The following is an 85,896-nucleotide window of genomic DNA, read 5'->3' as shown; positions in this document are numbered from 1 at the left end:
CGTCATTGACCGTCGTGATCTCGATCGCACCCTCGCCCGCCCACTCATCCAACTCCGCTGGCGTAGTGTTCTTCGTGATCATCCTTCCGTTCTTGGCCGTAGCCGTCTCGCCTGCTGCCCAGGCGCTCTGCGGCAGAGCCGCGCACAGCGCGAGCGCGCAGGCTACGAGCAGCGCCGCCAGCCCCAGCGCCAAGAATCCCTTGGCCTTCCGTGCGTTCTCCATTTTCGTGCTCCGTTTTCTGCGCCGACGTGCCAGGCGCACTCGACTCCCCCATCAAACGCGTCGACAGCAATCTCCTGCTATCTCTACTTTCAATATAGGGCGCCTCTGGAGACAAAGCAAGCGTAAACGAATGTTTTTTAGTAATGAACGATCTACATTTATGCGAATTTGAGGAGAAACAGGGCAGGATCTACCATCTCGCGTAGCCCTCCCCTATGCAGAACGCCGCATACAGGGGAAGCTCACGGGTTATTCATAGTGCACGATTTTCAAGTTCATATATGACAGAGCCACCGCCCGGCTGTGGGCGGCGGCTCTGTGACGTGCTGATTCTTGTGCAGTGGCGGCCTTGCGGGGCAGCTGTGCTGCCGCTTGGGCCGACCGCGCTGCGCCTCTGGGCCGGCTGAGCGGGGTTGCGCCGTGCCCTCTTGGGCCGGTTGCGCGGGGTTTCGCCGTGCCCCTTCGGGCAGCCGCGCTACCTCACGCTACCGCGCGCTGCGGCGACGGAGGGCGGCCACGCCACACACGACGGCGGCGGCGAGCGCCACGGCGAAGACCGCGAGGGCGGCCGCGGGCACGGGGTCGCCCGTCTGGGCGAGCGCCATGGCAGCGGGCTTCTTCGCGTCAGCGGGCTGGTCAGTCGCGGGCTGCTGGCCGGCGGCGGGCTGGGGCGCCGCGTCCTCGTAGGCGAGCGCATAGGTGGAGAACAGGTCAGTCTCGAAGGTGGCGAGGCCGTCCTTCACCGTGGTGGCGAGCCTCTCGGCCTTGCCGTCGTGGACGCGCACCACGTAGAACGTGCGGCCGTCCTTCACGAGGTCCTTCGGGATGGCGACCGTGAACGTGACGGGCTCGTCGAGCTTGTCGATGGTGCCGAGCGGCTCGCCCTTGGACATGAGGACCACGGACAGGTCGAGGTACTGGGCGACCTCGCCGTCCTCGGTGACGACGGCCATGACCTTGTCCTTGTCGGCGGCCTCGACGGCATCTGCCGGGAGGGGCGTGGCGTCGACGACCACCTCGATGGTCTGGCCGAGGTTAACCGCCTGCTGGACCTTGTTGTAGGTCTCCTGGCTCACGACGCCGTCGTCCACGGGCTTGCTAGAGCCCGTGATCACAGCCTCGACCAAGGAGCTCGCGGCAGCTGCGGCGACCTCCTTGGTCGCAGCCTCCTCGGCAGTGCCGACGTTGCCCTCGTCCTCGACGCTCGCGGTCACGTAGGTCGGATCAACGGCGCCGCACACGGTGCATTTGCCGACAGCGAACTTGTGATCCTCGGCCTCGCCAGCCTTCACGTTGCAGACGTCGCAGAGGGCCCAGTGCGCGGCCATGTCGTAGCCCCACTTCTTGCTGTCGGTCTTGTGGCCCGCGGCAGGGACAGCCTCGCCCTTGACGGTCACCGCCCCGCAGACGGAGCACACCTCGTCGCCAGTGTAGCCAGTCTCGGTGCAGGTGGCGGCCTTGACGTCCTTCTTGTCAGCAGCAGCCTTGTGCTCGCTCACGACGTAGGTGTCAGCGCCACTACCTGGGGAGACCTCGCAACCATCGGAGGCGAGGTTCTCCTTCGCAACTTCTTCGCCTGCGATGACCTTGTACGAACCGGGATGCAAGTCCTTCTTCGGCATCACAACGTAGGACTCAGGCTCGACCTTCACCACATGCCCAACCGCCAGGTACTCAGAGGGATCAGAGGTGAAGGTGCCACCGGAGATGAATCCCATGCAGCTGACGCTATGAATCGCTCCGTTAAAACTGCCTTCTTCGATCGTCAGATTAATGTCTCCTGAACCAGTTTCATCTTCTTGGGGCTTGCTCTCATAAACAGAGGTCGTACCGCCCAAATTACCACCTTTGATGATGACAGTCAGATCATGATCCGTCGTGTGTTTTGCAACAGCAATATCCACACCTGCAGTTGTCGTCCCGCTCCCGTTCCCTTTTGTCACCACCGTATCATACGCACCGTCGCTGTTTCCTTTTATAGAGCCACCGGTCATATTGAGCGAGCCAGCGCGGATCTCAACGCCGGTAACCCCGCCGGTAACCGTTCCGCCGGAAATATTCAATTCACCGTGACTCGGGAAATAGACGCCCCATCCGCCTGCGCTCACATTTGCGCCTTCATTGATGTTCATGACGTTTTGAATCCACATTCCGTTTGTTTGAAGAGCGAGGCCACCTGAACCTTCTGCCTTAACAACACCAGAAATATCCATGGCGCATCCGTCATTATCCGCAAGAATTGCGGTAACGCCTTCGCTCGGACAACTCAAGCTACTGCCAGTCGGTACTGTAACTTTTCCAGGTACGTCGCCGTTTGCTTTAATAGCAACACCGATATTGGGGGTATTGATTACCAGATTGGGACCGATTGTCAGCTGCGCGGCATTATATACTGCCGCACTCGCTTGGGAAGCATCAATCGTTCCATTCTGAATGGTCATATCTGCGACTAAAACCAAACCAAAATCTGTGGTACTTGTAAATACCTTTCCTCCCAAATCCAGCGTGATTGGCTTTTCGATCCAAAAACGCTCACTCTCGGTTACGTTATCCAACAGGGCAATCGTATCACCGCCCTTCGCGGCATCATATGCGTCCTTAAAAGTAGAGTATTCCTGGTCGCCGATTTTGGCAACAGGATCACCGCCTGCTGCCCAGGCGCTTTGCGGCAAGGCTGCGCACAGCGCGAGCGCGCAGGCTGCCAGCAGGGCCGCCAGCGCCAGGCGCAGGGATCCCTTCGCCTTCTTCATGTTCTCCATTTTCGTGCTCCGTTTCCTGCGCACGGCAAACCGGGCGCACTCGACCCCAAGTCTAAGTACGCCGATAGTAACCTCCCGCTAGGAGTGCTTTCAACGTTAAGCAACTCTAGGAGCGAAATGCAGTGTCCGAACGAGATATTTTTTGTAGCGAACGGGCAACATATATAGGGATATTGTGGAGAAATAAAGCGATTCTACCCCTCGACATGTGGACGCATGCAGGCGCTTTGCCCCTACAGCCAGATCCTTTGGGTCGCTTTGCTCGCTTAGGACACGGGGAGGAGCGCTTTTAGCTTGCGTGCACGAAGGGAGCGATGGCTCGCAGGGCGGCGTCCTTGGCGAAGACGGCCTGGGCGGAGTCGGTTATGGTGAGGGTGAGGGTCCCCCGGTAGCCGTAGTCGGTCACCTCCGTGAATACGGTGCGGGCGGGCTTCTCCACCTCGCACACCTGCGCCACGGCGGCGCCGGCCGCCTGCTCCATGTCAGAGGCGATGCGCTCGAGGCTCTCGCCGGCCGCCGTCACCACCACGGGGATGACGATCACCGACACGGGGCGCAGCTTCACGAGCGCCGTCTTGTTGATGACCGAGTTCGGCACCACGATGCGCTCGCCCACGGCGTTCTCGATGGTGGTGTGCCGCCACGTGACGTCGCGCACGATGCCGCGCTGACCGCCCACGTCGATGTGGTCGCCCGGCTCCACGAGCCCGGTGATGCTCACCTGCAGGCCGCCGATCAGGTTCGCCAGCGTGTCTTGGAAGCCGAGCGAGATGGCGATGCCGCCGATGCCGAGCGCCGTCACGGCCGCGCTCACGTCCACGTTGAAGCAGCTCGACAGCACCACGCTCGCGCCGATGCACCAGACCACCACGCGTGCGATGTTGATGAAGATGCTCGACGAGGGCAGGGGCGAGCTGTCGTGGCTCAGCAGATGCCGCAGGAACTTCGTGACCACATGCGCGAGCACCGCCGTGAACACCGCCGCCAGCACCACCGTGATCAGCGTGCTCAGCCACTCCACGCCCACGATGCCCTGTATGAAGTCGTGCAGGCCCTCGGTCTGCTCCTCGGGGTTAAGCTCCATGATGACTGGTCACCTCCGCTACCACGAGGGGGGCTTCTGGGGGACGAAGCTCGGAGGCTCCCACGTGACCACCCGACCCGCGGCGCGCGTAGCCGCGACGTCGATCAGGCGCTGGTTGGACGAGCCGCACCACTTGAGGGAGAGCGACTTGCGCGCCTGCACGAAGGGACCGTCCACCAGCACGTCGACGTTGTCCAAGAGCTCGCGCACAGCGACTTCATGCTCCGCGAGGCGCACCAGGTCCTCGTAGAGGTAGCCGGTGTACGCCCAGACGCCGTAGCCCTCCTCCTTCAGCTGGCGCGCCAAGTGCGCGCAGGCCGCCGCCTGCTCGAACGGCTCCCCGCCCGACAGCGTCACGTCGTGCACCAGGCCGTTCGCGCGGATGTCGGCCAGCACCGCGTCGGTGGTGGTGAGCGTGCCGCCCTCGCGCGGCTGGCTCTCGGGGTTGTGGCATCCCGGGCAGGCGTGCGAGCAGCCCTGCACGAACACGGCATAGCGCAGCCCCGGCCCATCCACGATGGAGTCCGGGACCGCGCCGTAAAGGTTGATGTCCATGTTGTTGTTGTTTTCGTTCATGAGCCTATTATAAATGGGCTGCGGCATTCGCAGATGCTCTGGCCTGAGCGCCCAGAAATCATCCACGCGCCGCAATGCGCATCTCGTTCAGCCTGAACATCCATGCCGTCTTGGGCAAGCAGCCCCGGAAAAGCGCTTACAGCGGCGGGCGGGGCGGGGCCATCCTCACGCCCGCAAGCGTGTCCTTCATTTCCTCGGCGAGAAAAGGCGTCATGTACAGCGGCAGGTAGGCGATCAGCTTGCCTTTGCGCTGTTCAGTTGACAGGTTGGCCTCTGACAGCACAACTGCCTCGGAAATGCCGTACTCGGCGGTGTCCAGAAGGTTGTTGAGCGCCACATGGACCTTGTAGTCTTTGCCCGACTTCACCTCAACAGGCATGATCTCGCCTCGGCTGGTTTCCACGAGGAAGTCAACCTCACCCTTGCGGTTGTTGAGGTAGTAGTACAGATTCGGGTCGACTATGGAAAGGGCCTGGGCAACTGCGTTCTCATACACAGCTCCGAAATTGACGGAAGATGCCCCCTCCATGACATCCAGCACCGACTGCTGCGGGTACTGCGCCAGCAAGAGACCCGTATCCGAAGAGTACAGCTTGAACTTGTTGATCTCCTTGGTTCTCGGCAGCGGGCTCTTCGGCTCGGAAACGCAATAGGCTGGCAAAGCGACCCCGGCGTCGATGATCCACTGGAAATCGTTCTCGTACCGATTGTAGGTTGCCTTGTTGCCAAGGGTGTTCAACTTGAAGCGCTTGTTCTCCTTGCTCAACTGACTGGGCATGGCGTCGAAGATAGAGCGCACGGCCAAAGCGCGCCTGCCGACGTACTTCGCTATGTCAAACCGGTACTGCTCAAGGATCTGGAGGGCCGTCTGCCTCACGGCGCCCATGTCGTAGCCGCTCGCCAGATACGTCTGCACCGCCTCCGGCATGCCGCCTATGGCAAGATAGTAGCGGAAGAGGCTGGTCAGGTAGGCGTGAAGGGAGTCCTCCACCCGGCTTCGAGACTCATAGGCGTTCCGAACCGTCCGCCAGATGTTGTCCGGTACGTTCTGAGCCCAGCAGAACTCCTCAAAGCCCAAGGGATACATGCGCTCGACCTGTACGTAGCCGACGGGAAACGAACGCACGCCCTTGAGCTCGGTGCCGAGCAGAGAGCCGGAGACAGCCAAGGGGAACCTCCCGTCCTCGATGAGGAACTTGACCGCGGTGAGCACGTCGGGGGCCTCTTGGATCTCATCGAGAAAGACAAGCGTTTCATGCGGTCGCAGGGGAACCTTTACGAGCAGGGAGAGTCGCGCGAGAAAATCCTCGGTATCGCTCGCAGCCCCGAGGAGGGAGATGGCACGGCGGTCCTTCAAGAAGTTCACCTCGGCGAGGAAGGAGAACTTCTCCTGGGCAAACGCGCGAACGAGATAGGTCTTGCCCGTCTGACGAGCACCTACGAGGAGGAACGCCTTGCTTGGCCCCTCCTCGAGCCACTTTGACAGCACTGTCCACATCGAGCGCCTCAGCATGATCCAGCCTCCTGCCTGCGTCTAAAACAGAAGAAATTTAGTCCATAATGCGTCTAAAACAGAAAGAAAGCAACTCGAAGTGCGTCAAAAACAGAAATCCATGTCGCGTTGCGCGAAATGGCTTTGTGCTAGTCAAGCTTCAAGCAGCAATTCCAACCATTGACGTAGTCTGAGCAGCGCCCCCATGCCCTGAGCAATCAAGCCCCTACGTCATCCCGAACAAGCGAAGCGAGTCGAAGGCGCGCGACGCCCTGCGGGCGCTCCCGCCCACGCTCTGCCCACCTATCGGGGCTGAAATGACGAAAGCGCCCGACTTAAGTGAAATACTCACCGCTCGAGCGCTTTAGCAGCTCACATAGTAGCACGTCTATTTGATCTTGATAACCTTGCCCGCACGATTTATATACAGCAATCTCCTAACATGGCGCAAACCGAATGCCCATTGCGGTAATTGTTCCCTGGCGTTTAATCATGAGGCAGATTATACGCCGGGGGTCAAGAGGAGCATCGCGCGCCTTAGTTTTCCACCGCCGCCTCTCTACGGTGTACAATGTCGCAAACAGGTTCTTAGGAGCGCATATGCTCGTACGTCCCAAAGCCGAAACAACGAACTGCGACTTCAAGCGCGAGGTGGAGCGCGCCAAGCCCAAGAGCTGGCTCAAGAGCGTGAGCGCCTTCGCCAACTCCGCTGGCGGCGTGCTCGTGTTCGGCGTGGCTGACGGCAACCATGAGACAGTCGGCCTTGAGGATGCGCAAGCTGACGCCGACTTCATATCCGAGAAGATCAAAGAGCGCATCGAGCCCCTGCCTTGCTTCGAAATCGAGGCGATCCGCGAGGACGGGAAAGACCTCCTGCTCGTCAACGTCCATCCCGACGCCCACCCGCCCCACTACTACAACGCCGACGGAAGGCGCGAGGCGTTCGTGCGCGTCGGGAGCCAGAGCGTCATCGCGCCGCCCGAAGTGCTGAACGAGCTCATCCTCAAGGGCACGAACCGCACATGGGATACCCTCGACTCGCGCATCCCCGTCAGCCGAGCAAGCTTCACCGTGCTCAAGGCAACCTACGCCCTGCGCACAAGCTCCGACCTCCGCGACTCCGACCTCGTCTCGTTCGGCCTGATCACCGATGCCGGAACGCTCACCAACGCCGGCGCGCTCATGGCCGACGAGCCCCTTCTGCGTCACTCGCGCGTGTTCTGCACGCGCTGGGGAGGCAAGTTCAAAGACGAGTTCGTCGACACCGCCGAGTACGAGGGCGGGCTGCTCCTGCTCCTGCGCGAGAGCAAGGCCTTCGTGAAGCGTCATACTGTCGAGTCTTGGGAGAAGCTTCCCAGCGGACGCCTTGACCGCCGCAGCTACAGCGAGCGCGCCGTTGAGGAAGCGCTGGTGAACGCCCTCATACACCGCTCGTACCTTGAGCTGGGCAGTGAGGTGAGCGTCGACATGTACGATGACCGCATGGAAATCGTCTCCCCTGGCGGCAAGATCGGCGTGCCGCTGCCCGATGACGTGATGGTTACGCACGTGCCGAGCGAGCGGCGCAACCCGGCCGTTGCCGACGTGTTCCACCGCATGCACTACATGGAGCGCCGCGGCTCCGGCCTGCGCAAGATATGCGCGACGACCGCAGCCGAAGACGCCTACAGGCCCGAGTTCAAGCCGCACTTCGAGGCGATCAGCGGGTTCTTCCGCGTCACGCTCTGGAACATGACTTATACGCAGACCGACCAAGTCACCGACCAAGTCACCGACCAAGTCAGCACCCAAGTCGGGCCACATGTCGGGCCACATGTCAGGCCACATGTCAGGCCACATGTCGAATTGCTTCTTGAGACGCTTGACGACAAAGAGCTCTCCTCGGCCGAAATCATGAACCTTATGGGATTCTCTGACCGCACCAACTTTCAAAAGAACTACCTGCGTCCTGCTCTCGAAGCCGGAGTCATCGAGCGAACCATCCCCGACAAGCCGAAGAGCAGGCTTCAGAAGTACCGACGAGCCCAAGCCAAGATCCGAGAATGATGCGGCCGAGTCCGCAGCCTTGAGCCATATGACCGACGCGAACGAAACGCTTTCCCCTGACACCGAGTTCCGCACAGTTGCGCCCGACGAAGGCCAACCGCAATAGAGCACGTAGCGGAGATGCCTGCCTCCACCCATGCCATCCCGAGCAAGGCTATCCCCTTGATGTCCTCCTGGGATGACATCAGGCAAAACTTGTCAGTTTTAACAGTTTTTGATAGGCTAAAACAGACAAATATCACTAGGAGGGCAACATGGGAGCAATGCTGGCGGCACCTGCCGCAACGATAGTCGACAACAGGACGGGCCATGCCACGTCGATCGACGCGAAGGCGTACGACGCTTTGCGGGCGTTCCTACGTGCGCTCGGCGTCGCGTACGCCAACGAGGAGGAAGGCGACGTTCGCCTCACCACGGGGCAGGCTGCTCAGATCGTGGGGACCTCTCCTAGAACCATCGCACGACTGATCGACTCTGAAAAGATACGGGGTACGCGCGTCGGAAACGGGCACCGCTACGTCATGCTTTCCGATCTCATGGAATTTGATCGACGTTCAAAGGCCGAAAGAGGCACGCACCTTAAGGAAATGCGAAGAATAGCGGACGCCGAGGACTTCTACGGCCACAACGAAGCAATGGCCGAATACTTGAGGAGCCTGGAATGATCCGCGCCCGAAGGGTGTTCCTCGATGCCAACGTCTTCGTCACCTCATGGACGCTTGACGTCCTGCTCACACTCGCGGACCAAGGCGTAATAGAGCCCATCTGGTCCGAAAAAGTGCTCGACGAAGCATGCAAAGCGATAAACAGAGTTCATAGAACAAGGAACGGAAGGCGCTATCTCGCCGAAGCGGCGCGCGCCTACCCTTGTCCAACCCCGATGGAGCCATGGCTGCCATTCGCGCGCTCGTCTCCACGAAGAAGCATCCGCCTCGCAGCTTTGAAGAGGAAATCGAGGGACTACGCGCTAACATGCTCGGAAGGTTCGCTGACTTTGTTCAGGAGAGGGTCCCGGCTGGCGAAACGCTTTCCCCTGACACCGGGGCCCCACACATCTGCGCCTGACGAAGGCCAACCGCAATAGAGCACTCAGTCGCCAGGCAAGCGCTCATTGAGATTCGGGGTCGGGAGTTCGTTACCATTCGTTACCGTTCGCTACCTGGCAGGCACGTATCTCCGCGAGCGCGTGTTGCCCATCGGGACCACGGCGCCCTCTTCCACCAGCTTGGACATCGCCCGCTGGACCGTCCTTCTGGGATAGCCCGCCTCAACCGCCTCGGCCACCGTCAGACTGCCTCGCTCCGAGACCAGTTTCGCAATTTCGGAGGCAATGCCAGGAGACGGCGCAGCACCGCTCGCGTCCGCTCCCCGGCGGGAAGGTCGATAAATGGGAACCCGGGCGGTGAACACAGTGCCCTCCACGAGCTCAGGGTCGCTCCCCGAGTAGCGAGGCGAATACTTGAAGAGGTTCCTCGTACCGCTCCCCAGCTCCTCGGCAAGGCCGATGGCGGAGAAGAATGAAGAGATAATCGGGTTCTTCGGCAGGGGGCTGAAGCCCGTCGGCGTAATCGGGCCGGCGAACATCGCCTTGCTCGCGTTCTCTGTTTGCAGCGCGACGCTGTCTATGAGCATCCGCGCCGGATAAGGGCTCGTGAACTCGCGGTGGATCAGGCAGTTCGCAATCACCTCGCGCACTATCACGTCGCGCAAGCTGATCGACTCGGCACCATCTAAGAAGAACCTGTCGGGCATGTGCTTCCGACAGAAGTCAGCTAGGAGGTCATAGGCCTCTATGAGATTGCATCGGACGACGATTCGGTCGTCGTAGCGGCTGTCTGGATCGATCCGCCAGACGGCATCAGTCTTGTAGGGTGGGCACACGGAGCGAATGACCTCGTCCTTGCCCAGGAGAAGCACGGCGGCGAGGTTGAGGCCCTCGTCTCCTGTCGAGAAGTCCTTCCCGAGAAGGCCCGCCGACCTCAGCAGCTGTTCGTTGCCTAGCCTTGCCCACTCATGGTCAGGCTGCTTGCGCGCAGCGCGCTCCCGCACGCCGTCGAGCATATCCAACTTCAGATCCGCCAGATCAACGTACTTGTAGACCCTCTGCTCCGTGTAGAGCCCTTGCTTGCGTATGCAGATCTCGGCCAACCGCGACGCGCTGCGCACGATGACGTCAGAGTCCTCGAGACGCTCGTATATCTCGCCTTTAAACCTGTGCATGTTGGGGCTCGGAGGGATCCAAAGCCTCAGCACCACTTTGTCATCGAAATCGATCTGCTCGAACTCGAAGGCGACGGGAGAATCAAACAGCTTGGGATTGTTCACTACGTTTACGACGTTTCTCTTTATCGGAAGCAGGGCACTCGGCTTCAAGCCTGAAACAACCCCGTCGTCCTCTACCCCAAGAAAAATCGACCCGCCAAAGGTGTTCGCGAACGAGCACACCGTCTCGAAGGTGTCCTTCTCCGGCTGCTGCCCGCACCTCTTGAACTCGATGTTCGTTGTCTCACCTACGGCGAGAATCTCTGAAAGGGTCTCTCGTTTCATATGATCAACCTCCCATTTGCGCCAGTATAGCCTATTTGGCGCAAATTGGCGCAAATTGGCGCAAATCACGAATACCGAGCGAGGCTTTGAGGCCGCTCTGTCAACAGGCCGGCTCCGACAACACAACTGCCCCGGAAGCGTTGATCCCGCGATGCCCCGGAGATCGTTGGGCACCACATGAACCTTGGAGCCGTCGGTTTCCCGCCTGCGTCAAAAACAGAAGGAAACGGGCCTAAAATGCGTCTAAAACAGAAATCGGTGCGCATTACGCGAGAATGCACTATCATGCAACAGCTCCGAGCACTCGATGCCATCCGAGCAGACAGCATCCCGTGTCATCCGAGTAGCAATGTCCCATGTCGTCCTGAGCAGCGTCTCCAATGCCATCCCGAGCGATCAACGCCCCTTATGTCATCTTGGGCGAGCGAAGCGAGTCGAAGGATCTGGCCCAAGCACAACGCGCCCGCATGTGCAGCCCCTTGCGGTCGGATCCTTCGGCTCCGCGCCCTCCGAGCGCTCCGCTTAGGACGACATAGAGAAGCTGAACCTTAGAAAACATGAGACACAAGCAGAACAGACTAGTACCGATCAAGTCACCGACCAAGTCAGCACCCAAGTTGGGCCACATGTCAGCACCCATGTCAGCACCCAAGTTGAATTACTTGTCGAGGCACTTGGCAACGAAGAACTCTCCTCCGCTGAGCTCATGAAGGCTATGGGTTTTTCCGAGCGTAGCACTTTCGGAAAGAACTACCTGCGTCCCGCCCTCGAAGCCGGAGCCATCGAGCGAACCATTCCCGACAAGCCGAAGAGCAGGCTTCAGAAGTACCGCCGGGCCAGACCAAGATTCGAGAATGATACGGCTGGATCTGGGCTTCTAGGCTGCTTGGGGGATGATGGCGAGGATGCGGAGACGAGCCATGCAGGGGCACGACCTTAGAATAAAAATTAGGGCCGAACCGCTCTGCGGCTCCGCCCTTATAAAACCCTGGGGTTTTGACATCTGATGCCATTATGAGGATGCGGGGGACCAAGCGTCAACCATTCTCCATACAAACTTGAAATACGACATCAGAGCGTTGTTGCGGACATAGAGACTGCTCGTGGATGCCACTCACTCTCTAAGCGCCGCTAGGCCGAAAGCATTGCCACACCTTGTTCGGTGAACACTCGGGGCATGTATCGCCACCAGGAGGTCTGTTTTCCCAGATCAGGGCGTAAGGTCACAATTTGTGACCTTAGATCTTCGACCTCATCCCGCATGAGCCTAAAGCAGAAACGCTCGGGGAAACGTTTGGGATTCCTTGCTAACCCTCCCCTTTCTCAATTCGTCCGATTTTGACGGACACAGGAAAAATCGAGCGAAAGAATCGGATGAATCGGATGAAAGCGTGCCTGATGTTGGTGTTTCGCGACCTGCTTGTTCACGGCAAAGCCGCTTGAGGCGATGAATTCCAAGGCCCGCAGCTCTGTCGGAGACAGCTCGCCCGCGTACTTTGCCCGTATTTGCACGTACTTGCGCGTACTTGCACGTACTTGCGCGCCCTCGGATGCATCTCCAGCGGAAGGGACGGATCCGAGCGGAGGAGCGTGAGCTTGGTGCTTAACTCGAATGTCACCACAACGATAGCCCAGATCGAGATTGGAAGGAAGGCCTGCGGATACTAGGCGACCTCGAAGACCTCGAAATCAGAGTGTTTCTGGACAACACGCTCAAGACCACCAAATCCCGAAGAAAGACGAAACGCCTCATGAATGGGCGCACCTTGATGCAAGCTGATACCGTTAAGGACAAGCTTCTCCCTCAACGCACGACAACCCTCCTGGTGGAGGGTCGTCGGTTGGTTTGATGCTTGCTCGCTGGCCGTTAGCCGCCAGCTTGCGCTATCCCCCTTGCTTTTAGGCTGCTTGGGGGATAGTAGCGAGGATGCGGGAGAGCTCCTCGGGGGTGTCGAAGGAGCGCGCCTTGTCGGAGCCGACCACCACTACCTCGCCCGTCCACTTGGAGGGACGGGGGCGACGCCCGGCAGGAGCGCCCGCCGCTCCAGCGCCGATGCCAGCCGCGCCAGCACCCTGGCTCGCAGCGCCCTGCGCGTCCTCAGAGCGCTCGGCCGGCTCGAACTCGTCGGTGCGGATGAAGTAGCGCACCTTGAGGTCCTCGGGCTTCGGGAAGTCCTCGCGCGTGAAGTCGTACTCGAGCTCCTCGAGCACGGCGGCCACGGAGTCCTGCACGGATGCCGCCGGATCGAGCGGCGTCACGCCGCGCTCGCTGTTGAAGGTGGCGGCATCGCCCACATACACGGTGCGCACGCGGCGCCGGCGCGTCTTCTCAAGGCGCGCGATCACCACAATCGCGACCGCGACGACAACCCACCAGATGATGGACAGCACCAGGTCGAGCGGGTTGTCCACGCGGTTGAAGCCGAGGAAGTACCACAGCCACAGCAGGAAGGCCGAGATCACCACCAGAACGGCGAAGATGATGACATTGCTCTTCTTCATGTCTCCAGTCCTTTCCTACTTGCCCAGGCCGCTCATGGCAACTGCCGTCGCGCCGGCGGGCGCGGCTGCCTCAGGCGACCAGCTCACGCCCCGACGGGCGGGCGACCCCGAGGGGGAGTCGCCGCCAGTGAGGTCGTCCTCGTACTGCTTCAGGCGGCGCGAGAACAGCGCGCGGCGGGTGGCGACGCACGCGGCGTAAACCAGCGTTACCACGATGCCAAGGATAATGTAGAAGTGCACCCAGCAGCCCACATGGCGCTCAGCCAGCGGGGTGGCATCGTCGCTGATGTCGGCAAGCGGCGTCTGGCCGTCGCCGATGACAGCCTCAGCCGCACCCTCAAGCGCGTCCACCAGAGGCGTGATCACGGGGGCAGCCGCGCCATCAGGCACCGTGCCAGGAATCTGCGCCGGCGTCACAGGAGCCGGAATAGCCGGGATGATGGCCCCAGGAGCAGTTGCGCCAGGCGTCGTTCCGCCAGGGGTGGTGCCATCCGGAGTCGCTCCGCCAGGCGTGGTTCCACCGGGAGTCGTACCGCCAGGAACATCCGGGGTGTCACCAGGAGTGCCAGGACCCGGAACAGGAGCGGCAATGATCGTGAAGTCACCAGGAACAACCGTCACGTTGTAGTTCGGGTTCTCGACATAGCTCGCTGTCAGCGTGCCGGGATACGTACCCACAGCCTCGTCATCACCAAGGCGGCTGTATGTAATCTCGCCTAGATCGCCCTCAGCCACAAGCCCAGAGACCGTACCGACAAACGTCGGATCAGCCGCACCTGCGATCTTTGAGGCATCCCAAACCGTCACGGTAGCAGCCTTCGGCGTAACCTCAAGCGTCCCGATGATCTCGGTTATGTCAAAGTTAGCCGTTACGTCATTGCCGTCCGCATCGAAAATACGGACATCGGACAAAGTCGACGCTGCCGTACCGACTTCGGTGATGGATCCGGAAACATCAGCGGTAGCTGTATAGCCCTCGGGCAGGCCCGTAAAGACAGCGTCGCTTGGAGCTATCGGTGTTCCGTCATACACCTTGCTAACGCTAGGAGCCTCGACCGAAACAGCACCGAGTGCCACCGTTGTGACAACAACAGAGTGATTGTCCTCAACGCTCTCAATAGCTCCATATGTGTATTCCGTCATGCCATTCTCAACGATCTGGCTCGCACCATCAACAACAATAGAGGCGATGCGGTACCCCGAGTTGGCCCTGAGCGTTACAGCTGCGGAGGCATTCTGATACAGAACACTCTGCTCAGCAGCACCCTCAATAGTTCCGTTTTCATCAATTGAAGCAGTGATCAGATACTCCCGCTTGCCCAGGACCACGTTGACGACGTTGGCCCCGGTGGTGATGGTCTCGAGCGAGCTGGCCGTGTCGACGGTGCCCGTGGCCTTGTAGCCGTCGGGCGCCTTGTCCTCGGCGATGGTGGTCTCGACGTCGAGGGCGGTCAGCGCCGTGCCGAAGACGGCGCCCTCGTGCAGGACGTCGGCGTCAGCGACGTGGTTGCCCTCGGCCACGGAGTCCTTGTAGTACTTCACGGTGTAGGTCAGGTCGTCCCGCTTGCCCAGGACCACGTTGACGACGTTGGCCCCGGTGGTGATGGTCTCGAGCGAGCTGGCCGTGTCGACGGTGCCCGTGGCCTTGTAGCCGTCGGGCGCCTTGTCCTCGGCGATGGTGGTCTCGACGTCGAGGGCGGTCAGCGCCGTGCCGAAGACGGCGCCCTCGTGCAGGACGTCGGCGTCAGCGACGTGGTTGCCCTCGGCCACGGAGTCCTTGTAGTACTTCACGGTGTAGGTCAGGTCGTCCCGCTTGGTGTAGTAGAAGTTGATGACGTTGCTGGCCTCGTTGGCGTCGATGGTGATGGACTTGCTGTAGGTCGTGTTGCCCCGCTCGTCTTTGCCCACAGTGGTGTCATCGGTCACGAGATTATAACCGTCGATGTCGACGGCCTGTTCGGTGACATCAAGACCTATTGTCTTGGAGCCGATCTTTGATTCGACTACCTTTATATCAGTATTTTGTAAATAATAATTAACGGTATATAACGCAGCATTATTTTGCTGCCAAACAGCATAAAGAGTCACGTCTCTGTCGGGCATCACGAAAGATTTATTGCCTCCTTCGGTATAGGTTGGAGTAACAGCACCCTTGTCCTTGCTCCACCCAAGAAACGTATATCCAGGACGCATTGCCGATGTTGCAAAATCAACCTCAACAGTCTCGCCAACGGCATGTTGACTAGCAGTGGCGTTCCCTGTGCCGCCATTAAAGTCATAATGCACAAAGTGCTTACTTTTATCACGAATAACCCCGTCAACGTTCCACGCGTTGTCTCGAGCTTTTATTGCGTACCAAACTATCTCCTGCGTTTCAGGATTAAAGCTGTTATTCGCGTCAACTTTCCTAAGCGCAGCTAGAATAGCCTCATTCGTTGGCACATCTTTCAAATTATCTCGAATTGCATCGATATTATTTGAGATTGCGATAGGCTGGCGCAATGAACCCTTTAGATCTGTCGCACTGTTTCTCGGAATATAGCCGCTTTTCTCGTAACTTCCAGGTTCGAAAGGGATTTCTCCATCTTCCTTGATGTAAAAGTACGCCACTGTATTTGCAGAGTTCGCATATTCCGTGTTGTGAAGCCAGATGGCATATAGCGTCACATCGTCTTTGAGCACAGCTTTATGGGCCGAGTTATCGGGATACAATGCTCCAGCTGCATAGTTATCGTTTTTTCCGAATGGATCCGTAGACCAGCCAACAAAGGTATGGTCTTCCTTAGTAAAGTTTATCTTGCCATTTTCCGTTCCAACATATGGCAGAGTGATATTGATGCCCCTCGTATTGACAGACACGGCATCGCCCGTCCCACCATTTGGATGGAAGGTAACGGTACAGTATTCCTTTACCTGAATATAGAAATACTCTTTGTAACTCCCAGAACCATGGGTCACAACATACTCTGCTTTATCTGATGCAGTTGCCGGAATGGTCACGTCCGCCCAAGAATAATAATCGCGCCATTCATCCATCGGGCCTTGTTCTTCCTCATATTGGACATTGCACCCATCAGCTGACCACTCATGTGATCTTAGCCAATAATTATCGGAATACAGCCGTATCGTTTCACCTGGCCTCGCCTGGTATTGTTCTCCCCATCCACTGTAGCTTTGAAAACCCGAGCCGCTCGCCACGTAGATCGTGAAGTGATCTACATCAAAGCTTTGGACTTCGGTGGTGGCCTGGCGAGTACCGATGGCCTCCACCTTGGTGGCATCGTCGGAGACGCGGTAAACGCCCACTTCCTCGCCTTCGAGGTTGGCGTCAAAGAAGCAGACGTTCACGGCGCCGTCGGGCTGGATGGCGTTGCCGTTCTTGTCGAGCAGCGTCACGTCGATGGCCACGGCGTCCTGGAGCTCCTTGCCCTGCGCCTCAACCTTGTCGCTCACGGCGTCAATCACGTCCTGGCGCTCAACGCGGCTCGCCTGCACGGTGGTGCCCTCAGGGAGGACGCCTTCGCCGGCGGTCACCTTGACGATCACGTCACCCACGTAGGCCCAGTCCTCGAAGGCGGGGCTGCTCACGTCGGCGTAGACGGTAACGACCTCTTCGTCAGCCGCAGCTGCGTCGGCAGTTGCTTCTGCATCAGCGGGTTCAGCTGCTTCGGCTTCTTCGCCCTCAGGGGCTTCGGTGCCAGAAACTTCAGGTGCAGGCTGCTCGGACTCGGCAGCCTCATCAGATTCCGCGCCCTCATCGGTCACAGCAGGCTGGTCAGCCGCCTCGGGCTCAGTTGCCTCAAGCTCGTCAGCCGATGCCTCCGTGGAGTAATCGGAGTCGCTTGTCAGGGCATCAGGCGCGGGAGCGGGCTCGGCCAACTCGGCGAGCTCAGTCTCGACCGTCACCTCGAGGGTGTTGCTGATGTACTCGGCAGCGATGGTATACGTACCGTCCTGGGTGGTGACGGGCACGTTCGCAGCTGCAGAGTTCTTCGCCTTGACGCTGGCGACCTCATAGCCGTTCTCGGCGATCGCCTTGAACACAAGGTCGGCGGAGTCGGACACCTTGAGCGTGACGGTGTCGGTGCCGGTCAGCTTCTGACCGCGCACCTCGACATAGGCATTGGACAAGTTGAAGGTGACCTTCGCTTCGCCGATTCCCACCTCTTCGTCGATTCCCGCCTCTTCGCTGGTCTCCACAGCGGCCTTCCCCATTTGGGGCTCGCCCGTAGTGCCAGCGTTCGCGTCAGCCTCGGCGAACGCGAACACGTTCGTCATGCTCAGCACGAGGACAACCGACAGGAACACGGAGAGGACCTTGCCCTCAAGCGTTCCCCTTGTATCGATGATCCGCTCAAACATCTCTACCACCCAGCTTCATCTTCGCGGCCTGCCGCTAGACGCGCGAGTTTGCAACCGCGCTCCTTGCCGGCTTCCATGACGCGCCTGCGCCCGTGACCAGGGGGACTCAAACGCTTAGCCCCTGCATGAGCTTTACGAACCATAAACATGCGCGTATACGGGTATTCTCACCCATACAACAGATTATTACAGGGGGGTGACAAAATCAAATCGTTTGGTACGAGATTCTAGGAGTTAGCACAAAGAGCGGAACTATGCGAGGGGAGGGGGGTTGTATACCAGCGAGCGACGCCGGGCAAGCAAAAGGCGACCGGACGCTGGCAAAACGCCAGGGACCGGTCGCCTCGTTGCGTGCGCGCTGCGATTCGCGCTTGTTCGCCTTCTGCTACCGCTGCGTGGGGATGGCGTGCTTCACGCGGTCGTGCTCTTCGGCGCGCTTGGCGTCGTTGAAGCGGTCGAGCGTGCCCACCAGGTAGCCCGTGATGCGGCGGATGCGCTCGAAGGGCTGGTTGTGCTCGTCCTCGGTGCGGCCGCACTTGGGGCACACGTCCTCGATGATGCCGTTGTAGCCGCACACCGGGTCGCGGTCGACCGGGTGGTTCACGCTGCCGTAGCCCATGCCGCAGTCCTTCATGTAGCGGATGACGCTCTCGAACGCCTCGAGGTTCTCAGTCGGGTCGCCGTCGAGCTCGATGTAGCTGATGTGCCCGCCGTTGGTGAGCGCGTGGTAGGGCGCCTCGATGGCGATCTTGTCGAACGCGTTGATGTCGTAGTACACCGGCACGTGGAAGCCGTTGGTGTAGTAGTCGCGGTCGGTCACGCCGGGGATCACGCCGTAGCGCTCGCGGTCGATGCGCACGAAGCGGCCGGACAGGCCCTCGGCCGGCGTGGCGATGAGCGTGTAGTTCATGCCGCGCTCGCGCGAGATGCGGTCGCAGTAGGAGCGCATGTGCCCGATGATCTCCAGGCCCAGGCGCTGCGCCTCGGCCGACTCGCCGTGGTGCTTGCCGGTGAGCGCCACCAGGCACTCGGCCAGGCCGATGAAGCCCGTGGTCAGCGTGCCGTGCTTCAGGACCTCGCGCTGCGTGTCGGTGGGCTTGAGCTTCTCGGAGTCGATCCACACGCCCTGCCCCATCAAAAACGGCGCGTTGTACACGTGCTTGCGCGCCTGGATCTCGAAGCGCTCGTCAAGCTGGCCGGTGACCAGGCTGAGCTTGGAGTCGAGCAGGTCGAAGAACAGGTCGAGGTCGCCCTTGGCGCGGATGGCCAGGCGCGGCAGGTTGATCGACGTGAAGCTCAGGTTGCCGCGGCCGGGCGTGACCTCGCGCTCGGGGTCGAACACGTTGCCCATGACGCGCGTGCGGCAGCCCATGTAGGCGATCTCCGTCTCGGGCGTGCCCTTGTAGTACTGCGCGTTGAACGGCGCGTCGAGGAAGCTGAAGTTGGGGAACAGGCGCTTCGCCGAGCAGTGCATGGCCAGCTTGAACAGGTCGTAGTTCGGGTCCTCGGGGTTGTAGTTCACACCCTCCTTCACGCGGAAGATCTGCACGGGGAAGATGGGCGTCTCGCCGGAGCCGAGGCCCTCCTCGGTGGCGAGCAGCATGTTGCGGATGACCATGCGGCCCTCGGGGCTGGTGTCCATGCCGTAGTTCACCGAGCTGAACGGCGTCTGCGCACCGGCGCGGGAGTGCATGGTGTTCAGGTTGTGCACGAGCGCCTCCATGGCCTGGAAGGTCTGGCGGTCGGTGTCGCGCGTGGCGTTCTTCAGGGCGTAGGCGATGACCTTCTCGGCCACCTCGGCGCTCACGCCCGCGGCCTCGAGCTCGCCCATGACGCCGGCGCGGAACTCCGGGTCCATGTCGAGGCTGGCCACGACGCCCGTGGCCTCTTCGACGCGCGCGAGCATGGCCTCCGCGAACGCGCGGTCGTCCTCGACGTCGGTCAGCAGGTCGATGCCCTCGGCGACGTGCTTCTTGAACAGGCGGCGGAACGTCTTGCGCACGCCCACGGCCAGGCCGTAGTCGAAGTCGCACACGCTCTGGCCGCCGTGCTGGTCGTTCTGGTTGGACTGGATGGCGATGCAGGCCAGCGCCGCGTAGCTGGAGATGTCGTTCGGCTCGCGCAGCACGCCGTGGCCCGTGGAGAAGCCGCCCTTGAAGAGCTTCGTCAGCTCGATCTGGCAGCAGGTGGTGGTGAGCGTGTAGAAGTCCATGTCGTGGATGTGGATGTCGCCCTCGCGGTGCGCCTTGGCGTAGCGCGGGTCGATCACGCACATCTCGTAGAACTGCTTGGCCGACTCGCTGCCGTACTTGAGCATGGTGCCCATGGCCGTGTCGGCGTCGATGTTGGCGTTCTCGCGCTTCATGTCGGAGTCAGAGGCCTTCGAGAAGGTGATGTCCTTGAGCGTCTGGATGAGGCGGGAGTTCACGTCGCGCACGCGGTTGCGCTCGGCGCGGTACAGGATGTAGGCCTTGGCGGTCTGGACGAAGCCCGACTCGATGAGCGTCTCCTCCACGAGGTCCTGCACGCCCTCGACCGTGGGCGTGCCCTCGATGGCGCCCGCGTCGAGCTTGGCGACGACCTTCGCGGCGATCTCGTCAGCCACGGCGCGGTCCTGCATGGCAGCGCATGCGCGGAACGCCTTCTCCACCGCCTCGGCGATCTTCTCCTGGTGGAACTCTGCCGTGCGTCCGTCGCGCTTGATGATGGTCTTTACCATGCGTGCTCTTCCTTTCGTCCTTTGCCGAGCTATTACGTGCCGCGTGCGCTGTTGCGTGCGTTTGCTGCGTGCGCTTGCCGCGAACGCTTGTCGCGAGCGCTTGCCGCAAGCATCGCTGCAAGCGGCCACAAAATAGGATGTCAGAACCGTGCAGCGCACATTATCCAGACACCCTTGCGTTTCTTCATTCCGACCTGTGGTTTCGCTTGTTCCGTCAACATGCTTTTCCACAGCTTTTTCCCCTCAGCAAACCACAATATATTGTGTTTTGCTGCTCTCAAACCGCGTATATATAGTACCCGCGCACCAGCCTTCGCGCAAGCGAACGTTTTGTGTTTTTACCAAGCTGAAAACTACAGAAATGTTTTCGGGAGAAGGCTGGAGGAGCGAGCGGGGGAGCGGCGGGAAGGCGCCCCGCCTCCCCGCCAGCTGCTAGCTCACCGTGCCGTACACCTGGCCCCAGGCGTGGCCCGTGATGGCGGAGTTCAGCTGGTCGCACAGGCGCAGGCGCGTGTAGTCGCCCGGCGGGAGCAGGCCCACGAGGCGCGTGAGCTCGTCCGGCAGGTCGTAGGTCTCGGCGGCGAGCACCACGTCGAGGCGGCGCACCGTGGCGTCCTCGCCTTCGAGGTCCTGGAGGTCCTGGAACAGCGCGTCGACCATGCGCTGGAGGACGCCGTAGAACTCGCTGCGGTCGATGTTGGCGCCGACGTGGTTGCGCGGCATGCCTAGCGCTCCTCGACCTGAGGGCCGTCGGCCCCCTCGATCTGGGGGCCGTCGGCCTCCACGATCGCCAGGTTGTCGCCGAGCGCCGCGGCCACGCGCTCGCGCGCCCGGGCGATGAAGTCGGCAAGCTCGTCGGTGACGGCGCCCGCGGGGTCACACGACGCGTCGGTGGCCGCGGAGCCTGCCGCAGAGGCGCCATCGGGGGCCGCGCCCTCGCGCGGCGCGTCGGCGGCTGCAAGGTCGGCGCCAGCGCCGGCGCCGCCCTCCCCTTCGCCTTCCCCTTCCGCGCTTTCACGCACGACGGCGTCAAGCCCCATCGTGGTCGCCACCAGGGCGCCGGAGTACGCCGGCGTGGCATCGCCGACGGCGCGCAGGAACTGGACGCCCGCGGCGCGCAGCGCGTCGGCGGCCGCGACCATGGCGTCGGGGGCGTAGTAGGGGTTCTCGGGCGTGGGGCCCTGCTGCCGCGCGTTGCGCTCGCGCACCTCGAGCTGCGCGAGGAGCGGGAGCGCCGTGGCGCCCGCCGCGCGTCGGGCCAGGTCAACGGCAGCTTCCTGAGGCGCGCACGTGGCGAAGCCCGCCACGCTCGCCTCGAGCTCCTCCATGATGGCCATGGCCTCCTCGAGCGTGCCGCGGCCGCTTCGCAGCGTGCCGTCAGCGGCCACGTCGACCGACGCGAAGATGGGCGCGTCGCTCACCTTCCGCAGGCCCATGAGCGCGCACTTGAGGTCATCGCAGGTGGCGAAGCCGTTGAGAAAGAACGCGTCGAACTCCTCCTGCGCGAACAGGCGCCCCGCGCGGGCGTACTGGTCGCGGTTCTCCCGGAGCGACGCCTTCGACGACGCGTCGAGCGGGAGCCCGCACGGCCCGATCTCGGCCAGCACGTGCTGGGGCACCTGGGCGCGAACCGCTCCGAGGGCGGCGCTGACCACCTCGGCGGCGCGGTCCTCCATGCCCGCGCGCGCCAGGCGCGCCGGGGTCACCGACGCCGTCGCCGCCACGAGGCACTGCGCGCCGGCGATGGACTCCAGCTTGTAGGCGTCCTCGAGCGTGTCGGGCTCGAGCAGCAGGGTGAACTCGACGTCGCGCTCGACGTCGATGCCGAGGCGCGCGAGCGCCGAGAGGACCGGCGTCGACAGCACGAGCATGTCCTTGTTGAGTCGCAGCTTGATGTCAGGCATGGGAAGCTCCTCCGCGGGTGACGCGCCCGCCTGCTGATGCGCGGGCGGGCGCGGGATAGTCTTTCCTGCCATGATACACAGAAACCCGCCCGGGGCGAGCCCGGGGCGAGCGGAAGCCCGCCGACGGTGAGCGGAGTCGCCCGAGCGCACGCGCGCAACTCACCGCCAAAACCCCACCGCTCCAGCCGAGCCGGCGTGCGCGAGGCCGCGAATCGCGCGGTAGATGCCTATAATGAGCCTCGGCGGCTTGATGTGGTTCCCCTCCCGTCAAGCTCGCACTGCTTTATACCCCTAGAAAGCAGTTTGCAGCGAGTCAGCTCGCTGCATCATCCCCCTCCTCAGGGCCGGCAAGGTACCCCTCCTTAGCCGGCCCATTCTCTTTCCAGACGCAAGACAGGCCAGCGGCGACGTGGCCGCTGGCCTGTGAGTTTGCTGGCGCCCCCGAGAGGACTCGAACCTCCGACGCACGGTTTAGGAAACCGACGCTCTATCCGCTGAGCTACGGGGGCCTGTTGGAAAGCGCATCAAAGTCTACCACAACTGGCCGCACGATCACACGCGCCAACCAGCGAGAAATGCGCGATCTGATACCCCAAAAGCCTGCCGGCAGAAAGCCTCTTTCGACAAGATCTGCAAAACCCCTGCTCAGAAGAAATCACTCTTGCTCAGTCGGGTGCCCGCGCGATCCGATTCCCCCCAAATGGGTATCAGATCGCGCATTTCTCGCCCTTTCCCAAGCAAAAGCATGCACTCCCGCGCGCCGTCTTTCGCACATTCACCCATCCGCGAGGCCTTGGCGCCTGCAAGCGCTCGCTCGCGCTCTTCGCGCTCGCTCGCCGCCCTTCGCACAGCCCGCCGCGCGCCTGCGGGCGCTCGTACTCGCTCGTGCGCTGCCCTTCGCGCCCCGCGCGCTCGCGCCGAAACTGCCCCTGCCACCATTGACAATCGCGATTCCCGCTATAGAATATGAGCACTTACATAGCGTTTCCCCGCAGAAGCGCTCTGGATCCCCTGGTCGGCGGCGCGCGCCGCCAGCCGAGAGGAAACAGGGCGTGGATGGGGTCTCTGGAGAATCCCGGCAACGGGTGCCGAAGGGGCAAGGCGCTTGGGGAGGCCGCCGCGCATCGCGCGCCGCAGCCGTACCGCAAGCGTTGAAACTCTCAGGCCAAAGGACAGAGTGAAGCAATGAGCTTAATCGCGCATTTCTTTTCCCTTCTTCGGGTGTCCTCTGGAGATTTCGTCGCACCGGGTGCGGAGGACTCGCAGGTAACGAGGAACCGAAGGAAGGACAGTTCAATTGGAAAGCTTCTTTGAGTCGTTCAACGAGATCTTGGGCGTTATCGACGACTTCATCTGGGGCGTGCCGCTCATGGTGCTCATCCTGTTCGGCGGCCTGCTGCTCACCTGCCGCCTGAAGGGCCTACAGTTCAGCCAGCTGCCGCGCGCGCTCCGCTACATGATCAAGAACGAGGAGGGCGGCAAGGGCGAGGTGTCGAGCTTCGCCGCGCTGTGCACCGCGCTGTCGGCCACCATCGGCACCGGCAACATCGTAGGCGTCGCCACCGCCATCGTGGCGGGCGGCCCGGGCGCGCTGTTCTGGATGTGGCTCGCCGCGCTGTTCGGCATGGCCACCAAGTACTCCGAGGGCCTGCTCGCCGTGAAGTACCGCTCCGTGAGTGCGAACGGCCACGTGCTCGGCGGCCCGTTCTACTACATCGAGCGCGGCATGGGCATGAACTGGCGCTGGCTCGCCAAGCTGTTCGCGTTCTTCGGCATGTGCGTGGGCCTGTTCGGCATCGGCACGTTCACGCAGGTCAACTCCATCTCCGGCGCCATCACGGGCTTCTTTGACCCCGAGGGCGCCCACACCGTGAGCCTGCTCGGCATGGACTACTCCGTCGCCACCATCGCCGGCTCGCTGCTCCTGGCGCTGCTGGTGGGCCTCGTGCTCATCGGCGGCCTGCGCCGCATCGCCAGCGTGTCCGAGAAGGTCATCCCCGCCATGGTGGTCATCTACGTGGGCTTCTCGCTGGTCCTGATCGTCGCGAACATCACCGCGCTGCCCGCCGCGCTCGTGACCATCTTCCAGAGCGCGTTCGGCCTGCAGGCCGCTGCCGGCGGCGCGCTGGGGGCCATCATCATCGCCATGCAGAAGGGCATCGCGCGCGGCATCTTCTCGAACGAGGCCGGCCTGGGCTCGGCGCCCATCGCCGCTGCGGCCGCGCAGACCAAGGAGCCGGTGCGCCAGGGCCTCGTGTCCATGACCGGCACGTTTCTGGACACCATCATCGTGTGCTCCATGACGGGCCTGGCCATCGTGATGACCGGCGCCTACCAGCTGCCCGGCCTCGAGGGGTCGGCCGTGACCACCGCCGCGTTCCAGGCGGGCCTGCCGTTCATCCCCGGCGAGGTGGTGGCGTTCATCATGATGCTGTGCCTGGTCCTGTTCGGCTTCACCACCATCCTGGGCTGGGACTACTACGGCGAGCGCTGCCTCGAGTACTTCTCCAACGGCTCCATGAAGGCCGTGAAGGCGTACCGCTGGCTCTACATCCTCGCCGTGTTCATCGGCCCCTACATGACGGTCTCCGCCGTGTGGACCATCGCCGACATCTTCAACGGATTGATGGCGCTGCCCAACATGGTCGCCCTGATCGCGCTGTCGGGTGTGGTGGCGAAGGAGACGCGCGGCTACTTCGCGCGCCTGAAGGCCGCGGACGGCGTGGAGGCCGCCATGGCGCCGCGTCCCGACGACTCCGAGGACTGGAAGGTGCCGAAGGACCGCGCAGGTGCGGGCGCAGGTGCGGGCGCTGACTCGGAGTTGGAGCCCGCTACAGCTTAGCATGCCGAAGGGCCGCGGACGGCGCTGCTGCACCCCCGCGGCCCTGCTCTCCGCTCACTGGCTTGAGCCCTGCGCGCACCTCCGAACATGAAAAACGCCCCGTGTCGGGGCGTTGAAAAGTCGTGGCGGAGAAGTAGGGATTCGAACCCTAGATGCCCTTTTGGGGCATACTCACTTAGCAGGCGAGCACCTTCGGCCTCTCGGTCACTTCTCCGCAAGCAATAAAGAATCATACCCGACTTCTGCGGCCAATGCAACGAAAAACACATCTCCGCGGGGCGTATAATGGAGGCTAATTTCCCCAAACGGTGGTTTTCGAACGAAAGACCAAGGAGGTCCTGAGGTGAAAGCTGCGCTTCGCGCCTCCCAGACGGCGCCCGTCCCTCGCGCCCATGCGGCGCGCATCGCCCTCGCGCTCGCTGCGTGCGCGCTTCTCGCGTGCCTGGCCTGCTTGGCGACGCCCGCGCCCGCCCTGGCGAAGTCCTACAGCTGCCCGAGCGTGAACCTCACGGCCCAGGCTCAGACCGACGGCTCGCTCCACGTGGTGGAGCAGCGCGCGTTCGACTTCGACGGCGCGTTCACCGCGGTGTGGTGGGAGTTCCAGGGCCTGCCACAAAACGCCGAGGTCACGGTCAACGCGGTGCGCATGGCGCACGTCGACGCCGCGGGCAGCGTGGAGGGCGAGTGGATGGCGCTCGACTCCGTGCCGTTCAAGGTGGGCTGGCGCGAGGAGGGCGGCCCCGGCACCGACTCCTGGTCGTTCGACCGGGCGCGAAACACGCTCTACGCGTTCTTCGACCGGGAAGACACGCAGATGATCTTCGAGATCGACTACGTCGTGGCCAACGGCGTGCAGGCGTACGACGACATCGCCGAGGTCTACTGGAAGTACGTGGGCGAGGGCCGCGAGGTGGACTCCGAGAACGTGTCGACCACCATCGTGCTGCCCGTCCCCCCTGGCGTGACCGTCGAGCCCGGCGGCAACGTGCGCGCGTGGGGACACGGGCCGCTTGACGGCGTGGTGTCCGTCAACGAGGACGGCACCGTCACCTACGACGTCTCCCGCGTGGTCGCGGGGCAGTACGCCGAGGCGCGCGTGGTGTTCCCCGTGTCGTGGCTCACGAACCTCGACGCCGAGGCGCGCCTAGCGAACCAGGGGACCACGCGCCTCGACACCGTGCTGGCCGAGGAGAAGGCGTGGACCGACCAGGCCAACAACCAGCGCGTCAACGACCTGCGGATCCGCATCGGCCTGGTGGTCGCGTGCGCGCTGATCCTCGCGGTCGGCGCGATCCTGTTCTTGCGCTTCGGGCGCGAGCACACGCCCGACTTCACCGAGAAGTACTGGCGCGACGTGCCGAAACACGGCATGCGGCCGGCGGTGGTGGGCCGCCTGTGGCGCTGGAACCACGAGAGCGCCGACGACTTCACCGCCACGCTGCTCGACCTCGCACGCCGCGGCGTGCTGCGCATAGAGGCAGGCGCCCACCCCGACAGCTTCGGCAAAGAGGTCGAGGACTACCGCGTCGTATGCGTCGACGACCAGGCGCGCAAGGTCACCGACCCCATCGAGCGCGCCACGTTGAAGCTGCTGTTCGAGGACGTCGCCGGAGGCGAGCCCTCCCTCTGGCTCGCGTCCCTGCGCGAGCATGCCGACCGGCGCCCCGAAGCCTACGTGGAGAGCATGAAGGGGTGGCAGGCGGTGCTGTCCGATGAGGTTGCGAAGCAGGACTTCTTCGAGCCCGCGGGCTACAAGCTGCGCAAGGCGCTGGCGGCTGCGGCGGTCGTGGTGCTGGTGGTCGGCCTGCTCATGACCGCCGTGACGGACGAGCTGCTCGCGGCAGCGCTCGCGGTTCCCACGTGCGCGGTGCTCGCGTTGCTGGCCAACTACATGCCGCGCCGCTCCGAGCACGGCAACAACGTCGCGGCGCGCGCGAAGGCGCTGCGCAACTGGATGCGCGACGCGTCGAGCTGCGCTGACTTCCCGCCTGAGAGCGAGGAGAAGATGAGCGAGCTCATGGTGTACGCCTTCCTCTTCGGCGTGACGAAGCCGGCGATGAAGGACTGGGAGGCGGCCGTCCCTGACGCCAGCCGCCGCGCGTCCGACTTCGGCGGCATGTCCTTCATGCCGTGGTACGCATGGTACGCCGCGAGCGGCGTGGCGGCGCGCAGCGCGAGCGAGACGATCAACGCCTCGGTCGACGAGACGTACGAGGGGGCGCGGGCGGCGGCGGTCAACCTCAGCGCGGGCAGCAGCGCCGGCGGGTTCGGCGGCGGCTTCTCCGCAGGCGGCGGTGGCGGGTTCGGCGCGGGCGGCGGCGCCCGGTAGGTGTGCGCGTGCGGGGGTATGGCCGCGTCCGTGGCGGCGCCTCTCGCTTCGTTTCGCGTGCTCCCGCTCCCCCCGCGTCCGTCCCGCGCCGTACGCCCGCCCCACACCGCCACCCCCGTCCGTCCCGCGCCGCCCCACCGTCCCCCTCGCGTCCGCCCCGCGCACTGCCGAATGTTTCACGTGAAACATTCGTTCACGTTGCGCGCGGCCTCCGCCGCTCAGTCCGCTATAATAGGCGGCCTATGAACGCAAAGAGGAACATCCCCGCCATCGTGTACAAGCTCATGATCGTCGTGGCCACCGTCATCTGGGGCTTCAGCTTCGTGGTGATGAAGGGCGCCGTGAGCGTGCTCGAGCCCGCGTGGCTCATCGGCGTGCGCTTCGCGCTCACGGCCGTGGTGCTCACCGCAGTGTTCTTCCGCCACCTGCGCGCTGCGCTGACCAGGGAGTACCTTGTGGCGGGCGGCATCTTGGGCGCGCTGAACTTCCTCGCCTTCTGGACGCAGACCATCGGGCTCGCCCACACCACGCCCGGCAAGAACGCGTTCCTCACGGCCACGTACTGCGTGATCGTGCCGTTCGTGTTCTGGCTGATCGCGAAGAAGCGCCCGACTGCGTTCAACCTGGTGGCGGCCGTGATGTGCGTGGCGGGCGTCGGGATGGTGTCGCTCTCCTCGGGGGCGCTCACGGTGGAGTTCGGCGACTTCATGACGCTGGTGTGCGCGGTGTTCTTCGCGGTGCACATCGCATGCGTGTCGAAGTTCGCGCAGGGCCGCGACGTGCTGGCCCTTACGGTGTACCAGTTCTGGGTCGGCGGCATCTGCGGCGTCGCCATCGGAGCGCTCACGGAGGCGCCGCCGAACGTGGCCGCGCTCTCGCCGGAGTTCCTGTTCAACTTGTTCTACCTGGTGATATTCGCGTCATGCGTGGCGCTCGTGTTCCAGAACGTGGCGCTGGCCCACGTGCCCCCCGCGCAGGGCTCGCTGCTGCTGTCGCTGGAGTCGGTGTTCGGCGTGCTGTTCTCGGTGCTGCTCTACGGCGAGCAGATGACGCCGCGCCTGCTGGCGGGCTTCGCGCTCATCTTTGGTGCTATTGTGGTAAGCGAGGTTCTGCCCGAGAAGTTCGGGAAGCGGAAAGACGAGCCGGCGGCGCTTGAGGACGCCGAGCCGGCGAAGGAGTGAGGAAAGACCATGAAGGAGAAGATTGACGAGCCGGGACGCGACAACATCGTGCTCATCGGCATGCCCGGCGCAGGGAAGTCCACGCTCGGCGTCGTTTTGGCGAAGATCATGAACTACGATTTCGTCGACGCTGACCTGCTCATCCAGCAGCAGTGCGACAACACGCTGCAGCGCCTCATCGACGCGTGCGGCCCCGAGGGCTTCATCGACGTGGAGAACCAGGTGCTCTCCAAGATGAGCTTCAAGCATACCATCATCTCCACGGGCGGCTCGGCGGTGTACTCGAAGGAGGCCATGGAGCACCTCGGCGCGATCGGGCGCGTCGTGTACCTGCAGATCAGCTACGACGAGCTCCGCGCGCGCCTGACCGACTTCTCGGAGCGCGGCGTGGTGATGAAGGGCGGCATCGGCATGAGCCTGCGCGACCTGTACGACGAGCGCAAGCCGCTGTACGAGCGCTACGCCGACATCGTGGTGGACGTGAACGACCTCACCATCACCGCCGCGGCCCGCAAGGTGGCCGACGCGCTCAGGTAGCGAGGGATGGCGAAGAACCGCGAAGGCGGGCGGCTCCGGAAAGCTGGCGGCCCGAAGGCGGGGCGGTCCGAAGGCGGGGCGCAAGCGCGTCTGCGAGCTGTTTCAAGCTGAATGCGAGCGAAGGCAGAGAGGCAGAGAAGCGCGTCTGCGATTAGCCGATTGCGCAAGCGGTGCCTCGTGGGCTCGCCTCTCGCCTTCTAGCGCTCCCAGGGCCAGCGGAGCTTGGTGGTCGCCTTCTGCGACTTCTTCTTGTAATGCGGGTTGTGCTTGAGGAACACGTGGTTGCACCAGCGCGTGACCAGAAGGCCCACGACGCCCACCGCCACGCAGCTCGCCGCCAGGTCAAGCACGCCGCTGTTGTTCTCGAAGAGCGCGTAGAGCGACGCCAGGCCGAAGAACACCGTGATCGCGCCGCACAGCCACGTGAACGTCGTGATGAGGACTTCCTTCGCGCGCGCCGGCGAGTGCCGGTACGTGACCACCAGGTAGATCACTGCCGCGATCACCGCCATGGCCAGGAGAAGCGGAACCATGCGCGACAGCCGCGCCATCAAACCCAGCATCCTCGCCTCTCCTTCCGCATCTTGCGCACCCTGCGCGTTTCACGCCCTGCGCTGCACCTCGTGCGCTGCGTTCCGCGCGCCCACCTCATGTCGTCGTACTGCGTTTCGCGCGCCCGCGCGACGGCGGCCACGCCGCGCTTTACGTTGCCGCCCCAGCGCGCCCTGCGCGCATCGCGCCTCGTGCGCTGCGCGTTACCGCTCGAACATATCACACTCTCGCCGCTCGCCGCATGACGCGGAAGTGTTTCACGTGAAACATTCCCGTTACGCGAGCCGCCCGTTACCGGCGGGGCAGCTTCGCGGAGCGCAGCGACGAGAACGTCGTGGCGCGCGCCCACCATCCGCGCGCCTTCGCGGCGGCGGCCACGGCGCAGGCCGCCGCGAAGTCCTCCGTGACGGCGAACGTGGTGGCCCCGCTTCCGCACAGGAGCACCTCGCCTGCGCGCACGCCGGGCTGCGCCTCAAGCCAAGCGCGCACCTCGGCGAGCTCGGGGGAAAGCCCCTCCGAGACGGGCGCCAGGTTGTTCACGAGCGGAACCTCCGCCGCGCTTGCGGCGGCGAGCGCCTGCTCGGAGAGGCGCACGGGAACGAGCTGCGGGTCCTCGTCAAACGCATGGTACGCCGCCGCCGTGGAGACGCCCGCAGGCGGCTTCACCAGGACGACCGGGTCCTTCCGCGGGGAAAGCGCGTGATCGAGCACCTCGCCCGCGCCCGTGAACAGCGCGCATCCGCCATGGAGGAAGAACGCCACGTCAGCGCCGAGGCTGCGCGCCACACCCGCCACCGCGGCGTCGTCAGGCGCAAGCCCCCAGAGGCAGGCCATCGCCACCAGCGCGGTGGCTGCGTTCGACGAGCCGCCGCCCAGACCGCCCTCGTGGGGGATGTTCTTCTCGAGGCGAACGGAGACCTGCTCGCGCTGCGTGCGGCCGAGCGCGCAGGCCAGCGCGTCGATTGCCTTGAAGATGATGTTCTCGCGCGCGGGGATGCGCAGCGGCTTTGACCCCGCGGACGCGGTCTTGTCAGTCAGGTCGATGCTCACGAGCACGTTTCGCTCGGACCCGCCGACGGCGAGGTGATCCTTCCCCTCCATGTCCTCGAACGCCTCCCCGTCCGCAGGGGCGCAGCGCACGTACATCACGTCATGCAGGGCCACCGCATGCATGACGTTCACCACGTCGTGGTAGCCGTCCGGCCGGCGCGCGCCCACGCCCAGAAACAGGTTCACCTTCGCAGGCGAGACCAGCTTGATCGACCCCGCTCCCAAAAACGTGTCGGCCGACCACTGGGCGTCGCGGGCAATCGCGAGCATGTCAACTTTCGGCGTTTCGCTCACTTCTTCTTCCTCCTGCTTGCAAAGAAATCACGCAGCATGCCGACGCATTCGTCTCGCATGACGCCCGGCGTTACCGCAAACTGGTGGTTAAGTCGCTCATCGGCGTGGACGGAGTACAGCGTGCCGAGCGCGCCGGCCTTCTGATCAGGCGCTCCGTACACGCAGCGGCTGACGCGCGCCTGGTGCATGAGACCCGCGCACATGATGCACGGCTCGAGCGTCACGTACACCGTGCAGTCCGTGAGCCGCCACGCGTCGAGCACGCGCGCCGCCTCGCGCAGGGCGAGGAGCTCCGCATGGCCGGCGGGGTCGCGCGTCGTCTCGCGCAGGTTGTGGGCGCGCGCGATGACGCGCGGCTCGGCGGTGGGGCGGCGCGTGCCACGGTCGACGGGCTCGTACACCACCACCGCGCCGATGGGGACCTCACCCGCATCTGCCGCGACGCGCGCCTCCTCGAGCGCGAGCCGCATGTAAGCCGCGTCTGCCGCGGCGTCAATCCCATTTGTGTTCCCCTGGTTAGCCATGAGGTGATTATATCCGTTCGCGCGGGGCTTACAGGGCGCAAGCGCGAGCCAAGCGCGCGGAGCTTACAGGCGGCAAGCGCGAGCCAGACGCGCGGCGCAGCCGAAGCGTCGCCGTCGCCCGCGGTGCTCTGGCGCAAGCGCGGCGGACAGCGCCCTCGATGAAGCGACGACACGAAGGGCCTGCGGGCCAAGCGCAAGGCGCAGCGTCCGAGGCATCGCGAGACGTTGCGAGAATGTGGTATCCTGTAACGCGCACGGAGGCGTGGCCGAGTGGTTGAAGGCGGCAGTCTTGAAAACTGTTGTGCCGCGAGGTACCGTGGGTTCGAATCCTACCGCCTCCGCCATATGCGACTTCAGGGCCCCATCGCTGGGGCCCTTTTCGTTGCGAAGGACCTTCGCAAGGAATCTCGGACGAGGGCGAGCGCCGTCAAGAACCCCGCCGCGCCCGGCGAGAGCCGGCGGACGCCCCAGGCGGAAACACCCGATGAGAGCGCAGCGAACGCTCAGGCGGAAGCACCCGGGCACCCCAGGCAGAAGCGCCCGGGCGCCGCGCGCAAGCGTCAGGGACGCTTCTTCAGCTTCGCCAGCTCCTCCTCCAGGTGAGCGTAATGTTCCTTCTCCTCCCTCGTCCAAGGGCCGAACAGCACCTCCCGCAGCGCCTCGCTGGCCGTGCGCGTCTCACCCTCAACGGGGTACAGGCGCTCACGCGAGCGCGCGTACAGGCAGACCTCGTCGAACAGGCCCGTCTGCTCCAAGGCGCTGAGGTTGCCCACGATGTCGCGGACGATCTTGTCATGGTGCCTCGGATCGGTCGCGCGGGGAACCGTGCCCGCGATGCGCATGAGCTCATAGCGAACCTGGCAGCTGACCAGCGAGATCTCAGGCTTCACCGCCATGAGCGCCAGCGAGACGCCGTAGCCGCGCGCGCGGAGCAGCGTAGCCGTCTTGACGGGAACCTCCGAGGTGCGCAGCGTCCCCTCGATGATGAGGTTGTACCCCGCAAGCGAGAACTCGTCGATCAGGGCTTCCGTCATCTTTCCCGCCCATGCGGCAGTGTACGCCACTGCCTCAGGACCGTAAGCCTGGTCAAGCTCGCGATAGTGCGGGTGGAAAGACCGATACTCGTCGCCGTTTATGATGATGACGTTCCTCTTGAACGCGTCGCGATAGATGCTGTGCAGCGTCGTCTTGCCTGCGCCACTCTGCCCACCAAGCAAAACTGCACGCGGCCTCTTTGGAATCGACAAGCTGGAAGAGCTAGATCGATCCGCTACCAACGTCTGGAGCTCACCTTCGAACTCCTCTTGCGTGAAGCGCGCGAGAGCGGCGGTCATCAGGCGGCCCTCACGCTGCTCTTCGCGACGAATCGCGCGAGCCCTTCGATCTGCCCGCGAATCTCCGCAAGCTTGACCGGGTTTTCGTTTTCCTTGTCCGTGATAGAGTCCTTCGCGATCCAAAGCTGCCTCGCGACGTCTTCGTAAACCGTTTCACGAACCTCGTCTCCCGCCTCGCGGGCGGCGCGACGAAGCCTCGAGAGATCCCCGAGAATCTCAGCCGCCTGCTCGTTCAGGATCTCCTGCGTGAGGGTGATCTCGTAGATGTCGTTGATGTCCATGACTTCACCGTCCTCGTCAAACATGACCTCGGAATAGATGATCCGCTCGGTTCGTTCGCGCTGGTCCTGCGTGATGCGGCTGCCGTCACGCTCAAGGCAGTCAAGCATGAACGCCGGGATGTTGGCCGCGCGGATGAGGTTGGCGTTCGCGCGCGTGGGCTTTTGCCCGTTCTCGTAGCGCACGATGCTGGCCTCGCCGATGCCGAGAACGCGCGCGAACGCCTGCTGGGTCAGGCCGTATCTGCCGCGAATGCGCTTGATGTCCTGCGGGGTGAGCTCGTCTCCCATGGCTTCCTTCTTTCTATCTTTTGATAGTCTACGCTATGTCCTATGATAGCACCTTGGGAAACGAAAAAGGAGCCCGCAGGCTCCTCCTCAAAGTATTTTCGCGCCAGCTTCACATACGGACGGGAGGCAGGTGAGATGACGGGCAGAACGACAGCGCGCCCCACGCCGCGCGGACGACGGACGCCGCCGCACCCCACGCCTCGCGGACGACGGGCCTCTCCCTCGCCGCCTCCCGCTCAGCGCCCCGCGCAAAGCCCTCGTCGCGCCCTACAGATCCTCGACCAGCAGCGCGTCCGAGTACTCGATGCCGTCGCGCTCGCACTGGAGCTGCTTGCGCCGGCGCATGCACACCGACGCCACGCCGCCAGCCGGGTTCAGGAAGTAGCTCTTGTAGCCGCAGTTTCCGTAGCCGCTGCACGAAAGGCACTTGATCTCCTTGAGCTCGAAGCCGTCGAGCACCGCATCCGTCAGCGTCCTGACCTTGCCTCCTGCCGGAGTCTTCGGCGCATCTGCCATGTCAATCCCCTCACACTCAGGTTGTTTCTCGCTGCGGGGTATTATAGCGCGCTCGGGGGAAACGAGGGGGAACGCGGCGGCAAATGCGCCCGCCACCGCAGGTCAGACGCCCACGGAACGGCCGAACGAGAGGCGGCGGGGAGAGCGAAGGCCACAAGAGCGCGGGAAGCGCGCCGACGCCCCAGCGCCCGCCTGACGCGCCAAGCGCGCCGCCGCTCCGCCGCCCGCTTGGCGACAGGGCTGCGCGTCGGCGCATCCGCTTACCGCTCGCGTTCCGCTTACCGCTCGGCGATGGGCTTGTACTCCCGGCGCGTCGTGTGGGTGTTCTTGTACGCGGGGCGGATGATGCGCTTGCCCGCGCCGATCTCCTCGAAGCGGTGCGCCGCCCAGCCCGCCATGCGCGCGCAGGCGAACAGCGGCGTGTAGAGGTCCTCGGGAATGCCCATCATGGAGTACACGAAGCCCGAGTACATGTCCACGTTCGCGCACATCGTCTTCTTCGTGCCGCGCTCGCGCACGAGCACCTCGGGCGTCAAGCGCTCGATCGCGCACAGAAGCTCGTACTCGGCCTCGTACTCCGTGCCGCGGGCGAGCTGCTCGGCGAAGCGCTTGCAGATCACCGCGCGCGGGTCGGACAGCGTGTACACCGCGTGCCCCATGCCGTACACGAGGCCCGTCTTGTCGTACGCCTGCTTGTTCACGATGCGCGCGAGGTAGGCCGCCACCTCGTCGTCGTTGTCCCAATGCTCGACGTTCTCCTTGATCTCGGCCTGCATGGCGCGCACCTGGTGGTTCGCGCCGCCGTGGCGGTGCCCCTTGAGCGAGCCGATGGCCGCCGCGTACGCCGAGTACGGGTCGGTGTCGGCCGAGGACAGCACGCGCGTGGTGAAGGTGGAGTTGTTGCCGCCGCCGTGCTCCGCGTGCAGGCACAGCATGATGTCGAGCATGCGCGCCTCCTCGCCGGTGAACTGCCGGTCGGAGCGCAGCATGGACAGGATGGTCTCGGCGCTCGACTGCCCCGGGATGAAGCGGTGCATGATCATGGACTCGTGCTCGTAGCGGGCGCGCTTGGAGTAGTACGTGAGCACCATGATGCGCGGCAGGCGGCTGATCAGCGACAGCGCCGTGTGGATCTCGTGGCTGGGCGTGCGGTCCTCGGCGTGCTCGTCGTAGGCGTACAGCTGCAGCACCGAGCGCGCGAGCACGTTCATGATGTCGGGCGGCGTGTCGCGCATGAGCATGGAGCCCGTGAAGCCGTCGGGCAGCTCGCGCTGCGAGTCGATCACCTCGATGAAGCTCTTGAGCTGCGCCTGCGTGGGCAGCTCGCCCATGAGCAGCAGGTAGCACAGCTCCTCGTAGCGGAAGCGCTGGCCGGAGATGTGCTCGCCCAGAAGGTCGTACAGCTCGTAGCCGCGCAGGCGCAGCGAGCCCTCGTCGGGGCGGCGCTCGCCGTCGCTCATCACGTAGCCGTGCACGTTGGAGATGTTCGTCATGCCCACCAGCACGCCCGTGCCGTCGGCGTTGCGCAGGCCGCGCTTGACGTCGTAGCGCTCGTAGAAGCTCGGGTCGATGCGGTTGACGTCGCGGAAGTTGTCGTACAGGCGCACGCGGCGCGCCTCTTCCTCGCTGATCTCGATGGGCTCGACCTCGTCAACGCTCGCAGGGTTCACCACGCGAATGGGCGTCTCGTCAATAAGCAGCGCCACGGCGGCCTCCTTTCGTCTTTTCTCGCAATTCTACCGAAGCGCGGGGCGGCCTTGCGCCAACCCATAACTTGCGCAGCAAAAAACCAGCTTGGCGTAACGCGGCCGAAACGTTGCCGCAAACGAGGGGGAGGCGGCGCGCGTAAACCGCCGTATACGCGCCGCGCCCGCCGACACCCGGCGGTAACGAATGCGAGGAAATCTTCACAAAATAACGGTTGACTTACCCACAGGGGGATGTTTTAATACTCCTTGCTGTTCGGAAGTGCGCCGTTACCTCAGCTGGATAGAGGGACTGACTACGAATCAGTACGTCGGGGGTTCGAATCCCTCACGGCGCACCACTTTTTCAGCAAGCAGAACCCGCAACGACTGACATTCAGCACGTGCGGTTTTTTTGTATCTGAACGAAAAGGAGTCGTACTTGAAGGTTCGAAAATCGAAGCCTCACAGTATGTAATCTTCCGACTTCCCTCCCTTCGCGTCGGCAGTCGGAAGACGACTGCGGCGACATGACCTGCGCCAGCGCGCGCAAGACTCATGCCATTCAACACGTAAGGGACTTGTCACATGCTCTATCTGTCGCAAATGGCGGGAAAGCCCGTCGTTGACCAGTCAGGCGAGAAGATCGGCACGATCTCCGACCTGGCCATCTCAACGGGCGAGGTGTTTCCGCGCATCACGAGCCTGGCCTTCCAGGGGCCGGGCAGAGTGCCGTTCATGATCTCGTGGCGCAAGTACGTCGACAAGTTCGACGAGGACGGCATCACGCTCTCCGTCGACGCGCACGACATCCGCTTCAGCTACCTGCAGCCCAACGAGGTGCTGCTCGCGCGCGACCTGCTCGACCGTCAGATCGTGGACACGCAGGGCATGAAGGTCGTGCGCGTGAACGACCTCAAGCTGTCGCAGTCGGGCACGCAGCTGCGCCTGCTCGGCGCCGAGGTGGGCGTGCGCGGCATCCTGCGCGGCCTGCACCCGCTCATCGAGCGCGGCGTGGTGGCGGTGGCGAAGCTGTTCAAGAAGCGCATCGACGAGCAGATCATCGCGTGGAACTACATGGACCTGCTCGACCGCGACCTCTCCAAGGTGCAGCTGTCCGTCACGCACCGCCGCCTCGACGAGCTGCACCCCGCCGACGTGGCCGACATCCTCGAGCAGCTCGACCCCCAGCAGCGCGCCGCCGTGTTCGAGCACCTCGACGACGCGCGCGCCACCGAGGCCATCTCCGAGATGGAAGACGAGCTGCAGGCCGAGTTCATCGACGACCTGGACGACGCGCGCGCCGCCCGCCTCATCGGCGACATGGACCCCGACGACGCAGCCGACATCGTGCGCGACCTCCCCTACGAGAAGGCCGAGACGCTGCTGCGCCTCATGGGCATGGAGGACGCCACCGAGATCCGCCGCCTGCTCGGCTACAAGGACGGCACCGCCGGCGGCATGATGACCACGCAGTACGTGGCCTGCCCCGTCGGCACCACGGTGCGCGGCGCCATCGAGGCGCTGCGCGAGCTGCCCGAGGACCACCCCACCGTGCACTACGTGTACGTGACCGACGACTACGACAAGCTCGTGGGCGTGCTCTCGCTGCGCACGCTGGTGCTCACCGACGACGACACGCCCCTGCGCGACGTCATGTACGACGAGATCATCTCGTGCAGCCCGAGCGAGACCGAGGAGGACGTCGCGGCCGACATCTTCAAGTACGACATCCCGGCCATGCCCGTGGTGGACGAGCGCGGCGCGCTGCTCGGCATCGTCACCACCGAGGACGCGTGGGACGCCATCGAGGACGACGTTTCGAGCGAGAAGACGCAGGCGAGCCTGCTCAAGGGAATGGGCATCGCGCTCGCGGCCCTCCTGTTCCTGACGCTCTACACGCTCACGCTCATCCAGATACTCGACGCGACCGGCTTCCGCGGCCTCGGGGCGTGATCGCATGACGTTCAGCGGGAAGAAGCTCGGGCGCCTCTCCGACATAGCGCGCAAGCCGAAGGCGACGCCAGCCGAGCTCAGCAAGGAGGCGAGCGCAGGCGCGGGCGCGAACGCAGGCGGCGCGGAGCAGGCGCCGGCCGAGAAGTCCAAGAGCAAGCTCTGGCTCGTTCTGGCGGCCATGGGCCCCGGCATCATCACGGCCATGGCCGGCAACGACGCCGGCGGCATCTCCACCTACTCCACGGCCGGCGCCACCTTCGGCTTCGGCACGCTGTGGGTCATCCCCATCATGTGCGTGCTGCTCATCGTGGTGGAGATCACCGCGGGGAAGATGGGCGCCGTCACGGGCAAGGGGTTCGCCGCGCTCATCCGCGAGCGCTTCGGCATCCGCCTGACCGCGCTCGCCATGCTGGCGCTGCTCGTGGGCAACGTGGCCACCACGTTCTCCGAGTTCGCGGGCATCGCGAGCGGCATGGAGATGTTCGGCGTGTCGAAGTACGTCTCGGTGCCGGTGGCGGCGTTCGCCGTGTGGCTCCTGGTGGTGGGCGGCTCGTACAAGCGCGTGCAGAACGTGTTCCTGGCGTTGTCGCTCGTGTTCGTCACCTACATCGTGGCGGCGTTCATGGCGCAGCCGAACTGGGAGGAAGCCGCGCTGGCCACGGTGGTCCCGCACCTGCAGGGCCAGGCGAGCTTCATCTCGCTCGTCATCGCCATGGTCGGCACCACCATCGCGCCCTGGATGATGTTCTTCTCGCAGAGCAACGTGGTGGAGAAGGGCCTCACGCCGAAGGACCTGTTCTCGCAGCGCGTCGACGCGGTGTCGGGCACCATCGCAGCGTGCCTGGTGGCGTGGTTCATCATCGTGACCACGGGCGCGGTGCTCTTCCCCGCCGGCATCCAGATCGACAGCGCCGCCGACGCCGCCCGCGCGCTCGCCCCCTTCGCCGGCCAGTACGCCGAGGCGCTGTTCGCCATCGGGCTCGTGGCCGCGTCGTTCCTGGCGGCCTGCGTGCTGCCGCTCACCACGGCGTTCGTGATCTGCGAGGCGTTCGGCTGGGAGGCCGGCGTGTCGTTCAAGTGGAAGGAAGCGCCGCTGTTCAAGAGCATCTTCACGTTCGTGATCGCGTTCTCCGCGCTCGTGGTGCTCATCCCGAACATCAACCTGCTGTCGGTGATGCTCACCGCGCAGTTCGTCAACGGCGTGATCCTGCCGGTGCTGCTGGCGTTCATGGCGATCATCGCCGCCGACAAGCACGTCATGGGCGAGTTCCGCTCGAAGCTGGTGTCGAAGGTGCTGCTGTGGGCCACCGTCGTCGTCGTGGCCGCCCTCACCGTGGCCCTCTTCGTGATGCAGCTTCTGGGGATGGCGTAAGGGGGCGCGAGCAAGAGCTCGCGGGGATAAGCCGCAGGGCGCAGACGTGACGCAGCGCGATCGGACGCGCGCGGCAACAGGACGCGCGCCCTCTCCTATTCAAACAGCTGGTCGAGGGTCATGCCCTCGAAGTAGGCGACGTAGCTCTCGAGCACGCGCTCGTAGGCGCGGCGCACGTCGGGCGCGATCGCGGCGTTCGCGCGCTGGTCGCGACGCATGCGCGTGGAGTCCTTCGCGTCCTCGTCGAGCGCCTCGATCACCTGCAGAAGCGTGATCTCGGAAGGGTCCTTCGCCAGGCGGTAGCCGCCGTTCTTGCCTGGGCGCGCCTCGATGATCCCCGCGTTGCGGAGAAGCTGCGCAAGCTGGATGAGGTAGTCGCGCGGAATGGACATGTCCTGCGCGATGTCGCGCGACGAGCAGGTTCCCCCCTGCGCGGCAAGGTACAGAACGGCGCGCAGCCCGTAGTCTGTCGAGGCCTTGAGTTGCACAGCACCCTCCTAACGTAAGCGTTTGGAAAGACTGTACCTGAGAAGAGCCCCGCAGCCGGCTGCGCGCCGCAGGTGTTTCTAATTTGTAAGCAAGGGCGCAGTTCGCGAACGGTGGGCGCGGAAGCGGGCGGACGCCGCATTCGCGCCCGAGCCCGCCGCCCGCAAGCACCTGCCGCCCGAGCCCGCCGCCCGCAAGCACCCGTCGCCCGCTGCCCGCAAGCGCCCTCTTCGCTTCGCGCTAGTTCGCGGCCGTCTCCGCCTCGAGCTCGCGCTCGTACTCGCGGTCGGTCGCGCCCTTCACGCTCGGCGGCTTCACGTCGAACGGGACGCTCGGCGTCACCAAGCTCACCAGCGGCACCACCGCCAGCGACAGCAGCATGCACAGCGCGCCGCAGTTGATGGGGCTCGCGATGAGCGGCGTGCCCGCGAAGCCCATGCCCATGTTGACGGCCGTGAGGCCCACGCCGATGATGAACGAGCACCACACCGACGCCTTCGAGATGCGCCCGGAGTACAGGCCCCACAGGAAGGGGCCGAGGAACGAGCCGGCCAGCGCGCCCCACGAGTAGCCCATGAGCTGGGCGATGAACACGATGCTCGAGTGGTACTGCAGAAGGGCGATGGCCGCCGACAGCACGATGAACACCACGAGCAGGCCGCGCATGCACACGAGCTGCCTCTTCTCGGACATGTCCTTCACCACGTTGTCCTTGATGAGGTCGATGGTCAGCGTCGAGGACGACGTGAGCACCAGCGACGACAGCGTCGACATGGACGCCGACAGCACGAGCACGATCACCAGGCCGATCAGCACGTCAGGCAGCGTGGAGAGCATGGTGGGGATGATGGAGTCGTAGATGGGCGTGCCGTTGGCGGCGTACTCGATCTGGTCGGCGTACAGGCGCCCGAAGCCGCCGAGGAAGTACGAGCCGCCGGCCACCACGAACGCGAACAGCGTGGAGATGATGGCGCCCTGCTTCACCGCCGGGCCGCTCTTGATGGCGTAGAACTTCTGCACCATCTGCGGCAGGCCCCACGTGCCGAGCGAGGTCAGGATGACCACGCCGATGAGGTTGAACAGGTCGGGCCCGAAGAAGCTGATGAACGCGCCTTGCATGTCGGTTCCCGGCGCCTCGATCTGCGAAAGCGAGATGACCGCCTCGGAGAAGCCGCCGTTGCTCATGATGACCGCCACGATGACCGCCGTGATGCCCAGGAGCATGACGATGCCCTGGATGAAGTCGTTCATGACCGTGGCCATGTAGCCGCCGACCACCACGTACACGCAGGTCACGATGGCCATGCCGATCACGCACACGTCATAGGGCAGGTTGAACGCCATGCCGAACAGACGCGACAGGCCGTTGTACACGCTCGCGGTGTAGGGGATGAGGAACACGAAGATGATGGCCGCGGCCGCGATGCGCAGGGCCTTCGACTGGTAGCGCTTGCCGAAGAACTCCGGCATGGTCTGCGCGCCGAGGCGGTGCGTCATCTCGCGCGTGCGGGGGCCGAGCACCCACCACGCCAGAAGCGAGCCGAGGATCGCGTTGCCGATGCCCGCCCACGTGGCCGCCAGGCCGTACTTGAAGCCGAACTGCCCCGCGTAGCCGACGAACACGACGGCCGAGAAGTAGCTGGTGCCGTATGCGAACGCGCTCATCCACGGGCCGACGTTGCGCCCGCCGAGCACGAACCCGTCCACCGTCGAGGTGGTCTTGCGGCAATACAGGCCCACGCCCACCGCGATCGCGATGAACACGAGGACCAGGAGGATCTTTACTGCCATTGGTTTTCCTTCTTCTTGTGCGCGCCGCGTGGCGGCGCATGGTCGAACAGGTCTTTCTTGGGAAGGCGCACACGACCTCTGCCCCGAAACGAGTGCAAAAAAATAGCACCGGGACAAAACCCGTGTGCTACCAATATCGATAGTATCGCTGGGGGATCTGGGCGCAGGACGACTTCTGAGCGAAGTGCTCGCTCATGATGGCCTGCTCAGCTTCGCCGGTACACTTCTGCGCGAAGTGCTGCGTCATGATGGCGCATCCGTCGACGCTCACAATGCCGGTATGTCCTTTCAGGGAAAACATGTCGTTCACTTTACCACATTAAAGCGCTCCGCGGGAGAAGAAAATGCGAAGCGCTGACGCGCTTCGCATCCCCTGTGTCATCCTGAGCGCAGCGCTCGCAGGGCGCGGAGTCGAAGGACCTGGTCGCAAGTCAAGTGGACATGCGGGCGCGCCGCGCCCGGGAAGGCGACTCCATGTTATATAGGATGACACGAGAGACGACGCTCTCTCTCGGGATGACACAAGGGAGGGCATCGTAGCGAAGGGAGTCATAGAGAACTATTAGAAATCTCGATCTCCGCGTTCTATTGTTTCTGGTTATCTGACAACCTGAAATAAGCAGGGATCTTCTTTCAGGTTGTCGGCAGAGAGGTTGTCGGCTAAGGAGCTCGACATGGGAACCCTTCACGAGGAAATGTGGCTCAGCGAAGGACGCGGGCGGACGCGCGCAGAGCGAGCAGAAGGTGACCGTCGGCACCATCCTCGACGTCCATCGCAAGCTCTGCGAGAACACGCGCATCGAGAAGTTCGGAGGCATGGTAAGAACCACGCAGAACTGGGTCGGGGGAAACGGGTACAACCCCCTCGACGCCGAGTACGTTCCTCCTGCCCCCGCGCACGTCGAAGCCTTGCTGGAGGACATCGCCTGCTTCTGCAACGACGAGACGACCTCCCCCCTCGTGCAGGCAGCTCTCGTGCACGCCCAGTTCGAGACAGTGCACCCCTTCGTCGACGGCAACGGGAGAACGGGACGAGCGCTCATCCACCTGGTGCTTCGCCGGCGCGGACTGACGCCGAACCTCGTTCCTCCCCTGTCGCTCGTCATGGCCACGCAGGCGAGAAGCTACGTCAAGGGCCTCACCGACTATCGCTTCTTGGACGACGAGGACCCCGCCGTCGCGCAGAGCGGCATCAACGAGTGGGTGTCGTTCTTTGCCGGAGCCTGCCTGACCGCCTGCGAGGAGGCCGAGGCTTTCGAAAAGAGCGCCCGAAGGCTGCAAGACGCGTGGAGGGAAAGGCTCGGATCAGTCAGGAAAGGGTCGGCGCTCGACGCGCTCCTTTCCGAGATAGTGGGAATGCCGCTCTTCACCATCGAGACGGCCAGCACCTCCCTGCAACGTGCGTTTAGCGCAACTTCCGCGGCAGTCGAGCGGTGCGTCGAGGCTGGCATTGTGAAGCCCGTGGGGAGCCAAAGGCGAAACCGCGTTTTCGAGGCGCCCGAGGCCATCGACGAGTTCGCCGTGTTCGAGCGGAGGTTGGCGAGTCCTTCAAGTGCGGAGCGCTGACGCGCTTGCTTTTGACGCCATGGGACTTGGATGCTCCCGTATGCGCGGCTCGCTTGCGACCAGATCTTTCGACTCCGCGCCTTTCAGACGCTCCGCCCAGGATGGCATGAGGTGCCTGGCGCTCGTGAACTCAACCGCTTCGCTCAGTGACACGGAGCCTGAGGTGCTCCGCCCGTCGATCGTCGACGACGTTACCGACAACGGTGCTTTTCCATCCACCCCTCAGGTGATCCTGGATGCAAAGAGGCCGTTATCGGCGATTTCCTGGGGAAAGTGGATGCGAAAGCGCCGTTGTCGGTGGTTTTCGGGGCTCGAATCGCCGATAACGAGCGTTTTCCATCCAACTTTCCAGAATGGTGGATGGAAAAGAGGCGTTGTCGGTGTGCAGGATGGAAAGAAGGCGTTGTCGCTCGCTCGGGATGACACGAGGAGGGGAGCCTCGCTCGGGATGACGCGAGGGAGGACATCTTGGCGAAGAGGCGCACGGAAGATACGTGAGGAAGGCGTCTGCTCAAAACGTGAGGAAGGCGCCGGGCTTGGCGCCTTCCTCGCGCTCCTCTCATTCCGCGTTCGACACGATCTTCTTTTAGTAGCGGGAGTCGAAGATTCGCTTGGTCTTCTTCTCTGAGCGCGGGAGCTCGCCCATGGGGACGCCCTTCGCGTCAGGGGTGCAGCCGAGCTTCGCCTTGAAGATCATGGCGAGCTCCTCTTCGCAGCGCGCCTTCTCCTCGCCTTCGAGCGGCGTCTCGAACAGGACCGTGAGCACGTCCTTGCCCGAGATGTTCTCGATCATCACCTGGTACTCGGAGCTGGTGCCGTTGGTGATCTGGATGACCTCCTCCACCTGGGCGGGGAACATGTTGCAGCCCTTGACCTTGAACATGTCGTCGGTGCGGCCCGTCAGCGTGGCGATGCGCGGGTGGCGGCTGCCGCAGGCGCACTCGCCCGGGACGATGTGCGTCAGGTCGTGCGTGCGGTAGCGGATGAGCGGCGCGCCCTCCTTCTGCAGCGTGGTGAGCACGAGCTCGCCCTCCTCGCCGTCAGGCAGGACCTCGCCCGTGTTCGGGTCGACCACCTCGATGTAGACGTAGTCGTCCCAGATGTGCATGCCCGAGTGCTCGTCGCAGCTGATGCCGATGCCGGGGCCGTAGATCTCGGTGAGGCCGTAGATGTCGTAGATCTCGATGCCGAGCTCGTTCTGGATGCGGCTGCGCATCTTCTCGCCCCAGCGCTCGGAGCCGATGACGCCCTTGCGCAGCTTCAGGCGGCTGCGGATGCCGCGCTTCTGGATCTCCTCGGCCAGGAGCAGCGCGTACGAGCTGGTGGCGCCGATGACCGTGGAGCCGAGGTCCTCCATCATCTTGAGCTGCTTGTCGGTGTTGCCGGGGCCCATGGGGATGGCCATGGCGCCGAGGCGCTCGGCGCCGAGCTGGAAGCCGATGCCCGCGGTCCACAGGCCGTAGCCCGGCGTGATCTGGATGCGGTCGGCGTTGGTGACGCCCGCCATCTCGTAGCAGCGCGCGAACTGGATGGCCCAGTCGTCGACGTCCTTCTGGGTGTAGGGGATGATGACCGGCGTGCCCGTGGTGCCCGAGGAGCTGTGGATGCGCACCACCTTCTCGTCCGGCACGGCCTGCAGCCCCAGCGGGTAGGCGGCGCGCAGGTCGTCCTTCTCGGAGAAGGGCAGCTTCTCGAAGTCGGCCTGGGTCTTGATGTCGCCCATGTCGATGCCTTCGAACTTCTTGGCGTAGAAGGGGCTGCGCTCCTTCAAGTTGGCGAGCTGCTTCTTCAGCATGTCGAGCTGCGTGGGAGTCATTTCCATGATGGTCTCTTTCTGTGGAGGCCGCGGCGGACATGGGCGCGCGGCGGCTTGACGAACGGAACGCGGCGGCAACGCGGGACGTGCGCTGGAGCGAGCAGATGCGAAGCCGACCGGAGAAATGCGCGGCGCTTCAAACCCGGCGCACGCCGCGCCGAAGCGCAGCCCGCGGGCTTGAAGCTAAAGCCATCGCCCAGCCAACGCGTTGCGCGCGGCGAGCAGAGAAGAGATGTCGTCCATCAGAAGCATGTTCGCTATTGTACGCTAAAGCACCCGCGACGCAACCGGTCGCGAGTGCTTTTTCGGCAAGAAATTGCTGGGCCCCGCAGCGTGGGACATGGTGCGAGGCGCAGGGGCCAGCGTGGCGCCCGCGGAACTGACGGGGAGGGATGAGGAGCGCATGAAGACCGCGACACCCCACCCCGCTTGCAGCTTACTGCCCGCCTTGGTGCTGCACGATGCGGTAGGCGTTGCCTACTTGAGCTCCGTTATTGTCGTGGCAGGCTATGACCTCCACGAGGCCCTCCTTGCGAAAACGCACGATGGCGCGATCGACGGTCTTCTCGCTGCAGCCGACGGCGTGGGCGATGTCGTTCTTGGTGCATCGCGCCACGCCGTCAAACACCGACAGCTCGGCAATGCGTCCGAGGATTCGCTGCTGGGAGTACGTCAGGCGCTTGGCGCATCCTCCCTCGTTCTTTGGAGCCATGCTACCGCAACCCCCTCCGTCGACGGCAAGCGCCAAGGGCGCTCGTCCCGCGGGTTAGCGCGAAGAGGCCGACCTCCTTGTTATCAACGGCAAACGCCCACGATGCGGAGATGGGGAAGAGGCGGTCGCCCATGCGAGCACAAGGGCCGTTTTTTATTATTGAAGCCCCCCCCCCCCGCAGATTTTTCCGACTTTCCAACAGTTTCATCTCCTTGCTTCCATCCTCTCTATACCTAGCTCCAGTAACTCGCTTTGGGCCAAACCTCGTGCATACTACTGCAAGCAACCGCAGGCGACTCAATGCTTTTGTAAGTGATGTATTTCCTGCGCTAAGCGGGAATTGCGCTTGATTTATTACTGATCCTGTGATTTTTTGTCACCTCTCCCCCAAGCGAACCAACTCAGGACGCTGCCTGGCAGCGAGCTGCGGGAGGGCTTCACCCCTTTTCTGCTGATGCGTGGAAAAGCCATGCTGCGCAACCCCCGCCACACCTCAAGCCTGCGCCCGCAGGCGGGCGGCCAGCACGTTGAACAGCACGCCGCACACGGCGAAGGCGAGCAGGTACACCTTGCCCACGGTCGTGGTGAGCACGGCCAGGATGTCGCCCAGAGCGGGAACGGAAAGCACCATGAGCCCCTGGTAGTTGGCGTACGGCACGCGCTCGAGGTCCACGTCGGCGTTGGCGTCGCCCTTGGTCTCGAGCGCACCCTCCACCACGTTGTTGGAGGTCACGCGATGCACCACCGTGCTGTCCTCGTGGGCGAAGGCGATCACGTCACCCGCGACCGCGTCGACGGGATCACCCGCCGCCACGAACACGGCGCTCCCCACCGGGATGGTCGGCTCCATGGACCCCGACTCGATGCGCATGACCTGGACGCCGGCCGTGCGCGGCAAGACGGCGGGCAGGAGCAGCGCTATCACGCTTATCAGTATGAGAACGCCGGCGCAGTTGCACGCGGCAGCTGCCATGCGGCGGCCGCGCGCCTTCGATGCGGCAGATCGCCTGCCGCTCCCCGTCGTCTCTGCGGACTGCATGCTATCCCTTACGGCCAGAGCCGCGCGACCGCTTGCGCATGACGTAGAAGCGCCATGCCACGACGCCGACGATCACGAGCACCAGGCAGGTGACCGCCATGCCCACCGGCGAGGCGAGGCCCCACAGCACCTGCGACTTCCCTTCGGCAGCGTTCGCAGCAAGCGGAACGGCGTTGTCGTCAATGGAGGCGATCTCTTCGGGCGCGTCGGACAGGGGCACGCCGTCTGAGGGGATGTCGGTCGTGGGAGCCGGGTTCTGCTCGACGGCGTCGTCCTGGCCGCCCTGGCCGGCGGCATCCGTCGCACCTGCTCCGGCGCCCGCCGCGCCCGCGGCGCCAGCCGCACCAGCACCAGCCGCGCCTCCCTCGCCCTCGCCCGCGGCCACAGGCGCATACACGAACGTGAACGCGTTCTTCGACTCATCTTCCGAAAGGGTGCCGCTCAAGTTGTACGCCTGGGGCCGATAGCCCTCGATGTAGCGGTACGCCACCACCGGGCGGTCACCCACGTTGCCCTCGTAGCGCTGCGCGGGCGCAAGCTCGCGCCCGCTCTCGTCCACGTAGGTCACCGTGTAGTACGTGACCGAGCCCTTCATGCCGTAGGCGACCACCAGGTCAACGTCCTCGTCAACGACGAAGGACGACGTGTTCGCCACGGCGAGCGCCGTGTCGTTGTCGCGCCCGGCGAGCTTGATCCCCTTCACGTAGTACTTGCTGTTGTCGGCAACGCGCACCATCTCAGGATGGAAGCTCCACCGCGCGCCTGCGGGGATGTTCGCGTATATCTTGCAGCCCTCGCCATCGACCATGCCCTGGTTGCCGGCGAACACGCGCACCGTGTACGTGTAGTCCGCCTTGCCGCTCGCGGCGCCAGCAACGCCAGCGGCGTCAGCGGCATAGGCGACACCGGGGCACAGCGCCCCGCACAGAGCCAACGCCGCAAGGAGAGCGCCCGCGCAGGCCAGCAGGGTCGTCCAAGCACCCGCCAAGGCGCCCCCGCGCAGACGGCGCGAAGCCGCGCCTGCTCCGTTAACTCGATCAGCTCCGTTAACGCCTCGCATGCTCGCCTTCCTTTCCCGCCGCCTCCTGCTCGCGCCTCCAGTATCGCCCGAGCAGCGCCATCACGAACAGCATCACGCCGACTACGCCCGCAAGGGCCAGAAGCAGGATCATGTTCGTACGATCGCCCGTCTGCGGAAGCATCGATCCCAGAGGACCGCTCGACCCCGGTTGGCCGGGCGACACCGACGGCGAACCGGGCGTTGCCGGCGAGCCGGGCGTCGCCGCCAGCTCCACCGCGAACTTCATCTTGATGTCGGCCAGCGTGTCCTGGTAGGCGTTGTTGTTCGTCTCCCCGTCAAGGGAGACCTGCAGCGTGACCAGGCCCTGCTCGCCCGACTTCAGCGTGTCGAGCATCAGGAAGCCCTCAAGCGAGCTGGTGGCCTCGGAAAGACCCTCGCCCGAGCGGCCCACGGACTCGCCGCCCACCTGGTCGCTGCTGAACAGCGTCTCCTCCTGGCCGGACGGCCCCTTGTACGTGAGCACGTAGCCGTAGCCGCCGCCGTGCGCCACCGACGCGGACGCCTCCAGCGACTTGATGACCTCGTTGGCGAGGTACCAGTCGGTGGCAGATGCGTTGTCGTTCTTGATGGTGACGGCCACGGTGTTGACGTCGCCCGGCTGCATGTCGGACACCGCGTCGGCGAAGACCATGTTCTCGGGCGCGTTGACCATCTTCCCGTCAGACGTGAAGGTCACGCTCCAGTCGGTGCGCCCGTTGTGCTCGACGGCGTGCGCCGCATCCGTCGGCAGGACGGCCGTCGCGAAAGCAGCGCACAGGGCGAACGCCGCCAGGAAGCCCATCGCCGCGCGAGCGCCCTGTCGCGCGCGCACGCCAGCGCACGCGCATGCCGGCACGCCACCGCAAGCTCCCGCGCGAGCGCCCTTCTCTTTCCTCAGTCCCATAGTCAAAGCCTCCTTAGCCCAGGCTCAGCCGGTCGCCCGACACCACCACGTCCGCGCCCCAGGCGCTCTTCGCGGCATCCTGGGCGTTGTGGTCCTGCACCGCCTCCACGCAGGCTTCCACGCAGAAGGTCAGGCCGTCGTAGTCGTACTCAGTGGTGATGACGGTGCCCTCGCCCGTCGTGCTCTCGGTCTGGGTCACGCGGCTGCTCACCGCCTTGTCGATGGTCAGCGAGTCGGCGAACAGCGGCGCCACCTCTCCGGGAGCGAGCAGGCGCGAGCAGTACAGCACCGTGCGCTCGGCGGTCGAGGCTGCCTCGTCCACCAGCCACGCGTCGCCGACGTTCACCAGGTTCAGGTCGATCAGGCTGGGAGAGACGTCCGTGCGCTTGGCGCCCTGCTCGTCCACCCAGCACCGCGTCACGGTCACGCGCACGAACTGGCTGATCGAGCCCGTGTTCTGCACCGTCAGGCGCTCGTCGTAGGCAACGCCGGGCGCGAGGCGGTCGCCGGGCGCGAGCATGTGCTCGAGCAGCCGGCCCTCGGCGCCGCGGTACAGGTAGTCGCCCGTCTCGTCAGGCTCGGCAAACGGCACCTGGTCGGGCAGCTTCGTGCTGGTCTCGTCCCAGTTGTTCTCAGAGAGGTAGTCGCGCCAGGCCACGCGCTCGTCGTTCTCCAGCAGCGTGACGCCGATGTTCTTCATCTCGACGTGGGTCATGTAGTCCTCGGAGAAGTAGGTGAGCGCCGCCTGGGCCGAGCCCACCCCGGAAATGCCGAGCAGCAGCACCGCTGCCACGAACAGCGCCAGGGTCACCTTCTGCTTGGCGAGGACGTCCTTCAAGCGCTCCATCAGCGCTCACCTCCCTCGGATGCGTCGGGCGCGCTTCCGGTCTCAAGCTTCACGGACCAGTCGGCGCGCTCAGGCTCCACCGCGGTGCCGTCGGGCTGGTACTGCGCGGGCGTGGTCTCGTAGATCACCACCACGTTGAACGCATCCCCTGGCTGCGGAGCCACCCCCGCGCCCGCATCCGACGGGAGCACGTCTCGAATCATCAGGTTAAGCGCCGACGTTGCAGTCCCGGGGTCCAAGATCCCGTTGTAGTAGTAATACCCGTCAGCGGCGAGGCTCCAGTTGGTGGCGCCGCCGGGCTCGCTGTACGTAATGGGGTACTTTTCGGGGCCATAGGCTTTCACGCGCACGTACACCGCCTCGTCAGATGCGGCATCGCTCTGCACGGTGACCGACTTCGTCCAGTTCGCGAAGCTCTCCTTCACCGTGGTGGTGTCGCCCAGCTCGAGCGTGTACCCGCCCTTCGCCTGGCAGTACGTGGTGAAGTACGCGCTTGCCGCGCCCACCCCCGCAACCGCGATGCACATGACAGCCACGACGAACAGCGCAGCCACCCCGGCGAAGCGCGCCTTCCCGCAAGCCTGCGCGCACGTCCTCTCATACGATAACGCCTTCACAGCTCCCCCTTCCCGCTAGTCCTCAGACGCCGGAGCGCCATGGCTGTAGGCGGGGGCGAGCTGCCAGCCGCCTTCTTTGCCGCCGTATGTGAAGCTGTTGGTCACCGACCCGCCGTGCACCTTGGTGTTGTCGTTGGTGTTGGCGAAGCTCACCTGCGCCACCTCGTCGGCCGCTATGACCGCCGTTCCCTCAGAGGCGCCCGCCACCTGGTAGGACGCGCCCGAGTACACCTCGCGCACCGTCACGGTGGCGCCCGCCGGTATCTTGTTCTCAATGAGGGCGCTCTTGCTGCCCGGCTGGTCGAACACGAGGGAGACCACGTCGTCGTAGACCTTCTCGCCGCTCGCGTCGACGGCCTGCACGCTGAACACGAACGTGGCCGCGCTGTCGACGCCGGTGCCGTCGGTCTCGAAGCGGTCGAGCGCCTTCACGATCTCAAGCGAGCCCATGCGCGGGCTGACCTGCGGCTTGAGCATGGTGTGGGCGCTGTAGCGCCAGTCGGTCCCGCTGGCGGTGGTGAGCGGCTGCCCTGCGGCCGCCTCGCGCGTGGGCAGCGACACCAGCACCGGCTCGAAGGCGCACTCCTTCAGCGCCGAGTACGCCACCGTGGCCGTCTTGCCGTCTGCCAGCGTGGTGGCGTAGTCATCTGCGGAAAGGCTGGTCCCGTGCGCTACCAGCAGGTACAGGCCGCTGGGGAGCTGCGGGAAGTCAGCCTCGCACGTTGCGCCCTCGCTGCCTGCTGCGATCATGTCGGCACGGGGCGCGCTTGCGAGCGTGGGCTCAGGCGAGCGCAGGTCGGCGAGCGCGGCGGTCAGGGCCGCTTGCGCGAACTGCTGCGAAGCCTGCGTGGCCGCAGTGCTGTCCTTCGACTCCATGGCCTTGTTCAGCGCCGCAACGTCAAGGTTTGCGAAAGGCCCGCCCTCAACCGGCGCGTAGGCATAGGTGTCGTAGCCCTGCACCTGCTCGGCGCGCGCCACCAGGTAGGCGTCCACCTGGATGCCGGCGTCGGAGCCCGTGAAGGATTGGGGATCCTCCAGGGCGGCCGTCACCTTGAGGCTGCTGTCCTTGGACAGGTCGAGGCTGGGCTGCGCCGCAGACGCCAGGCCCGCCGCAACCAGCAGGCACAGCGCGGATGCAGCCGCGGCCGCCAAGCAGGCAAGCCACCTGCCCTTCCACGTGGCGGCAGAAGCGTTACCTCTCATGGTCTTCCCTCCTTGCGTCGGGGTTGTCAGCATCGGGGTTGTCAATGCCCGGGCTGTTAATGTTGGCGTCGCCAACGTCAGGCTCTTCGGCGGGCGCATCAGGCGCGAATGGCTCGTCGGGAGTGGGCGTGCTGTCGGGTGCCTCAGACGCAGCTTCCACATCACGCGCGCGTGTCCCATCAGACGGCGTCAGCCCATCGGGCGCGATCGACACCGCGCGCTGGTCTTCCTCGGTCAGGCGCGCGGGCTTGCGGCGGCTCGCCACCAGAAGGCCCACGAGCGCCAGAAGCAGGATCGGCACGGCCACGGCAGGCGCCATGATGTGGATGGGCACGCGCCGCGCGTCGCTTTCGCCGACCAGGTCGTCGGGAATGCCGTCCACCCGATGCCCGCGCACCAGCATCCGATGCGAGTTCACGCCATAGGGCGTGCAGGTCTGCAGAGTGGCGTACTCGATGTCGTCTTCAGCCATGAGCGCGTCAATCTGCGCCGGCTCCACGATGAGCACCTGGTCAACCTGATAGGCCAGCTCAGTGTCCAAGACGGTGATAGTGAAGTAATCGCCTTCGTGAACCTCGTCCAAGTAGGTGAACAGCACCGCCGAGGGAAGCCCGCGATGGGCGGATATCACCGGATGCGTGCCCACGTCTCCCGTGGGAAGGTGCGACCCCTCCAGATGGCCAGCCGCCGTTTGCAGCGTGCCCTCGTCAGTGCCGTGATAGATGGGCAGGTGAACGTCGATCTTGTCGACGGTCACGTACCCGATGAGCCCGTCGCCCGTCACGTTGAGGGCCTGCTCATACTCGTCGTTGATGCTGGGAGCCCCGCCGAAGCGCTCGGACAGCGTGTCGAGGTGCGCGTTGTAGTCCCGCGCCTGGGAGAAGAATGTCGCCTTCTCTTCTTCGCTCATGGCGGCCACGGCCTCTTGATAGGCAGCGATGGCGCGCGTGGCATGCATCGAGTTCCACCAGTCGCTCACCGCCGGATAGCAGAAGATGCCGATGCCCGCGATGAGCACGAGCGCGATGATGACGCTAGAAGGCGATACGCGTCGCTTCTTCTTGGGGGGCTTGGCGTCAGGGGCGGAATCAGGTGCAGCAGAAACCGCACCGTCAGAAGCAGGCTCAGATTCAGGTGCCTTGGCATCGGAAGCCGAAGCGTCGGCAGGCGCAGACGCGCCTTGACTGCCAGCATCGGAAGCCGAGGCAGACGCCGACGCGCCCTGCGCATCAGGCGCAGAAGCAGATGCAGGCGCGTCTTTGCTGTCAGCGGGTATGTTCTTGCGCTTGAACACCGTGTGAAAGCTGCTCCTTGCGAAACGATGGTGGTCAGTATGCGTAATATAAGGTTGGTTGATTTGGCCAGGAAGAAGTTCCCGTTGCTCGCCGCGCGCCAGCGCGAAGGCATCAACCGGCGCGGCAAGACGGGAGCGGCAGGCCCGCTCCCGTCCATAGCTTGCGGAGGAACCGCAAAGAGGGAGGTGCTACGCCGTATGCTTAGCAGAACGACGCTTGATGATGAAGGCAGCCAGAGCGCCCACAATCAGAATCCCGCCACCCACGTAGAAGAGCGTGGTGCCGATACCACCAGTGTTGGGGAGGAGGCCGCCACTATGATTGACGATCGGCTTCACCGGATGAAGGCTGCCGTCGACCTCAGCATGATTCGCTACCTGACCGTTAATATTGATCATAGGCGTCTCCGTAAGCGGATTGTAGCCATCAGGCGCCTGGGTCTCTTTCAGGTAGTAGGTGCCATTGGCGAGACCGCTGATGTACGTAAAGCCCTCAGCGTCCGTAGTAAACTTATCCGCATCTTCCACAGTATCGACCCACGTCACCGTCGGCCTACCATCTACCGAAGCAATCTTGTAATACTGCGCCGAAGTGTCATCGCCGTTCATAAGGACAAAGGTTGCGCCCTTAAGAGGCTGGCCGCTCTCGTCGTCCTTATCAATCTTGATCTGCGCGGTGAACACGTCCACCTTTCTGTCGATTTCCTTCGGATTAGATACGGCATTAGGATCGTGCGTGAAGCTGAGGTGTGCATTATTCGTCTCAACGCCCACCAAGGCGCTCTCGTTTACCACCGCGGAGTACACAATGTAAATCGGCTCGCCGACATAGTTTTGGAGCTTTTCGATTTTGACATTAACCTCGAAGCCAGTCTTTGCTATGCCTTCCCCTACTGGAGTCGCAGTGTAGGTATACTGATCGCCCTGCGTGAGCATCAGTACAGGATTAGTGACGCTCGACTTATCAGCCGCAACAGTACCTCCAACATAAACTGTAACCGAACCTTGGAAAGTCAAGCCGTCAGACATCGTGTCCGTAACTTTGTACTGGTAGGTGTCAGGCTCAAAACCGGTAGAATCCTGGACTTTACCCTCGATCACATAATTCACTGTATCGCCAATATTAACGGTAGTCTTGTTGGCGGCCTTCTCAAACTTCGTGTCGTTCTTGTCATGGATGGTAACCGTGGGATTGGTAGTGGTCAGATTGCACAATGCGCCACTATCGGTGCTAACAAGATAATAGCCCAGAGGCAATTCGTCAACAGCAACGGTATCGGTGTCGGCAACGGCTTCCAGCGATTGGCCGCCTCCTTTATTCTCCACATGAGTTTTCATTTTCTCAGCAAAATCAGGTGCGGAGAAAGCATCGGTAAAGGTTACGACGTAGACACCAGGATCGTTCGTGGAGGGCGTTAACGTGATGCCTTCGCCAGTGTAGGCGTTATTTACAGCGCCATCATACTTTCCCGTTTCGTCGTTATATTCCTTGCCCATGTAACCCATAACTTCGCCGAACCATGAGTTTTGGCCGTCGCTATCGATAGTGTAAGAGTAATCATCCCCGCTGTAGCTCACATCGAAGATCTTAAACGCTGTATAGGTTTTGCCAGCCACCGGGTTGTCAACCGTGATGGTGCCTATCGCGTCTGTCGAATTGGCGCCCAACGCCACAGCCGGCACCAACAGCGCCACCATGAGCACGGCTACTGCTATGCTCGTTAGTTTTCTTAGTGCGGATTTCATCTCTTTCCCTTCAATCGTAGTTCGGCGCCAAAGCGCCCTTCCTGCCGCTTACGCGGCTTGCCTCACCTTAGGGCGGTGCCCCCTTTCTCTCGTTCTCTATAGCTCCTCCTTCCGCCTTAATCTCTCATGTCGCATCTATCTCTCACCAAGGCATTTCGCCTGGTAAATTGCCTTCATTCCATGCGCACCACGTGGGGTGCTCACCGCAGCCTTCGCGCTCCGCACAGGGCAGACACCACTCGGTCCCTTCGCCTAGCTCACCGGGCCGAAGCGGTTCAGCGGCCAGACGCGGAGCGCAAGCTTGCCTACCATGTCGTCGGGCGACACGCACCCGATCTGGCTGCTGCGGCTGTCCACGCTCGTCTGGCGATGGTCGCCCATTACGAAGTGCTTGCCGTCGGGCACCTGGAACGGCAGCTTGATGTCGCACGTTCCGAGCGCCTTGTCGGTCACGTAGGGCTCGTCCAGCTCCTCCCCGTTCACCGACACGTTGCCGTCCTTGTCAATGTCCACCCAGTCGCCCGGACCCGCGATCACGCGCTTCACCAGCACGTTGTTGTTGTGGTAAAACGCCACCACATCGCCCTGCTGCAGGTCGCCCACGCCCAGCGTCATCACCACGTCGCCGTCTTCCAGCGTGTCGGTCATAGACGAGCCGCTGATCACCAGCGTGGGCAGCATCAGCACCGCCGCGAGCACCGCCACCGCCGCCACCACCACCAGGCCCAGGATCGTGCTGGTCGTGATGCGGCGCTTGGTTTGCCGGCGTCGCTCGCGCTCGAGCTCGGCTTTCACCGATTCGGTGTTCACGAACACCGCCTGGCACGTGATCTCGGCCGGGGTCACCGCCTGTCCGTCATCGCTCACGCATCAGCCGCCTTCGGGTTGTTACCCGCTCGGCTTTCATCGGCGGACGGAGCGGACGATGGTGCGCCCTGGTCCTGGCTGTTGCCAGGTGCTTCCGCGGGGGCTTCCGCTTCGTGGTCGCTGCTGGCCATGGCCCACGCTGTTGAGCCCCGCCCGCTTTCGGACGAGGTGGCTGCCGTCGCACGGGCAGGCTGGCCGTCGAGATCCCCGCACACCTCCTGCAAACTGGCGATATACCAGTCCGCCGTGGCGTTGAACGCCTCGAGCGCGCTGCGCACGCCCTTGGCCGCGTTCGCGATGATCCGCGCGTGCCTTTGCTCTTCTTCCTTCGACACCTCCAGTTCATCCAGTCGCGCCTGCATCAGCGCGATGCGCTTGTCCTTATCGTCAAGGCGCCCTTTCAGGCGCTCGATTTGCTCGTCCTTGGCGTCGAGCTTCTCGCGCAGCCGCGCGTTGAGGCTGGTGCAGCGCTCGAACTCGTCTGCGACGTCGCGCAGGTAGTCCTGCAGGCGCTCGGCGTCCTTGCTTTGCGTCAGCAGCAGCTGCAGCAGGTCCTCGCGGCTCAGCCGCGAGAGGTCGCGCGACTTCGTGACGATGACGTTCTCCAGGGAGGGGGCGCTCATGGCCTGTTCGGTTGCTGGGCCGACCGGTTGGGTGGAGAGCTGGTTGGCCGGCTGGCCAGCGAGCTGATCGGCGTCCGACCATTCGGCCTGCGGCTGCGCCTCAGCCGCTAGCGCATCGGTCGGCTGCGCCTCGACCACTGACGCGTCGCTCACTTGAGCCTCTGTCACAGGGAGGACGGTTGAGGACTCCTCATCAGTCGGCTGCGACTCGATCTTTTGCGCATCGTCTACTTGCGCGTCAGACGCTGGCGCATCGTCCGTCTGAACGTCGGCTGTCTGCACGCCAGTCTCTCCAGCAGCAGGTGAATTGACTTCCGTCAGCCGCAGTGCAACCTCTTGCGATTCATCTGCTTCCTCTCCGGTCGCTCGGGTATCGGTCGGTTTATGCTCAGCCACTTGCTCTTCAACCGTCTGCTGTTCAACTATTTGTGCGTTAACTGCTTGCAGTTCAGCCGCCGACGAGTTAATCGTTTGCACATAGTCCACCTCAGCCTCAAACGACCGCTGCTCAACCGCTTTGGCCGTTTTTCGCTTTCTGTCGAACAAACCCATGAGTTCCTCACCTCCGTTCCCTGTCTCCTGCGCTTTTACCTGCGTTTTTGCCGAAATCGGCATGGCTATCGCCAGCACTCGAGCTTCGAGTGCATACGTTTGTATGCTTTTTCATTGGGTTCGCGCTAGATGCGCACGCTTCGTCGTCGCTTCGCCGCCAGTCCCACGCCCGCGCAAGTCACCAGCAGTGCTCCTGCACCGAGTAAGGTACCTACGCCCCTACCGCCAGTCTCGGGCAGCCTATAGGGAGCCTGAACAACGGGGTGATTGTAGGGCATTGCCTGCGATCCATTATCATCATCATAGGTTGCTTGAGCCGCAACATTCGAGCGGAAACCATGCTTGCCTTCACTTGTACTATTGCCAGGATAATTTGTTCCAACTTGACCTATTCCCGTATCACCCTCGGGATAGCCATGATCGTTATACTCATTTCGCGCCTTGTCACTAGCCTTCACGTTAAATGAAAGCGTGTACTTGCAGCCCGGTTGCATCTGGTAGCCAAAGTCAAATATGGCAGTTATCTTTTTCGTATCCTCGTTGTTGTTATCCTTTACGTCCAGAACCTTGACATTTGTCACGATCAAATTTTTCCCTTTATCCAAAAACTCAGTCGCTTCGTCTTTTGGCCAAAGAATACTGATATTGCCACTCGAATCTGTCTTAGTTACCTTAAAGTCCGCTTGATCGTGGAGCTTCACGTACCCACTTAAAGTATCCTCAATCTTCAGATTATCCACATTGAAGCATTGCATGCTCTCGCGCAGAGCATCCCTTACTTCCTGCGTGCTACCAGCCTGGATATACCTGCCATTGCCATTCTTCATTTTTGTCAAGATCTCGGTGTCGAAGGGGTGATTGAAAACGCTCCTCCAAAAATCGAGCAACACATCAAGGATAGCTAAACCCGTAGAGGGTTCTTCTATAGATCCTCCTTCGGGAACAATACCAATGGTGTAGACATCAACCTTCTCGTTATCAAACTCTGTCAAGAATCGATACTTGAAGTATTGCTCTGTTTCTTTTACGCATTTTTCGGTATTGCTTGTATCTCTTTCCCAACCACTTCCCTTGCGCACATCTTCACCGTCCGGGCCCTTTCCTACCCAATACGTCGGAACACCATCGGAAATGAAGACCATCGCCTTCTTATTGTTTGAGACGCTCTTGTCGAGCAACTGATCCGCTTGCCAAAGACCAGCGCAGTAGTTAGTGCTCGGCCAATCACCCTTTTCATACTCGCTCTCACCGTCCGCTTCCACAGGCACAAATTCACACGCAGCAGTGCCCTTCATCCAGTCGTGAAGAACCTTCGAGTCTTTTTTCCAATCTGGATCCTGCCGACTTTCAAATCGCCCATTGAAGCCCACGACAGCAACCTGGTTATCCTTGTTCATCTTCAGGAACTGGTAGATGAGACCCTTTTCCTTATTGGTAGAGAAGCCACTTTGCTCGGTCGTGCCGTTCAGAACTTCGCTGACCGCCTCGTACCTTCTCACATTGCCCGGCATATCAGGTGCTTGCATGCTCCAGGATTCATCTACCACAATCACCAGGTCAATGGGCTCTACTCTGGTTTTAGCGGCTGCGTCCAGATAGAGACGGTAGAGGTCAGTGTTGTCGGCCGCCGTAGTTTCCAGGTCCGTATCGGGGTTTTTGACGCCGTCACGGAATGCATCTATTGTCTTATGAGCCTCGATCGCCGCAGTGTCGGGTTCAGGATTATAGGAAGGATTATCGGGGCTCGTTCTGTCAGGAACCTGCACAACGGGATGGGCGTATTGTGCTTCGCGATCCGTATAGGTCGCCTTATAGGTCGCCTTATAGGTCACTTTTGCCGAAACATTAGAATGGAAACCTGGCAAGCCGGAACTTGTCTTACTGTTTTCGTCTTCAACGTAGTCCGTATTCGCATCGCCTACGACAGTACCATATCCTCCATTGTTTCTTTTGTATTCAGTTTTAGCATCTTCGGTGGTTTGCACATTGAAAGACAGGGTGATGATGCTACCGGCATCCAAAGGCTTCTCGTCAAAGGTGGCGATTATGGTTTTTCCGTCGCACACGACAGATTCCAATGGACTTGCGAACTCAGTAGCGCCAGCGTGGCTATTCATGTTGTCGGTAAAAGAATTGGCATCTTTCGTCCTGCGACTATAAAGCGCGGCTACTTCCCCATTGGCTTTTTTCAAGGTTATTTTGCAGTCTAGCGCACCATAGAAATCAACATACTTGCTCAGGGTATCCTGAATCACAAGGTCGGTGCACGTCGCTCCTTCTATGAGCTCCCCCAGAAAGGTTTGTACCTGACCCTTATTCTCAGCAATATAGCACTTTCCCTTACTTTGTTCCGCCATCCAATCCAAGCGCCCATTAGCTGCCGCTTCGTTGGCTACACTAAAGGTGTTGACAATAATGTCAGGACGGCCATCTAAAAACTCTTTATAGCTATCGCGAGTTTGGTCATCAACGTCCTTAGAAGTGTTCTTGCCGTCTCCGTTTTTACTCCATATGCCAGCGTTGTTCTTAACAAGAGAATAGGTGGGGGAGCCGTCGGATATGAAAAGAACAACCCTTCTGTTCTTTTGGCTCGCATCCAAGTTCTTTTCGCTCTCATCTAGGCTCTTCAGCATGTCCTCTGCTTGCGAAAAACCCGCGCAATAATTTGTAGCAGCCCCCTCTATGGCCCTGACGTTCGCTGCATTGTTGTATTCATGCGTCCATGACAGGATGTTTTTTGCGTCTCCGTTGTATTCGTATTTCTTGTCGCCAGAAATTGAATTTCCGAAAAAGCCCACTATCGCTACTTTATTGGCATTATTTGCCGCGAGAAACTTACGAACAAGGCCCTTATCTAGATTGTTGTAGGTGTATTTACCATAATTTTGATTGTCTGCTTGTCGCGGTCCGTTCAGCGCTTTATCGATCAAATCCTCACGCGAGGGATTATATACGTCGTCAGGTTGCGTAGCATAACCATCTATCCGGTTTTTCATGCTCTCGGACTGATCAACTACTATCAGCAAATTGGTAGGGGTTTTAGCTGAGTTCACTACCGCATCGAGATAGAGGCGATATAGATCGTCTCCCTTTTCGCTTGTGTCATTCAGATTCGTTGATACCTGATGCTCTCCATTTCCAAGATGATCAATCACCTTGTGCTGGGTGACGTCAGGCGCGGGACGAGAACTTGATGACTCGCTGGGGTTCTCCGACGACGAAGACGGGTTCTGTTCCGCCCCCGTCGCGGTTGCCAGGTAGAAGTACTCGTTCGCGTTTCCCCTCGGCGGAGTACAGCTAGAGTAGCTATCCTGCTGTTGCTTAACTGCATAGCTATAGCTATAGTGCTCATAGACCAGCCGAACCTGATCCTCGTGCCTGGGCCCTCCTGCCTCGACTTTGATACTCTGCTTGCTACCACTCAATGTTAGCCCGTTATAACCAATGTTGAGGTATTCTTCAACGCCATTCTTTTTTGCGTAGATATAGTAATTGCTACTATTATTTGGATCCTCTCTGAAAAACCACGCCGCACAATCGGTGTTTACTGGTTCCGACGAAACATGCACGCCGCTCTCATCCGAGACATAGCTTACCGACGCACCCTCTAATTCTTTACCGTTTTCAGTTTGTTGGGGCAGCATCGCAACTGAAGACCCATTAGAGCTGATCAGCGCGAATGGCCCGTTGCTTAGATCCACCGCCTGCGTGGTAGCACCCAACGCAAACGTCTGCACTGTCATGACGTCGGAGAAGCTGTTCAGAGTAAAGCTCACATCCTGGCCGTTGTCGTTGGTGATGGTTTCCGGCTCTATCGTTTCGGGCTCGGCGCCAAAGTGGATAACCTGGTAGCTTGACTCCCCTTGCTGCCCAGTGTAGGTGATGGTCACCTCAACTGGCGCGGCGGGTTCAACCTCTTGGTCGCCCGCATAGAGGCCCACATCGAACAGACGAATGCTGGCAGTGAGGTCATCTTCCCAACCGTAGAGTTCAGCGGCTTCCGCATAGCGCTGCTGATAGCGCTCGGAATCCTTCGCGTACTCACTGGCCCGCAGCTCAACTCCTTCGGGCAGCTGCGCCTCAGGGCCGTAGATTGCCTTCACGGTATAGCCTTCGCCCTCGAAGGTTTGGATAATTTGGTTATCGTTTTGGCCTTGGGTTTCGCTTGCAGCAGCCAGGCGAGCAGCGTCCATGAGGTCTTGCAGCGCTTGCTTGCTTTCCGGAACTTCCGCATAGCCTAAGATGCGCTTGTCGGCGCGATCGTAGTCGACGCGCTGCACCTTGTCTTCGATATCACCCTGGATCACGCGGATGCGCGCGGGGTTGCCCTTGTCGTCGGCAGGCAGCACTTCTTCCACGATGCCCACGCTGCTGGCCAGGGCCAATACGTCGGCATAGGCATCTTCAACCTGCACTTGTGCCGCTTGCTCATCCTGCGTGGCAGCTTCCGCACCCTGCGTCGCTGCAGCGTCGGCCTGCACCTGTGCCAGGACCTCCGCGGCTTGCGTGCGCGCGGTTGCCACCTTTTCCGCATCTTCTTCCTTAGCGAAGAACACCACATCGCCCGGCTTGGGCTCATACCCGCTTTCTACGGGGTGATACAGCCCATATTCCGGGCTCTGCAGCGCTTGCGTCCATTCGGGGCATGTCATCTCGACCGGATAATCGGTCGCACCAGCGTAATGCAGGCAGAAGGCCGCGAACGGCACGCTCCAATCAGCATAGGGGGTGCCGGCCCACGCGCCGTAGCGGGTGTAGCCCTTCTGTTCGCCTTTCTCGTTTGCGGTGCGGTTTTCCTGGCTTTCGGCGTAGTCAAGCTGCGACTGCGCGACGGCCACCACGTCTTTCGACCAGCTTCCGCTCAGGTTGGTGGGCAGGGTTGCCTCCCACTGCTCCTGTGTTTCGACGCTGGCTTCCGCATCGCCATAGCAGCTTTCGCTGTGAGCATGCTCGGGAGTGGTGCAGGTGAGGGTTTTCTCGTAGCACGCGTCGGTATGGGTGTGGCCTGGGGTTTCGGGCTTTTCACAGACGAGGGTCTGCGTGGACTGGGCGGGCTGGGCCGCCGTTCCCTGCGCAGCTCCGGAGGTTGCCGCGGATGTCTGCGAGGCTTCGGAGGCTCCTTTGGACGCAGGCGTCATCGAGGACGCCTGCACGGCGCTTGAGGTCGCCGCGTCTGTGGCCGCCGACGCGGGTGCCTGCGATTGAGGCTGCGGCTGCGACACTGCGTAGCAGCCGTTCGCTATCGAGTGCGTGTGGGCTTCCAGCTCTTCCTGCCCGCACTTCAGCGTCTTCGTGTAGCAGGTGTCGGCGTGGGCGTGCTCGACGAACCCGCAAGTGGGGTCCCCCGTCATGGCAATGCCCGTGTTCTTCAGCGCCCAGAACACGCCCAAAACGACAAAGACCGCAGCGAACACCGCCACGGTAAGCGCGATTCTCTGCAGTTTTCTATTTTCGCGAGCAGCTTCCAGATAAGCCCGCATAACACCCAACCACCTTCGTACTCCGTGCCAGCGCACCTGCGACCATGGAGTACAGATGCACTTGCGCGCCGTCTCACATGCGCAACGCGGCTTGGCCCGCCACGAAACGCTGCTTGACCAGCATTTCCAGTGTTATCAGCACAGATGATTGTAAATTAGACGTTACTCTAAGTCCACATGTGGGGAGTAATTGTACCCCCTCCCCCATTATGGGGATTATTTTGTCACCCCTCCCCCAGAAGTTGGAGCGAAGACCCGGAATGGAGACGCGGCTGAGGGCGCGAGGGACGGAGGATGCGGGCGGATGGAGGGGCGAGAGGATGGAAGGCAGGGACCAGATCCTTCGACTCCGCGCCCTGCGGGCGCTCCGCTCAGGATGGCATGAGGGAGATTGCTCGCCCGGGGCGGTAGAGGGCGACTTGCTTGCCTGGGGCGACATAGGGGTCGTTCACTCAGCATGACGTAGGGGGGCTGACCGTATTCCCGCCGCGTTTTGCGCGTGCTAGAATCGCTCGTGTACCAGCAAAGTCCGCGCGGGCGGCGCTTCCGAGAAAGGAGCGTTGCCATGGTGAAGATTCTTTATGCCGCTGCTGCGGTCGCCACAATAGCAAACTTCCTCTTGGAAGTTTGGCGAGAAATTAGAACCACGCGAACGGATGACGAAGGGAGAAAGGTGCGGGGCCAGGGCTAACTGACCCCGCCATTTCAACAGAACCTGCGCCGCCCGTGCCCCCTTTAGGCTAGACGGGCTTTGCTGGTACATCTCTATTATAGCAGCGCTGAGCCCCCGTGGGAATGCGTCGCGGCCCTGTCTTTTTCGTGCATTGCCTTCGCTGACGAGAGCGAGGTGAGCAAAACTAGGGCCAATCCCAGCAGGATCGGCCCTTGCAAAACCTCTTCGGTTTTTTCACGTGCAATTATGCTCGCAAGCTCAGCTCATCTTGCCAACGACGTTCGCCAGAAACGGCAGGTCTTTCGCATAGCTGTTGTTTACACGTTTACATTTCTGATATACACTGCCGACAGGTGGAAAGGAGGGCGCATGGCGAGCAGGACGTTTTCGAGTCGCGTCGAGGAGGACAAGCTGCGCTTTGCCGACTCCGTCGCGCGGCGCGAGCACGGCATGTCCTTCGGGCAATACTGCGGGACGCTGGTGGTGGACTACATCTGCGAGACGGGCGAGCTGCCGCCCACGCCGCGCGCGCCGAAGCCTCGGCGGGGAATCGAGACCATGAAGGCGCTCACCGCCAAGCATGGCGAGAGCGAGGTGAGCCGCATGAGCGATGCCCAGATCAAGGAGCTGCTGGCGGCGCGCTATGAGTGACAAGCTCCTCATAGACACGAACGTCATGCTCGACCTGGCCATGGCGCGCCACCCCAACTTCGACGCAGCCGCCGCCATCGCCGAGGCCGTCGCCGACTACGAGGTGTCCGCCTGCGTGTGCGCCACCTCGCTCAAGGACCTCTACTACGTCCTCACGAGGCACATGGGGGAGGCCGATGCGCGCCTCTACGTCCAAGCCGTCATGGAGGACTTCGAGGTGTGCCCCGTTGACCTGGTGACATGCCAGACCGCCATCACCTCGAACGAGCCCGACTTCGAGGACGGCATCGTGCGCGCTTGCGCCGAGGCCGCCCAGGTCGACTTCGTCATCTCGCGCGACGAGAAGGCGTTCGCCCGCTCCCGCATCAAGCGCCTCAGCGCCCAGGAGTACGTGGAGCATTTCCTCTAGGCTGGCAGCCTGTTGCCACGTCCGCTCCCCTCTCTGACCTCTGACCATCCCGAGCTCTCGCGTGGTGTTCTGCGTCGGCAGCGCGCTTGGTAGCGTGCAAGGAGGGGGTGGGTTGAATTATTAACGCAGTGGGGTGCTAACAATTGCAACCAACCCGCGCAAAAAGGGTTGCAGGGCCTTGCTGGTCTCTTTTATCTACGTATGCTACGCATGTTAAAATACGGATCAAAGTCAGCGAGAAACGGGGTTTCAATGGTAGCCGTGATAGAAGGAAAAGTTGCGTTCGGGCGTGACCAGGTGGTCACCTCTACGCAAGCGAGCAAGAACTTCGGGGAGATGCGCCGCCGCGCCAAGAGCTCGCCACTGTTCGTCTCTGATCGAAACGACGGGATCGACACGGTGATCGTCGGCTTCGACGATTTCGAGCGGATGGCAGTTGAGCTCGAGCGCCTGCGGGAGGAGCGCCTTTACGCCATCGCAGCGATGAGACTGGCAGAGGGCGACGCCGACCCAGATCACAGGGGGATACCCGTCGAAGAGGTCATCGGGGACGATGAGTTCGCAAAGCTGGTTGAAGACGAAGTCACCGACCCCATCCCCGACTCGGAGCTCTTCGCATGACGAGCGCGCGCTTCAAAGTCGAGTTCTTCAACGGGGCAGCCCGCAAAGAGTACCTTGCGCTGGACGGATCGGCGCGCGCGATGGTCGACAAGGGGATTGCCCGCCTCGCCCTGCGCGCCGATGAGATCGGAAAGCCGCTGGCCGGCAAGCTCGCGGGCTGCAAGGAGCTGAAGCTTCGAGCCAGCGGCATCCGCATCGTGTTCAGGCTGCGCGAAGGCCGCGTCGAGGTAGTCCAGATCATCGTCATCGACCAGAGGGACAAGGGCAAGGTGTTCACGAAAGCGTCCCGGAGGCTCGAGCGCGATTCAGAAGATGGTTCAGAAGGTGGGCGCCCTTAAGAGCAAACGCTTCACGCCTTAGGACTAGCGAGCAGTGAGGGTCGTGCGGGCCTAGCCCACGGCTTGCAGGGTCTTGTCCACGGCTTGCAGGTTCATCTCCACGAAGCGCGGCTTCACGCAGGCGGCGAGCGCGCCTTTCAGCTCCTCGACCGTGACGGGGATGTGGTCCTGCGCGATGGCGCAGGTCAGAAGCACGGTGTTGAGCGCCTTGCGATTGCCCGCCTGCTCCGTGAGGGCTGCGTCGTCAACGGGCACGAGCACCTGGCGCGCGCCGAGGGCGCCTTTGATGCCGCGCAGCACGTCCGCCGCTCGATAGGGCTCCTTCGACAGCGCCGCCGTCACCGGCTGCACCGGCGTGGTGGCCGTGACCAGCACGCCGTCAGGCGCGAGGAAGGGCAGCACGCGGGCCGCCTCGCCGGGCTCGAACGCGATCACGAGGTCGGCCGTGCCGCGCGTGAGCAGCGGCGCATGCACCTGCTCGCCGTCGCTGCCCATGCGCACGTGCGAGATCACGCTGCCGCCGCGTTGCGCCATGCCGATCGTCTCGGCCGTGCGCACCTGCCAGCCCTTGCTCTGCGCCGCCTGCGCGAGCACCTTGGCGGCGAGCACCGTGCCCTGGCCGCCCACGCCCGTCAGCAACACGTTGATCATCGGGCGCCTCCTTCCGCTACCGCGCTTGGCGCGCCCTGCGATCCTGCCGATGCCTTCGCGCCTTCCGCTGCCGCCAGCTCCTTCGCACCATCCGTTGCCGCCAGATCCTTCGCACTCTCCGCTGCCGTCAGCTCCTTCGCGCCTTCCGTTGTCGCCGGCGCCTTCGCGCCTTCCGTTATCGCTGGCGCCGCTTCCTCATTCGCCCCGTTCGCCGCCGCTACCGTGATCGCCTCGAAGGGGCACACCTGCGTGCACAGCGCACAGCCGTTGCAGAGGCTCGCGTCCACGAACGCCTGGCCGCGGCCCTTGCTGCGCGGGCCCTGCGCGTCGGCGTCGAACCCGATGCCCGGGCAGCCGATCTCGGTGATGCACTTCTTGCAGCCCGTGCACGCATCGGCGCTGATGAGCACCGCAGGCTCGGGCTTCTTCAGTTGGATGCACGGCGAGCGGAAGATGACGGCCGACGGCCCCTCGAAGTCGATGGCCTCGCGCGCCGCGCCGAGCGACTCCTCCAAGTTCAGCGGGTCGGCGAACGTGATGCGCTCCACGCCCATGGCCCGCAGCATGCCCTCGATGCTCACCGGCTTGCGCTTGGGGCCCATGAGCGTGACGCCCGTGCCGGGGTGCGGCTGCGAGCCGGTCATGGCCGTGGTGGCGTTGTCGAGCACCGCCACCGTGATGTCGTGGCCGTTGTACACCGCGTTCACGATGCCCGTGAGCCCGCTCGCGAAGAACGTGGAGTCGCCCACGAACGCCACCTGCTTCTTGTGCGGCTCGGCCACGGCGAAGCCCTGCGCCATGGTGATTCCCGCGCCCATGCACAGGCAGGTGTCCACGGCGTCGAGCGGCTTGGCGTTGCCGAGCGTGTAGCAGCCGATGTCGCCGCACAGCACCGCGTCGCGCTTGCCGAGCGCGCGCTTCACCGCGTAGAAGCTGCCGCGATGCGGGCAGCCCGCGCACAGCACGGGCGGGCGCACCGGCAGCGGCCCCTCGTAGCGCGCGGATGCGACCTCCGCGCACGCCTTCTCGACCAAAGGCGCGAGAAATGCGCGTTCTGATACCGCGCGTGTGCCGTTTTCTCCTTCCGAAGCGGAAGACGCGTCCTCGCCCAAATTCTGACCTGCGGTTTTGCTGAGCGTCGTGTCCGTCGCGACGCCGCTGCGCGCCTCTCCGGTATCAGATCGCGTGTTTCTCGCGCCTTTGGTCGAGAAGGCGTGCACGTCGAAGAAGCGCGCGATGCGCAGGGCGATGTCCTCGGTGGTGTTCTCGCCGCGGTCGCGCGCGTCGCCCGTGAGCTTGCCGAGCACGCGCACCGACAGCCGGCGCGCACCCGCGAGCCTGAGCAGCTCGTCCTCGAGCACGTAGTCGAGTTCCTCGAGCACGAGCACGGCGTCAAGCCCCTCGGCGAAGCGCGCCACGGCATCAGCCGGGAAGGGGTAGGGCGTGCCCACCTGCATGAAGCGGTACGCGGGGACGGCCGCGCCGACGGCGCGCGCCTCGCGCTCGATGATCGCGAGCGCCTCGCGCGCGTACGCCGCCGACACGCCACCCGCGAGGATGCCGAGCCGCGGAGCAGGGGCGGGGGCGGGGGCGGGGGCCGCAGGTGAGTCGCTGGCGGGCTCAGCGACAGAAGCGGGAGCCTGCGAGCCGCTGGCGGCCGCAACCTCAATCTCGGCCACGCCGGCGGCAGCGCTCACGCTGCCCCCCTCGACCACGACGTTGAACGCCGCGAACGCCGGATCCTCCGCGAAGTCGCGGGCGATCTCGCACAAGCGCTCGTTGATCTCGCCGTGCGCCTCGAAGCTGCGTCGCGGGAAGATGACCCACTTCGGGTCCTTCGCAAAGCCGTCCTCGGGGACGGGGCGCGCCTCGGTCTCGTCGGCCACGTCGAAGAACGTCGACGCATGGCAGATGCGCGTGGTGGGGCGCACGATCACCGGCGTGTGGTAGCGCTCGGACAGCTCGAAGGCCGCCTTCATCATGGCGAAGCCCTCGTCGGGCGTGGAGGGATCGAGCACCGGCACCTTCGCGAAGGCGGCGAAGCGGCGCGTGTCCTGCTCGGTCTGCGAGGAGATGGGGCCGGGGTCGTCGGCCACGAACAGCACCGTGCCGCCGCGCACGCCCACGTAGTTGAGCGACATAAGCGCGTCGCTCGCCACATTGAGGCCCACCTGCTTGCACGTGAACAGCACGCGCGCGCCGCAGTACGCCGCGCCCGCCGCCACCTCGAGGGCCGCCTTCTCGTTGGTCGACCACTCCACGTGCACGCCGCGCGCCGCGCCCGCCGCATGCCGCTTCGCCACCGTCTCGATGACCTCCGACGACGGCGTGCCCGGATAGCCCGCCACCACGCGCACGCCCGCCTCGAGCGCCGCGTGGGCGAACGCCTCGTTCCCCATCAACAGCTTCTTCGTCATTCCGCTTTCCTTCACATCTTGCGCGACCCCTCGCGCCCCTTCGCACCGCTTTGCCGGGCCAGCGGGCTGAGCGTCGGCGGCCTACCGGGCCCCGACAGCTCCATCAACAACCCCGTGCAAAAAAAACTCGGCAAATTGGCAGAAATCTTCAGATCTTTGTCGATTTCCGGCAACCCGACAGGGGTCTTTCTGCTTGTTCGCACGTCAGTTGCATATGCCTATAGTTCTGACCTGCCTTTTTGCATTTTCTCATAATCAAGAGCTCGCGCAGAAGCTCCCAACGGACCTCGATATTGACAAATATCTGAAGATTTCTGCCAAAATCGCCTCGGAAATCTGCACGGCCTGCCTCTGTGATTGAAAATGCCTTCTTGGAGCCCTTCCGATCCTCAAATGCCTCGCCCGCCAAGCCGCCTGTCGCCCTGCCGGACCAGCGTCGGCTGCTTGTCGTCGCCTACTCGCCCACCAGCCGGGCAGGGCGCCGGCTACTCGCCGCAGCTCACCGCCCGCCAAGCCGCCTGTCGCTCGCCGCTCTGCCGGGCCAGCAACTCGCCGTCACCCACCGGGCCGCCCGCCGCCCTTACGCCTCGGCCATGGCGCGCTTGAAGTCGATGATCTTCTGCTGCATGGACGCGTCGCCCGTGCCCATCATCTGCACGGACAGGATGGCGGCGTTCTTCGCGCCGTTGATGGCCACGGTGGCCACCGGCACGCCCGAGGGCATCTGCACCATGGAGAGCAGCGAGTCAAGTCCGCCCAGGTCAGAGGTCTTCATGGGCACGGCGATCACCGGCAGCGGCGTGAACGCGGCCACCACGCCGCCGAGGTGCGCGGCCTTGCCCGCCGCCGCCACGATCACCTTCATGCCACGCTCGTGCGCGCCGGACGCCCACGCGTGCACGACCTCGGGCTTGCGGTGCGCGCTCGCCACCTTCACCTCGTACGGCACGCCGAACGCCTTGAGCTGCTCCATGCACGGCTCCATCGCGGCCATGTCCGACTGCGACCCCATGATGATGCCGACCAGCGGCGTCTCCTGAACCTCCGACATCGTTCCTCCTTCGCGCGTCTGCCGGCGACCCCGCCGGCGAATTTGCCAACGGAGACCATGGTAGCGCATTTGCGGGCGCAGGCGCGGCGCGGCGGGGCCTGCGCGCCACGTCAGCCCGCAAAAGCACCGCCATCATGCACACGAGGAGCGGCGCGCCGTCGAAGAGGGGCACGCAGTAGCGCGCGTCGAACACGGGCGCGATCACGCAGAACCCCAGCAGCACGATCGCCGGGATCAGAAGCACGCTGCAGCACAGGCGCCGGCGCCACATGACGAACAGCAGCGCCGCCGGCAGCCAGAGCGCGTACACCACCACCAGAAGCGGCAGGTCGAGCACGGGCACGTGGGCGATGGCGTCGTAGACGTCGGCCATGCCGTTGCGCAGCCAGTCGAGCTCGTCGGGGTTCCACAGCATGTAGCGGTCGTCGGGGCCCATGTGCGTGTCCACCGTGACCATGCGGATGTTGGCCGGCGCGACCGGCGCGGTGTAGAACCCCGCGAGCGACATGAGCGCGCCCAGATACGCGTCGGGATGGCGCAGCCCCTGGGCCGCCCACGTCTGCAGGTAGCGCACGATGTCGGCCGTCGATGCGTCGAGGTTGTAGCGGTACTTCACCTCGTCTTGGAAGTCGAACGTGAACTGGCTGGGGAGGTTGTCGTACTCGAGCAGCGCGTCGATGGCCTCGCGCTCCTCGTCGGTCACGTCGTAGCCGTAGTAGGTCACGTAGTACGCCGTCTGCTGGAAGAGCGGCCCGAGCACCTCCTGCTTGCCGCCTGGCGCCACGTTGAGCAGCGGAAACACCAGCATCGGCAGCAGCGCGCCCATGACCGCCGCGCAGAGGAGCGCCTGCGCGACGAGCGGCTGCCAATGCGCGCGGTACACCCACGCCGCCGCGAGCGCCGTGGGCACCACCACGTACAGGCCCGTCTTCTTCGTGAGGCACAGCAGCAGCGCCACGAGCGCGAACAGCGCCACGGTCCGCGTGCGCTCGAGCGCCTCGCCGCGCGTGCGCACCACCTCGAACAGCATGATGAGGTACGGGATGTAGAACAGCCCGAACAGGCTGTCCTTCACCATGCACAGCGCCCACGTGGACACGAACGGCATCAGGCAGAGAAACGCGTACGCCGCGAAGCACAGCACGAGCGGGCAGCGCCGCGCGCGCAGGTAGGCCACCGCCGCGGTGAACGCCACCACGTGCGCGGCGCCCTGCAGGCACACGAACGTGAACACGCCCGCCATCCAGTTGCCCGTGAGCGCGTCGGAGGCCATGCCGAACGCACCGTAGATCAGCGTGTCGAAGAGGGGGTGGTGATCGCAGAAGTAAGCGTCGGTAAGCGTGTTGTCGTAGCACTCCGCGTACGGGATGATGGCGATGGGATGGTTCTCGGGGTAGCACTGGAAGATCTGGTAGTAGGTGTCCCAGTAGGTGCCGCCCGGGTAGTTCGCGATGAGCCAGGGAAGCCAGAACAGCGCCATGACCAGCGAGAACAGCGCGATGCTGCGCGGGCGCCACGCGGGGGCGAGCCGCGCGAGGAGCGGCGGGCGCGGGGGAGCGGGGGCGGCGGGATCGGCAGCCGGCTCGGGGGCGGGGGCGGTTGCGAAGGCGGAGGCGGGGGCTGCGGCCGACACAGGCACAGAGGCGGCCCCGGGCGCGGGGGCGGCGGAGTCGGCAGCTGGCTCGGACGCGGGGGCTGCGGCCGGCGCGCCCGCAGCGAGTTCGCCAGCGCCCTCCTCGTCCGCGCGGCAGCGGGTGGCCACGCGGAACAGCCCCTGGTCGACCGCCAGCAGGCACACGCCCGCGACAACGGTGGAGGCGACGCAGAGCAAGACGGCGGTCGGGCCGTCGAACAGCGGCCAGCCCTGCCCCACCACGTACGAGACGCCGAGCACGCCGAGCACGGCAACCACCGCGGAGATCCCCAGAAGCGCAGCCCAATCACGCGCCGTCATGCCCAAGCGCGCGAAGAGATCCTGGCTGTGACGCTCCTCCAGCGAGATGAAACCTGCTTCCTCAGACTCAGCGACTCGATACGACTCAGTACGGTTCGGCGGGACGCGGTAGCAAAAGAGCCCCTCGGCGAGGGGCTCTTGCAATTGATGGTGGTCGGAGGGGGACTTGAACCCTCGGCACGCGGATTTTCAGTCCGCTGCTCTACCAACTGAGCTACCCGACCAAAGGCGAGAAACTTCCGTTTCTGACGCGGTGATATATTCTAGCGCCTCGTGCGCTCGTTGGCAAGGACTTTTTTTCGGCGCATCGCGAAACGCCTGGCCGGCCACGCAAGCCACACGGACCCAGCGCCACCCGCAAGCTGCCCGCGCGCCCCCTCTCCCCTACGGCACGAACAGCGCGAGGGCCGACCCCAGGGCGATGGCGGGGCCGAAGGGGAACTCGCGCAGGATGGGGTAGCCCGACTCCGCCGCGGCGAGGTCCTTCTCGCCCCAGCGGGTGTGCGGCAGCACGAGCGCCGACAGCAGAAACGCCACGCAGGCCACCAGCAGGCAGAGCACGCCGCGCTCGAGGCCCAAGAACAGCCCCACCATGGTCAGGAGCTTGATGTCGCCGGCGCCCATGGCGCGCTTCTTCGACACCGCCTCGTACACCACCGTGACCAGCAGAAGCCCGCCGCCGAGCGCCACGGAGCCCACGATGCCGTCCGCGAGCGACACGCCCCGAAACGGCGCGTGGGCGATCATCGCCGTCACGAAGTCGGCGCCCACGATCACGCCGCCGATCCCGAGGCCCACCCGCCACACCAGCCACAGCCCCGCAAGGCCCACCACCAGCTGGTTGGGGATGCGCAGCGTCCGCATGTCGGCGACGGCCGCCGTCACGAGCAGCGCTGCAAACGCGAGGTATATGAGGGCGGTGAATATCATTATCCGAAGATCAGCTCACGCTCCTCGCCCGTGAGCGCCGCGCGCGCCTGGTCGCGCAGGTTGTTCACGCCGATGAAGAACTGGCGCATCATCACCACCATGAGGTAGCGGCCCTTGGGCGTGAGCGTCAGCTCCTCGTCGTCGTTCACGGCGAACGCGCCCGACGCTGCCATGAAGGCCATCTCGACGGGCAGCCCCGCCTCCACCGAGCAGCCGAAGTCGCGCTTGAACTGGCGCTTGTCGAGCCGCAGGCCGAACAGCTGCATCATGAAGCGGTAGCGCATGCGGTTGCGCTTGGTGAAGGTGGCCTTGCCCATCATCGACATGCGCCCGCCCTCGATGGCGGCGTTGTAGTCGCGCACGGAGAACGTGTTCACGTACAGGCTCTTCCCCAGATACGTGATGCCGCCCGAGCCGATGGCCGGGTACTCCTCGTAGTCGACCACGTACTCGTCGATCATGGCCTCCTCGCCCGCGGCGCCCGTGCCGCGGCGGTTGAACGTCCAGGCGCTGCCGTGCTCGAACAGCCCGCGCTCGCCCTGGGCGCCGACCTTGCCGCCGGCCACCTCCACGCCGGGCAGCTCGCCGGTCAGAAGCTCGCAGATGATCTCGTAGAAGCGCTGCTCGCGGACGTAGTCCACCTTGCCCACCGTGCGCGCGAGCGACTTCTCCACGCTCGGGCTCGCCATCAGCGGGTAGAACGTGGTCTGGCTCGCGCCCGACTCGATCACGCGCTCGATGTCGCGGATGAGGATGTCCTCGGTCTGCGCCGGGAAGTTGAAGATCATGTCGGCGTTCATCGAGGTGAAGTACGGGCTCGCGTCCTGGATGCGCTCGAGGATCTCCTGCCCGCTGCCGTACTTGTCGTAGCGGTCCATCTGCTTGAGGAGGCCGTCGTCGAAGCTCTGCACGCCCACGGAGAGGCGCTGCACGCGCCCCTGCAGCTTGTCCAGGTAGCTCGGGATCAGGTGGTTCGGGTTCGTCTCGCTCGAGACCTCCTTGACGGAGAACGTCTCGCGCGCCAGGTCGATGGTGTCGCACAGCTCGTCGAGCAGGATGGTGGGCGTGCCGCCGCCGATGTAGACGCTGTCGAAGTCATACCCGAGGTCCTTGAGCATGAGCATCTCGCGGCGCATGTTCGCGAAGTACGGGCGCGCGCGGTCCTCCGCGAACGGGAAGCGGTTGAACGAGCAGTACGGGCACAGCCGCTCGCAGAACGGCACGTGCATGTACAGCATGTAGCGCTGCCCGGGCACGGGCGCGGGCATGCGGTCCTCGGTCACGGGCTTGAGGTTCAGGTAGCTCTTGGTGCACTCCCGGACGACCGTCGAGAGCATTCGCTCGGACAGCATGGGCTACTCCCACGCGCCGCGGCCGCGCAGGGCCTTCGCGCCGATGTCGCTGCGCAGCTGCTTGCCCTCGAAGTTGATGAGGCCGCACGCCTCGTAGGCGCGGTCGCGGGCCTCTTCGAAGGTCTCGCCGAGCGCCACCACGTTGAGCACGCGCCCGCCGTTGGTGACGAGCTCGCCGTCGGCGTTGGTCTTGGTGCCCGCGTGGAACACCGTCACGCCGTCGAGCGCCGCGGCCTCCTCGATCCCGAGGATGACCTTGCCCTTCTCGTAGGATCCCGGGTAGCCCTCGCTCGCGAGCACCACGCACACCGCCCACGCGTCGGACCATTCCAGCTCCACGTCGGCGGCGCGGCCCTCGGCCACGGCCATCATGACCTCCGCCAGGTCGCTCTTGAGGCGCGGGAGCACCACCTGCGTCTCCGGGTCGCCGAAGCGCGCGTTGAACTCCACCACGCGCGGCCCCTTCGGCGTGAGCATGAAGCCGCCGTAGAGCGTGCCGCGGTAGTCGAGGCCGAACGGCTCGCGCGCGGTGGCCGCCGCGGCCGCGTCCATGATGCGCACCATCTCGGCCATCTCGTCGCCGGTCACGATGGGCACCGGCGAGTACACGCCCATGCCGCCCGTGTTCGGGCCCTTGTCGCCGTCGTAGGCGCGCTTGTGGTCCTGCGCCGGGGCCATGGGGAACGACTTGCCGTTCGTGACGAAGCACAGAAGCGAGCACTCCGGTCCCGTCATGCACTCCTCGACGACCACGCGCGAGCCGGCCTCGCCGAACGCGCCGTCGAAGCACGCGCGCACGGCCTCCTCCGCGTCCGCGAGCGTCTCGGCCACCACGACGCCCTTGCCCGCCGCCAGGCCGTCGGCCTTGATGACGATGGGGGCGCCCTGCTCTCGCACGTAGGCGAGCGCGGGCTCGGCGGCGTCGAACTGCGCGTAGGCCGCCGTGGGGATGTCGTTGGCGGCCATGAACGCCTTGGAGTACGCCTTGGAGCCCTCGAGCTGCGCGCCGTCGGCGTTCGGGCCGAACACGGCCACGCCCGCCGCACGCAGCTCGTCGGCCACGCCCGCCACGAGCGGGGCCTCCGGGCCGACGACCACCAGGTCAACCGCATGCTCGCGCGCGAACGCGAGCACCGCCTCCGCGTCCATCATGTCGACGGCGACGTTCCTCGCCTTCGCCACGCCTTCGGTGCCGCCGTTGCCCGGCGCCACGTACAGCGCGTCGACGCGGGGGGACTTGCCCAACGCCCAGGTGATCGCGTGCTCGCGCCCACCGGAGCCCAGTACCAGAATGTTCATGTCGTTCCTTTCCGAAACCGCATCCGCCCTGCAAGCGAGACCGGCTACCATCCTCGCATGATCGTTTGGTCGCGGTCGGGGCCCACGCTCACGATGGACATGGGCACGCCGGTGATCTCCTCCAGGTACTCGACGTACTTGCGCGTGTTCTCAGGCAGCTCCCCGTAGGTCTTGCACTGGGTGATGTCGACGTCCTTCCAGCCGGGAAGCTCCTCGTAGATGGGCTTCGCGTGGAACAGCACGCTCTGCTGCATGGGGAAGTAGTCGTAGCGCTTGCCGTCGCACTCGTAGGCCACGCACACCTTGATGGTGTCGAAGGCGCTCAGCACGTCGAGCTTGGTGAGCGCCACGTCGGTGAGGCCGTTGACCTCGGCGGCGTAGCGCGCGATCACGGCGTCGAACCAGCCGCAGCGGCGCTTGCGGCCCGTGGTCACGCCGAACTCGTGGCCCACGCTGCACAGCGTCTCGCCGTCGACGGCGTCCTGGCCGGTGCCGCCGTCCTCGGGGAAGGTGAGCTCCGTGGGGAAGGGGCCGCCGCCCACACGCGTGACGTAGGCCTTCTGGATGCCGAGCACGCGGTTGATGTTCACCGGGCCCACGCCCGTGCCCGTGGCCGCGCCGCCGGCGCAGCAGCTCGACGAGGTGACGTAGGGGTAGGTGCCGTGGTCGATGTCGAGCAGCGTGCCCTGCGCGCCCTCGAACAGGATGTTCTTGCCCTCGCGCAGCGCGCGGTTCAGAAGCTGGGCGGTCTCCTCCATGTAGGGCTTGAGGATGCGCGCGTACGGCAGGTACTCGTCGCAGATCTCCTCGACCGTGTAGGTGTGCAGCCCGTAGATCTTCTCGAGGATGGGGTTCTTCTGCGCGAGCGCCGTCTCCACCTTCAGGCGGAAGATCTTCTCGTCGAGCAGGTCCTGGATGCGGATGCCCTTGCGCGCGGCCTTGTCCTGGTAGCACGGGCCGATGCCGCGCTTGGTGGTGCCGATCTGGTTGGAGCCCAGGCGCTTCTCGTCGGCGCCGTCGAGGTCCTTGTGGTACGGCATGATGACGTGCGCGTCGCAGGAGATCTTGAGGCGCTTGCACGAGATGCCCTCGGCCTCGAGCATGGCCATCTCCTTCACCAGCACGCCGGGGTCGATGATGACGCCGTTGCCGATCACGGGCACGGCGTTCTCGTACATGACGCCCGAGGGCATGAGGTGCAGCGCCAGCTTCTTGTCGCCGTGGATGACGGTGTGTCCGGCGTTGTTGCCCCCTTGGAATCGCACGACGTAGTCGAAGTCGCTTGCGATGAGGTCAGTGATCTTGCCCTTGCCTTCGTCGCCCCACTGGGCGCCGACGAGCACAGTACTCGGCATGGTTCGTCCTTTCGTCATTCGAGCGTCAGGGAACGGAAAGCGCCCTGTTCCGCAACCTCACAGTATAGTATAGGTGCGAACGAGGGCGCAGCCGGCCTCGAATGTTTCACGTGAAACATTCGCGGGAGCGGGGCGAGGGTGGGAGGAGCGGGGCGGCGGGATGTAGGGGCGGGCGCGGGGCCAGCGAGAACAGGGGTGTTGCGGGCGGGGACGGTGAGGTCCGCCGGCAAGCAACTGGCAAAAACTTACTCATATCGAATGATATAAGTAAGTTTGATACAATAGGAATCGCAAAAGAGCTCGCCACGTCTGCGGAAGAAGGCGCCATGACGGACTACCGAGTTGCCGACGACATAAGGCTCGTGAAAGAGCTCCTCGGATTGAGCACCGAAGAACTTGCCCGCGAAATCAACATGGGTCCAGCAACGATCAGCAGGTGGCTGGCGGGAAAGAGCGAGCCCTCTGCGAGGAGCCTCATGTCTTTCTATGGCTTCGCTTTCTCGAAGGGACTCAGGCTCAACGCGATCAAGGCGCAGCTCCACAAAGAGCTCCTCGAGGCAACAGGGCGCATCATCGTCTTCCATGGAGCCAAGTCAACCATTGAAGGCGACCTTTCCGTTAGCCGATCGCGCCCAAACAATGACTTTGGCCGAGGGTTTTACTGCGGAGAAAGCCTTGAGCAGTCCGCCATGTTCGTAGCCGGCTATCCCCTGTCGTCCGTGTACATTGCCGGATTCGATCCTTCGGGGCTCAGGAAGCGCGTCTTCCACGTCAATCAGGAGTGGATGCTCACCATTGCCTGGTTTAGGGGCCGTCTCGCAAGCTACGCCGACCATCAGCTCGTTCGCAGCCTCCGAGACAACGTGGGCAGCGTGGATTACGTTGTAGCCCCTATCGCAGACAACAGGATGTTCGAGATCATCGACAGCTTCATAGATGGCGAAATCACTGACGAGCAATGCCAGCACTGCCTTTCGGCAACGAACCTCGGAAACCAGTACGTGTTCCTGAACGATCGCGCGTTAAGCCAGGTTCACCTGGAAGAACATTGTTTTCTCGCGGACGAGGAGAAGCTCTTCTACCTCGATTCGCGCAAATCGGAGGCCGTCGTCGGAAGCGCCAAAGTCAAAGTCGCCAAGCGCCAGTTTCGCGGACAAGGGCTCTACATCGAGGAGATCCTCTCATGATCGAGCTCAGCGAGGCCCAACGCAAGCTCTGCAGAACGCAAGCTGATATCTTCGAAGCTTCGACGCGCTTGAGCACAAGCGGCTCTGCCGTGTTCGTCAGGCGATTTATGAGGTCGGACCTCGCCAGGCGAATGGACGAGGGGGGATTCCCCTTCGAGTCGAACAGCTTGGAGCAGATTATCGAAACCGTCGAGGCTTCTTACGCCGCCGGTCCTTACGGCAGCGAGACCTACTCAGCAAACGAAATGCACTGGATGGGGTTCTTCTACCGCTGCTGGTGCTGCGCCACGGGGTCGTCAAGCAAGAGCGCCTACGCCGCCATCGGAGCTCGCGAGCTGCGAAGGCTTTACTACCCGTACCACTCGCTTGATCCGACCCAGGCCGTCGAGCGAGTCATGGAGGCGAAGCGGATGTCGCGAGAGCAAGGGATCGAGAGGGGCGTCGAGGTCCTCAAGGTCATCCGCAACATACGCGTGCCAGTGAGTCGCCAACGGATTTAGTCTTTCAAAAAGTTCGACCCCGCATGACAACGTGCTCGTCTGCCAGAGCGGCAGGAGACGGAAGCATGCTCAGCGAAAGCGACGAAGGGCGAACTGACTACGAAAGACGGCGGGCGCGGCGACCGACGAAAGCTGGCAGACGCGACGAAAGACCGGCAACGAGACAATGAGCGGCGAAAAACGAGTCGCGCGCCCGGCTTCCGCCCCCCCCCGGAGTGTTTCACGTGAAACACTCCGGCCATACGACGCAACGCAATGTCACTGTTTGGAAATATCGAGCGCAAGCGAGAAACCTGCGAAACTTACTTCTATCGTTTGATAAAAGCAAGTTTCGCAGTTCGATAACGGCCGACGCGCGACGCGGGCAGTGAGACGCTGCCCGCGCCTCACGCCCTGCAAGTCTCTCGCGTTCTCATTAGCGCGGAGCGGGAGCGAGAGGCGGGCGGCGTTACGCCTTTCGCGAGGCGCGGTCGTGCTCGATGGGAGCCGCCCAGGCGGAAGGGACGGCAGCGTGAGCGCGCAGGCAGCACGTCGCGTCCGCCATGGCCTCGTAGACGACGCTCGTGCCCTGGGTGTCGGCCACGTAGGTTGCGGCGCGGTCGGCGCGGATGCCGATCCGAGCCGCCTCAGCCGCGGCGTCAATGTTCGCGCCCATGAACAGAAACTCCCAGCCATCCTCCTGCTTGCGCTCGATGGCGCGCTTCACCTGCTCGTACGTGTAGCGCGTGCTCGCGTTCTCCAGTCCGTCGGTGGTGATGACGAACGCCACGTGCTCCGCCTTGTACTCGTCGGGCATGTAGCGCTGCACGCGCTCGATGTGCCGGATGGCCCCGCCCACCGCGTCGAGCAGCGCCGTGCAGCCGCGCACCTGGTAGTCCGCCCCCGTGAGGGGCTTCACGTCCCGCACGCTGACGCGGTCGTGCAGCACCTCGGTCACGTTGTCGAACAGCACCGTCGACACCACCGCCTCGCCTTCGCATTCCTGGTGCTTCTTGAGCACCGCGTTGAAGCCGCCGATCGTGTCGCTCTCGAGCCCCGTCATCGAGCCGCTGCGGTCGAGAACGAAAACCAGCTCCGTCAGACCCTTCTTCATGATGCGCTTCCTTTCCGTCGCCTCTTCGCCGAGCCGCCCGAACCAGGTTGGCTGCGCTTAGCCGAACCGAGTTGGCTGTAGGCCAAGCTTGACCGAACCGGGTTGGCCGCGTTCGGCTAAACCAAGTCGGATCAAGCCTGGTCAGACCGTGCTCGTCGCTTACAGCGAGCATTATGCGGAAGCAGGCAGCGCAATAGGTAAACCGCGAAGCGACATTCGCGAACGCGCGCGAAACAGACTACGATCAGCAGACTAACCCACCGACCTACTAGTCTATCTCTAGTTTAGAACCCAGACGGCGCTTCCCCTAGAGCCTTCCGGCCTCACGCGCTGGTCTTTCCTCAACTCTTGGAGGAGGTAGCTTACGTGCTTTTTCTTCTGGTTGTCGCTCATCCCGTCCGGCAGCGCATGGTCGATCGCCGAGACTATCTCCGCCCGCGAGCACGGGCGCGTCCTGAGAAGCTTCACTATCAGCTCCTTGCAGATGCTCGTGTCAAGCCCCTTCTGCCTGACATACTCTTCGTGAGTACCGATTATGCCCGCAACTCTTGACGAGATAATGAGGTTGGGGTATCGGCCTTCCACCAGGCCTCGGGACCTCAGCGCCCTCCCCTGTTCTTTGGTGATGGGCCTTCCCTTTTGCACGAGGTCGAGCAGGAATACGGTATCGAAGTCCATCCCAGGCTCAGCTGCCAGCAGTCGCGTATACGATTCGCTCAGCACTTTGCCGTATATGGTGACAGCAACCCTGCCGGGGTCGGATAGGTCGTAAGTCGGGAGGGGGAGCATGCGGCCCCTCTGGATCTCGTAGACGTTTCGTATCCCGATGGCATTCTGGTCTATCATGTCAGTCTTCGCCATTGCATCGGACAGCAGCCTGTTGCGGTAGTACGGGGGCCTGTACCCAAGCTCTATCGCCTTCTCGATGGTTCCGGGTATGAACGACCCCTCGTTCATGAACACGATCCTGTCCTCGTACTCAAGCACATTCACTTTGCCGGTTTGCCTGTAGTCCTGGTGAGCAATCGCGTTGTGGAGCAGCTCGCGAATGGCCTCGGGGTCATATTTGTTCGCGAGCGTCGGGAACAGCGTTGCTTCACTGTTGAAGTAGCGGTAACGCTCGTTCCTGATCTTCCCCAGCACCTTGTCCACTTGGAGGATGAGCGGAGGGTCGAAGTGCTCGTACGCCTCGGGCCTCCCATCGGACGAGTACAGCGTCCAGGTAATCTTCGGAGAGGACCCGCTGAGAAATGCGGTGGACTCGGATCGACCCAGCAGGACGAGCGCGGCATTGGTCACCCTTCCGTGAATCAGAAGACCCATCTTGCGCAGCATCTCCTCACGGGAAAGCTGCCTGATCGCCGGCTGGCTGCCCCCGTGCTTTTCAACGAACCTTTCACAGGCGAACTCGACAGCGTCTGGATCGAGATCGCCAAACTCTGCTTCGAAGGCTATCTGTCTCGACCAGTCGGGACGCGACTGCCCCCATATTGCTTCGAGCTTGAACCTCGGCATCTCTTTGAGCGCTTCGTTCTCGCGCGACCACGGAATTCCGCGCCACGTGGTCGGCGTCGCAAATCCACATGGCGGGATCTGGAAGGCAACGACTCGCTTCCCCTCAAGGTCAAACTCGTAGACTTCCTCAAAGGTCAGCCCCTCGTTGAGATGCTGGGCGACCTCCTGCTTGAGGTTTCTCAGGCCGACGCTCGGGCGGGACGACTCCTTGCGGTATGCCGTTCCGCACACCCCTCGCTCGTTCGTGATACCGAAGAGAAGCCACCCGCACTCGGCGTTCCTCAAGTTCGCCTCGTTGCTGAGAGCGGAGAAGTATCTGCCGATGCTCTCGAAGTCAAAGTTCCGCTTCGCTTCCTTGTATTCGACGACTTCGGTCTCAACGTCGGAGAGGAGTCCCCGGACAAGGGAAGGCATCTCGTCAAGCGATCTGATCATGGCGCCTCCGTAGACTAGAACATAGACTAGAGCGTAGACTAATTTCCTTCCATTTTAGTCTATCTGACGGGTTTTCGCTCGCCAGCCCGTTTGCTCAACCACCTTGGCGACACCGGCAGCCACAGGTCCCGCCAGATACGGAGAGGGGCGTATGATCTCACGAACGGACGGCTGCGACAGCTGTCGCCCCCTTCGCCGCGCTTCCCTGCTGCTATCCGAGAAGGGGCTGGTCAAACGCGTAGAGCGCCTCGTTCACCTTGAAGATGTCGTAGATGCCGTTGACGAGGAAGTACTCCACGATCACGTCGGCCTTGCTGCTGTGGGAGAGCGCGAAGCCCGCGCGGGCGAGCAGGTCGCGCGCCTCGGCGAGGCTGAGCTCGAGCGCGATGGCCAGGGCGCAGGCGGTGCGTTTGGCGGGGCGGTAGTTGTCGTCCTTGCGAATCTTGGCGAACAGCTGGCGGCTCATGTTGGCGCGCTTGTACACCTGCACGTCGGTCAGGCCGCGCTCGTCGATGAGGCGCAGGACCGTGGCGGCGAACGACTCGTCGAGCGAGGCGATGCGCTTTCGCAGGTCAGAGGTGTCGAAGGAACCGGTGGGGAAGGCGGCGACTGGAGGGCCGGAGGGCAGGCCCGAAGCGGCGGTCTGCGAAGCGGGAGCCGAGGGCATGCACGGCGCAGCAGATCGCGAGGCGGGAGTCGAGGGCATGCACGGCGCAGCGGCGGACTGCGGGGCTGGCGCAGCGAACCCGCGGGGCGCCCCGCGCCAGGGCGCGCCGCCGAGGACGCACGTACCCTCTAGGATGTGCTCGCGCACGTAGACGTCGTCGACGTACTCCGCCACCGACCCGAGCAGCTCGCTGCCCGCCGCCACCGACTCGCGGTCGAACAGCACCAGGTACACGTGCAGGTCGTGGTCCTCGAGGAAGCGCCTGATGGCGCGGATGGTCACGTCGAACGCGCGGCGCGGCGGGAAGCCGTAGGAGCCCGCGGAGATCAGCGGGAGCGCCACCGTCGCGGCGCCCTGCTCGGCGGCGAGGGCGAGCGAGCGCGTCACGCAGGAGGCGAGCTGCGCGTCCTCGTCGCGCGTGCCGCCGCGCCACACGGGCCCCACCGCGTGCACGATGCTGCGCGCCGGGAAGTCGAACGCGGGCGTCGCCACCGCGTCGCCCACCGCGCAGGACCCGACGGCGTCGCATGCCGCCTGCAGCTGGGCGAGCCCCGCCACGCGCGCGACGGCCTCGCCAGCCCCACCGCCGATCCGAAGCGCCGCGTTAGCCGGACAGACCACCACGTCAACCCGCATGCGGCACAGGTCATTCCGCACAATGTAACAAGGCATACCGCAAGCTCCTCACTTCAAGAACCGTCACCCCAGATAACCGCCAACCCCACGCCAGCGCGAGAGCGACCATTACTTCACCGTCAGTTATTCCTCTTCGGCGAACGTCTGCCAGCATGAAAGCACACGAGGCAGGGAAGAAAACAGGACGTTTCCGGACATAATCAGGACATGTCTTAATTAATCGGGACATGTCCTGTTTCTGTCCTGATTATGTCCTGATTGTCCGGCCACTAAACAACACTGTAATGGGACCCCCGTCCACGCCCGGCGGACTTGAGACTCCCTTCGTCAACAAGCTTCGAGAGCTCGCGATACGCCTGCTTCTCACTCAAATGCAGGAGTTCCTCAACATCCCGTCTTATAACCTTTCCACCTTGCTGGCGAGCAAGCTTCATTATGAGTTCCGGGTATCTGACCCTGTCAATGTCAGATTGGCGCACGAAATCCGTGCTCTTACCCGAACGTGCGTATACTTTGCTGCTGAGCATATAAGAGCGATTGCTCGTATTTCCGATTCCTTCGACGAGCCCCGCTTCGACAAGGTTCTCGACCGTCGCGCGTGTCACCGAGTCAGTTGCATGAAGCTGAGAGCGCAGGTCAGCCACCGTAAGTCTCCTCTGTCTTTTTAGAGCATCAAGAACAAGCAGCGCTCTCAGGGAAAGAGGCCGTCCCGCCCTCTCCTGTTCCTCGTTGATCATCCTCATGAACAGTTTGTCCGGAGCGCTCCTTGCAATGAAAACCACCACGCTGGCCGACGTCGATGCAGAATAATCCGGAAGAGGCCGTCCGCAGTAGAGAGACCCCTCGTAAATCCGATCGACTCCACGGCCGGTCTTTTCTGCGAGACCTATTCTTTTGAGCGCACCCATCAAACACTCGTTTCGTCCATGAGGCTCAACGGTTAGCAGGTTGTCTATAGTGACACCCTCCACAAATCCTCCCGGATTTGAAATAGTGAGCCCTTCGTCGTCGATGAGAACGCGGACCCTGCCCAGGGCGGCGTAATCCCTATGCCCAAAGGCGTTCACAAGCGCTTCTCTAAATGCCCTGCGATCGAACTCGGGCACTGACTGCCTGAACAGTCCCGCTTCGTATTCCCGTTCGGGATTCCACGGATCTAGCATCTCCCTCATCTTCTCAATCGTGTAGAGCAAGGGCTGATCGAAATCCTGGTTGACCCTCACCTCGGTTCCCTCAAGCACTTGGAATGTGGCGCCCGAGGTGGGCATGCATCGAGAGATTGCCTCAGGCTTTCCCGCAAGAAGAATCCCGGTAACCGTGGGAACCGCTCTCCCGTCCACCACCGTGATCATGCGGAGCGCGCTCAACATTTCGTCGTCGGGCAATTCGAGGAGAGACTGGTCACCGTTGTTGCGATTTCGGAAGAGAATATCCCTCAATCGAGTCAGCTCTTCTCTGCTGAAATCGTCTATATTCGCATTAGGCAAGGGAAATGACGAGTAATCAAGCTGCCCGATGGTCGAGAGACGCGTGATTATCTCGTACGGATACATCGGAACGCTTTCTGGAGTTCCATCTGCCTTGAGTCGCCTCCGCAAGATCTTCCCATCCGTCGAAGCGACGATCGCGATCGATCTTGGCACTTCGATGGACATGACCTTCACGCCGTTCTCGTCCGGCAACCCATCTGCAGACAACTGCAACATAGCAGCACGAACAGAAACGGGGGGCATGGTTCTGTTGGACACAAGCGCTGACAGCCCAACAACGTCGGCATGATCTTTGTGAATCCCCGTCGGTTTTCCGTCGTCCTCAACCCCCAGGTATATAACACCGCCTTTCGTATTGCTAAGAGCAATAACAGTGTCAACAAGCTCATTATCCGAAAGCTTCTTTAGATCACTTTTGAACTCGCAGTCGAGGTCTTCGCTTTTGGGAATCTCACGCAGAGCAGCCATGGCTATCCTTTGATAATTAGTCTTTAATTACCCTCATAATAAGACAGAAACAGGACATGTCTTGATAATTATAGAGCATGTCCTGATTATGTCCGGAAAGAAGCGGCTGACACGCTAGAGCTCCTCAAGCCCCAGCACCACGAGCACCGTGGCCATGACCTGGGCAAGCGTGTCGTCATCCAGCGCGCCAACGACCTCGACCGCCCCCTCCGCCTCCCGCGCGCCCAAGTCCATGGCCCTGATGGCCTCGCACTGCACGAAGCCGCGAACAGCGTTGCCGTCGGCTATCTTCACGTGGAGCGGGTATCCGTTGTCGACCGACGTCACTGGCGCCATCAGCGTGAGCGCGCACATCTTGTTGACGTGCCAGGGGCTGAGCACGACGCCGTAGTGGCGATACGCGGGCTCATGGCCCTTCGAGGGGTCGAAGTTGATGGAGACGACGTCGCCCTGCTCGCAGATCACAGCCCCCACGCCCTTCCTTCGGCGCCAGCCATGGCGTCAGGCCACGCGCAAGCCGAGTCAGCCCGCGCGTCTCCTTCGTAACCTGCGAAGAGGGACTCGTACGTGACGTGACGCGCCGGACGGACGCGCCGATGAGCGCGCTCCTTGGGGACGAGCTCGATGTTCCCGCGCTCGTTGACCGCCACGTCAACGTCATCCCCCGCGGAGAGCCCCGCCGCCTTGAGAATGCCCTTGGGGATTCGCACGGCCTCGGAGTTGCCCCACGAAGAGATCCTGGTCCGCTGAGCCGCCGTGGTCATGCACATGTCAGGCGTTCCCTTCTAGCGTATCTACTGGTAGTAGATACAGTATACACCACTGGTTGATACGAAAGAGCCGCCATGAACTTCATCGTTTGACGTATTCATGCTTTCGCCTCTAGACATTCCCGCGTAGCATATCGTTCATGGCCAGCGCCCCCTGACAGAGCCACCGTATTTCGCCAGCCATTCCTCATCGCGATAATGGCCGTATTCGTCCATGGGACAGTCATCGCAAAGATCCTTGGCAACTTCCATGATCAGACCGTGAAGCTCCAGGTCCCGCGTCCACTCTTCGTCGATGGCGCCATAGCCCAGCAGAGCCCCCACGATGTTGCCGCATATCGCGGCGGTCGAGTCGCTGTCTCCGTCATGATTGGCTGCCGCTATAATCGCACCAGAGAAATCGTCGGCATGGCGAACAGCCGCATATACGGCGATCGCGAGCGCTTCTTCGCCAACCCAGCCTTGCCCAAGACGCGCAATGCTCTCGCTGTCGGAAGCGCCATCCGCAGCGCAAAGCAGAGCCTGGCGCAACAGGTCGGCCATCTCTCCAGCGTATTCCTTCTGCTCGGGAAACCAAGCTGGCAGCCTCTCGACACACTCTCCCACGATGCGACGCAATTCGAGCGCCGGATGATCGCAGCCCTCCGACACGCCGAAGCAGCAGCGATTCACGATGTAGCACAACACGCCTGCGGGAATCCACCCCAGCGGATGCCCATGCGTCACAGCGGCGATGGCCGCACCCTCGCGCACCGCATCATCGCCGAAGTCCCCGCGCACGAACAGGCCCCATGGCGCAACTCGCATCACCCCGCCGCAGCCCTTGCTGTCGTTCACCGGCTCTTCCATCGTTCCCACGCGCCCCGAGCGCAGCGTCGAAAGGCAGGTGCGACCAGGGGCTCTCAGGACATGCAGTTCCGGCACCGCCAGGAGCCACGTGCTACCTGGGTTTCCGTCGAATTCAGGCTCCTGGGTTTTAAGCCAGTCGAGGTAGGCCCTGTGCGCATAGTTGCAAGCAGGCCCCGCGACGCCTCGCAAGCTGCCGCGGGTCGAACCTTCCAGGATGCCAGCCGCCGTGAAGAGCGTCATCTGCGTGTCATCGGAGATTGGCGCGGGCGGGCGCCCTTTTGGATAGGCGTAGCAGCGAATCCCGCCGCTGCCGTATTTCGCGATCATCGACTCTCTCGACATGAACTCGACGGCGAACCCGAGCGCGTCGCCAGCCGCCCCGCCCACAAGACAACCCTGGAACTTGCTGAGGTAGCGCTCCCGCTTCTCACGCTCACACACGACCTCCGCCATCTCGGCGTCCTCCTTTGCCTCGTGGAAGTCCCCAAAGGCCTCCCCGAAAGCACGGGGAGTTGCCTTCTTCTCAGATCGCTCGATCACGGCTGATCCGAAAACCCCATTCTTCGCTGCGAGTATCGCTTCTTGGAGCATCTTTTTCAGATCTTGCATCGTCCGACTTCCTCGTCAGAGGAGACACAACGTCGTTCGCATCTCATGAACCTCGCAGAAATCCCTGAACTTGCGAATGCCGTCCTCGCCCGAGAATTCGCGGCACACTACGCTCACAAGCTCCTTGCCGTCGGCACCGACCACCTCCGCTTGTCCTTATGAACACAATCGGGCTTTTCTGAATCTGGTGTTGTTTTTGCAATTTCTGCCTCCATTTTGGGCCCGGCAACACAACTTAGGTGGTAAGTCGTGTTGCTCTCCTACCCTGACCTGGGGTATTGCGATTTCATGCTGCTGCTCTCATGCTTGATGTCTGCTTCCGAGTAAATCTATTGACGACGATTTCCGATAACGCGGATACCACAGCGTATCGGAAGCGAAGAGTTGAAGGGTGCAAGGCGCTGGCACCGCCTTGCAC

The 85,896-nt window shown here is 63.2% G+C and carries 66 protein-coding genes, 5 tRNA genes, 2 pseudogenes and 1 riboswitch; of the genes and pseudogenes, 20 read left to right on the top strand and 53 right to left on the bottom strand.

Features of this window, described 5'->3' with window-relative positions; genetic code table 11:
- From G7Y49_RS03175 to G7Y49_RS03155, 5 genes are all read right to left on the bottom strand, one after another.
- Nucleotides 1-223: hypothetical protein (locus G7Y49_RS03175; RefSeq protein WP_206214536.1), on the bottom strand; the 223-nt coding region annotated here is incomplete at its 3' end.
- A gap of 485 nt (nucleotides 224-708) precedes the next feature.
- Nucleotides 709-1,941, bottom strand: coding sequence for a hypothetical protein (locus tag G7Y49_RS03170; RefSeq protein WP_165171122.1), 1,233 nt, complete (start codon nucleotides 1,939-1,941; stop codon nucleotides 709-711).
- A 1,330-nt stretch (nucleotides 1,942-3,271) separates the two neighbouring features.
- Entirely contained in the window at nucleotides 3,272-4,066 is a 795-nt protein-coding gene (locus G7Y49_RS03165; protein ID WP_165171120.1) for a mechanosensitive ion channel family protein, read from the bottom strand.
- 18 nt (nucleotides 4,067-4,084) lie between these two features.
- Nucleotides 4,085-4,621: an anaerobic ribonucleoside-triphosphate reductase activating protein gene (gene nrdG, locus G7Y49_RS03160; protein ID WP_165171118.1), complete on the bottom strand. Its 537-nt coding sequence runs from the start codon at nucleotides 4,619-4,621 to the stop codon at nucleotides 4,085-4,087.
- 157 nt (nucleotides 4,622-4,778) lie between these two features.
- Nucleotides 4,779-6,155 carry an ATP-binding protein gene (locus G7Y49_RS03155; RefSeq protein WP_165171116.1) on the bottom strand — a complete coding sequence of 459 codons (1,377 nt, stop codon included), beginning with the start codon at nucleotides 6,153-6,155 and terminating at the stop codon, nucleotides 4,779-4,781.
- Between the two features lie 579 nt (nucleotides 6,156-6,734).
- Between G7Y49_RS03155 and G7Y49_RS03150 the strand changes: the two genes are divergently transcribed.
- Nucleotides 6,735-8,180 (top strand): RNA-binding domain-containing protein, encoded by a 1,446-nt coding sequence (locus G7Y49_RS03150; RefSeq protein ID WP_165171114.1) that lies wholly within the window; start codon nucleotides 6,735-6,737, stop codon nucleotides 8,178-8,180.
- A 254-nt stretch (nucleotides 8,181-8,434) separates the two neighbouring features.
- On the top strand, nucleotides 8,435-8,845 hold the full coding sequence (locus G7Y49_RS03145) for a helix-turn-helix domain-containing protein (RefSeq protein ID WP_165171112.1): 411 nt from the start codon (nucleotides 8,435-8,437) through the stop codon (nucleotides 8,843-8,845).
- Between the two features lie 490 nt (nucleotides 8,846-9,335).
- On the opposite strand, the gene G7Y49_RS03140 is transcribed toward G7Y49_RS03145, so the two are convergent.
- Nucleotides 9,336-10,727, bottom strand: a complete 1,392-nt coding sequence (locus G7Y49_RS03140) for a helix-turn-helix domain-containing protein (protein ID WP_165171110.1) — start codon at nucleotides 10,725-10,727, stop codon at nucleotides 9,336-9,338.
- A gap of 532 nt (nucleotides 10,728-11,259) precedes the next feature.
- Between G7Y49_RS03140 and G7Y49_RS12480 the strand changes: the two genes are divergently transcribed.
- Nucleotides 11,260-11,667 carry a Fic family protein gene (locus G7Y49_RS12480; protein ID WP_370519577.1) on the top strand — a complete coding sequence of 136 codons (408 nt, stop codon included), beginning with the start codon at nucleotides 11,260-11,262 and terminating at the stop codon, nucleotides 11,665-11,667.
- A 191-nt stretch (nucleotides 11,668-11,858) separates the two neighbouring features.
- On the opposite strand, the pseudogene G7Y49_RS12475 reads toward G7Y49_RS12480, so the two are convergent.
- From G7Y49_RS12475 to G7Y49_RS03105, 7 genes and pseudogenes are all read right to left on the bottom strand, one after another.
- Nucleotides 11,859-12,023: pseudogene (locus G7Y49_RS12475) on the bottom strand (ORF6N domain-containing protein); the annotation flags it as partial.
- Nucleotides 12,024-12,626: 603 nt separating this feature from the next.
- Complete coding sequence (locus G7Y49_RS03130) at nucleotides 12,627-13,229, bottom strand: hypothetical protein (RefSeq protein WP_165171106.1); 603 nt, start codon at nucleotides 13,227-13,229, stop codon at nucleotides 12,627-12,629.
- A 15-nt stretch (nucleotides 13,230-13,244) separates the two neighbouring features.
- The gene (locus G7Y49_RS03125) at nucleotides 13,245-17,591 is read right to left on the bottom strand and encodes an InlB B-repeat-containing protein (RefSeq protein WP_165171104.1); all 4,347 of its coding nucleotides are present in this window, start codon (nucleotides 17,589-17,591) and stop codon (nucleotides 13,245-13,247) included.
- A gap of 385 nt (nucleotides 17,592-17,976) precedes the next feature.
- Nucleotides 17,977-20,310, bottom strand: coding sequence for an anaerobic ribonucleoside triphosphate reductase (locus tag G7Y49_RS03120; RefSeq protein WP_165171102.1), 2,334 nt, complete (start codon nucleotides 20,308-20,310; stop codon nucleotides 17,977-17,979).
- Nucleotides 20,311-20,742: 432 nt separating this feature from the next.
- The gene (locus G7Y49_RS03115) at nucleotides 20,743-21,033 is read right to left on the bottom strand and encodes a hypothetical protein (RefSeq protein WP_165171100.1); all 291 of its coding nucleotides are present in this window, start codon (nucleotides 21,031-21,033) and stop codon (nucleotides 20,743-20,745) included.
- 2 nt (nucleotides 21,034-21,035) lie between these two features.
- Nucleotides 21,036-22,214, bottom strand: a complete 1,179-nt coding sequence (locus G7Y49_RS03110; protein ID WP_165171098.1) for a homocysteine S-methyltransferase family protein — start codon at nucleotides 22,212-22,214, stop codon at nucleotides 21,036-21,038.
- Nucleotides 22,215-22,647: 433 nt separating this feature from the next.
- A tRNA-Arg gene (locus tag G7Y49_RS03105) sits at nucleotides 22,648-22,723 on the bottom strand.
- Between the two features lie 546 nt (nucleotides 22,724-23,269).
- Nucleotides 23,270-23,400: riboswitch (glycine riboswitch) on the top strand.
- Nucleotides 23,401-23,511: 111 nt separating this feature from the next.
- Between G7Y49_RS03105 and G7Y49_RS03100 the strand changes: the two genes are divergently transcribed.
- Nucleotides 23,512-25,056 (top strand): sodium:alanine symporter family protein, encoded by a 1,545-nt coding sequence (locus G7Y49_RS03100; RefSeq protein WP_255465904.1) that lies wholly within the window; start codon nucleotides 23,512-23,514, stop codon nucleotides 25,054-25,056.
- Nucleotides 25,057-25,179: 123 nt separating this feature from the next.
- On the opposite strand, the gene G7Y49_RS03095 is transcribed toward G7Y49_RS03100, so the two are convergent.
- Nucleotides 25,180-25,270: transfer RNA gene (locus G7Y49_RS03095), tRNA-Ser, on the bottom strand.
- Nucleotides 25,271-25,399: 129 nt separating this feature from the next.
- Between G7Y49_RS03095 and G7Y49_RS03090 the strand changes: the two genes are divergently transcribed.
- The 3 genes from G7Y49_RS03090 (at nucleotide 25,400) to G7Y49_RS03080 (ending at nucleotide 29,103) form a co-directional block, all read left to right on the top strand.
- Nucleotides 25,400-27,385: a DUF2207 domain-containing protein gene (locus G7Y49_RS03090; protein ID WP_165171096.1), complete on the top strand. Its 1,986-nt coding sequence runs from the start codon at nucleotides 25,400-25,402 to the stop codon at nucleotides 27,383-27,385.
- 242 nt (nucleotides 27,386-27,627) lie between these two features.
- Entirely contained in the window at nucleotides 27,628-28,566 is a 939-nt protein-coding gene (locus tag G7Y49_RS03085) for a DMT family transporter (RefSeq protein ID WP_165171094.1), read from the top strand.
- A gap of 9 nt (nucleotides 28,567-28,575) precedes the next feature.
- Complete coding sequence (locus tag G7Y49_RS03080) at nucleotides 28,576-29,103, top strand: shikimate kinase (protein WP_165171092.1); 528 nt, start codon at nucleotides 28,576-28,578, stop codon at nucleotides 29,101-29,103.
- 197 nt (nucleotides 29,104-29,300) lie between these two features.
- On the opposite strand, the gene G7Y49_RS03075 is transcribed toward G7Y49_RS03080, so the two are convergent.
- The 3 genes from G7Y49_RS03075 to G7Y49_RS03065 all read right to left on the bottom strand — a co-directional run bounded on the left by G7Y49_RS03075 (nucleotide 29,301) and on the right by G7Y49_RS03065 (nucleotide 31,523).
- Nucleotides 29,301-29,666, bottom strand: a complete 366-nt coding sequence (locus G7Y49_RS03075) for a guanylate cyclase (protein WP_241157243.1) — start codon at nucleotides 29,664-29,666, stop codon at nucleotides 29,301-29,303.
- A gap of 280 nt (nucleotides 29,667-29,946) precedes the next feature.
- Nucleotides 29,947-30,999, bottom strand: a complete 1,053-nt coding sequence (locus G7Y49_RS03070; protein WP_241157242.1) for a 4-(cytidine 5'-diphospho)-2-C-methyl-D-erythritol kinase — start codon at nucleotides 30,997-30,999, stop codon at nucleotides 29,947-29,949.
- Nucleotides 30,996-31,523, bottom strand: coding sequence for a nucleoside deaminase (locus G7Y49_RS03065; RefSeq protein WP_241157241.1), 528 nt, complete (start codon nucleotides 31,521-31,523; stop codon nucleotides 30,996-30,998). Before G7Y49_RS03065 ends, G7Y49_RS03070 begins: the two co-directional genes overlap by 4 nt.
- A 256-nt stretch (nucleotides 31,524-31,779) precedes the next feature.
- Between G7Y49_RS03065 and G7Y49_RS03060 the strand changes: the two genes are divergently transcribed.
- Nucleotides 31,780-31,867 (top strand) — tRNA-Ser (locus G7Y49_RS03060).
- Nucleotides 31,868-32,083: 216 nt separating this feature from the next.
- Here the strand turns inward: G7Y49_RS03060 and G7Y49_RS03055 are convergent.
- The 4 genes from G7Y49_RS03055 to G7Y49_RS03040 all read right to left on the bottom strand — a co-directional run bounded on the left by G7Y49_RS03055 (nucleotide 32,084) and on the right by G7Y49_RS03040 (nucleotide 35,573).
- Nucleotides 32,084-32,857 carry a zeta toxin family protein gene (locus G7Y49_RS03055; protein WP_165171090.1) on the bottom strand — a complete coding sequence of 258 codons (774 nt, stop codon included), beginning with the start codon at nucleotides 32,855-32,857 and terminating at the stop codon, nucleotides 32,084-32,086.
- Nucleotides 32,857-33,426 (bottom strand): helix-turn-helix domain-containing protein, encoded by a 570-nt coding sequence (locus G7Y49_RS03050; RefSeq protein WP_165171088.1) that lies wholly within the window; start codon nucleotides 33,424-33,426, stop codon nucleotides 32,857-32,859. The genes G7Y49_RS03055 and G7Y49_RS03050 overlap by 1 nt, the downstream gene beginning before the upstream one ends.
- A gap of 267 nt (nucleotides 33,427-33,693) precedes the next feature.
- Nucleotides 33,694-33,942: a hypothetical protein gene (locus tag G7Y49_RS03045; RefSeq protein WP_165171086.1), complete on the bottom strand. Its 249-nt coding sequence runs from the start codon at nucleotides 33,940-33,942 to the stop codon at nucleotides 33,694-33,696.
- A 278-nt stretch (nucleotides 33,943-34,220) separates the two neighbouring features.
- Entirely contained in the window at nucleotides 34,221-35,573 is a 1,353-nt protein-coding gene (locus G7Y49_RS03040) for a citrate/2-methylcitrate synthase (RefSeq protein WP_165171130.1), read from the bottom strand.
- Between the two features lie 339 nt (nucleotides 35,574-35,912).
- Here G7Y49_RS03040 and G7Y49_RS03035 point away from each other — a divergent pair.
- The 3 genes from G7Y49_RS03035 to G7Y49_RS03025 all read left to right on the top strand — a co-directional run bounded on the left by G7Y49_RS03035 (nucleotide 35,913) and on the right by G7Y49_RS03025 (nucleotide 38,955).
- Nucleotides 35,913-35,989 (top strand) — tRNA-Arg (locus tag G7Y49_RS03035).
- 226 nt (nucleotides 35,990-36,215) lie between these two features.
- Nucleotides 36,216-37,583 (top strand): magnesium transporter, encoded by a 1,368-nt coding sequence (locus G7Y49_RS03030; RefSeq protein WP_165171084.1) that lies wholly within the window; start codon nucleotides 36,216-36,218, stop codon nucleotides 37,581-37,583.
- A 4-nt stretch (nucleotides 37,584-37,587) separates the two neighbouring features.
- Nucleotides 37,588-38,955, top strand: a complete 1,368-nt coding sequence (locus tag G7Y49_RS03025) for an NRAMP family divalent metal transporter (RefSeq protein ID WP_165171083.1) — start codon at nucleotides 37,588-37,590, stop codon at nucleotides 38,953-38,955.
- Between the two features lie 95 nt (nucleotides 38,956-39,050).
- Here G7Y49_RS03025 and G7Y49_RS03020 read toward each other — a convergent pair whose 3' ends face one another.
- The 3 genes from G7Y49_RS03020 to G7Y49_RS03010 form a co-directional block, all read right to left on the bottom strand.
- Nucleotides 39,051-39,443: an Rrf2 family transcriptional regulator gene (locus G7Y49_RS03020; protein WP_165171081.1), complete on the bottom strand. Its 393-nt coding sequence runs from the start codon at nucleotides 39,441-39,443 to the stop codon at nucleotides 39,051-39,053.
- A gap of 238 nt (nucleotides 39,444-39,681) precedes the next feature.
- The gene (locus tag G7Y49_RS03015; RefSeq protein WP_165171079.1) at nucleotides 39,682-41,232 is read right to left on the bottom strand and encodes a sodium:solute symporter; all 1,551 of its coding nucleotides are present in this window, start codon (nucleotides 41,230-41,232) and stop codon (nucleotides 39,682-39,684) included.
- A gap of 127 nt (nucleotides 41,233-41,359) precedes the next feature.
- The gene (locus G7Y49_RS03010; protein WP_165171077.1) at nucleotides 41,360-41,533 is read right to left on the bottom strand and encodes a hypothetical protein; all 174 of its coding nucleotides are present in this window, start codon (nucleotides 41,531-41,533) and stop codon (nucleotides 41,360-41,362) included.
- A 443-nt stretch (nucleotides 41,534-41,976) separates the two neighbouring features.
- Here G7Y49_RS03010 and G7Y49_RS03005 point away from each other — a divergent pair, with 443 nt between their 5' ends.
- Together G7Y49_RS03005 and G7Y49_RS03000 are read left to right on the top strand one after the other, a co-directional pair.
- A complete protein-coding gene (locus G7Y49_RS03005) occupies nucleotides 41,977-42,798 on the top strand; it encodes a Fic family protein (protein WP_165171075.1) in 822 nt (273 codons plus the stop codon).
- A gap of 124 nt (nucleotides 42,799-42,922) precedes the next feature.
- Nucleotides 42,923-43,426 carry a hypothetical protein gene (locus G7Y49_RS03000; RefSeq protein ID WP_165171073.1) on the top strand — a complete coding sequence of 168 codons (504 nt, stop codon included), beginning with the start codon at nucleotides 42,923-42,925 and terminating at the stop codon, nucleotides 43,424-43,426.
- Here the strand turns inward: G7Y49_RS03000 and G7Y49_RS02995 are convergent.
- The 13 genes from G7Y49_RS02995 to G7Y49_RS02935 all read right to left on the bottom strand — a co-directional run bounded on the left by G7Y49_RS02995 (nucleotide 43,385) and on the right by G7Y49_RS02935 (nucleotide 61,558).
- Nucleotides 43,385-44,620 (bottom strand): phenylacetate--CoA ligase family protein, encoded by a 1,236-nt coding sequence (locus G7Y49_RS02995; protein WP_165171071.1) that lies wholly within the window; start codon nucleotides 44,618-44,620, stop codon nucleotides 43,385-43,387. The genes G7Y49_RS03000 and G7Y49_RS02995 overlap by 42 nt on opposite strands.
- A gap of 430 nt (nucleotides 44,621-45,050) precedes the next feature.
- Nucleotides 45,051-45,326: a helix-turn-helix domain-containing protein gene (locus G7Y49_RS02990; protein WP_165171069.1), complete on the bottom strand. Its 276-nt coding sequence runs from the start codon at nucleotides 45,324-45,326 to the stop codon at nucleotides 45,051-45,053.
- Between the two features lie 493 nt (nucleotides 45,327-45,819).
- Nucleotides 45,820-46,365: a signal peptidase I gene (locus G7Y49_RS02985; protein WP_165171067.1), complete on the bottom strand. Its 546-nt coding sequence runs from the start codon at nucleotides 46,363-46,365 to the stop codon at nucleotides 45,820-45,822.
- A gap of 1 nt (nucleotide 46,366) precedes the next feature.
- Complete coding sequence (locus G7Y49_RS02980) at nucleotides 46,367-47,425, bottom strand: MucBP domain-containing protein (protein ID WP_165171065.1); 1,059 nt, start codon at nucleotides 47,423-47,425, stop codon at nucleotides 46,367-46,369.
- A complete protein-coding gene (locus G7Y49_RS12070; protein ID WP_206214535.1) occupies nucleotides 47,412-48,329 on the bottom strand; it encodes an LPXTG cell wall anchor domain-containing protein in 918 nt (305 codons plus the stop codon). The genes G7Y49_RS02980 and G7Y49_RS12070 overlap by 14 nt, the downstream gene beginning before the upstream one ends.
- Nucleotides 48,330-48,342: 13 nt before the next feature.
- On the bottom strand, nucleotides 48,343-49,176 hold the full coding sequence (locus G7Y49_RS02970) for a hypothetical protein (RefSeq protein WP_165171063.1): 834 nt from the start codon (nucleotides 49,174-49,176) through the stop codon (nucleotides 48,343-48,345).
- Entirely contained in the window at nucleotides 49,176-49,793 is a 618-nt protein-coding gene (locus G7Y49_RS02965; protein WP_165171061.1) for a hypothetical protein, read from the bottom strand. Before G7Y49_RS02965 ends, G7Y49_RS02970 begins: the two co-directional genes overlap by 1 nt.
- A 15-nt stretch (nucleotides 49,794-49,808) precedes the next feature.
- On the bottom strand, nucleotides 49,809-50,996 hold the full coding sequence (locus G7Y49_RS02960) for a DUF5979 domain-containing protein (RefSeq protein ID WP_165171059.1): 1,188 nt from the start codon (nucleotides 50,994-50,996) through the stop codon (nucleotides 49,809-49,811).
- Complete coding sequence (locus G7Y49_RS02955; protein ID WP_165171057.1) at nucleotides 50,986-52,290, bottom strand: class C sortase; 1,305 nt, start codon at nucleotides 52,288-52,290, stop codon at nucleotides 50,986-50,988. Before G7Y49_RS02955 ends, G7Y49_RS02960 begins: the two co-directional genes overlap by 11 nt.
- 189 nt (nucleotides 52,291-52,479) lie before the next feature.
- A complete protein-coding gene (locus G7Y49_RS02950; protein WP_165171055.1) occupies nucleotides 52,480-54,036 on the bottom strand; it encodes an isopeptide-forming domain-containing fimbrial protein in 1,557 nt (518 codons plus the stop codon).
- A 252-nt stretch (nucleotides 54,037-54,288) separates the two neighbouring features.
- The gene (gene lepB / locus G7Y49_RS02945) at nucleotides 54,289-54,903 is read right to left on the bottom strand and encodes a signal peptidase I (RefSeq protein WP_206214534.1); all 615 of its coding nucleotides are present in this window, start codon (nucleotides 54,901-54,903) and stop codon (nucleotides 54,289-54,291) included.
- On the bottom strand, nucleotides 54,900-56,078 hold the full coding sequence (locus tag G7Y49_RS02940) for a hypothetical protein (RefSeq protein WP_165171053.1): 1,179 nt from the start codon (nucleotides 56,076-56,078) through the stop codon (nucleotides 54,900-54,902). The genes lepB and G7Y49_RS02940 overlap by 4 nt, the downstream gene beginning before the upstream one ends.
- 125 nt (nucleotides 56,079-56,203) lie before the next feature.
- On the bottom strand, nucleotides 56,204-61,558 hold the full coding sequence (locus tag G7Y49_RS02935; protein WP_165171051.1) for a VWA domain-containing protein: 5,355 nt from the start codon (nucleotides 61,556-61,558) through the stop codon (nucleotides 56,204-56,206).
- Between the two features lie 565 nt (nucleotides 61,559-62,123).
- On the opposite strand from G7Y49_RS02935, the gene G7Y49_RS12345 reads away from it, so the two are divergent.
- The 5 genes from G7Y49_RS12345 (at nucleotide 62,124) to G7Y49_RS02915 (ending at nucleotide 64,250) form a co-directional block, all read left to right on the top strand.
- Nucleotides 62,124-62,249, top strand: a complete 126-nt coding sequence (locus G7Y49_RS12345) for a hypothetical protein (RefSeq protein WP_255465903.1) — start codon at nucleotides 62,124-62,126, stop codon at nucleotides 62,247-62,249.
- Nucleotides 62,250-62,600: 351 nt separating this feature from the next.
- Nucleotides 62,601-62,882, top strand: a complete 282-nt coding sequence (locus G7Y49_RS02930; protein WP_165171049.1) for a hypothetical protein — start codon at nucleotides 62,601-62,603, stop codon at nucleotides 62,880-62,882.
- Nucleotides 62,875-63,291: a PIN domain-containing protein gene (locus G7Y49_RS02925; RefSeq protein WP_165171047.1), complete on the top strand. Its 417-nt coding sequence runs from the start codon at nucleotides 62,875-62,877 to the stop codon at nucleotides 63,289-63,291. Before G7Y49_RS02930 ends, G7Y49_RS02925 begins: the two co-directional genes overlap by 8 nt.
- 252 nt (nucleotides 63,292-63,543) lie before the next feature.
- The gene (locus G7Y49_RS02920; protein ID WP_165171045.1) at nucleotides 63,544-63,912 is read left to right on the top strand and encodes a type II toxin-antitoxin system Phd/YefM family antitoxin; all 369 of its coding nucleotides are present in this window, start codon (nucleotides 63,544-63,546) and stop codon (nucleotides 63,910-63,912) included.
- Complete coding sequence (locus tag G7Y49_RS02915) at nucleotides 63,909-64,250, top strand: type II toxin-antitoxin system RelE/ParE family toxin (protein ID WP_165171043.1); 342 nt, start codon at nucleotides 63,909-63,911, stop codon at nucleotides 64,248-64,250. The genes G7Y49_RS02920 and G7Y49_RS02915 overlap by 4 nt, the downstream gene beginning before the upstream one ends.
- Nucleotides 64,251-64,301: 51 nt before the next feature.
- Here the strand turns inward: G7Y49_RS02915 and G7Y49_RS02910 are convergent, their stop codons facing one another.
- The 9 genes and pseudogenes from G7Y49_RS02910 to G7Y49_RS02875 form a co-directional block, all read right to left on the bottom strand.
- Nucleotides 64,302-64,901 (bottom strand): indolepyruvate oxidoreductase subunit beta, encoded by a 600-nt coding sequence (locus G7Y49_RS02910; RefSeq protein ID WP_165171041.1) that lies wholly within the window; start codon nucleotides 64,899-64,901, stop codon nucleotides 64,302-64,304.
- On the bottom strand, nucleotides 64,898-67,318 hold the full coding sequence (locus tag G7Y49_RS02905) for a thiamine pyrophosphate-dependent enzyme (protein ID WP_165171039.1): 2,421 nt from the start codon (nucleotides 67,316-67,318) through the stop codon (nucleotides 64,898-64,900). The genes G7Y49_RS02910 and G7Y49_RS02905 overlap by 4 nt, the downstream gene beginning before the upstream one ends.
- A 580-nt stretch (nucleotides 67,319-67,898) precedes the next feature.
- The gene (purE, locus tag G7Y49_RS02900; protein WP_165171037.1) at nucleotides 67,899-68,369 is read right to left on the bottom strand and encodes a 5-(carboxyamino)imidazole ribonucleotide mutase; all 471 of its coding nucleotides are present in this window, start codon (nucleotides 68,367-68,369) and stop codon (nucleotides 67,899-67,901) included.
- 127 nt (nucleotides 68,370-68,496) lie between these two features.
- Nucleotides 68,497-70,323: pseudogene (locus tag G7Y49_RS12190) on the bottom strand (DUF6020 family protein); the annotation flags it as partial.
- A 148-nt stretch (nucleotides 70,324-70,471) separates the two neighbouring features.
- A tRNA-Phe gene (locus G7Y49_RS02895) sits at nucleotides 70,472-70,547 on the bottom strand.
- Between the two features lie 160 nt (nucleotides 70,548-70,707).
- Nucleotides 70,708-71,253 carry a prepilin peptidase gene (locus G7Y49_RS02890; protein ID WP_165171035.1) on the bottom strand — a complete coding sequence of 182 codons (546 nt, stop codon included), beginning with the start codon at nucleotides 71,251-71,253 and terminating at the stop codon, nucleotides 70,708-70,710.
- Nucleotides 71,253-72,605, bottom strand: a complete 1,353-nt coding sequence (locus G7Y49_RS02885; RefSeq protein WP_165171034.1) for a radical SAM protein — start codon at nucleotides 72,603-72,605, stop codon at nucleotides 71,253-71,255. The genes G7Y49_RS02890 and G7Y49_RS02885 overlap by 1 nt, the downstream gene beginning before the upstream one ends.
- Before the next feature lie 3 nt (nucleotides 72,606-72,608).
- On the bottom strand, nucleotides 72,609-73,904 hold the full coding sequence (gene purD / locus G7Y49_RS02880; RefSeq protein ID WP_165171033.1) for a phosphoribosylamine--glycine ligase: 1,296 nt from the start codon (nucleotides 73,902-73,904) through the stop codon (nucleotides 72,609-72,611).
- 44 nt (nucleotides 73,905-73,948) lie between these two features.
- Nucleotides 73,949-75,259, bottom strand: coding sequence for an adenylosuccinate synthase (locus G7Y49_RS02875; protein ID WP_165171032.1), 1,311 nt, complete (start codon nucleotides 75,257-75,259; stop codon nucleotides 73,949-73,951).
- Nucleotides 75,260-75,585: 326 nt separating this feature from the next.
- Here G7Y49_RS02875 and G7Y49_RS02870 point away from each other — a divergent pair, with 326 nt between their 5' ends.
- Nucleotides 75,586-76,446, top strand: coding sequence for a DUF3990 domain-containing protein (locus G7Y49_RS02870; RefSeq protein WP_165171031.1), 861 nt, complete (start codon nucleotides 75,586-75,588; stop codon nucleotides 76,444-76,446).
- Nucleotides 76,443-76,946: a hypothetical protein gene (locus G7Y49_RS02865; RefSeq protein WP_165171030.1), complete on the top strand. Its 504-nt coding sequence runs from the start codon at nucleotides 76,443-76,445 to the stop codon at nucleotides 76,944-76,946. The genes G7Y49_RS02870 and G7Y49_RS02865 overlap by 4 nt, the downstream gene beginning before the upstream one ends.
- A 448-nt stretch (nucleotides 76,947-77,394) precedes the next feature.
- On the opposite strand, the gene G7Y49_RS02860 is transcribed toward G7Y49_RS02865, so the two are convergent.
- From G7Y49_RS02860 to G7Y49_RS02830, 7 genes are all read right to left on the bottom strand, one after another.
- Entirely contained in the window at nucleotides 77,395-78,039 is a 645-nt protein-coding gene (locus G7Y49_RS02860) for a vWA domain-containing protein (RefSeq protein ID WP_165171029.1), read from the bottom strand.
- Between the two features lie 279 nt (nucleotides 78,040-78,318).
- Nucleotides 78,319-79,989 carry an RNA-binding domain-containing protein gene (locus G7Y49_RS02855; RefSeq protein WP_165171028.1) on the bottom strand — a complete coding sequence of 557 codons (1,671 nt, stop codon included), beginning with the start codon at nucleotides 79,987-79,989 and terminating at the stop codon, nucleotides 78,319-78,321.
- 211 nt (nucleotides 79,990-80,200) lie between these two features.
- Entirely contained in the window at nucleotides 80,201-81,328 is a 1,128-nt protein-coding gene (locus G7Y49_RS02850) for a macro domain-containing protein (RefSeq protein ID WP_165171027.1), read from the bottom strand.
- Nucleotides 81,329-81,561: 233 nt separating this feature from the next.
- On the bottom strand, nucleotides 81,562-83,250 hold the full coding sequence (locus tag G7Y49_RS02845; RefSeq protein WP_206214533.1) for an RNA-binding domain-containing protein: 1,689 nt from the start codon (nucleotides 83,248-83,250) through the stop codon (nucleotides 81,562-81,564).
- 114 nt (nucleotides 83,251-83,364) lie between these two features.
- Complete coding sequence (locus tag G7Y49_RS02840) at nucleotides 83,365-83,724, bottom strand: type II toxin-antitoxin system PemK/MazF family toxin (RefSeq protein ID WP_241157239.1); 360 nt, start codon at nucleotides 83,722-83,724, stop codon at nucleotides 83,365-83,367.
- Nucleotides 83,712-84,020 (bottom strand): AbrB/MazE/SpoVT family DNA-binding domain-containing protein, encoded by a 309-nt coding sequence (locus G7Y49_RS02835; protein ID WP_165171025.1) that lies wholly within the window; start codon nucleotides 84,018-84,020, stop codon nucleotides 83,712-83,714. The genes G7Y49_RS02840 and G7Y49_RS02835 overlap by 13 nt, the downstream gene beginning before the upstream one ends.
- A 138-nt stretch (nucleotides 84,021-84,158) precedes the next feature.
- The gene (locus tag G7Y49_RS02830; protein ID WP_165171023.1) at nucleotides 84,159-85,478 is read right to left on the bottom strand and encodes an ADP-ribosylglycohydrolase family protein; all 1,320 of its coding nucleotides are present in this window, start codon (nucleotides 85,476-85,478) and stop codon (nucleotides 84,159-84,161) included.
- Nucleotides 85,479-85,896: the final 418 nt, after the last annotated feature.

Source organism: Adlercreutzia sp. ZJ242, from assembly GCF_011038995.1.
Taxonomy (GTDB): Bacteria; Actinomycetota; Coriobacteriia; order Coriobacteriales; family Eggerthellaceae; genus CAAEEV01.
This window is presented reverse-complemented; position numbering and strand designations above follow the sequence as displayed.

Excerpts from the sequence above, each read along its gene's own strand:
- G7Y49_RS03075 (WP_241157243.1), bottom strand. The coding sequence starts at position 29,666 with ATGCTGGGTTTGATGGCGCGGCTGTCGCGCATGGTTCCGCTTCTCCTG.
- G7Y49_RS02970 (WP_165171063.1), bottom strand. The coding sequence starts at position 49,176 with ATGGAGCGCTTGAAGGACGTCCTCGCCAAGCAGAAGGTGACCCTGGCG.
- G7Y49_RS02875 (WP_165171032.1), bottom strand. The coding sequence starts at position 75,259 with ATGCCGAGTACTGTGCTCGTCGGCGCCCAGTGGGGCGACGAAGGCAAG.
- G7Y49_RS02935 (WP_165171051.1), bottom strand. The coding sequence starts at position 61,558 with ATGCGGGCTTATCTGGAAGCTGCTCGCGAAAATAGAAAACTGCAGAGA.
- G7Y49_RS02835 (WP_165171025.1), bottom strand. The coding sequence starts at position 84,020 with ATGTGCATGACCACGGCGGCTCAGCGGACCAGGATCTCTTCGTGGGGC.
- G7Y49_RS02920 (WP_165171045.1), top strand. The coding sequence starts at position 63,544 with ATGGTAGCCGTGATAGAAGGAAAAGTTGCGTTCGGGCGTGACCAGGTG.
- G7Y49_RS02930 (WP_165171049.1), top strand. The coding sequence starts at position 62,601 with ATGGCGAGCAGGACGTTTTCGAGTCGCGTCGAGGAGGACAAGCTGCGC.
- G7Y49_RS03110 (WP_165171098.1), bottom strand. The coding sequence starts at position 22,214 with ATGCCTGACATCAAGCTGCGACTCAACAAGGACATGCTCGTGCTGTCG.
- G7Y49_RS03155 (WP_165171116.1), bottom strand. The coding sequence starts at position 6,155 with ATGCTGAGGCGCTCGATGTGGACAGTGCTGTCAAAGTGGCTCGAGGAG.
- G7Y49_RS03150 (WP_165171114.1), top strand. The coding sequence starts at position 6,735 with ATGCTCGTACGTCCCAAAGCCGAAACAACGAACTGCGACTTCAAGCGC.
- purE (WP_165171037.1), bottom strand. The coding sequence starts at position 68,369 with ATGTCGGAGGTTCAGGAGACGCCGCTGGTCGGCATCATCATGGGGTCG.
- G7Y49_RS03055 (WP_165171090.1), bottom strand. The coding sequence starts at position 32,857 with ATGACCGCCGCTCTCGCGCGCTTCACGCAAGAGGAGTTCGAAGGTGAG.
- G7Y49_RS02950 (WP_165171055.1), bottom strand. The coding sequence starts at position 54,036 with ATGAAATCCGCACTAAGAAAACTAACGAGCATAGCAGTAGCCGTGCTC.
- G7Y49_RS03080 (WP_165171092.1), top strand. The coding sequence starts at position 28,576 with ATGAAGGAGAAGATTGACGAGCCGGGACGCGACAACATCGTGCTCATC.
- G7Y49_RS03010 (WP_165171077.1), bottom strand. The coding sequence starts at position 41,533 with ATGTTTTCCCTGAAAGGACATACCGGCATTGTGAGCGTCGACGGATGC.
- G7Y49_RS02830 (WP_165171023.1), bottom strand. The coding sequence starts at position 85,478 with ATGCAAGATCTGAAAAAGATGCTCCAAGAAGCGATACTCGCAGCGAAG.
- G7Y49_RS03030 (WP_165171084.1), top strand. The coding sequence starts at position 36,216 with ATGCTCTATCTGTCGCAAATGGCGGGAAAGCCCGTCGTTGACCAGTCA.
- G7Y49_RS03085 (WP_165171094.1), top strand. The coding sequence starts at position 27,628 with ATGAACGCAAAGAGGAACATCCCCGCCATCGTGTACAAGCTCATGATC.
- G7Y49_RS03145 (WP_165171112.1), top strand. The coding sequence starts at position 8,435 with ATGGGAGCAATGCTGGCGGCACCTGCCGCAACGATAGTCGACAACAGG.
- G7Y49_RS03115 (WP_165171100.1), bottom strand. The coding sequence starts at position 21,033 with ATGCCGCGCAACCACGTCGGCGCCAACATCGACCGCAGCGAGTTCTAC.
- G7Y49_RS03045 (WP_165171086.1), bottom strand. The coding sequence starts at position 33,942 with ATGGCAGATGCGCCGAAGACTCCGGCAGGAGGCAAGGTCAGGACGCTG.
- G7Y49_RS02850 (WP_165171027.1), bottom strand. The coding sequence starts at position 81,328 with ATGCCTTGTTACATTGTGCGGAATGACCTGTGCCGCATGCGGGTTGAC.
- G7Y49_RS02990 (WP_165171069.1), bottom strand. The coding sequence starts at position 45,326 with ATGGCTCCAAAGAACGAGGGAGGATGCGCCAAGCGCCTGACGTACTCC.
- G7Y49_RS02995 (WP_165171071.1), bottom strand. The coding sequence starts at position 44,620 with ATGGAAATGACTCCCACGCAGCTCGACATGCTGAAGAAGCAGCTCGCC.
- G7Y49_RS02865 (WP_165171030.1), top strand. The coding sequence starts at position 76,443 with ATGATCGAGCTCAGCGAGGCCCAACGCAAGCTCTGCAGAACGCAAGCT.
- G7Y49_RS02870 (WP_165171031.1), top strand. The coding sequence starts at position 75,586 with ATGACGGACTACCGAGTTGCCGACGACATAAGGCTCGTGAAAGAGCTC.
- purD (WP_165171033.1), bottom strand. The coding sequence starts at position 73,904 with ATGAACATTCTGGTACTGGGCTCCGGTGGGCGCGAGCACGCGATCACC.
- nrdG (WP_165171118.1), bottom strand. The coding sequence starts at position 4,621 with ATGGACATCAACCTTTACGGCGCGGTCCCGGACTCCATCGTGGATGGG.
- G7Y49_RS02885 (WP_165171034.1), bottom strand. The coding sequence starts at position 72,605 with ATGCTGTCCGAGCGAATGCTCTCGACGGTCGTCCGGGAGTGCACCAAG.
- G7Y49_RS03050 (WP_165171088.1), bottom strand. The coding sequence starts at position 33,426 with ATGGGAGACGAGCTCACCCCGCAGGACATCAAGCGCATTCGCGGCAGA.
- G7Y49_RS03140 (WP_165171110.1), bottom strand. The coding sequence starts at position 10,727 with ATGAAACGAGAGACCCTTTCAGAGATTCTCGCCGTAGGTGAGACAACG.
- G7Y49_RS02845 (WP_206214533.1), bottom strand. The coding sequence starts at position 83,250 with ATGGCTGCTCTGCGTGAGATTCCCAAAAGCGAAGACCTCGACTGCGAG.
- G7Y49_RS03120 (WP_165171102.1), bottom strand. The coding sequence starts at position 20,310 with ATGGTAAAGACCATCATCAAGCGCGACGGACGCACGGCAGAGTTCCAC.
- G7Y49_RS02905 (WP_165171039.1), bottom strand. The coding sequence starts at position 67,318 with ATGACGAAGAAGCTGTTGATGGGGAACGAGGCGTTCGCCCACGCGGCG.
- G7Y49_RS02960 (WP_165171059.1), bottom strand. The coding sequence starts at position 50,996 with ATGAGAGGTAACGCTTCTGCCGCCACGTGGAAGGGCAGGTGGCTTGCC.
- G7Y49_RS02890 (WP_165171035.1), bottom strand. The coding sequence starts at position 71,253 with ATGATATTCACCGCCCTCATATACCTCGCGTTTGCAGCGCTGCTCGTG.
- G7Y49_RS02910 (WP_165171041.1), bottom strand. The coding sequence starts at position 64,901 with ATGATCAACGTGTTGCTGACGGGCGTGGGCGGCCAGGGCACGGTGCTC.
- G7Y49_RS03165 (WP_165171120.1), bottom strand. The coding sequence starts at position 4,066 with ATGGAGCTTAACCCCGAGGAGCAGACCGAGGGCCTGCACGACTTCATA.
- G7Y49_RS03130 (WP_165171106.1), bottom strand. The coding sequence starts at position 13,229 with ATGAAGAAGAGCAATGTCATCATCTTCGCCGTTCTGGTGGTGATCTCG.
- G7Y49_RS03170 (WP_165171122.1), bottom strand. The coding sequence starts at position 1,941 with ATGGGATTCATCTCCGGTGGCACCTTCACCTCTGATCCCTCTGAGTAC.
- G7Y49_RS02860 (WP_165171029.1), bottom strand. The coding sequence starts at position 78,039 with ATGAAGAAGGGTCTGACGGAGCTGGTTTTCGTTCTCGACCGCAGCGGC.
- G7Y49_RS02940 (WP_165171053.1), bottom strand. The coding sequence starts at position 56,078 with ATGGGTTTGTTCGACAGAAAGCGAAAAACGGCCAAAGCGGTTGAGCAG.
- G7Y49_RS12345 (WP_255465903.1), top strand. The coding sequence starts at position 62,124 with ATGGTGAAGATTCTTTATGCCGCTGCTGCGGTCGCCACAATAGCAAAC.
- G7Y49_RS02980 (WP_165171065.1), bottom strand. The coding sequence starts at position 47,425 with ATGCGAGGCGTTAACGGAGCTGATCGAGTTAACGGAGCAGGCGCGGCT.
- G7Y49_RS03025 (WP_165171083.1), top strand. The coding sequence starts at position 37,588 with ATGACGTTCAGCGGGAAGAAGCTCGGGCGCCTCTCCGACATAGCGCGC.
- G7Y49_RS03015 (WP_165171079.1), bottom strand. The coding sequence starts at position 41,232 with ATGGCAGTAAAGATCCTCCTGGTCCTCGTGTTCATCGCGATCGCGGTG.
- G7Y49_RS03065 (WP_241157241.1), bottom strand. The coding sequence starts at position 31,523 with ATGGCTAACCAGGGGAACACAAATGGGATTGACGCCGCGGCAGACGCG.
- G7Y49_RS02925 (WP_165171047.1), top strand. The coding sequence starts at position 62,875 with ATGAGTGACAAGCTCCTCATAGACACGAACGTCATGCTCGACCTGGCC.
- G7Y49_RS03125 (WP_165171104.1), bottom strand. The coding sequence starts at position 17,591 with ATGTTTGAGCGGATCATCGATACAAGGGGAACGCTTGAGGGCAAGGTC.
- G7Y49_RS02915 (WP_165171043.1), top strand. The coding sequence starts at position 63,909 with ATGACGAGCGCGCGCTTCAAAGTCGAGTTCTTCAACGGGGCAGCCCGC.
- G7Y49_RS02985 (WP_165171067.1), bottom strand. The coding sequence starts at position 46,365 with ATGCAGTCCGCAGAGACGACGGGGAGCGGCAGGCGATCTGCCGCATCG.
- G7Y49_RS02855 (WP_165171028.1), bottom strand. The coding sequence starts at position 79,989 with ATGATCAGATCGCTTGACGAGATGCCTTCCCTTGTCCGGGGACTCCTC.
- G7Y49_RS12070 (WP_206214535.1), bottom strand. The coding sequence starts at position 48,329 with ATGGGACTGAGGAAAGAGAAGGGCGCTCGCGCGGGAGCTTGCGGTGGC.